At 58.1% G+C, this 113,393-nt stretch carries 112 protein-coding genes, 1 tRNA gene and 1 other RNA gene (2 of these 114 cut by a window edge); 73 read left to right on the top strand and 41 right to left on the bottom strand.

The annotated features are described in order from the left end of the window. From parC to E0L20_RS08105, 4 genes are all read left to right on the top strand, one after another. Positions 1–977 carry the 3' portion of a DNA topoisomerase IV subunit A gene (gene parC, locus E0L20_RS08090; RefSeq protein ID WP_131633513.1) on the top strand. 1,282 nt of this gene lie to the left of the window's left edge, so 977 of the gene's 2,259 nt are visible here — the last part of the coding sequence; the start codon falls outside the window, past its left edge; it ends in the stop codon at positions 975–977. Positions 978–1,138: 161 nt separating this feature from the next. Beyond that, positions 1,139–1,876, top strand: coding sequence for a 1-acylglycerol-3-phosphate O-acyltransferase (plsC, locus tag E0L20_RS08095; RefSeq protein WP_131633514.1), 738 nt, complete (start codon positions 1,139–1,141; stop codon positions 1,874–1,876). 59 nt (positions 1,877–1,935) lie between these two features. Continuing rightward, positions 1,936–3,348, top strand: a complete 1,413-nt coding sequence (gene ftsP, locus E0L20_RS08100; protein ID WP_131633515.1) for a cell division protein FtsP — start codon at positions 1,936–1,938, stop codon at positions 3,346–3,348. Positions 3,349–3,536: 188 nt separating this feature from the next. Further along, entirely contained in the window at positions 3,537–5,711 is a 2,175-nt protein-coding gene (locus E0L20_RS08105; protein WP_131633516.1) for a YgiQ family radical SAM protein, read from the top strand. Positions 5,712–5,807: 96 nt separating this feature from the next. Here the strand turns inward: E0L20_RS08105 and dkgA are convergent, their stop codons facing one another. Continuing rightward, positions 5,808–6,635, bottom strand: a complete 828-nt coding sequence (dkgA, locus tag E0L20_RS08115; RefSeq protein WP_131633517.1) for a 2,5-didehydrogluconate reductase DkgA — start codon at positions 6,633–6,635, stop codon at positions 5,808–5,810. Between the two features lie 105 nt (positions 6,636–6,740). Then, positions 6,741–7,904 carry an alcohol dehydrogenase gene (gene yqhD, locus E0L20_RS08120; protein ID WP_131633518.1) on the bottom strand — a complete coding sequence of 388 codons (1,164 nt, stop codon included), beginning with the start codon at positions 7,902–7,904 and terminating at the stop codon, positions 6,741–6,743. Positions 7,905–8,099: 195 nt separating this feature from the next. On the opposite strand from yqhD, the gene E0L20_RS08130 reads away from it, so the two are divergent. Beyond that, positions 8,100–8,999, top strand: a complete 900-nt coding sequence (locus E0L20_RS08130; protein WP_131633520.1) for an AraC family transcriptional regulator — start codon at positions 8,100–8,102, stop codon at positions 8,997–8,999. Positions 9,000–9,044: 45 nt separating this feature from the next. Here E0L20_RS08130 and yghB read toward each other — a convergent pair whose 3' ends face one another. Together yghB and metC are read right to left on the bottom strand one after the other, a co-directional pair. Continuing rightward, entirely contained in the window at positions 9,045–9,704 is a 660-nt protein-coding gene (yghB, locus tag E0L20_RS08135) for a DedA family general envelope maintenance protein YghB (RefSeq protein ID WP_080328201.1), read from the bottom strand. Positions 9,705–9,847: 143 nt separating this feature from the next. Further along, complete coding sequence (gene metC, locus E0L20_RS08140; RefSeq protein WP_131633521.1) at positions 9,848–11,035, bottom strand: cystathionine beta-lyase; 1,188 nt, start codon at positions 11,033–11,035, stop codon at positions 9,848–9,850. A 251-nt stretch (positions 11,036–11,286) separates the two neighbouring features. On the opposite strand from metC, the gene exbB reads away from it, so the two are divergent. From exbB to E0L20_RS08155, 3 genes are all read left to right on the top strand, one after another. Next, positions 11,287–12,018 (top strand): tol-pal system-associated acyl-CoA thioesterase, encoded by a 732-nt coding sequence (exbB, locus tag E0L20_RS08145; protein WP_131633522.1) that lies wholly within the window; start codon positions 11,287–11,289, stop codon positions 12,016–12,018. Positions 12,019–12,022: 4 nt separating this feature from the next. Then, the gene (exbD, locus tag E0L20_RS08150) at positions 12,023–12,448 is read left to right on the top strand and encodes a TonB system transport protein ExbD (protein ID WP_047062705.1); all 426 of its coding nucleotides are present in this window, start codon (positions 12,023–12,025) and stop codon (positions 12,446–12,448) included. Between the two features lie 178 nt (positions 12,449–12,626). Next, the gene (locus E0L20_RS08155) at positions 12,627–14,078 is read left to right on the top strand and encodes a methyl-accepting chemotaxis protein (RefSeq protein ID WP_131633523.1); all 1,452 of its coding nucleotides are present in this window, start codon (positions 12,627–12,629) and stop codon (positions 14,076–14,078) included. On the opposite strand, the gene E0L20_RS08160 is transcribed toward E0L20_RS08155, so the two are convergent. Together E0L20_RS08160 and E0L20_RS08165 are read right to left on the bottom strand one after the other, a co-directional pair. After that, entirely contained in the window at positions 14,075–14,527 is a 453-nt protein-coding gene (locus E0L20_RS08160; RefSeq protein WP_131633524.1) for a cytoplasmic protein, read from the bottom strand. The two genes, E0L20_RS08155 and E0L20_RS08160, sit on opposite strands and share 4 nt — an antisense overlap. 1 nt (position 14,528) lies before the next feature. Further along, on the bottom strand, positions 14,529–14,933 hold the full coding sequence (locus tag E0L20_RS08165; RefSeq protein ID WP_131633525.1) for a hypothetical protein: 405 nt from the start codon (positions 14,931–14,933) through the stop codon (positions 14,529–14,531). Between the two features lie 102 nt (positions 14,934–15,035). Here E0L20_RS08165 and E0L20_RS08170 point away from each other — a divergent pair, with 102 nt between their 5' ends. Both E0L20_RS08170 and E0L20_RS08175 read left to right on the top strand, forming a co-directional pair. After that, positions 15,036–15,539 (top strand): ESA_00282 family adhesion-associated protein, encoded by a 504-nt coding sequence (locus E0L20_RS08170; protein WP_326468356.1) that lies wholly within the window; start codon positions 15,036–15,038, stop codon positions 15,537–15,539. 81 nt (positions 15,540–15,620) lie between these two features. Continuing rightward, the gene (locus E0L20_RS08175) at positions 15,621–16,109 is read left to right on the top strand and encodes a TIGR00645 family protein (protein WP_131633527.1); all 489 of its coding nucleotides are present in this window, start codon (positions 15,621–15,623) and stop codon (positions 16,107–16,109) included. 76 nt (positions 16,110–16,185) lie between these two features. Here E0L20_RS08175 and E0L20_RS08180 read toward each other — a convergent pair whose 3' ends face one another. Next, positions 16,186–17,226, bottom strand: a complete 1,041-nt coding sequence (locus tag E0L20_RS08180) for an aldo/keto reductase (RefSeq protein WP_131633528.1) — start codon at positions 17,224–17,226, stop codon at positions 16,186–16,188. A 261-nt stretch (positions 17,227–17,487) separates the two neighbouring features. Here E0L20_RS08180 and E0L20_RS08185 point away from each other — a divergent pair, with 261 nt between their 5' ends. Beyond that, entirely contained in the window at positions 17,488–19,035 is a 1,548-nt protein-coding gene (locus E0L20_RS08185) for a methyl-accepting chemotaxis protein (protein WP_131633529.1), read from the top strand. A gap of 52 nt (positions 19,036–19,087) precedes the next feature. Here E0L20_RS08185 and fucR read toward each other — a convergent pair whose 3' ends face one another. Beyond that, on the bottom strand, positions 19,088–19,804 hold the full coding sequence (gene fucR, locus E0L20_RS08190; protein ID WP_131633530.1) for an L-fucose operon activator: 717 nt from the start codon (positions 19,802–19,804) through the stop codon (positions 19,088–19,090). A gap of 197 nt (positions 19,805–20,001) precedes the next feature. Here fucR and E0L20_RS08195 point away from each other — a divergent pair, with 197 nt between their 5' ends. From E0L20_RS08195 to E0L20_RS08210, 4 genes are all read left to right on the top strand, one after another. Beyond that, positions 20,002–20,604, top strand: a complete 603-nt coding sequence (locus E0L20_RS08195; RefSeq protein WP_131633531.1) for a helix-turn-helix transcriptional regulator — start codon at positions 20,002–20,004, stop codon at positions 20,602–20,604. Positions 20,605–20,617: 13 nt separating this feature from the next. Continuing rightward, positions 20,618–21,265 carry a helix-turn-helix transcriptional regulator gene (locus E0L20_RS24200; RefSeq protein ID WP_131633532.1) on the top strand — a complete coding sequence of 216 codons (648 nt, stop codon included), beginning with the start codon at positions 20,618–20,620 and terminating at the stop codon, positions 21,263–21,265. Between the two features lie 158 nt (positions 21,266–21,423). After that, positions 21,424–22,476 (top strand): ABC transporter substrate-binding protein, encoded by a 1,053-nt coding sequence (locus E0L20_RS08205; RefSeq protein ID WP_131633533.1) that lies wholly within the window; start codon positions 21,424–21,426, stop codon positions 22,474–22,476. Then, positions 22,476–23,159, top strand: coding sequence for a molybdate ABC transporter substrate-binding protein (locus tag E0L20_RS08210; RefSeq protein ID WP_131633534.1), 684 nt, complete (start codon positions 22,476–22,478; stop codon positions 23,157–23,159). The genes E0L20_RS08205 and E0L20_RS08210 overlap by 1 nt, the downstream gene beginning before the upstream one ends. Positions 23,160–23,235: 76 nt before the next feature. Here the strand turns inward: E0L20_RS08210 and yghU are convergent, their stop codons facing one another. After that, positions 23,236–24,102 (bottom strand): glutathione-dependent disulfide-bond oxidoreductase, encoded by an 867-nt coding sequence (gene yghU, locus E0L20_RS08215; RefSeq protein WP_131633535.1) that lies wholly within the window; start codon positions 24,100–24,102, stop codon positions 23,236–23,238. Positions 24,103–24,347: 245 nt separating this feature from the next. Between yghU and E0L20_RS08220 the strand changes: the two genes are divergently transcribed. From E0L20_RS08220 to E0L20_RS08240, 5 genes are read left to right on the top strand one after another with little or no spacing between them, the layout of a single operon-like run. Next, entirely contained in the window at positions 24,348–25,937 is a 1,590-nt protein-coding gene (locus tag E0L20_RS08220) for an ABC transporter substrate-binding protein (RefSeq protein WP_131633536.1), read from the top strand. A 45-nt stretch (positions 25,938–25,982) separates the two neighbouring features. Next, positions 25,983–26,936: an ABC transporter permease gene (locus E0L20_RS08225; RefSeq protein WP_010435561.1), complete on the top strand. Its 954-nt coding sequence runs from the start codon at positions 25,983–25,985 to the stop codon at positions 26,934–26,936. A 5-nt stretch (positions 26,937–26,941) separates the two neighbouring features. Next, a complete protein-coding gene (locus tag E0L20_RS08230; RefSeq protein ID WP_023294546.1) occupies positions 26,942–27,787 on the top strand; it encodes an ABC transporter permease in 846 nt (281 codons plus the stop codon). Continuing rightward, on the top strand, positions 27,780–28,757 hold the full coding sequence (locus tag E0L20_RS08235) for an ABC transporter ATP-binding protein (protein ID WP_131633537.1): 978 nt from the start codon (positions 27,780–27,782) through the stop codon (positions 28,755–28,757). Before E0L20_RS08230 ends, E0L20_RS08235 begins: the two co-directional genes overlap by 8 nt. Continuing rightward, positions 28,754–29,731, top strand: a complete 978-nt coding sequence (locus tag E0L20_RS08240) for an ABC transporter ATP-binding protein (protein ID WP_131633538.1) — start codon at positions 28,754–28,756, stop codon at positions 29,729–29,731. Before E0L20_RS08235 ends, E0L20_RS08240 begins: the two co-directional genes overlap by 4 nt. Positions 29,732–29,837: 106 nt before the next feature. Here the strand turns inward: E0L20_RS08240 and E0L20_RS08245 are convergent, their stop codons facing one another. Next, positions 29,838–30,386 (bottom strand): DsbA family protein, encoded by a 549-nt coding sequence (locus E0L20_RS08245; RefSeq protein WP_131633539.1) that lies wholly within the window; start codon positions 30,384–30,386, stop codon positions 29,838–29,840. 152 nt (positions 30,387–30,538) lie between these two features. On the opposite strand from E0L20_RS08245, the gene gss reads away from it, so the two are divergent. Next, positions 30,539–32,401: a bifunctional glutathionylspermidine amidase/synthase gene (gene gss / locus E0L20_RS08250; protein ID WP_131633540.1), complete on the top strand. Its 1,863-nt coding sequence runs from the start codon at positions 30,539–30,541 to the stop codon at positions 32,399–32,401. Between the two features lie 73 nt (positions 32,402–32,474). On the opposite strand, the gene E0L20_RS08255 is transcribed toward gss, so the two are convergent. Continuing rightward, the gene (locus E0L20_RS08255; RefSeq protein WP_131633541.1) at positions 32,475–33,638 is read right to left on the bottom strand and encodes a polysialyltransferase family glycosyltransferase; all 1,164 of its coding nucleotides are present in this window, start codon (positions 33,636–33,638) and stop codon (positions 32,475–32,477) included. Between the two features lie 256 nt (positions 33,639–33,894). Between E0L20_RS08255 and E0L20_RS08260 the strand changes: the two genes are divergently transcribed. The 4 genes from E0L20_RS08260 to E0L20_RS08275 are packed head-to-tail and all read left to right on the top strand — an operon-like array spanning position 33,895 to position 36,932. After that, positions 33,895–34,446, top strand: coding sequence for a peroxiredoxin (locus E0L20_RS08260; protein WP_131633542.1), 552 nt, complete (start codon positions 33,895–33,897; stop codon positions 34,444–34,446). 20 nt (positions 34,447–34,466) lie between these two features. Beyond that, the gene (locus E0L20_RS08265) at positions 34,467–35,699 is read left to right on the top strand and encodes a protein-disulfide reductase DsbD family protein (RefSeq protein WP_131633543.1); all 1,233 of its coding nucleotides are present in this window, start codon (positions 34,467–34,469) and stop codon (positions 35,697–35,699) included. A 20-nt stretch (positions 35,700–35,719) separates the two neighbouring features. Beyond that, entirely contained in the window at positions 35,720–36,277 is a 558-nt protein-coding gene (locus E0L20_RS08270; protein WP_131633544.1) for an RNA polymerase sigma factor, read from the top strand. Then, positions 36,264–36,932 (top strand): NrsF family protein, encoded by a 669-nt coding sequence (locus tag E0L20_RS08275; RefSeq protein WP_131633545.1) that lies wholly within the window; start codon positions 36,264–36,266, stop codon positions 36,930–36,932. Before E0L20_RS08270 ends, E0L20_RS08275 begins: the two co-directional genes overlap by 14 nt. A gap of 4 nt (positions 36,933–36,936) precedes the next feature. Here the strand turns inward: E0L20_RS08275 and E0L20_RS08280 are convergent. Beyond that, positions 36,937–37,012 (bottom strand) — tRNA-Phe (locus E0L20_RS08280). 95 nt (positions 37,013–37,107) lie between these two features. Beyond that, entirely contained in the window at positions 37,108–37,821 is a 714-nt protein-coding gene (locus tag E0L20_RS08285; RefSeq protein WP_131633546.1) for a DUF554 domain-containing protein, read from the bottom strand. Between the two features lie 181 nt (positions 37,822–38,002). On the opposite strand from E0L20_RS08285, the gene E0L20_RS08290 reads away from it, so the two are divergent. After that, positions 38,003–40,138 (top strand): ornithine decarboxylase, encoded by a 2,136-nt coding sequence (locus E0L20_RS08290; RefSeq protein ID WP_131633547.1) that lies wholly within the window; start codon positions 38,003–38,005, stop codon positions 40,136–40,138. A 115-nt stretch (positions 40,139–40,253) separates the two neighbouring features. Here the strand turns inward: E0L20_RS08290 and E0L20_RS08295 are convergent, their stop codons facing one another. Together E0L20_RS08295 and E0L20_RS08300 are read right to left on the bottom strand one after the other, a co-directional pair. After that, positions 40,254–40,946, bottom strand: coding sequence for a response regulator (locus tag E0L20_RS08295; protein WP_131633548.1), 693 nt, complete (start codon positions 40,944–40,946; stop codon positions 40,254–40,256). Continuing rightward, on the bottom strand, positions 40,936–42,573 hold the full coding sequence (locus E0L20_RS08300; protein WP_131633549.1) for an ATP-binding protein: 1,638 nt from the start codon (positions 42,571–42,573) through the stop codon (positions 40,936–40,938). The genes E0L20_RS08295 and E0L20_RS08300 overlap by 11 nt, the downstream gene beginning before the upstream one ends. Positions 42,574–42,918: 345 nt before the next feature. Here E0L20_RS08300 and E0L20_RS08305 point away from each other — a divergent pair, with 345 nt between their 5' ends. Genes E0L20_RS08305 through citG form a run of 8 tightly spaced genes read left to right on the top strand, consistent with a single transcriptional unit; the run spans position 42,919 to position 50,227 of the window. Continuing rightward, entirely contained in the window at positions 42,919–44,280 is a 1,362-nt protein-coding gene (locus E0L20_RS08305) for a 2-hydroxycarboxylate transporter family protein (RefSeq protein ID WP_023333366.1), read from the top strand. A gap of 17 nt (positions 44,281–44,297) precedes the next feature. Then, positions 44,298–45,161: a fumarylacetoacetate hydrolase family protein gene (locus E0L20_RS08310; protein ID WP_131633550.1), complete on the top strand. Its 864-nt coding sequence runs from the start codon at positions 44,298–44,300 to the stop codon at positions 45,159–45,161. Positions 45,162–45,171: 10 nt separating this feature from the next. Then, complete coding sequence (citC, locus tag E0L20_RS08315) at positions 45,172–46,194, top strand: [citrate (pro-3S)-lyase] ligase (protein WP_131633551.1); 1,023 nt, start codon at positions 45,172–45,174, stop codon at positions 46,192–46,194. A 16-nt stretch (positions 46,195–46,210) separates the two neighbouring features. Next, positions 46,211–46,504 (top strand): citrate lyase acyl carrier protein, encoded by a 294-nt coding sequence (gene citD / locus E0L20_RS08320; RefSeq protein WP_131633552.1) that lies wholly within the window; start codon positions 46,211–46,213, stop codon positions 46,502–46,504. Further along, positions 46,501–47,376 (top strand): citrate (pro-3S)-lyase subunit beta, encoded by an 876-nt coding sequence (gene citE, locus E0L20_RS08325; protein WP_029740740.1) that lies wholly within the window; start codon positions 46,501–46,503, stop codon positions 47,374–47,376. Before citD ends, citE begins: the two co-directional genes overlap by 4 nt. 10 nt (positions 47,377–47,386) lie before the next feature. After that, positions 47,387–48,904 carry a citrate lyase subunit alpha gene (gene citF / locus E0L20_RS08330; protein WP_131633553.1) on the top strand — a complete coding sequence of 506 codons (1,518 nt, stop codon included), beginning with the start codon at positions 47,387–47,389 and terminating at the stop codon, positions 48,902–48,904. Positions 48,905–48,906: 2 nt separating this feature from the next. After that, on the top strand, positions 48,907–49,446 hold the full coding sequence (gene citX / locus E0L20_RS08335; RefSeq protein WP_131633554.1) for a citrate lyase holo-[acyl-carrier protein] synthase: 540 nt from the start codon (positions 48,907–48,909) through the stop codon (positions 49,444–49,446). Next, positions 49,424–50,227 carry a triphosphoribosyl-dephospho-CoA synthase CitG gene (citG, locus tag E0L20_RS08340; RefSeq protein ID WP_131633555.1) on the top strand — a complete coding sequence of 268 codons (804 nt, stop codon included), beginning with the start codon at positions 49,424–49,426 and terminating at the stop codon, positions 50,225–50,227. The genes citX and citG overlap by 23 nt, the downstream gene beginning before the upstream one ends. Before the next feature lie 87 nt (positions 50,228–50,314). Here the strand turns inward: citG and E0L20_RS08345 are convergent, their stop codons facing one another. From E0L20_RS08345 to mutY, 4 genes are all read right to left on the bottom strand, one after another. Beyond that, positions 50,315–51,571 (bottom strand): nucleoside permease, encoded by a 1,257-nt coding sequence (locus E0L20_RS08345; protein WP_131633556.1) that lies wholly within the window; start codon positions 51,569–51,571, stop codon positions 50,315–50,317. A 282-nt stretch (positions 51,572–51,853) separates the two neighbouring features. Next, positions 51,854–52,930 carry a membrane-bound lytic murein transglycosylase MltC gene (mltC, locus tag E0L20_RS08350; protein WP_131633557.1) on the bottom strand — a complete coding sequence of 359 codons (1,077 nt, stop codon included), beginning with the start codon at positions 52,928–52,930 and terminating at the stop codon, positions 51,854–51,856. 124 nt (positions 52,931–53,054) lie between these two features. Next, positions 53,055–53,327 (bottom strand): oxidative damage protection protein, encoded by a 273-nt coding sequence (locus tag E0L20_RS08355; protein ID WP_003862425.1) that lies wholly within the window; start codon positions 53,325–53,327, stop codon positions 53,055–53,057. 26 nt (positions 53,328–53,353) lie between these two features. Next, on the bottom strand, positions 53,354–54,406 hold the full coding sequence (gene mutY / locus E0L20_RS08360; protein WP_207389440.1) for an A/G-specific adenine glycosylase: 1,053 nt from the start codon (positions 54,404–54,406) through the stop codon (positions 53,354–53,356). 144 nt (positions 54,407–54,550) lie between these two features. Between mutY and trmB the strand changes: the two genes are divergently transcribed. The 3 genes from trmB to E0L20_RS08375 are packed head-to-tail and all read left to right on the top strand — an operon-like array spanning position 54,551 to position 56,370. Continuing rightward, positions 54,551–55,270 carry a tRNA (guanosine(46)-N7)-methyltransferase TrmB gene (gene trmB, locus E0L20_RS08365; protein ID WP_131633559.1) on the top strand — a complete coding sequence of 240 codons (720 nt, stop codon included), beginning with the start codon at positions 54,551–54,553 and terminating at the stop codon, positions 55,268–55,270. Then, a complete protein-coding gene (locus tag E0L20_RS08370; RefSeq protein ID WP_131633560.1) occupies positions 55,270–55,596 on the top strand; it encodes a YggL family protein in 327 nt (108 codons plus the stop codon). Before trmB ends, E0L20_RS08370 begins: the two co-directional genes overlap by 1 nt. Before the next feature lie 57 nt (positions 55,597–55,653). Further along, complete coding sequence (locus E0L20_RS08375) at positions 55,654–56,370, top strand: YggN family protein (RefSeq protein WP_131633561.1); 717 nt, start codon at positions 55,654–55,656, stop codon at positions 56,368–56,370. 61 nt (positions 56,371–56,431) lie between these two features. On the opposite strand, the gene E0L20_RS08380 is transcribed toward E0L20_RS08375, so the two are convergent. The 6 genes from E0L20_RS08380 to E0L20_RS08405 form a co-directional block, all read right to left on the bottom strand. Next, positions 56,432–56,794: an endonuclease domain-containing protein gene (locus E0L20_RS08380; RefSeq protein ID WP_131633562.1), complete on the bottom strand. Its 363-nt coding sequence runs from the start codon at positions 56,792–56,794 to the stop codon at positions 56,432–56,434. 63 nt (positions 56,795–56,857) lie between these two features. Beyond that, positions 56,858–58,000, bottom strand: coding sequence for a radical SAM family heme chaperone HemW (hemW, locus tag E0L20_RS08385; protein ID WP_131633563.1), 1,143 nt, complete (start codon positions 57,998–58,000; stop codon positions 56,858–56,860). After that, a complete protein-coding gene (locus E0L20_RS08390; RefSeq protein WP_131633564.1) occupies positions 57,993–58,586 on the bottom strand; it encodes an XTP/dITP diphosphatase in 594 nt (197 codons plus the stop codon). The genes hemW and E0L20_RS08390 overlap by 8 nt, the downstream gene beginning before the upstream one ends. A 3-nt stretch (positions 58,587–58,589) precedes the next feature. Beyond that, positions 58,590–58,886, bottom strand: a complete 297-nt coding sequence (yggU, locus tag E0L20_RS08395; RefSeq protein WP_028018385.1) for a DUF167 family protein YggU — start codon at positions 58,884–58,886, stop codon at positions 58,590–58,592. Next, entirely contained in the window at positions 58,883–59,449 is a 567-nt protein-coding gene (locus tag E0L20_RS08400; protein ID WP_131633565.1) for a YggT family protein, read from the bottom strand. Before E0L20_RS08400 ends, yggU begins: the two co-directional genes overlap by 4 nt. A gap of 21 nt (positions 59,450–59,470) precedes the next feature. Further along, on the bottom strand, positions 59,471–60,172 hold the full coding sequence (locus tag E0L20_RS08405) for a YggS family pyridoxal phosphate-dependent enzyme (RefSeq protein WP_131633566.1): 702 nt from the start codon (positions 60,170–60,172) through the stop codon (positions 59,471–59,473). Between the two features lie 17 nt (positions 60,173–60,189). On the opposite strand from E0L20_RS08405, the gene E0L20_RS08410 reads away from it, so the two are divergent. Next, positions 60,190–61,170 carry a type IV pilus twitching motility protein PilT gene (locus E0L20_RS08410; protein WP_131633567.1) on the top strand — a complete coding sequence of 327 codons (981 nt, stop codon included), beginning with the start codon at positions 60,190–60,192 and terminating at the stop codon, positions 61,168–61,170. Between the two features lie 10 nt (positions 61,171–61,180). Here E0L20_RS08410 and ruvX read toward each other — a convergent pair whose 3' ends face one another. The 8 genes from ruvX to metK all read right to left on the bottom strand — a co-directional run bounded on the left by ruvX (position 61,181) and on the right by metK (position 68,323). After that, positions 61,181–61,597 carry a Holliday junction resolvase RuvX gene (gene ruvX / locus E0L20_RS08415; RefSeq protein WP_006811925.1) on the bottom strand — a complete coding sequence of 139 codons (417 nt, stop codon included), beginning with the start codon at positions 61,595–61,597 and terminating at the stop codon, positions 61,181–61,183. Beyond that, the gene (locus tag E0L20_RS08420) at positions 61,597–62,157 is read right to left on the bottom strand and encodes a YqgE/AlgH family protein (protein WP_131633568.1); all 561 of its coding nucleotides are present in this window, start codon (positions 62,155–62,157) and stop codon (positions 61,597–61,599) included. Before E0L20_RS08420 ends, ruvX begins: the two co-directional genes overlap by 1 nt. 87 nt (positions 62,158–62,244) lie before the next feature. Further along, complete coding sequence (gene gshB, locus E0L20_RS08425; RefSeq protein ID WP_131633569.1) at positions 62,245–63,192, bottom strand: glutathione synthase; 948 nt, start codon at positions 63,190–63,192, stop codon at positions 62,245–62,247. Between the two features lie 19 nt (positions 63,193–63,211). Continuing rightward, positions 63,212–63,943, bottom strand: a complete 732-nt coding sequence (gene rsmE / locus E0L20_RS08430; protein WP_131633570.1) for a 16S rRNA (uracil(1498)-N(3))-methyltransferase — start codon at positions 63,941–63,943, stop codon at positions 63,212–63,214. 52 nt (positions 63,944–63,995) lie between these two features. Next, positions 63,996–64,703, bottom strand: coding sequence for a deoxyribonuclease I (gene endA / locus E0L20_RS08435; protein ID WP_131633571.1), 708 nt, complete (start codon positions 64,701–64,703; stop codon positions 63,996–63,998). Positions 64,704–64,797: 94 nt separating this feature from the next. Next, positions 64,798–65,295 carry a SprT family zinc-dependent metalloprotease gene (locus E0L20_RS08440; RefSeq protein WP_131633572.1) on the bottom strand — a complete coding sequence of 166 codons (498 nt, stop codon included), beginning with the start codon at positions 65,293–65,295 and terminating at the stop codon, positions 64,798–64,800. A 60-nt stretch (positions 65,296–65,355) separates the two neighbouring features. Next, complete coding sequence (gene galP / locus E0L20_RS08445) at positions 65,356–66,753, bottom strand: galactose/proton symporter (RefSeq protein ID WP_119936193.1); 1,398 nt, start codon at positions 66,751–66,753, stop codon at positions 65,356–65,358. A gap of 415 nt (positions 66,754–67,168) precedes the next feature. After that, complete coding sequence (gene metK / locus E0L20_RS08450) at positions 67,169–68,323, bottom strand: methionine adenosyltransferase (RefSeq protein ID WP_010435443.1); 1,155 nt, start codon at positions 68,321–68,323, stop codon at positions 67,169–67,171. A 493-nt stretch (positions 68,324–68,816) separates the two neighbouring features. Between metK and yqgB the strand changes: the two genes are divergently transcribed. The 3 genes from yqgB to speB all read left to right on the top strand — a co-directional run bounded on the left by yqgB (position 68,817) and on the right by speB (position 72,117). Beyond that, complete coding sequence (gene yqgB, locus E0L20_RS08460; RefSeq protein WP_127312443.1) at positions 68,817–68,948, top strand: acid stress response protein YqgB; 132 nt, start codon at positions 68,817–68,819, stop codon at positions 68,946–68,948. A gap of 8 nt (positions 68,949–68,956) precedes the next feature. Then, positions 68,957–70,933, top strand: coding sequence for a biosynthetic arginine decarboxylase (gene speA / locus E0L20_RS08465; protein ID WP_131633573.1), 1,977 nt, complete (start codon positions 68,957–68,959; stop codon positions 70,931–70,933). A gap of 263 nt (positions 70,934–71,196) precedes the next feature. Continuing rightward, the gene (speB, locus tag E0L20_RS08470) at positions 71,197–72,117 is read left to right on the top strand and encodes an agmatinase (protein WP_006811917.1); all 921 of its coding nucleotides are present in this window, start codon (positions 71,197–71,199) and stop codon (positions 72,115–72,117) included. Between the two features lie 3 nt (positions 72,118–72,120). Here the strand turns inward: speB and E0L20_RS08475 are convergent, their stop codons facing one another. Continuing rightward, on the bottom strand, positions 72,121–73,332 hold the full coding sequence (locus tag E0L20_RS08475) for an MFS transporter (protein WP_131633846.1): 1,212 nt from the start codon (positions 73,330–73,332) through the stop codon (positions 72,121–72,123). A gap of 414 nt (positions 73,333–73,746) precedes the next feature. Here E0L20_RS08475 and E0L20_RS08480 point away from each other — a divergent pair, with 414 nt between their 5' ends. The 14 genes from E0L20_RS08480 to E0L20_RS08545 all read left to right on the top strand — a co-directional run bounded on the left by E0L20_RS08480 (position 73,747) and on the right by E0L20_RS08545 (position 86,441). Next, entirely contained in the window at positions 73,747–74,070 is a 324-nt protein-coding gene (locus E0L20_RS08480; protein WP_131633574.1) for a Rieske (2Fe-2S) protein, read from the top strand. Beyond that, on the top strand, positions 74,067–74,375 hold the full coding sequence (locus E0L20_RS08485; RefSeq protein WP_131633575.1) for a recombinase-like helix-turn-helix domain-containing protein: 309 nt from the start codon (positions 74,067–74,069) through the stop codon (positions 74,373–74,375). Before E0L20_RS08480 ends, E0L20_RS08485 begins: the two co-directional genes overlap by 4 nt. A gap of 10 nt (positions 74,376–74,385) precedes the next feature. Further along, positions 74,386–75,408, top strand: coding sequence for an aromatic ring-hydroxylating oxygenase subunit alpha (locus E0L20_RS08490; protein ID WP_131633576.1), 1,023 nt, complete (start codon positions 74,386–74,388; stop codon positions 75,406–75,408). Further along, positions 75,408–76,157 carry an SDR family oxidoreductase gene (locus E0L20_RS08495; protein WP_131633577.1) on the top strand — a complete coding sequence of 250 codons (750 nt, stop codon included), beginning with the start codon at positions 75,408–75,410 and terminating at the stop codon, positions 76,155–76,157. The genes E0L20_RS08490 and E0L20_RS08495 overlap by 1 nt, the downstream gene beginning before the upstream one ends. 12 nt (positions 76,158–76,169) lie before the next feature. Further along, positions 76,170–76,958, top strand: a complete 789-nt coding sequence (locus E0L20_RS08500; protein ID WP_131633578.1) for an IclR family transcriptional regulator — start codon at positions 76,170–76,172, stop codon at positions 76,956–76,958. 78 nt (positions 76,959–77,036) lie between these two features. Beyond that, positions 77,037–77,963, top strand: a complete 927-nt coding sequence (locus E0L20_RS08505) for a VOC family protein (RefSeq protein WP_131633579.1) — start codon at positions 77,037–77,039, stop codon at positions 77,961–77,963. Continuing rightward, on the top strand, positions 77,960–79,147 hold the full coding sequence (locus E0L20_RS08510; protein WP_131633580.1) for an NAD(P)/FAD-dependent oxidoreductase: 1,188 nt from the start codon (positions 77,960–77,962) through the stop codon (positions 79,145–79,147). The genes E0L20_RS08505 and E0L20_RS08510 overlap by 4 nt, the downstream gene beginning before the upstream one ends. Positions 79,148–79,172: 25 nt before the next feature. Then, positions 79,173–80,429, top strand: coding sequence for an MFS transporter (locus E0L20_RS08515; RefSeq protein ID WP_131633581.1), 1,257 nt, complete (start codon positions 79,173–79,175; stop codon positions 80,427–80,429). Positions 80,430–80,439: 10 nt separating this feature from the next. Continuing rightward, positions 80,440–80,970, top strand: a complete 531-nt coding sequence (locus E0L20_RS08520; RefSeq protein ID WP_131633582.1) for a cupin domain-containing protein — start codon at positions 80,440–80,442, stop codon at positions 80,968–80,970. Between the two features lie 9 nt (positions 80,971–80,979). Then, on the top strand, positions 80,980–81,750 hold the full coding sequence (locus E0L20_RS08525; protein WP_131633583.1) for an alpha/beta fold hydrolase: 771 nt from the start codon (positions 80,980–80,982) through the stop codon (positions 81,748–81,750). Continuing rightward, positions 81,734–82,528, top strand: coding sequence for an SDR family oxidoreductase (locus E0L20_RS08530; protein WP_131633584.1), 795 nt, complete (start codon positions 81,734–81,736; stop codon positions 82,526–82,528). The genes E0L20_RS08525 and E0L20_RS08530 overlap by 17 nt, the downstream gene beginning before the upstream one ends. 9 nt (positions 82,529–82,537) lie before the next feature. Next, complete coding sequence (locus E0L20_RS08535; RefSeq protein ID WP_131633585.1) at positions 82,538–83,308, top strand: aspartate dehydrogenase; 771 nt, start codon at positions 82,538–82,540, stop codon at positions 83,306–83,308. Between the two features lie 9 nt (positions 83,309–83,317). Continuing rightward, entirely contained in the window at positions 83,318–84,787 is a 1,470-nt protein-coding gene (locus tag E0L20_RS08540) for an aldehyde dehydrogenase (protein WP_131633586.1), read from the top strand. A 13-nt stretch (positions 84,788–84,800) separates the two neighbouring features. After that, a complete protein-coding gene (locus E0L20_RS08545) occupies positions 84,801–86,441 on the top strand; it encodes a thiamine pyrophosphate-binding protein (protein ID WP_131633587.1) in 1,641 nt (546 codons plus the stop codon). 93 nt (positions 86,442–86,534) lie between these two features. On the opposite strand, the gene E0L20_RS08550 is transcribed toward E0L20_RS08545, so the two are convergent. Both E0L20_RS08550 and loiP read right to left on the bottom strand, forming a co-directional pair. Continuing rightward, positions 86,535–87,803, bottom strand: coding sequence for an OprD family outer membrane porin (locus E0L20_RS08550; protein WP_131633588.1), 1,269 nt, complete (start codon positions 87,801–87,803; stop codon positions 86,535–86,537). Between the two features lie 209 nt (positions 87,804–88,012). Next, on the bottom strand, positions 88,013–88,771 hold the full coding sequence (gene loiP, locus E0L20_RS08555; protein ID WP_131633589.1) for a metalloprotease LoiP: 759 nt from the start codon (positions 88,769–88,771) through the stop codon (positions 88,013–88,015). Between the two features lie 272 nt (positions 88,772–89,043). Between loiP and tkt the strand changes: the two genes are divergently transcribed. The 4 genes from tkt (at position 89,044) to fbaA (ending at position 94,776) form a co-directional block, all read left to right on the top strand. Then, positions 89,044–91,035, top strand: a complete 1,992-nt coding sequence (tkt, locus tag E0L20_RS08560) for a transketolase (RefSeq protein WP_131633590.1) — start codon at positions 89,044–89,046, stop codon at positions 91,033–91,035. Positions 91,036–91,371: 336 nt separating this feature from the next. Then, a complete protein-coding gene (gene epd, locus E0L20_RS08565) occupies positions 91,372–92,391 on the top strand; it encodes an erythrose-4-phosphate dehydrogenase (protein ID WP_131633591.1) in 1,020 nt (339 codons plus the stop codon). Between the two features lie 49 nt (positions 92,392–92,440). After that, complete coding sequence (gene pgk, locus E0L20_RS08570; protein ID WP_010435381.1) at positions 92,441–93,604, top strand: phosphoglycerate kinase; 1,164 nt, start codon at positions 92,441–92,443, stop codon at positions 93,602–93,604. A 92-nt stretch (positions 93,605–93,696) separates the two neighbouring features. Then, complete coding sequence (gene fbaA / locus E0L20_RS08575) at positions 93,697–94,776, top strand: class II fructose-bisphosphate aldolase (RefSeq protein WP_131633592.1); 1,080 nt, start codon at positions 93,697–93,699, stop codon at positions 94,774–94,776. 47 nt (positions 94,777–94,823) lie between these two features. Here the strand turns inward: fbaA and E0L20_RS08580 are convergent, their stop codons facing one another. After that, positions 94,824–95,729, bottom strand: coding sequence for a carbamate kinase (locus E0L20_RS08580; RefSeq protein WP_131633593.1), 906 nt, complete (start codon positions 95,727–95,729; stop codon positions 94,824–94,826). Positions 95,730–96,063: 334 nt separating this feature from the next. Between E0L20_RS08580 and E0L20_RS08585 the strand changes: the two genes are divergently transcribed. The 8 genes from E0L20_RS08585 to E0L20_RS08620 all read left to right on the top strand — a co-directional run bounded on the left by E0L20_RS08585 (position 96,064) and on the right by E0L20_RS08620 (position 104,593). After that, positions 96,064–97,287, top strand: a complete 1,224-nt coding sequence (locus E0L20_RS08585) for an MFS transporter (RefSeq protein ID WP_131633594.1) — start codon at positions 96,064–96,066, stop codon at positions 97,285–97,287. 13 nt (positions 97,288–97,300) lie between these two features. Further along, complete coding sequence (locus tag E0L20_RS08590; protein ID WP_131633595.1) at positions 97,301–98,962, top strand: acyl-CoA synthetase FdrA; 1,662 nt, start codon at positions 97,301–97,303, stop codon at positions 98,960–98,962. 16 nt (positions 98,963–98,978) lie between these two features. Beyond that, positions 98,979–100,241 carry a YlbE family protein gene (locus tag E0L20_RS08595; RefSeq protein ID WP_131633596.1) on the top strand — a complete coding sequence of 421 codons (1,263 nt, stop codon included), beginning with the start codon at positions 98,979–98,981 and terminating at the stop codon, positions 100,239–100,241. 40 nt (positions 100,242–100,281) lie between these two features. Beyond that, positions 100,282–101,157, top strand: a complete 876-nt coding sequence (locus tag E0L20_RS08600) for an oxamate carbamoyltransferase subunit AllH family protein (RefSeq protein ID WP_131633597.1) — start codon at positions 100,282–100,284, stop codon at positions 101,155–101,157. Beyond that, positions 101,075–102,004 (top strand): HTH-type transcriptional activator AllS, encoded by a 930-nt coding sequence (gene allS / locus E0L20_RS08605; RefSeq protein WP_131633598.1) that lies wholly within the window; start codon positions 101,075–101,077, stop codon positions 102,002–102,004. The genes E0L20_RS08600 and allS overlap by 83 nt, the downstream gene beginning before the upstream one ends. 122 nt (positions 102,005–102,126) lie before the next feature. After that, positions 102,127–102,981, top strand: coding sequence for a small-conductance mechanosensitive channel MscS (locus E0L20_RS08610; RefSeq protein WP_131633599.1), 855 nt, complete (start codon positions 102,127–102,129; stop codon positions 102,979–102,981). 144 nt (positions 102,982–103,125) lie between these two features. Beyond that, positions 103,126–103,761 carry an arginine exporter ArgO gene (argO, locus tag E0L20_RS08615; RefSeq protein WP_023331253.1) on the top strand — a complete coding sequence of 212 codons (636 nt, stop codon included), beginning with the start codon at positions 103,126–103,128 and terminating at the stop codon, positions 103,759–103,761. A gap of 91 nt (positions 103,762–103,852) precedes the next feature. Beyond that, a complete protein-coding gene (locus E0L20_RS08620; RefSeq protein WP_131633847.1) occupies positions 103,853–104,593 on the top strand; it encodes an oxidative stress defense protein in 741 nt (246 codons plus the stop codon). Between the two features lie 48 nt (positions 104,594–104,641). Here E0L20_RS08620 and argP read toward each other — a convergent pair whose 3' ends face one another. Next, the gene (gene argP, locus E0L20_RS08625; RefSeq protein WP_006178395.1) at positions 104,642–105,535 is read right to left on the bottom strand and encodes a DNA-binding transcriptional regulator ArgP; all 894 of its coding nucleotides are present in this window, start codon (positions 105,533–105,535) and stop codon (positions 104,642–104,644) included. A gap of 127 nt (positions 105,536–105,662) precedes the next feature. On the opposite strand from argP, the gene rpiA reads away from it, so the two are divergent. Further along, positions 105,663–106,322, top strand: a complete 660-nt coding sequence (gene rpiA, locus E0L20_RS08630; RefSeq protein ID WP_131633600.1) for a ribose-5-phosphate isomerase RpiA — start codon at positions 105,663–105,665, stop codon at positions 106,320–106,322. A 265-nt stretch (positions 106,323–106,587) separates the two neighbouring features. Beyond that, complete coding sequence (gene serA / locus E0L20_RS08635) at positions 106,588–107,820, top strand: phosphoglycerate dehydrogenase (RefSeq protein ID WP_131633601.1); 1,233 nt, start codon at positions 106,588–106,590, stop codon at positions 107,818–107,820. Between the two features lie 96 nt (positions 107,821–107,916). Here serA and E0L20_RS08640 read toward each other — a convergent pair whose 3' ends face one another. From E0L20_RS08640 to zapA, 3 genes are all read right to left on the bottom strand, one after another. Continuing rightward, on the bottom strand, positions 107,917–108,519 hold the full coding sequence (locus tag E0L20_RS08640) for a 5-formyltetrahydrofolate cyclo-ligase (RefSeq protein WP_131633602.1): 603 nt from the start codon (positions 108,517–108,519) through the stop codon (positions 107,917–107,919). Between the two features lie 24 nt (positions 108,520–108,543). Then, a non-coding RNA gene (ssrS, locus tag E0L20_RS08645) (6S RNA) lies at positions 108,544–108,727 on the bottom strand. A gap of 41 nt (positions 108,728–108,768) precedes the next feature. Next, positions 108,769–109,098, bottom strand: a complete 330-nt coding sequence (zapA, locus tag E0L20_RS08650) for a cell division protein ZapA (protein WP_014071673.1) — start codon at positions 109,096–109,098, stop codon at positions 108,769–108,771. A gap of 167 nt (positions 109,099–109,265) precedes the next feature. Between zapA and E0L20_RS08655 the strand changes: the two genes are divergently transcribed. The 4 genes in view from E0L20_RS08655 to ubiI are tightly spaced (at most 31 nt apart) and all read left to right on the top strand, a layout consistent with a single transcriptional unit that may run on beyond the window. Beyond that, entirely contained in the window at positions 109,266–109,844 is a 579-nt protein-coding gene (locus E0L20_RS08655) for a YecA/YgfB family protein (protein WP_131633603.1), read from the top strand. Between the two features lie 31 nt (positions 109,845–109,875). Beyond that, complete coding sequence (gene pepP / locus E0L20_RS08660; protein ID WP_131633848.1) at positions 109,876–111,189, top strand: Xaa-Pro aminopeptidase; 1,314 nt, start codon at positions 109,876–109,878, stop codon at positions 111,187–111,189. Beyond that, complete coding sequence (ubiH, locus tag E0L20_RS08665) at positions 111,186–112,364, top strand: 2-octaprenyl-6-methoxyphenyl hydroxylase (protein WP_131633604.1); 1,179 nt, start codon at positions 111,186–111,188, stop codon at positions 112,362–112,364. The genes pepP and ubiH overlap by 4 nt, the downstream gene beginning before the upstream one ends. Before the next feature lie 12 nt (positions 112,365–112,376). Continuing rightward, positions 112,377–113,393, top strand: partial view of an FAD-dependent 2-octaprenylphenol hydroxylase gene (ubiI, locus tag E0L20_RS08670; protein ID WP_131633605.1) — the 5' portion only. It continues 186 nt past the right edge of the window; only the first 1,017 of its 1,203 coding nucleotides appear in the window; the start codon lies at positions 112,377–112,379; its stop codon lies beyond the right edge, outside the window.

A 113,393-nucleotide genomic window follows, 5' to 3' on the forward strand; every position in this document is an offset into this window, starting at 1 on the left:
TGGAAGAGATGAAGATCCGCGGCGAGCAGAACGAGCTGGAAAAAGAGCGCGATCAGCTGCAGGCGATCCTCGCGTCCGAGCGCAAGATGAACACCCTGCTGAAGAAAGAGCTGCAGGCCGATGCCGACGCCTTCGGCGACGACCGTCGTTCTCCGCTGCACGAGCGCGAAGAAGCGAAGGCGATGAACGAGCACGACATGCTGCCGTCCGAGCCGGTGACCATCGTGCTGTCTCAGAGCGGCTGGGTGCGTAGCGCCAAAGGCCACGATATTGACGCGCCGGGCCTGAGCTACAAGGCGGGCGACAGCTTTAAAGCGGCGGTGAAGGGCAAGAGCAACCAGCCGGTGGCGTTTATCGACTCTACGGGCCGCAGCTACGCCATCGACCCGATCACGCTGCCATCCGCGCGCGGGCAGGGCGAGCCGCTCACCGGCAAGCTGACGCTGCCGCCGGGCGCGACCGTTGACCATATGCTGATGGAAGCCGACGAGCAGAAGCTGCTGATGGCCTCGGATGCGGGCTACGGCTTTATCTGTACCTTTAACGATCTGGTGTCGCGCAACCGCGCCGGTAAAGCATTAATCAGCCTGCCGGACAACGCCCACGTGATGACGCCGCTGGTGATTGAGGACGAAAGCGATATGCTGCTGGCGATCACCACCGCCGGACGTATGCTGATGTTCCCGGTCAGCGACCTGCCGGAGCTGTCTAAAGGTAAAGGCAACAAAATCATTAACATCCCGTCGGCGGAAGCGGCTAAAGGCGAAGATGGCCTGGCGCACCTCTTCCTCCTGCCGCCGCAGAGCACGCTGACCATTCACGTCGGCAAGCGCAAAATCAAGCTGCGTCCGGAAGAGCTGCAGAAGGTGGTCGGTGAGCGCGGACGCCGCGGCTCGCTGATGCGCGGCCTGCAGCGGATCGACCGCGTGGAGATTGACTCGCCTGCGCGTAGCCAGGCGGGCGACAGCGAAGAGTAATCTGTTCACCCCCTCTGTTCCGGAGGGGGTATTACCGTAAAATTTCCCGTAAAAACGTTGTTAATTCGTGCGTTGCGATTAACAATACGCGCTCGTAATAAAGTCCTTACCTGGCCACAGGTGAAGTATAATTGTCAGCTGTTTGGGCTTCAGAGGTCGCTATGCTATACATTGTTCGTCTCATTCTTACCGTTATCTACTGCATTCTGGTCTGTGTATTCGGCTGCATCTACTGCCTGTTCAGTCCGCGTAATCCTAAGCATGTCGCCACGTTTGGCCATATGTTTGGTCGCCTTGCGCCGCTGTTTGGCCTGAAGGTGGAAAAACGCCTGCCGGAAGGCGCTGAGCACTTCGGCAACGCCATCTATATCGCAAACCATCAGAACAACTACGATATGGTGACCGCCGCAAACATCGTACTGCCGCCAACCGTGACGGTGGGGAAAAAGAGCCTGCTGTGGATCCCGTTTTTCGGCCAGCTTTACTGGCTCACCGGAAACCTACTGATTGACCGTAACAACCGTGCAAAAGCACACAGCACCATTGCAGAAGTGGTCAATCACTTCAAAAAACGCAAAATCTCAATCTGGATGTTCCCGGAAGGGACGCGCAGCCGCGGTCGTGGGCTGCTGCCGTTTAAAACCGGTGCGTTTCATGCCGCAATTGCGGCGGGCGTTCCAATTATTCCCGTGTGCGTTTCCAATACTTCTAACAAGATTAATCTTAACCGCCTGAAAAATGGGCTGGTGATTGTCGAGATGCTGCCGCCGGTGGATACCAGCAAATACGGCAAAGATCAGGTGCGCGAGCTGGCGACACACTGCCGCGAGCTGATGGCGCAGCATATTGCCCAGCTCGACAAAGAAGTCGCAGAGAGAGAAGCCGCCGGTAACGTGTAGTCCGGCGTTTAAAGGGAAAACGAATTCCCGCGTTGTTAGTCGTTTCAGATGGAGCTTATATGTCACTCAGTCGGCGTCAGTTTATTCAGGCTTCGGGGATCGCCCTTTGTGCGGGTGCGATGCCGCTGACAGCCAACGCCGCCGGGCAGCAACCGCCGCTGCCCATCCCGCCGTTGATTGAATCTCGTCGCGGGCAACCGCTATTTTTGACCCTGCAGCGCAGCCACTGGTCGTTTACCCAGGGGACGCGTGCGTCCGTCTGGGGAATTAACGGGCGCTACCTTGGGCCGACCATTCGCGTGTGGAACGGCGATGACGTTAAGCTCATTTACAGTAACCGTACGACGGAAAATGTGGCGATGACCGTCAGCGGCCTGCAGGTCCCTGGGCCGTTGATTGGCGGCGCGGCGCGCATGATGTCGCCCAACGCCGACTGGGCGCCGGTGCTGCCGATCCGCCAGAGCGCCGCGACGTTGTGGTATCACGCAAATACCCCTAACCGCACCGCGCAGCAGGTCTACAACGGCCTGGCCGGCATGTGGCTGATTGAAGATGAGATCAGTAAATCCCTGCCGATCCCAAACCACTACGGCGTGGATGATTTCCCGATCGTTATTCAGGACAAGCGTCTCGATAACTTTGGTACGCCAGAGTACAGCGAGCCGGGCAGCGGTGGCTTTGTTGGCGACACGCTGCTGGTCAACGGCGCGCAAAGTCCGTATGTGGAAGTCTCGCGCGGCTGGGTGCGCCTGCGTCTGCTGAACGCCTCCAACTCGCGCCGCTACCAGCTGCAGATGAGCGATGGCCGCGCGCTGCACGTGATTTCCGGCGATCAGGGCTTCCTGCCCGCGCCGGTTTCCGTGAAGCAGCTGGCGCTTTCGCCGGGTGAACGCCGTGAAATCCTCGTGGATATGACCAACGGGGATGAAGTGTCGCTGACCTGCGGTGAAGCGGCGAGCATTGTCGACCGTATCCGCGGGTTCTTTGAGCCGTCGAGTATTCTGGTTTCTACGCTGGTGCTGACCCTTCGCCCAACCGGCCTGCTGCCGCTGGTCACCGATAGCCTGCCGATGCGCCTGCTGCCGCAGGAGATCGTGAGCGGTGCGCCGGTGCGCAGCCGTGACATCAGCCTGGGCGACGATCCTGGCATCAACGGTGCGCTGTGGGACGTTAACCGCATTGACATCACCGCGCAGCAGGGGACCTGGGAGCGCTGGACGGTTCGCTCGGACATGCCGCAGTCGTTCCATATTGAAGGGGTTTCATTCCTGATCCGCAACGTGAATGGTGCGATGCCGTTCCCGGAAGACCGCGGCTGGAAGGACACCGTCTGGGTGGATGGCCAGGTCGAGCTGCTCGTCTACTACGGTCAGCCATCCTGGCCGCACTTCCCGTTCCTGTTCCACAGCCAGACGCTGGAGATGATGGACCGCGGATCGGTGGGGCAGATGCTGGTGAATCCGGCGCCGTAAATTTTCCCCCTCACCCCGGCCCTCTCCCCAGAGGGGCGAGGGTGAAAGACCGCTCCGGGCAGTCCCCTCTCCCCTTTGGGGAGAGGGTTAGGGTGAGGGGATAACAGCCCGCATAATACCCCTTCATTTCCCACATTGTTCCAGCGTATAATCCCCGCCCTTTTGTCTATTTTTTCTTCGGAAGCACTATGAGCGCAATTTCCCTGATCCAGCCGGATCGTGACCTCTTCTCCTGGCCCCAGTACTGGGCGGCCTGCTTTGGACCGGCGCCGTTCCTGCCGATGTCCCGCGAAGAGATGGACCAACTGGGCTGGGATAGCTGCGACATCATTCTGGTCACGGGCGATGCGTACGTTGACCACCCGAGCTTTGGCATGGCCATCTGTGGCCGTATGCTCGAAGCGCAGGGCTTCCGCGTGGGGATCATCTCCCAGCCTGACTGGAACAGCAAAGACGACTTTATGCGTCTGGGCAAGCCGAACCTGTTCTTCGGCGTGACCGCAGGCAACATGGACTCGATGATTAACCGCTACACCGCCGACCGCAAGCTGCGCCACGACGACGCCTACACTGCCGATAACGTGGCGGGCAAACGTCCGGACCGCGCGACTCTCGTCTACACCCAGCGATGCAAAGAAGCATGGAAAGACGTGCCGGTCATCCTGGGCGGGATCGAGGCGAGCCTTCGCCGTACCGCGCACTACGACTACTGGTCAGATACCGTGCGCCGTTCGGTGCTGGTAGATTCCAAAGCCGACATGCTGATCTTCGGCAACGGTGAACGTCCGCTGGTGGAAGTGGCGCACCGTCTGGCGCAGGGCGAACCGGTTGGCGACATCCGCGACGTGCGCAACACTGCGATCATGGTAAAAGAAGCGCTGCCGGGCTGGAGCGGGGTAGATTCTCGCATCATCGACATGCCGGGCAAAATCGACCCAATCCCGCACCCGTACGGCGAAGATCTGCCGTGTGCGGACAACAAGCCGGTTGAGCCGAAAAAAGCCGAAGCCAAAGCCGTTGTGGTACAGCCGCCGCGTCCGAAGCCGTGGGAAAAGACCTACGTTCTGCTGCCGTCCTTCGAGAAGGTGAAAAGCGACAAGGTGCTCTACGCGCACGCCTCGCGTATTCTGCACCACGAAACCAACCCGGGCTGCGCCCGCGCGCTGATGCAAAAGCACGGCGAGCGCTATATCTGGGTTAACCCGCCGGCGATCCCGCTCTCTACCGAAGAGATGGACAGCGTCTTTGCCCTGCCGTACAAGCGCGTGCCGCACCCGGCGTACGGCAACGCCCGTATCCCGGCGTATGAGATGATCCGCTTCTCGATCAACATCATGCGCGGCTGCTTCGGCGGCTGCTCCTTCTGCTCCATTACCGAGCACGAAGGCCGTATTATTCAGAGCCGCTCCGAGGATTCGATCGTCAACGAGATCGAAGCCATTCGCGACACGGTGCCGGGCTTTACCGGCATCATCTCCGATCTGGGTGGCCCGACCGCCAACATGTACATGCTGCGCTGCAAGTCGCCGCGCGCGGAGCAAACCTGCCGTCGTCTTTCGTGCGTTTACCCGAGCATCTGCGAGCATATGGACACCAACCACGAGCCGACGATCAACCTCTACCGCCGCGCGCGCGACCTGAAGGGCATCAAGAAGATCCTGATCGCGTCCGGCGTGCGTTACGACATTGCGGTAGAAGATCCGCGCTACATCAAAGAGCTGGCGACGCACCACGTCGGCGGCTATCTGAAGATCGCGCCGGAGCACACCGAAGAAGGCCCGCTGTCGAAAATGATGAAGCCGGGTATGGGCAGCTACGACCGCTTTAAGGAGCTGTTCGACACCTACTCGAAGCAGGCGGGTAAAGAGCAGTATCTGATCCCGTACTTCATCTCTGCCCATCCGGGCACGCGCGATGAGGATATGGTTAACCTGGCGCTGTGGCTGAAGCAGCGCCGCTTCCGTCTGGATCAGGTGCAGAACTTCTACCCGTCGCCGCTCGCCAACTCGACGACCATGTATTACACCGGCAAAAACCCGCTGAGCAAGATTGGCTATAAGAGTGAAGACGTGGTGGTGCCTAAAGGGGATAAGCAGCGCCGTCTGCATAAAGCGCTGCTGCGCTATCACGATCCGAAAAACTGGCCGCTGATCCGCCAGGCGCTGGAAGACATGGGTAAAAAACACCTGATCGGCTCGCGTCGTGACTGTCTGGTGCCTGCGCCGACGCTGGATGAGATGCGCGAAGCGCGCCGTCAGAACCGCCACACGCGCCCGGCGCTGACCAAGCACACGCCGATTGTGCATCAGCGTTCGAACGGTGGGGCGGGAACGAAGAAGAGCGTAAAACGTAAGATCGGTTAAACCTGTAACAATGCCCGGTGGCGCTGCGCTTACCGGGCCTACAGGTCATCGCGTAGGCCGGGTAAGGCGAAGCCGCCACCCGGCTTTTTTACGCGACTACCCGCCAAACTGGTCCGGGTCCGGCCCAAGCCGCTTGCCCTTATCCAGCTTCGCAATCTCACCCAGCTCATCTTTATCCAGGCGGAAATCCCAGACGTCGAAGTTCTCGGCGATGCGCGACGGGGTGACCGATTTCGGGATCACCACCAGGCCGCTGTCCAGATGCCAGCGAATGACGATTTGCGCCGGGGTCTTGCCGTATTTATCCGCCAGGTCGCGGATAATTTTCTGATCGAATACCCCTTCGCCGCCCTGCGCCAGCGGGCTCCAGGACTCGGTCTGGATCTTGTGCGTGGCGTTCCAGGCGTGCAGCTGGCGCTGCTGCATCAGCGGGTGCAGCTCAATCTGGTTGATCACCGGCGCGACGCCCGTCTCATCAATCAGGCGCTGCAGGTGGTGCACCTGGAAGTTACATACGCCGATGCTTTTCACCAGCCCCTCTTTTTGCAGCTCAATCATACCCTTCCAGGCATCCACATAATGATCGATAGCCGGAACAGGCCAGTGCATCAGGTACAGGTCCACGAAATCGAGCTGGAGCTTATCCAGACTTTCCTGTAGGGCTTCATGAGGGCGTTTCTGATCGTCATTCCACAGCTTGGTGGTAATGAAAAGGTCGTCGCGGGGCATGCCGGCGCTGGCCAGCGCCTTACCCACGCCGTCTTCATTTTTGTATGCGGCGGCGGTATCGATGGAACGATAGCCGACTTCCAGGGCTTTATGAATGGCGGACACGACCTCGTCGTTACCGGCTTTCCATACGCCTAGCCCCAGCTGGGGCATCACGTTGCCGTCCTGCAGCTTGATTACGGTTTGGTTTGCCATTTTTCCTCCTTCAGGTACGCATCGTCGGAGGACTACTCCGACGATGTGGTGTGCATTAAGTCTGGACGAAATGTCAAAAAACGAAAGTCAGGATCTCAAAAACGCCTAGCGTGCCGCTTCGTAGATGCGGCGGCTCACGTCCAGCGTGATGTCGCCATGCTCGCCCAGCTGGGTCATGCCGTGCTCTTCCAGTTTCGCCAGCAGGGCAGGGATGGAGCTGCCGTCCAGACCGTAGCCGGAGAGACGCGTTGGCACGCCCAGGCTTTCAAAGAAGCTGCGGGTCGCTTCGATGGCGGCATCGATACGCGCATCGTCCGAACCCTCGGTGATATTCCACACGCGTTCGGCGTACTGCAGCAGCTTCGCGCGTTTGGCGTCGCGTTTTTCATTCCACAGGGCAGGCAGAACGACGGCCAGCGTCTGGGCGTGGTCCAGACCGTGCATCGCCGTCAGCTCGTGGCCCAGCATGTGGGTTGCCCAGTCCTGCGGCACGCCTGCGCCGATCAGGCCGTTCAGCGCCTGAGTAGCTGCCCACATGACGTTAGCACGCACGTCATAGTTTTCCGGTTCTTTCAGCGCTTTCGGACCATCTTCAACCAGCGTCAGCAGAATGCCTTCCGCGAAACGATCCTGAATTTTAGCATCCACCGGATACGTCACGTACTGCTCAACGGTGTGAACAAAGGCATCCACCACGCCGTTCGCCACCTGACGCGCAGGCAGGGTGTAGGTGTAAACCGGATCGAGGATCGCGAATACAGGCTGAACGTGTTCGTTCATAAAGGCCTGTTTGTCGCCCGTGGTTTTACGGGAGATAACGGCACCTTTGTTGGATTCAGAGCCGGTGGCTGGCAGAGTCAGCACGGAGCCCATTGGGATCGCGCTTTTAATGTCGCTGCCGCGGGTTTCCAGAATGTGCCACGGATCGATGCCGTCAGCGTAGCGCGCTGCCGCCGCGATGAATTTGGTGCCGTCCAGCACGGAGCCGCCGCCAACGGCCAGCAGGAAGGTAATCTTCTCTTCGCGGGCGATTTTCACCGCGTTCATCAGCGTTTCGTAAGACGGGTTTGGCTCGATGCCGCCGAACTCACGCACGTCCAGGCCTTCCAGCGCGCTGTAGACCTGATCCAGCACGCCGGTTTTTTTCACGCTGCCGCCGCCGTAGGTGATCAGCACGCGGGCGTCAGAGGGGATTTGATCGCGCAGGTCGGCGATGGCGTCTTTACCAAACAAAATGCGGGTTGGGGTGTGAAGATTGAAGTTGTTCATTGCTCGTTCCCTTGTGTGGGTGAAAAACCGCGGTGGCGCAGATGGCTACCTGATGCTGCACATTGTGGCCGCGCGGCGCTATCCTCTCAATGCACATTCCTGCCGATGTCTTGCCCATTTCTACAGGGCGCTGGAGAATCCACGAGAAAATGCGCACACTGTATGGGTCGGAAACCGTACCCGGAGTCAGAAAAAATGCACCGCGATGAAATCTGTTTACAGCTCACCTCTCAGATTAAAAGGCTGATAGATAAGGATAATCTCTCTGTCGAGCTGCTGCCCGATATCCGCCTGCTCTACGGTACGCAGCCAGGTGCACGCACCCCGGTGATGTACCAGCCCGGCATCGTTTTTCTCTTTTCCGGCCATAAAATTGGCTATATCAACGAGCGCGTGTTCCGCTACGACACCAATGAATATCTGCTTCTGACCGTACCTTTACCCTTCGAATGTGAAACCTTCGCGACAGAGGCGGTGCCGCTGGCCGGTATTCGCGTCAACGTCGATATCCTCCAGCTGCAGGAGCTGCTGATGGATATTGGCGAAGACGAGCTTTTCCAGCCGTCGATGGCGGCAAGCGGGATTAACTCAGCGACGCTGTCGGAGGAGATCCTCTGCGCCATTGAACGTCTGCTGGACGTGATGGAGAGGCCGCTGGATGCTCGCATTCTCGGCAAACAGATCGTCCGCGAGATCCTTTACCACGTGCTGCTGGGGCCGGGCGGCGGGGCGCTGCTGGCGCTGGTGAGTCGTCAGACGCACTTCAGCCTGATCAGCCGCGTGCTGAAGCGCATTGAGAGCCAGTACACGGAAAACCTCAGCGTTGACCAGCTGGCGGCGGAGGCGAACATGAGCGTCTCGGCGTTCCATCACAATTTTAAGTCAGTCACCAGCACCTCGCCGCTGCAGTACCTCAAAACCTACCGGCTGCACAAGGCGCGTATGCTGATGATCCACGACGGCATGAAGGCCAGCGCGGCGGCGATGCGGGTTGGGTACGAAAGTGCGTCGCAGTTCAGTCGGGAGTTTAAGCGTTACTTCGGCGTTACGCCGGGGGAAGATGCGTCGCGCATCAGAACCATGCAGGGAGCTTAGGCGTTTTTCCCTCTCCCCTGTGGGGAGAGGGTCAGGGTGAGGGGATCACGCGCTGCAGTACTTCTTCTTAATCACCACCGCAATCGTCCCCACCAGTCCGGCAACCAGCAGAAAGATCGGCAGCACCATCAGGAAGGTCATCACCTGATCTTCGTGATGTTTCACAAACGGGATCATGTTCAGCGCATAGCCGAGCGTGGTCACCACGCCAACCCACAGCAGGGCGCTCAGCCAGTTAAAGAACTGGAAGCGGCGGTTCGACAGCCCGGAGATGCCCGCCATCGTAGGCAGAAGCGTGCGAACGAATGCCAGGAAACGCCCGGCCAGCAGCGCCAGAAGGCCGTGACGATCAAACATGCAGGTCGCGCGCTGATGGTATTTATGCGGCAGCTGCGCCAGCCAGCCTTTCACCACGCGGGTGTTGCCCAGCCAGCGGCCCTGCAGATAGCTCAGCCAGCAGCCCAGGCTGGCGGCAGACGTCAGGATAACCATCGTCGGGGTGAAGTCCATAACGCCTTTACCGATCAGCGCCCCTGCAAGCAAAAGCAGGCTGTCGCCGGGTAAAAATGAGGCTGGCAGCAGTCCATTTTCCAGAAACAGGGTAGCGAACATCACGAAGTAGACAATGCCTACGACGTGAGGATCGGCCAGCGCGGCAAAATCGTGTTGCCAGAGCGCGGCAATAATATCTTGAATAACAGCCATGGACTTTCCTGTGGAACAGCATTTATAGCACTATTGTACTCCCTAATTCGCGCGTTAGGTTTGATCGCGGGCGCAAGTCATGCAGACTTTTCTTGTGGCGGTGTTCACGAAAGCGTCCAGGGAGTGCATTTTCAGCCAGCACTCTACACGATACGCGCAAATCCCGCCGCTAAATCGGCAATTAAATCGTCCACATCTTCTAAACCAATATGCAATCGGATCAGGGTTCCGCTGAAATCCACTCTGCCGCCGGGGCGCAGTTCCGCGATCTGCTCAGGCTGGTTTGGCAGGATCAGCGATTCAAACCCGCCCCACGAATAGGCCATGCTGAAGAGGGTAAAATTATCCAGATAGCTTGCCAGCTCGTCATTGCTCAGCCGTTTTCTTAGAACGAACGAGAACAGGCCGCTGCTGCCCGTAAAGTCGCGTTGCCAGAATTCGTGGCCTTTGCTGCCGGGCAGCGCCGGATGATTCACGCGCTCAACCTGAGGATGCTGGGCCAGCCACTCGGCGACCTTCAGGCTGCTCTCATGATGCTGGCGCAGGCGCACCCCCAGCGTGCGGATGCCGCGGCTGGTCATGTAGGCCGTATCGGCATCCACCATCTGACCCATCAGATAGGCATTTTCGCGCAGCTGGTCCCAGCAGCGCGCGTTGGACACCGCCGTGCCGATCATGCCGTCGGAGTGGCCAATCAAATATTTGGTTGCCGCCTGAATGGAGATATCAATATCGAATTCCAGCGCCTTAAACAGCACGCCCGCCGCCCAGGTATTGTCGATCATGATAATCGCCTCTGGCGCTTTGCTGCGCACCGCCTTCACGATGGCGGGAACGTCGTGGACTTCCATGGTGATTGAACCTGGAGATTCCAGGAACACGATGCGCGTGTTCGGCTGAATAAGTTCTGCGATGCCTTCCCCAATCAGCGGGTCGAACCAGCCGGTGGTGACGCCGAGCTTGCTGAGGATTTTGGTGCAGAAGTCCTGGCTCGGCTCGTAGGCGGTATTGGTCATCAGGATATGGTCGCCCTGTTCGACAAACGCCAGAATAGTGTTGGCAACCGCCGCCGCGCCGCAGGGGAACAGCGCACAGCCCGCGCCGCCTTCCAGCTCGCACATCGCTTCCTGAAGGGAAAAGTGGGTTAGCGTGCCGCGACGGCCGTAAAAAAGCCCGCCTTTCGCGCGATTACGCGTGGCAATTTTTTTCTCCTCGACGGTATCAAATACCAGCGATGAGGCGCGCTGAATCACGCTGTTGACCGAACCCTGCGTATATTTCTTGCTGCGTCCGGCCTGTACCAGCGTGGTATCAAGATGCTTCTTTGTCATGTTCGCCAACCCTGTTTTTATACGTCTGGACGTCCAGACTACCATGATTGTAAAAATGTGCACCCGGATGCTTATCGAATAAGCAGAAAATATTATGAAAAATACGCATAAGAAATTTTTACTGCGTAAGCGCAAGGAAAGTGAGCGAAAATTACGGCAGTATGTAAATACTAATGAGAACTACTATCAATTCGACGACGTTTTGATATTATTACGCTCAGATTTTGTGATTTGCGTCCTGGAGATACAGAGTGGGTAATAATTTGATGCAGACGGACCTCTCCGTCTGGGGCATGTATCAGCATGCTGACATCGTGGTTAAGATTGTGATGATCGGCCTGATTCTGGCGTCCGTTGTCACCTGGGCTATTTTCTTCAGCAAAAGCGTTGAGCTTATTTCGCAGAAGCGTCGCCTCAAGCGCGAGCAGCAGCAGCTGGCGGATGCCCGCTCTCTGGATCAGGCTTCTGACATGACCTCCTCCTTCCACGCGAAAAGCCTGACGTCCTTATTAGTGAACGAAGCGCAGAACGAGCTGGAACTCTCCGAAGGCAGTGAAGATAACGAAGGTATTAAAGAGCGTACCGGCTTCCGCCTGGAGCGCCGCGTTGCCGCCGTGGGCCGTCATATGGGCCGTGGCAATGGCTACCTGGCGACCATCGGTGCGATCTCGCCGTTCGTTGGCCTGTTCGGTACCGTCTGGGGCATTATGAACAGCTTTATCGGCATCGCGCAGACCCAAACCACCAACCTGGCGGTGGTTGCACCGGGTATCGCAGAAGCGCTGCTGGCAACGGCTATCGGCCTGGTTGCCGCTATCCCTGCCGTGGTTATCTATAACATCTTCGCGCGCATGATCGGCAGCTACAAGGCCACCCTCGGCGACGTTGCCGCTCAGGTTCTGCTGCTGCAAAGCCGTGACCTGGACCTCAACGCCAGCGCCGTTAAACCGGTGCACGCGGCGTCTAAACTGCGCGTAGGTTGATGGTATGGCGATGCGTCTTAACGAAAATCTGGACGATAACGGCGAAATGCATGAAATCAACGTGACGCCGTTTATCGACGTCATGCTGGTTCTGCTGATTATCTTCATGGTGGCTGCGCCGCTGGCGACGGTTGACGTGAAGGTGAATCTGCCGGCCTCCTCCAGCCAGCCTCAGCCGCGCCCGGAGAAGCCTATCTACCTGTCGGTGAAAGCGGATAAATCCATGTTCCTGGGTAATGACCCGGTGACGGATGCGTCGGTGATCCCGGCGCTGGACCAGCTCACCGGCGGCAAGAAAGACACCACCGTCTTCTTCCGCGCGGACAAAACCGTCGATTATGAAACCATGATGAAGGTAATGGACACGCTGCACCAGGCGGGTTACCTGAAGATTGGACTGGTCGGCGAAGAGAAAGCGACCGCAAAATAAAAAAGAAGCTGGCGAAAGCCAGCTTTTTTATCCTTAAAAATCACCTCATCACTCCCCGCCAGAATATATCCTTTTGCTGCAATTGCGCCGTGGAATATACCCACTACGCTTAAAACTGATAATAAAAAAATACCTTCTTTTGAAGGGCTTATTTCACCTGCACAGCAAGAGACTCCCTATGGCGATGATGACATGGCTGCACCCGCACGCACCTCAAAGTGACCTCATCTCTCTTTTTGCAATACGACGACGCGCCGATCGGCTCATGCTGGGACTGATCTGGGCCATGTGGGCCGTCTCGCTCGGCGTGGGCTACATGAATGAGAACCTGACGCAAGGTGCGACAATCGGCACCGTTCTGGCGTGTCTTGCGACCTTAGCGTCGCTCGTCTTCCCCGGTACGCTGTTGCTCCGCCTCGTTTTTGCGTTTGTCCTGATGGCCTTTTCGGCGCTGCTGATCCAGCTCGGAGAGGGGGAAACGGAATACCATTTCTCTGTTTTCGTTCTGCTGTCCGCCCTGCTGGCCTGGCGCGACTGGCGACCCTTGCTGGCGGGCGCTGCCGTTATCGCGCTGCATCACCTGATATTTAACTATCTCCAGGAAAACGATCTGTATGGCGTCGTGGTATTTATGCACACGGGCTTTCATATGGTGGTCTTTCATGGGCTGTTTGTGGTGGTACAGACCGCGATCCTTATTTTGCTGGCGGTTCGTATGGAGCAGGATGCGCGTTCGGCGAGCGAAGTGTCCAGGCTGGCGGGGGTGATTAACCGCGTGCCCGGCTATCTGACGCTGGCTGTCGACGGCGAATCCACACATTCGTCCTTTGCCCGCACGTTCAGCCTGACGCTGGGCACCATGCGCTCAACGCTTGAGCAGGTAAGTACCAGCGTGGGCCAGCTGCTGGAGGCGTCCCGGACGTTGCGCCAGCGGAATAGCGCACTCTCGGAGCGAACCGATCGCCAGGCCTCGTCGCTGGCAACCGCTGCGAGCGCGATGGCGCAGCTCAGCGCCGTCGCCACCGAAACCAGCCAGAAGGCGACGCAGGTCAGCGAAATGGCGCTCAGCGCGAGTGAAGTCGCCGGGCAGGGCGGGAACAATATCGCCCAGGCGATTGCCGCAATGGAGCAAATCCGCGAGGAGTCACGGCGCATCGTTACCATTCTGGAGCTGATCGATGGGATCGCGTTTCAGACGAATATTCTTTCGCTGAATGCGTCCGTCGAAGCCGCGCGAGCCGGTGAGCATGGCAAAGGGTTTGCGGTAGTGGCCTCAGAGGTTCGAATGCTGGCGCAGCGCAGCGAGGGGGCGGCGAAGGATATTCGCCAGCTTCTGGCAACCTCAGAGGCGACCACGCAGCACGGCGTTGAACAGGTTGAACAGGCGGGCCTGACCATGAAGTCGATTATTGAAGGCATCGACGGGCTACGTTCATTGCTGGATGAGCTGTCGAATATGAGCGAACAGCAGCGGGCAAGTATTGCGCAGATGAATGGCAGTATTGCCAGTATTGATGCAAGCGTGCAGGAGAACGTGCAGCACGTCGCGCAGACGCTGCAGGTTGCGGAGCAGCAGCAACAGCAGACGGGGCAGCTGAAAGAGGCGATAGCCGTATTTCGGTTTGATTAGCTTTTACTGTCGGCAGGCGCGTGGGCAGCAGGATGAACTGCCTGCACGTCTTCATCAAGCGCGACACTGGTAACGTTCGAGGTACGATAATCGCCATCGGACAGTTTGCGCGTCAGGCGCAGGGTGGCGGTTTCCCTGGCGAGCAGATACTGATAGTTGGCCTCCAGCCGCCCCAGGATCTTCTCTTTCAGCTCTGGCCGCTGCGCGATAATGGTATTGATTACCGTGCCGTAAATCTCTTCCTTAACCTGCAAAGAATATATTTCGCGACGATGCTGCCATTTCAGGCGGACCAGCGTGGCCGGGATCGATACCAGGTCCTGGGTAATGCGCGTCATCTCGGTATTTTTCGCGTTCCGTAACGCCTCGATATTTTGCTTTAAGATAAACTCGTCACTTTTTTTGTTATCTAAAGCTAAATAGACATTGTTTTCGTTAACTTCCTTCACGTTAATCTTCCCCGAGGTCATAAAAAATGGGGTTGTTTTTTTCGCGAGTAATTAAGTTAAGCCAAATTTCATTGCCCGCTTCATTTATTTCTTTGGTTTTTTCAGACATTATTTGACTTAGCGTCTGGGCATCTATTTCACCTTCTGCCTGCAGGTCATCCAGCAGATGTACGAAGGCTTCAATTTTTACCGCGCGAAACAAACGGTCTTTTATATGGCGATCGTGCTCTTCCAGCAACATATTACGGGATTTGCCCGAACGGGAAACACCAATTAATATATCTGACTCAAAATCAGAGAGCTTTCTTTTCCCCTGAGTGAAATTAACCTCTTTTTCTCCTTCCGTCGAAGGATGCTCCACAGGCGTGATGTGATACTTAGCCGGGACGAGGTTGTCGGGCAACATTTTTAATTTCCTTTAATTTCAACAGGGTGGGGTTGGTAAAGGCGTGAGATTCGTTGACAATATCATGAGGCAATTTTAAAATCAAAAAAAATGGAGCCAACCATGAACAGCATTTTTTTTACGGTCATTACATTACTATTACTGACCGCTGGTGTTCTTTTATTGATGCAAGAGTTCAATAAAACGAAAGCGTCGCAGGACACCGGTGAATCCCCGCAGCCTGAGCTGATGACAAAAGAGGAAGGTGAAGACCATTTCTCCGTATTGATGAACTCGGTCACACCGGTTTGGTACTGGCGGGTGAACCATGAATATATCGACTTTTTGCACGCCACAATTAAGCGGATGAAAATGTCGGAAATTAATGACACGCCGGGATTGTTTGAGGCGCAACGCCGCTGCAGCGACCTCAATTCGGCTGTCTATAAATATTATGACAATATCAAAAAGCGCTGCCTTAATGGTGAGAAGGTTTCCTACTCTGATTTAGACGTATTAAACCTGCGTCAGTGCTTTCGTGAGTTCAGCCTGGAGGCTTATCCGGAGCTGGTGGTGCTGGTGTGGCCGGAATATGCGCGCCCGGAGGTAAATCCGCAAGAAGTGTAGGCGTTCTGTTGGTTAGTTGTTGCAAACAGTGAGCACCGTTGGGATATACTGCGGGCTGGTTTCGTTTGCAGACAGGATTTTATGGAACGCTTTTTTGAAAACGCAATGTATGCCTCCCGCTGGATACTGGCTCCCGTCTACTTTGGACTTTCCCTGGCACTGGTCGCGCTGACGATTAAGTTTTTCCAGGAAATCTTACATGTTTTGCCGAACATCTTTTCTATTGCCGAAGCGGATCTGATTTTGGTCCTGCTGTCGCTGGTGGATATGACGCTGGTGGGGGGATTGCTGGTGATGGTGATGTTCTCTGGCTATGAGAACTTTGTCTCCCAGCTTGATATCTCTTCGCATAAAGAGAAGCTCAGCTGGCTGGGCAAAATGGACGCTACGTCGCTGAAAAACAAGGTCGCGGCCTCAATTGTGGCGATCTCCTCCATCCACCTGCTACGCGTGTTTATGGATGCCAAGAACGTCCCGGACAACAAGCTGATGTGGTACGTGATTATCCACCTGACGTTCGTGCTTTCGGCGTTCGTTATGGGGTATCTGGATAAGATCAGTAAGAAATAAAGTAGACCTTACCCCTCATCCTGCCCTCTCCCCTCTGGGGAGAGGGCAGGGTGAGGGGAGAGGGTAGCCGAGCGTGCTATTTATCCGACGACGCCTGCCACAGATTCAACTCCCCATCCGCAACATGCTGGTCAATCCGCTTGAGTTCGTCCTCGGTAAAACGCAGGTTATCCAGAGCCTGAACGTTCTCCTCGAGCTGTTCCGGACGGCTCGCGCCAATCAGCACTGACGTCACGCGCTCGTCCTTCAGCAGCCAGCTCAGCGCCATCTGCGCCATGCTTTGCCCGCGCGCGTGCGCCATCTCGTTCAGCAGACGCAGGCTGCTCAGGTTGGCCTCGGTCAGCATTTTTTCCGTCAGGCCGCGCACCTTCTTCCCTTCGCGCTGCATGCGTGAACCTTCAGGAATACCGTCGAGGTATTTCCCCGTCAGCAGGCCCTGCGCCAGCGGGGTGAAGGCAATACAGCCCGTCCCGTTCTCTGCCAGGGCGTCCAGCAGGCCGGTCTTATCCACCCAGCGGTTAAGCAGGTTGTACGACGGCTGGTGGATCAGCAAGGGGATTTTCCACTCGCGCAGCAGCTCAGTCATTTTTTGTGTGCGCTCGGTTGAGTAGGAGGAAATGCCCACATACAGCGCCTTGCCGCTCTGCACGGCATGCGCCAGCGCGGCGGCCGTCTCCTCCATCGGCGTATTTTCGTCAACGCGATGGGAATAGAAAATATCCACATACTCCACGCCCATGCGCTTCAGGCTCTGGTCGAGGCTGGCGAGCAGGTATTTACGCGAACCGCCCGAACCATAAGGCCCCGGCCACATGTCGTAGCCCGCTTTGGTGGAGATAACCAGCTCGTCGCGATACGCGGCAAAATCTTCCCGCAGCAGGCGTCCAAAATTCTCCTCCGCGCTGCCCGGCGGTGGACCGTAGTTGTTGGCAAGATCGAAATGGGTAATGCCGAGATCGAAGGCTTTTCGCAGCAGCGCGCGCTGGGACTCGAGGGGCTGAACGTGGCCGAAGCTGTGCCACAGGCCCAGCGACAGCGCCGGCAGGCGCAGGCCACTTTTCCCGCAGTAGCGGTACTGCATACTTTCATAGCGGCCGGAGTAAGGGTGCCAGGACATGATGTCTCCTTTCTTATCGATGAATTTCGAAACAGCGTTTTCATTCTATGCCTATCAAATCACAAATTTTAGCCATAAGCGATGACGCACCTTACTGCTTCATCCGACGCATCGAGGATAAGTATTTACCAGCGCTGTGCGACCTATGAAGCCACGCTAATCAAAAATAATCACAAAAGGATATAATTTCCGCCTTCCCTGCCGATAACGAGAGTAGTACTCGCCCCTGGGCGAATTCACCCTCACGGCAAGGAAAACTCTATGCAGATGCTTCGCAATTTCACGATCCGCTTCGTCATGCTGGCGATACTGGGGATCTTTTGTTTAATGTGGGCGGGGGTTGGTCTGTACAGCACCTGGTCGCTGTCCCGCGTCTCTGATGGGAATGAGGTCGATCGCCAGCTGGTAAAACAGATGACGGTACTCAGCCAGGGTAACGATCAATACTTCCGCTTTGTCACTCGCCTGAGCCGCGCCATGGACGTTAAAGCGGCTGGCGGCACGCCGGATCTCGCGTCTGCCCAGCAGGCGCTGGACAACATGAGTAAAAAACTGGCCGAGATGAAGGCCATCTCTCCCGGGCCGATGGATGAGCAGGTTTCCGCTCAGGTGATTGGCACCTGGCAGGCGCTGCTCGATCGGGGCGTCGCCCCGCAAATGCAGCAGGCAAAGCTGGAATCGCTGGAGGGGTATCGCCAGCAGGCCAATAACGTTACGCCGCCGCTCAGCCGCGCGTTCGGTGCAGCGGCGGAGGACTTTAACAACGCCGCCGCCCGGGCGCTCGACAGCACCCGCGTGGTGGTCGACGGCCTGACCAGCATGACCCGCACGGTGATCATCGTCGCCACCCTCATTGGCCTGCTGATCCTCCTTTTCACCGACCGCTACCTGGTGGCAATGCTGGTGAAACCGCTGGACCGCATCCGCCTGCAGTTCCGCCAGATTGCGCAGGGCGATCTCAGTCAGCCGATTGAGCCCTTTGGCCGCAACTGCGTGGGGCAGTTGGTTCCCCTCCTGAGCGCCATGCAGGACAGCCTGCGCGAAGCGGTCAGCACCATCCGCTCCGGCAGCGAAAATATCTGGCGCGGCGCGACGGAAATCTCCAGCGGCAACAACGATCTCTCTTCCCGTACCGAGGAGCAGGCCGCCGCGCTGGAAGAAACGGCGGCCAGCATGGAACAGCTCACGGCGACGGTGAAACTGAACGCAGAAAGCGCCCGACAGGCCAGCGAGCTGGCGGATATTGCTTCCACCACGGCCAGCCGCGGCGGTTCGCTGGTGGAGGATGTCGTCACGACCATGAGCGGGATTTCTGACAGCTCGAAGAAGATTGCCGAGATCACCACCGTGATTAACAGCATCGCCTTCCAGACCAATATCCTGGCGCTCAACGCGGCGGTTGAAGCGGCGCGCGCGGGCGAGCAGGGCCGTGGCTTTGCCGTGGTTGCCGGCGAGGTGCGTAATCTCGCAAGCCGCAGCGCCAACGCGGCAAAAGAGATTGAAGGGCTGATCGCGGACTCCGTATCCCGCGTCGAGCAGGGCGCGCAGCTGGTAAGCGACACGGGAACCACCATGGAAGCCATTCTGCGGGACGTGACCGAAGTGACGACCATCATGAAGCAAATCGCGTCCGCCTCCGAGGAGCAGAGCAAGGGCATTTCACAGGTGGGCATTGCCATTACCCAGATGGACGGCGTGACCCAGCAGAACGCCTCGCTGGTGGAGCAAGTCTCTGCGGCGGCCTCCGCCCTTGAACGTCAGACTGAAGAACTCCAGCGCTCGGTACAAAAGTTCCGCCTCACCGCCTGATCCCTTCTTCATCAAAGGCCGCCGCGCGCGGCCTTGATCGTCTGGCTGCGGGCTACCGCCTGGAAAGCTGTGCGTCAGTGATAACCTGCGTCACCTGTGAAAGCTGGCCGATCTTCACCTCACTTGAACGCTGGAATTTACTTTTATCAATCAGCAGCAGCGACTGGCTGGCGCGGTGTAGCAGCTGCGCTTTGTACCCGGCGTTGTGCTCGACCGGGTCCCACATTATGCCCTGCTCATCAACGCCCTCGCAGGAGAAGATAAACAGGTCGATCTCCAGCGATTTCACCTGCGTAACCAGCGCAGGATTGACGTAGCAGCGGTATTTACGTTCCAGCGTGCCGCCCGAGCAGATTAACGTAATGCGCTCGCGCTTCGCCATTTCATGGCAGATGGGCAGGCTGTTGGTAAAGACGGTGAGTTCAATATCCGGCAGCTGGCGCGCCAGGTGAAAGCAGGTGGAGCTGGCGTCGAGGGCAATCGTCATCCCTTCGCTGATCCAGTCCAGGGCGTGGCGGGCGATATCCGCTTTGTCCGCCGAGTGGCTCTTTAAGCGCGCACGGAATGGCTCGCCGCTGTCCCGGCTGTCCGGGTGGATCAGGCGCGCGCGCCCGTGCTGGCGCAGGATCTTTCCCTGCTGCTGAAGGGCGTTCAGATCGCGGCGGATCGTCTCTTTGCTGACGGCGAGCGTTTCTGCCAGCACGTCGGTTGTTAGCCAGTCACAGCTGCTCAGCAGTTCAATCACGTTCTGCTGTCGGGTCTGCTTCATGCGTCAGTCCAGTCTGATGACAATAAGCATGATTCTTGCCAGTTTATCGGGGCTTGTAAATATGGCGTTATTAAAAGAGAGGGATTTTTAATAAGGGCGTTAAGGGAGGCAAGGATCCAATATTGGACGCCGTTTGCGTTGAATAAACCCTGCTGAGAATTATCCTGTACGTCTGAGTTTTTATAGGATATTTCGCAATGGAAGGCATTTCTTCAGGCGTTCGGGTGATCCTTTTTGAGCCTCGGGCATTGATACGCACTGGCGTGTGTTCATTCTTAAAGCAGAGTAACTGTACGGTTATTCCATGCAGCTCTATCGAACATCTTTCCGAGCAGCTGTATGCGCTAACCGATGAAAAAATAATCTTATTAGCAGGGGCAGGCGGCCTTGGCAATATGCTGCCGGGACTGATCCGCATAATCCATTCATCCCGAAAAATGCCGTTGACCTCCGTGGTTTACACTCCGGGGAAAGAGGCGCTGTTAGCGAAGATGTTTATAGCTGCGGGAGCCGATAGTTGCCTCAGGGAAGACGCGCTGGAAAGCCAGCTAATGACAGAGATTACGGCGCCCAACGCGGCACAACCGCGTGGTGAGCAATTTTCTCCTGCCGAGCTGAGTATCGTCCTGGATTATGCGGCTGGAATGCAAACGCGAGATATCGCTAAACGTCGTAAGTGCAGTTACAAAACGGTATTCACCTTCAAGCGTAATGCCCGTCTTCGTATGGACCTTGGTAGCCATGCGGGATGGACAAATTTAATGTCGCATCTTTCTCAACTTACTTCACTCTATGAATAAGGCTGCCATTTTTATGTGCCAGATTCGTTATGTTGCCTGTGCCGATATTTATCTTTCGGGAATACGCGGCTGTCTGGACACTCTTGCCAGGCATCATCATGGCTGGAATTATCAACTGTCCCCGTTAGGGCTATATGACGAGGCTGATTTACTGATTGTGGATGGCACGCAATACGAAACGATAAAGGAAATACCTGAATCCCTCCTCTTTTTACTGCACAAAAGATCTACCCTGATTTTAGTTAACGCTTTTCAACAAGCGCTAACGGATATCCTTGAGAAAGAGTGTTGTTGTTCAATACTGTGCGTTGACGAAATGACGTTTCACCTCCGCGATATTCTGGATGTCACGATGCGCGGCAAACGCTACCTCAGCCCGCTTATTATACGCTTTAAGCAGAAGGCATCTGAAGAATCCCCCACCAGGCTGACGCTGGCGGAACATCGGATCATGACGTTCCTGAAGCAGGGATATTCGGGCGTGGAGATAGCCAGGCTGCTTTTTCGCAGTGAGAAAACGGTCAGCAGCCATAAGCGCAGAATTATGAAAAAGCTTGGCGCGAAGAGTGACGTAGAGCTAAGCCAAAAGATAAATACGTTAAGCACATTCATGAATAGCTCCGGGGAGCATCCGGGGCGTTTCGGGAGAATGGAAAGCTAAAGAACGCCGGGCGTGACGATCGGTGGGTTGCTTCACCAGTCTGCCCGCCCGTACTTCAGCCAGGCCATTAATGCTTGTCCTTCCTACCCACAAAGCACATCGCGACTCAATCTCTCTACCGTTGTATAATTCATTGCATAACGAAATGTGAGGACATTATGAAACAGCGCTTTTGGCAGGCAGTCGCGTTTAGCGTACTGATTTTTCTCCCGTTATCATCTCAGGCATCGCGCCAGATAACTGACCAGATTGGTCGTACCGTCACCCTTCCTGACAAGGTTGACCGGGTGGTGGTGCTCCAGCATCAGACCCTGAACCTGCTGGTGCAGATGAACGCCACGGACAAAATTGTCGGAGTGATGGCGAACTGGAAGCAGCAGCTGGGTGAAGGCTACGGGCGTTTAGCCCCCGAGCTGAATCAGAAACCCGCGCTCGGCGATCTTACCCACGTCGACCCCGAGAAGCTGGTGGCATTGAAGCCGCAGGTGGTGTTTGTCACTAACTACGCGCCGCAGGAGATGATCGACAAGATAAGCAGCCTCGGTATTCCCGTCGTTGCGATCTCCCTGCGCCACGACGCGCCGGGTGAAAAAGCCAAGCTGAATCCAACGATGGCGGATGAAGAAAAGGCTTACGATCTGGGGCTGCGCGAAGGGATCGCCCTGATTGGCGAGATCGTGAATAAACAGCCGGAAGCGAAAGCGCTGATTGACGCGACCGACAAAGGCCGCCAGATGGTCAGAGAACGCCTGAACGCTATCCCGGCGGAAAAACGTATTCGCGCCTATATGGCAAACCCGGAACTCACCACCTACGGTTCAGGCAAATACACCGGCCTGATGATGGCGCATGCGGGGGCGGTTAACGTCGCGGCGAAAACCATACAGGGTTTCAAAACCGTGGCGATGGAGCAGGTGATAGCCTGGAACCCGCAGGTGATCTTCGTTCAGGACAGATATCCCTCCGTGGTCAACGAGATCCAAACCGGTGCGCAGTGGCAGACGATCGACGCGGTAAAAAACCATCTCGTGTACCTGATGCCGGAGTACGCCAAAGCCTGGGGCTACCCAATGCCGGAAGCGATGGGCATTGGCGAGCTGTGGATGGCGAAAAAGCTCTATCCCGAAAAGTTTAAGGACGTCGATATGCGTAAGGTGGCGAACGACTGGTATCAGCGCTTCTACCGCACGAACTATCAGGGAATCGACTGATGCGCGTGCTGGCGGCGGGCAGCCTGCGTAACGTGTGGCAGAATTTACTCGCGCACTTTCCTGAACCGGTCGAAACCCATTTCGGCCCGGCGGGGCTGCTGCGGGAACGCATTGAGGCGGGCGAAAAATGCGATCTGTTTGCCTCGGCCAATCATGCCCATCCGCAGGCGCTATTGGCCTCCAGGCGGGCGCTGTCCGTGATGCCGTTTGCCAGCAACACGCTCTGCCTGACCGTACGCAGCGACGTGCTGCAAGCGGGGGATGACTGGCAGTCTCTGCTGATTCGCGATGATTTACGTATCGCCACTTCCACGGCGGGCGCCGATCCCTCCGGGGATTACACGCAGGAGCTGTTTACCCGCATGGGTGAGGCTGGCGAAGCGGTGCGTGCTCGGGCGACGGCGCTGGTGGGCGGACGAGATTCTGCGCCCATTCCGGCAGGTAAACTGGCGGCGGAGTGGATCATTCTCGGCGGTCAGGCGGACGTGTTTATCGGCTATGCGAGCTACGCTGCAAAACTACGAAACATTGCCGGACTGACGGTTATCGACATCCCCGCGGCAATTAACCCGCGAGCGGAGTATGCCTGCGCGGTAATAACGGCAAGGGGAAAAGCGCTCGCGGATTATTTATTATCGGAAAGGGCAAAAACAATATTGCTCAATGCAGGGTTCGGCGCGTAAATCCGCCGGGTGGCGCTGCGCTTACCCGGCCAACCTTCATTCCCTCTCCCTGTGGGAGAGGGTTAGGGTGAGGGCATCAGCCCTGACGCTTATCTTCCGTATTGGTCTCAAAATCGCTCGCCGCATGGCGTTCGTGCAGCTGCTCGTTCAGCTCGCCGTTGGTGCGGTTTACGATACGCCCGCGCTTCACGGCTGGACGGTTCGCGATATCTTTGGCCCAGCGCTGCACGTTAGTGTACTTCTCTGCGTCCAGGAACTCGGCGGCGTTGTACACGCTGCCCAGCGCCACGCAGCCAAACCACGGCCAGATGGCCATATCGGCGATGCTGTACTCTTCACCCGCCACGTAGCGGCCGCGCGCCAGCTGTTTATCCAGCACGTCGAACAGGCGCTTGGCTTCCATGGTGAAGCGGTCGATAGCGTATTCAATCTTCACCGGAGCATAGTTGTAGAAGTGGCCGAAACCGCCGCCGAGGAACGGGGCCGCGCCCTGAAGCCAGAACAGCCAGTTCAGCGTCTCGGTACGTCCCGCCGGATCTTTTGGCAGGAAGTGACCAAATTTTTCCGCCAGATAGAGCAGGATGCTGCCGGATTCAAATACGCGGGTTGGCGGGGTCGTGGAGTGATCGCGAAGCGCCGGTATTTTCGAGTTCGGGTTCACGTCGACAAAACCGCTGGAGAACTGATCGCCTTCACCGATGCGAATTAACCATGCGTCGTATTCCGCCCCTGTTACGCCCAGCGCCAGCAGCTCTTCGAGCAGGATGGTGACCTTCTGGCCGTTCGGGGTGCCCAGAGAGTAGAGCTGCAGCGGGTGTGAACCGACGGGCAGGTCTTTCTCATGCGTCGCGCCGGAGATCGGACGGTTGATGTTGGCGAACGCGCCGCCGCTGTTCTTATTCCATTCCCACACTTTCGGTGGCTGATACGTGTTGTCTGACATGTTGGTCTGCCTTTTGAGTGATGTGTTGAGGCAGTGTAGCAGGAGATTTGTGAAGGGTTTAACCAACTGAGCGCAATTAATTAACCGCTATTCCTTCTGGCGCTTATATATATCAAAAGCGGTATAAGCTTAATCGAAAATCGCATTTTCATTGTTAATGCGTAAATCCCCAAAGCTGAATATGATGCTTCAACATAAATAAAAGACGCAGTAGTAAATACTTTATCAGGCAAGGAGTTAGTGAGATGCGTAAGCTTCTGTTATCGGCAGTGGTAGTATCGCTCGCCTTAGGTCTGGCCGGCTGTGATGATGCTAAAAATAAAGAAACAAACAATGCGCCAGCGGCAAAAAGCGACGCGCCAAAAGAGGGCGGTTCGCTGATTATCGGGATTACCTCCGGCGACCCCTTAGCCGTGAATCCGCTCTATGCCAGTGACCGTACGACGTTAACGATCATGCAGGCGCTCTATGCCCCGCTGTACAGCTTTAATAACGGCAACATCGAGTGGGGCCTGGCGGAAAGCCTGACGCCCTCCGCCGACAACCTGAGCTATACCCTGACGTTAAAACCCAACCTCAAATGGCAGGACGGCCAGCCGCTGACGGCGGACGACGTGGTCTTCACCTTCAATAAGCTGCTGGATGCCAAACAGCACAGCTTCTTCCGCAGCATGTTCACCTACGGCGACAAGCCGGTACAGGTGAGCAAGGTGGATGAGCGCACCGTTAAGTTCACCTTACCGCAGGTCAGCGCGGCCTTTACCGGCACCCTGGTACAGATTTACCCGATCCCGCAGCACGTGTTCGCCGGTGAAGGCGACCTGGAAAAGAGCACCAAAAACGATGCGCCGGTCGGCTCCGGGCCGTTCAAATTTAAAGAGTATCGCGCCGGGCAATATTACGCCCTGACCCGTTTTGACGATTACTGGAACGGCAAAGCGAAGCTTGATTCGGTCACCTACCGTTTCGCCAAAGACAGCAACGCCGCCAACCTTGCGCTGCAAAACGGTGAAATCAACCTCAAGATGGTGGATCCGCAGGATGTGAACCGCCTGAAAAATACCGGTAAGTTTGACTTCGTGGTCTATCCGGAAGGGCGTCTGGCCTATATGACCTTCAACCAGAACGTGCCGGTAATGAAGAGCAAAGCGCTGCGCCAGGCCATCGCCTATGCCATCAACAAGGACGAGCTGACCCAGACCGCGTTTACCTCGCTGGACTACGCTAAACCGGCGACCTCGTTCCTGACGCCAGATACCCTTTACAAGACGGATGACGTTGAGCAGTACAAATTCGATCTGCAAAAAGCCAAAGAGCTGCTGAAGACGTCCGGCGCGCCGGACAACCTCAAGCTGCGCCTGGCGTATGTGAACACCAACAAAACCCAGGAGAGCATGGCGCTCTACATTCAGCAGGCGCTGAAGGGCATTGGGGTGAACGTGGAGCTGATGCCGCTGGATTCCAACGCCATGTCTCAGCGCAGCCTCGATATGAACAACACCGCATGGGAGCTGAACCTGGGCGGCTACATCATGGGCTCAGAGCCGGACGGTTATAAATCGCTGTTCATGAGCAACGAAGCCTATAACTACGCGCACTACAAAAATCCGCAGTTTGATGCCCTGTGGGATAAAGGCGCGGTGGAAACCGACGCTGCGAAACGTGCCGATATCTACAAGCACATTCAGCAGACCGTGGCGAACGACATGACCTACTACCCGATTGCCTACACCAACGCGACCGTCGCGGTGGACAAGCGCTTCGGCGGCACCCGGGAAGCAGAGCCGAAACCGGTCTATCTGTTCCAGGATCTGTCAAAAATCTATCAGAAATAAGTGATTGCCCCGGCCGTCAGGTCGGGGCTTTGGTAAGGGCACGTCGTGAACACACTCCTCACGCGTCGGCTGCTGCAGCTGCTGCCGATGCTGTTCTTTATTTCACTGGTGGCGTTTTTGCTGGTCAAGCTCGCGCCCGGCGATCCGGTGGCGGCGTACATTACGCCGCGCATGGCCCCGGAAGATATCGAACGTATTCGCCAGAGCCTGGGGCTGGATAAGCCGCTGGTCACGCAGTACGTCCTGTGGCTTAAAAACGTCCTGCAGGGCGATCTCGGCTATTCGCTGATTTACCACCGCCCGGTGCTGGAGATGATCGGCGAACGCATTCCGGCCACGCTGGGGCTGATGGGCGCGTCGCTGCTGATGGCGATCGTGCTGGCGATCCCGCTGGGCCTGCTGGCGGGGGCATTTAAGCACCGCTGGCTGGATCACCTGCTGAACCTGTTCGCCTATATCGGCATCTCGGTGCCGATTTTCTGGTTCGGCATTTTGCTCATCACCGTGTTTGCCGTGCAGCTGAACTGGTTCCCCAGCATGGGGATGCGCACCATCGGCATGGAGGATAACGGGCTGGATCTGCTGCGTCACGGCGTGCTGCCGTGTATTGCCCTCACGTTCTACAACCTCTCCAGCTACGTGCGCTACATCCGCTCCAACACCATCTCGCAGCTCTCGGCCGACTACGTGCAGACCCAGCTTGCCTACGGCGCCACGCGTTCCAGCATTCTGTTCCGCCACGTGCTGAAAAACGTCTTGCTGCCGGTGATTACCCTGTTCGGCCTGTCGTTCGGTGAGCTGATTGTGGGGGCCTATGTGACGGAAAGCGTCTTCTCCTGGCCGGGGATGGGGCTGCTCGGGATCCAGTCTATCGCCTCGCTGGACTACCCGCTGATCATGGCGATCATCATGCTCTCGTCGATGATGCTGATCGTCGGTAACCTGATCGCCGACGTGCTTTATCGCTTCGCCGATCCCCGCATTCGTACGCTGAGGTAGCCCGGATGAGCAGACGCTGGCAGCAGGTTCGTCACCAGCTGCGCCGCAACCGTCCGGCGCAGTTCTCCCTGTTTGTGCTTTTTATTTTCGTTGTCGCCGCGCTCTGTGCGGGCTTAAGCCCGTACGATCCGGATCGAATGGCGCTCGGCGCGCGCACGCTACCGCCGGATGCCGCGCACTGGTTCGGCACCGACGAGTACGGGCGCGACTACTTCACCCGCGCGCTGTATGGCGGCCAGATCTCCCTGATGGTCGGTTTTCTGGCGATGCTCTTTTCCACGCTTATCGGCACGGTGGTTGGAACGGTGAGCGGCTATTTTGGCGGCTGGCTGGATAACCTGATGATGCGCGCCGTGGATATCCTGATGGCCATTCCGGCCTTCTTCCTGCTGCTGGTGGTGAATGCTTACCTCAAGCCGGGCGTGGATAACATTATTCTGATTATCAGCCTGCTGACGTGGATGAACATGTCGCGTCTGGTGCGTGCTGAAACGCTGTCGGTGAAAGAGCGCGAGTACGTGCTTTATGCCCGCGCGTCGGGGGAACATCCGCTGCGCATTATCGTGCGCCACATCATTCCCGGCGTGCTGCCGACCATCATCGTGGCGGCCACGCTCAATATCGCCTCGGCCATCCTGATGGAGTCAACGCTCAGCTTCTTAGGGCTGGGCGTGCAGGCGCCTGCGGCGTCGTGGGGAAGCATGCTTAACAACGCGCAGTCTTATATTGGCGAAGCGTCGTGGCTGGCGATGTTCCCCGGCATTCTGATCCTGCTGACGGTGTTCAGCTTTAACGTGCTGGGCGATGTATTCCGTACCGCCTTTGAGCCAGGAGCGAATCGCGATGAGTAACTTATTAGCGCTTGAGAACCTGCAAACCACGTTCCGCACCCGCGAGGGCGAGGTTCACGCGGTGCGTGGCGTGAGCTTTCAGGTTCAGCCGGGCGAACTCGTCGGCATCGTCGGCGAGTCGGGCTGCGGGAAAAGCGTCACCTGCAAGTCGATTATCCAGCTTCTGGGGAGCAACGGGCGGATAACCGGCGGCAGCATCCGCTTCCAGAACGAGGACCTGGCGCAGAAAACGCCCGCGCAGATGCGCGCCATTCGCGGCAACGAGATCGCGATGATTTTTCAGGATCCGATGACCGCCCTGAACCCGGTGCTGACCATCGGCAAGCAGATGGCTGAGATCCTGATGCGCAACAAAGGGCTGACCAAAAAAGCGGCCAAAGCGGCGGCGATCGCCATGCTGGAACAGGTGGGCATTGCCGAGGCGGAACGCCGATACGACCAGTATCCCCACGAGTTCAGCGGCGGGATGCGCCAGCGGGTGATGATCGCGATTGCGCTCTCCTGCAACCCGAAGCTTCTTATTGCCGACGAACCAACCACCGCGCTGGACGTGACCATTCAGGCGCAGATCCTGCGCCTGCTGAAAAGCCTGCAGCAGCAGACGCGGACCGCGATTTTGCTGATCACTCACGATCTCGGCGTGGTGGCGCAGGTCTGCAGCCGCGTGGTGGTGATGTACGGCGGGCTGGTGATGGAGGAGGGGAGCGTGGAGGACATTTTTTACCGCCCTGCGCATCCTTACACCCAGGGGCTGCTGGCCTCGCTGCCGCGTCCGGATGAGGTGAATCAGCGTTTATCGCCCATTGAAGGTTCGCCGCCCGGCCTGCTTAACCCGCCGCCGGGCTGTCCGTTCGCGGAACGCTGCCCGAAACGCATGCCCCAGTGTGAACGACAGCCCGCGCTTTACGCTACCGGAGAGAGCCATCGCGCCGCCTGCTGGCTATGGGCCGATAAGGAGGTTCAGGCATGAGTGAACAACAGGCGCCATTAGTGAGCGTTCGCGATCTGCGCAAACACTATCAGCTGAACGCAGGCCTGCTGCGCAAAGGCGTGGCCGTGAAGGCGGTTGACGGCGTGAGCTTTGATATCCAGCCCGGCGAGACGTTTGGCCTGGTGGGGGAGTCCGGCTGCGGAAAATCGACACTCGGGCGTGCCATTCTGCGCCTTTTCGATATTACCTCTGGCGAGATCCACTTTGCCGGACAGGCAATCGCCCACGCCCGCGAAAGAGAGCTTAAGCCGCTGCGCAAGCGGATGCAGGCGATTTTTCAGGATCCTTACTCCTCGCTCAACCCCGGTATGACCGTGCGGCAGCTGGTGGCCGAACCGATGCAGATCCACGGCTACAGCCGCGAAGAGCAGCGGGAACGTACTGAAACCCTGCTCTACAAAGTCGGGCTTAAGCAGGAACACCTTGAACGCTTCCCGCACGAGTTCAGCGGCGGGCAGCGTCAGCGTATTAGCATCGCGCGGGCGCTGTCCGTGCGCCCGGAGTTTGTGCTGTGCGATGAGCCTCTCTCGGCGCTGGACGTCTCGGTGCAGGCGCAGGTGGTGAATATCCTGCAGGATCTGCAGCAGGAGCTGGGGCTAACCTACCTGTTCATCGCCCACGATCTGTCCATGGTGCGCCATATCTCCAGCCGCATTGGGGTGATGTATCTCGGTAAGCTAGTGGAGGTGGCCCCGGCGAATGCACTGTATCAGCATCCGGCGCACCCTTATACCCGCGCGCTGCTGGCGGCGGTTCCCCGTCCCGATCCGCGCATCCGCAATCTCGAAGATGCCACCCTGCGCGGCGATATCCCAGGCCCCACGTCCGCGCTGCCGGGCTGTAAGTTCTGCAGCCGCTGCCCTCACGCCATGCCGGTTTGCCAGACGCAGGAGCCTGCCATGCGGGAGATTGCGCCAGGGCATTTCGCGGCGTGCTGGTTGTTTAAGATTTGAGCCTTAAACGTGTAGGGTGGCGCTGCGCTTACCCGACCTACAGGGTTTTGTGTTTCGTAGGCCGGGTAAGGCGAAGCCGCCACCCGGCATGACCGACGGCACAACGCTATCCCAATACCCGCTTCGCCCACACCTCTACGTCATCGCCGCTGCCTAAATCCGCCTGCACCAGGCCGTTAACCATAAACGTCGGCGAGACGTGAATGCCGTTCTGGCGGGCGTATTTGCAGTGCCATTTGATCTCATTTTGCAGTTCCGGCCGGGCAAACGCGCCTGCAACCTGCACCCCGCTGTAGCCCTCGATTCGGGCGATAATCTCGTCCGGCGTGGCCTGCATATTCGGGCCGCTGCAGTGGTCGGTAAATTCAAATTCTTCGCGATGGTCGGCCACCGCCTGCATCACTTTACGCGCGGCGTCTTTGCCGTCCGGCAGCGTGGATGCCGCCAGAATGCAGCGTACAATCACTCCGGAAAACAGGTGCCACGGCTGAGATTGCAGGCGGATTTTGACCGTGACCCTGTCTTCCCCAACCTGTTCCAGAAACGCATTCAGCTTATTAAACGCCTTCACCGAGAAGGGGCAGGTTGGTTCCAGAAACACTTCAAAGGAACGCGGGCCGTGGCCCCATTCCAGCGCTTGCGCCTGTACGCTCATGTTGACTCCTGATGTTGTGAATTTTAGTTATTGTTGCGACGAATAATTTGCCACGCAGGTGTATGATAAATCCACCTCTGTCAGGTTAATTACAACGTGCAGACGACGACAACCCCTAAAAAATTGCCGCCTGCCTGTTTTAGGTTGGATACATGCGTAAAGGAAAGTTAAGCAGTGATGCGCCATTCGGGACGTTGTTAGGCTATGCGCCGGGTGGCGTGGCGATTTACTCTTCAAATTACGGCAGTCTGGACCCGCGCAGCTACCCGGAAGATGCGGATTTCCGCAGCTATATCGGCAACGAATACATGGGCCACAAGTGGCAGTGCGTTGAGTTCGCCCGCCGTTTCCTGTTCCTCAACTACGGCTTTGTCTTTACCGACGTCGGCATGGCGTGGGAGATCTTCTCCCTGCGCTTTTTGCGCGAGGTGGTGAACGACAACATCCTGCCGCTGCAGGCCTTCGCCAACGGTTCGAAACGCGCGCCGCGCGCCGGGGCGCTGCTGATCTGGCAAAAGGGCGGCGAGTTTCATGAGACCGGCCACGTGGCGGTGATCACCCAGCTGCTGGACGATAAGGTGCGAATTGCGGAGCAGAACGTGATTCACTCCCCGCTGCCGCTCGGGCAGCAGTGGACGCGCGAGCTGCGTCTGAGCGTGGAGAACGGGTGTTATACGATCCATGACACCTTCAACGACACGGAGATCCTCGGCTGGATGATCCAGACCGACGACGCGGAACACAGCATTCCCCAGCCGGAAATCGACGGCGAACTGCTGAAAATCAGCGGCGCGCGGCTGAAAAACACGCGTCAGTTCGACGGCAAATGGCTTAATGAAGATGACGCCCTGCAGCAGGCGTACGTTCGGGCGAACGGCCACGCGATCAATAAAGATCCCTGCCAGTATTTCACCATCACCGAAAGCGCCGAGCAGGAGCTGATCAAAGCGACGAATGAGCTGCACCTGATGTACCTGCACGCGACCGACAAGGTGCTGAAAGACGACAGCCTGCTGGCGCTCTTCGACATCCCGAAAATCCTCTGGCCGCGCCTGCGCCTCTCGTGGCAGTGGCGTCGTCACCATATGATCACCGGTCGTATGGACTTCTGCATGGACGAGCGCGGCATCAAGGTGTACGAGTACAACGCCGACTCCGCGTCCTGCCACACCGAGGGCGGGCTAATCCTTGAAGAGTGGGTGAAAAACGGCTATCGCGGCGCGGGCCACAACCCGGCGGAAGGGCTGCTGGAAGAGCTGACCGGCGCATGGAAGCACAGCCACGCGCGGCCGTTCGTTCACATCATGCAGGATAACGACGTAGAAGAGGACTACCACGCGCTCTTTATACAGCGTTCGCTGATGCAGGCCGGGTTTGACACCAAAATTCTGCACGGACTGGAGGTGCTAAGCTGGGATGCCGCCGGGCAACTCATCGACGATGAAGGCCGCCCCGTCAACTGCGTGTGGAAAACCTGGGCATGGGAAACGGCGATCGAGCAGATCCGCGAGGTCAGCGAAACCGAGTACGCCGCCGTGCCGATCCGCACCGGGCATCCCGAGGGCGAGGTGCGCCTGATTGACGTCCTGCTGCGCCCGGAGGTGCTGGTCTTCGAGCCGCTGTGGACGGTGATCCCCGGCAATAAGGCGATCCTGCCGGTGCTGTGGCAGCTGTTCCCGAACCACCGCTACCTGCTCGACACCGATTTTGAGGTTAACGATCTGCTGAAGCAGACCGGATACGCCGTCAAGCCGATTGCCGGACGCTGCGGCAGCAATATCGATCTGATTAGCGCCCAGGACGAACTGCTGGATAAATCCAGCGGCAAGTTTGTCGATCGCAAAAACATCTACCAGCAGCTGTGGTGCCTGCCGAAGGTTGACGGGAAGTACATTCAGGTTTGTACCTTTACCGTTGGGGGGAACTACGGCGGAACCTGCCTGCGCGGGGATGACTCGCTGGTGGTGAAGAAAGAGAGCGATATTGAGCCGCTGATTGTGCTTAAAGATAAATGACGTCCACCCCGATGCACCCACATCCGCAAGCGATCCTTGCGGATGTTTTTACATTGACGGGATACTTAAATCTCTATAAGCCAGCATGGTCTTCAAGATAAATAATATTATCTGTATCGAAGCAGCCGTATAATTTAATGAGCTCGATATTCATTCTGTTGACATCGTTACCCGCATGTCCGTTCATAATGACAAACTTCACGTTTTTATTTTTCATGCTGAAAAAGGAAGAGCTGAAGCAGCCCGCGATGTTTTTAGGCAGTAAACCTTGCGCGTGCAGGTATTCTAAGGGGATATTGTCCGGGAGTTCGGTAATATTTTCCCCTAAGGCACTGCGGAGCGCATGATTACGTTCACCATTTACGGGATGGCCCTTATAAATGATATGCTTCTCGTCGGGCAGGGCGCCTGATGATTTAAGCTCTGCGATCTTTTTCAGCATCGCGCGATGATGCTCCTCTCTTTTTTGCACATCAATATAATATGTGGATAAAAAGAGAACGGCCTCGTTGTTTTTTGCCGTTTCTGATAGCTGCGCTCTCAGCCCTTCAGGGATGGCTAACAGGCGATCCCATATTTTTACCGTTGATAGCAAGGCTGGGTGGGCATCATCGTAATTCAGCGGTACCGTTGCGCGCTGAAGCTTATCAAAGAATCGGTTACCTGATTGACTCTCACGGGGCGACTGGAGAAGGTAATATTTCGCATCAAGGAAATAATGCCAGACATAATTATCGACCACGTTCCATTCCCAGGCATCCAGGGGTTTATTTGAGGTTAAGAGATGATGAAGCACTTCCGCTCGCTCATGCATCATCTTACTCAATACTTTTCCGTCGAAGCGACGCATTTCGGCCCGCTGGAGAAGGGTTCCTGTACCATCGTCATACAGGTGAAGCTGCAGCGTGTCCTGCGGAATAAACGGCAGGATCTGTTTCAATAACGGCAGCAAAATATCCTGCGCACGAAAGATATTCGTATGTATTTCAACCTTAAAACCCGGCCTGTTAAGGATGAACCTGGCAACGCTATTCAGCTTTTGTGACAGGTTTTCATTCACTTTATATGCGTATACGGTTCTGCCATTTTGTATTTCATCGATATTAATTTTGAGTCTTTCGAGGATCAGGATGCTATACACGTTTTCATCATCAATCGACTGAACATAATTGATGAGCTGCTGCGTCAAAGGAAGTGATGCCGGTTCAATATAGATTTTTAACGTTTTAATACTCATGGACAAACCCGTGCCAGAAAGCCAATTTTATCCTAATGCAATTGATGTGCCATATATTTTTATCAATTCTATTAGTCACTTATCCGCCAGGAGGCGAAAGGGGAGGAAGCATTTTTTCCGCCGCTGGAAGATAAGCGTCAATCTCCTATGACGCAGGCTTCGCCCCCGCAGATTTTTTTCTCCCTGAGCGAAACCTTCGGGGCTTAGCGTGCGAACTATTATTCATACAGCACCTTTTTCCCTGATGGAGCCGACCATGAAACGTTTAAAAACCCTGTCCGCCGCCGCCGTACTCACGCTTTCACTCTTCACCCTGAGCGCCAATGCCGCCCTTGAGGCGGGCGCGAGCGCCCCTGACTTTAGCCTGCAGGGCGCTCTGGGGGGAAAACCGCTGACCTTCTCCCTCAAGCAGGCGCTGCAAAAAGGCCCGGTGGTCCTCTATTTCTTCCCGGCTGCATTTACCAAAGGCTGTACCCTTGAGGCACACGCCTTCGCCGAAGCAACCGACGACTTTAAAAAACTGGGGGCGACCGTTGTGGGCGTCACCGCCGGGAATGTGGATCAGGTGGATGAATTCTCGAAGCTGGAGTGTCGGGATAAATTTGCCGTGGCGGCCGATCCCGGCGCGAAAGTGGCTTCCGAGTATCAGACCCTGATGCAGATGAACGGCAAAACGGTTTCTGACCGGACGTCGTTCGTTATCGCGCCGGACGGTAAAATCCTGCTGAGCTATACCGACCGCAACCCTGACGAACACATCCAGAAAACCATGGATGCAGTGAAAAAATACGCGAATTCGCACTCGTAACTTAGCTGCCGGAGTTCGCTATGCTAACAGCCATGCTGGCCGCCTTTGTGGGCGGCATTATTCTTAACTTTATGCCCTGCGTGTTCCCGGTGATCTCCCTCAAGGCGCTGGGCATTCTGCGCCATCAGGGTGACACCAAAAGCGCGCGCACCGAAGGGCTTGGTTTTCTGCTGGGCGTGATTTTTACCATGCTGGTCCTGGCGGGCGTGCTGCTGGCGCTGCGAGCGGGAGGAACGGCCGTCGGCTGGGGGTTCCAGCTCCAGTCTCCGCTGGTGATTGCTGCCCTGGCGCTGATTATCCTCGGCGCGGCGCTGAACCTGCTTGGCGTGTTTGAAGTGGGATTGTCGCTGCAGCGGGCGGGAGAGATCTCGGTTGGCCGCGGGGCCTTTACCCGCTCGGCGTTAACCGGGGCGCTGGCGATAGTGGTAGCAACACCCTGCTCGGCGCCCTTCATGGCGGGAGCCGTAGGGTATGCGCTGGTGCAGCCACCGGTGGTGTCGCTGGGCATTTTTCTCGCGCTGGCGCTAGGGTTTGCCGCGCCCTTTACCCTGATCTCACTGTTCCCGGCGATAGCCGAACGCCTGCCGCGACCCGGCGCCTGGATGGATGTTCTCAAGCGCGGGCTGGCTTTTCCGATGCTGGGGGCATTCGCCTGGCTGGTGTGGGTATTGACGCAGCAGGCAGGTACGACGGCGCTGGCGGTTATGCTGGCCTGCGCCGTGGTGGTGGCTTTTGCGGCGTGGCTGTACGGCATCGCCCAGCGTAGGCGCTACATCGGGCAGTCATACAAAGCGCTGCTGGCGGTGACGGTGGTACTGTTTGTGGCGGCAGTGGGCCCTCTGCCGGGAATGCTGCACACTCAGCCGTCGCAGCCGGACGCGCCGGGTGCGGAAAACATCACGCGGGTGACATGGTCGCCGCAGACGGTTGAGGAGATGCGCGGGCACGGTAAAGCCATCTTTGTCGATTTTACCGCGTCGTGGTGCATTACCTGTCAGGTCAACGAGCGGACGTCACTTTCAACAGCGGCGGTAAAGCAGGCGCTTGCCAGAACGGGCACCGTCTATATGGTGGCGGATTCAACCAAATTTAACGCCGATATCGATGACGCGATGAGCACGTTCGGGCAGGGCGGTTTGCCGCTGTATGTGGTCTACCCGGCGGATGGCGGCGCGCCGAAAGTATTGCCGCAGGTACTGACCCCCGCGATTGTGGTTGACGCGCTTAATCAGGCATCCGGTAAAAAAGCATGAGGTAACGCGCATGGCGGAATATGGATAGCGGCTTAGCGCCGCGCGAAGCATGGCCCGCACTGATGGCAAGCGCGCAGGCGGGCGATCGCGATGCCTATACGCATCTGTTGCGGGCCATCGTTCCGGCGATCCGGGGCATTGTCCGCAAACAGATTGCCGATCGCGTGCTGGTGGATGACGTCATCCAGGATGTTCTGCTGACGGTTCATCGGATACGGCATACCTACGATCCTGCCTGTCCTTTTCTGCCGTGGCTGATGGCGATTACGCAGGCCCGGACCATTGACGCATTGCGCAAGCGTGGCCGCCATCGGCTGCGTGAGGCGAATGACGAGGATCTGCCTGACTCAGCCTCAGAGAGCATGTCGGACCCGGATGAGCGAGGGGAGGAACTGGTGCTGATATTAGACCAGCTTCCCGTGCGCCAGCGTCAGATTGTGGAGCATATCCACCTGCAGGAGATGAGCCTCGCCGAGGCCGCCGCGCGCAATAATCTAAGCGTGGCAGCGGTGAAGTCGTTACTGCACAGAGCAATCACTAACCTTCGCCGGATGGGAGCAAAACATGGCCGATCATGATGTGTTAATTTCGCAGCTCAGTCAGGATGCCGGGCCGGTACGCCGCCTGTGGCCGAACAGCCTGCGCGTGGCCGCCTGGCTGCTGACGGCGCTGCCCTGCGGCTGGTTAAGCAGCCTGGTGTTTTACAGAGCCGTGACGGACTGGACGCAATCCGGCGCGCTGCTGGCGGCGCTGCAGCTTTTGGTCGCGTTTATCACCGGCACGCTGGCCATTCGCAATGCTTTTTTATTAAGCATTGCCGGGCGCAGGCCGCTGGGCTGGAAATGGTTTATACCGTTAATTGCGCTTTGGCTGTGCTGCGCGATGCTCAGCCTCGGGCGCTCGCCCCTGCAGGCGCATCACCCTGATGAAGTGAACTGCTATCTGTATATGATGGCGGTGAGCGCGCCAATGATGGCGATTGTGATTGGCTACTTGCGCCGGACGCGGGCGCTTTATCCGCTGCGCACGCTGGCCGTAGCCGGCGCTGGCGTGGCGTGTATGGCGCTGACGCTGCTGTCGTTTTGCCATCCGGTGGAAGTGCATCCGCTGGACTTTTTGCTGCACGTAGCGGCGGCGGGAACAATTGTTGTGGCGACGATGGTAATGGGATGGCGGTGGGTGAGGGTAGGGGAGCAGAAAAGCAAAAACCCGCCTTGTGGGCGGGTTCTTTAAATAGTGGTGCCCGGACTCGGAATCGAACCAAGGACACGGGGATTTTCAATCCCCTGCTCTACCGACTGAGCTATCCGGGCAACGGGGCGCATTAAACCCGATTCACCCTTCGCCGTCAACGAAATTTATTGATTTCGCTACAGACTGCACACTCTCTCACCAGTTCGCCGTAATCTTAGGCAAAAAAGTGCGTCCAGAGCGCGGACAGCGGCATGGCGAGCAGCAGGGCGGGCAGCATGTTGACCACTGCAAACATCTTAATCCCGCAGATGCGCAGCCCCGTAGCCAGCAGCAGCAGGCCGCCAACGGCGGTGAAGTCCGCCATCATTGCTGGCGTGGTCAGCGGCAGGATCAGCGTGGCGCAGGTAGCAAGCGCCAGCTGGATCAGCAGCATCGGCACGCAAATCGCCGCAACGGCGATGCCGAGCGTGGTGGCGAAAATGGTGGCGGTAAAGAAATCGAGAAACGCCTTAGCAATCAATATGCTGGGATCGCCGGTCATCCCTTCCTGCATTGAACCGAAAATCCCCGTGCCGCTGGCGCAAAACAGAATAATGATGGCGACATAGTTCTGAATAAACGTCTCATGCGTGCCGTGTTTCGCCTTGCCGGGGCGGGCAATCAGGTTTTTGGCTCTACCTACCGCGTTATTGATGCCTTTTTCCAGGTAGCAGAACTCGCCGATCAGCGCGCCGAGCAGGGTCGCCAGCACCATCACCGGCAGGTTGGCGCATTTAATCACTAAAAGTATGCCGATGCCCAACGATGCCAGCCCAAATATCGACGGCATCGAGGAGCGAATACGCTCCGGCAGCCGCTGGCTTAGAAGCGCGCCCAGAACGCCGCCCAGTAAAACGGCTCCGGCGTTAATAAAGGGTCCGATAACCACGGTTAACTCCTGTTACTTAATCATTGGTATTGCATGATTATGACACGTCAACGCTGCATCTGGCTTAGCTTTGCAAGGCTTAGTGCATACTGATTCTCTGTTGCACCTAAAAATAAAAGGTGACATTATTGCGCGAATTTTCTCCTCCCTGTCTCACCGCCCGGTGAGGGTAACTGCGCCTATGAAAACCATGAAAATTGCCGTCAGCCGCGAGCTGGTCTCCGCTGTCTCTACGCACCGCGAAAAGGTAACGCTGGACAGCACCGATTTTACCGACGTGGCGGCAGTCGTCATTACGGTGGCGGAAAGCCGCAGCGGCATTCTTGCGCTGCTGAAACGCACGGGCTTTCAGCTGCCGGTGTTTATGTTCTCGCAGGAGCCGACGGAGGTTCCTGAAGGCGTCACCGCCACCCTCGCCGGTAAAGCGCAAGAGTTCCTGGAACTGGAATCTGCCGCCTGCCGTTACGAAGAGAACCTGCTGCCGCCCTTTTTTGACACCCTGAGCCAGTACGTAGCGATGGGGAACAGCACCTTTGCCTGTCCGGGCCACCAGCACGGCGCGTTTTTCAGGAAGCATCCGGCGGGGCGGCAGTTCTATGAGTTCTTCGGTGAGAACGTCTTTCGCGCCGATATGTGCAACGCGGACGTGAAGCTGGGCGATCTGCTTATCCACGAAGGTTCCGCCAAGCACGCGCAAAAGTTCGCGGCGAAAGTCTTTAATGCCGATAAAACCTACTTCGTGCTGAACGGCACCTCAGCCGCGAATAAGGTTGTCACCAACGCGCTGCTGACCCGCGGTGACCTGGTGCTGTTTGACCGCAATAACCACAAATCTAACCATCACGGCGCGCTGATTCAGGCAGGGGCTACGCCGGTCTACCTTGAGGCGGCGCGAAACCCGTTCGGCTTTATCGGCGGGATCGATGAGCACTGCTTCGACGATGCGTACCTGCGCAATCTGATCCGTGACGTGGCGCCAGAGAAGGCCAACGAGGCCCGCCCGTTCCGCCTGGCGATCATTCAGCTGGGCACCTACGACGGCACGATCTATAACGCGCGTCAGGTGATCGACAAGATCGGCCACCTCTGCGACTACATCCTGTTTGACTCCGCCTGGGTGGGCTACGAGCAGTTTATTCCAATGATGGCGGAAACGTCCCCGCTGTTGCTGGAGCTGAACGAGAACGATCCTGGGATTTTCGTGACCCAGTCGGTGCATAAGCAGCAGGCCGGGTTCTCGCAAACCTCGCAGATCCATAAAAAGGATAACCACCTTCGCGGTCAGGCGCGCTTCTGCCCGCACAAGCGGCTGAATAATGCCTTTATGCTGCACGCGTCCACCAGCCCGTTTTATCCGCTGTTTGCGGCGCTGGACGTAAACGCCAAAATTCACGAAGGCGAAAGCGGACGCAGGCTGTGGGCGGAGTGCGTCGAGCTGGGCATTGAGGCGCGCAAGGCCATCATTGCCAACTGCCATATGATTAAACCCTTTATCCCACCGACGGTGGCGGGGCGTCCGTGGCAGGATCATGCGACGCACACCATTGCCAGCGAGCGTCGCTTCTTCAGCTTCGAGCCGGGGGCAAAATGGCACGGTTTTGAGGGCTATGCCCGCGAGCAGTATTTTGTCGACCCGTGCAAGCTGCTGCTGACCACGCCGGGTATCGATGCCGAAACCGGTGAGTATACGGACTTCGGTATCCCGGCGACGATTCTGGCGCACTACCTGCGTGAGAACGGCATCGTGCCGGAGAAGTGCGATCTCAACTCAATCCTGTTCCTGCTGACCCCTGCCGAAAGCAGCGAGAAGCTGGCGCAGCTGGTTGCGATGCTGGGTCAGTTTGAGCAGCATATTGAAGACGACACCCCGCTGGCCGACGTGCTGCCGACCATTTTCCAGAAATATCCCGTGCGCTACCGTGATTACACGATCCGCCAGCTGTGCCAGGAGATGCACGATCTCTACGTCAGCTTTAACGTCAAGGATCTGCAGAAGGCGATGTTCCGTCAGGAGAGCCTGCCAGCGGTGGTGATGAACCCGCAGGATGCCAACCGGGAGTATATTCGCGGCGAGGTGGAGCTGGTTCGCATACGGGATGCCGCAGGGCGCATTGCCGCGGAGGGCGCCCTGCCGTATCCCCCTGGCGTGCTGTGCGTGGTGCCGGGTGAAGTCTGGGGCGGGGCGGTGCAGCGTTACTTCCTGGCGCTTGAGGAGGGCATTAACCTGCTGCCGGGCTTCTCGCCGGAGCTGCAGGGCGTATACAGCGAGAAGGATGCGGACGGGATTAAGCGGCTGTATGGGTACGTGTTGAGGTAGTGTGGGCCGTTGGCCTCACCCCTCACCCTAACCCTCTCCCCAAAGGGGAGAGGGGATTGCACGGAGCCGTCTTTTCACCCTCGCCCCTTTGGGGAGAGGGCCGGGGTGAGGGGAGTTATGCCGCACTACGTTTGTACATCCTCCTCGGATGCCCAATTTTCCCGTACAGCATCTCCACGCTGAGAAACCCCGCCTCGACGCAGTGTTCCAGATAGCGCCGGGTGGTGGTTTTACTCAAACCCGTCTCGCTCACCACTTCGTCCACCGAAAAACAGTGCGTCGCCTTGTCGTTAAATAGCGTTTGTACCCGCGCCAGCGTATTTTCCTCAATGCCTTTGCTGCCGTTATCCTGGCGGTAATTTTTCGCCTGCAGCAGATAAAGGGAATCCACGTTCTGCTGGTCGACAATCTTCCAGACGCGCTGCTGCTCGGCGAACTGCACAAAGCGCTCCAGCGACTGGCTGAGCCTTTTCCATGACACCGGTTTGAGGATGTAGTCAAACGCCCCGTTGCGGATCGCCTGGCTGCAGGTGTCCATATCGCTGGCGGCGGTAATGAAAATCACCGAGCAGTTGGCGCGGGCCAGCATTGGGTTGCTGATAAGCGTGATGCCCTTGCCGTCCGGCAGGTAGTTATCCAGCAGCATCAGCTGCGGCTGCTTGCTCTCAAGCTGTGCCTGCGCGTCCGCCAGCGACGTGGCAATCCCCACCAGCCTCAGACGCGGATGTTTACTGATTAACTCCGCGTGCAGCTGCGCCAGTTCGTTCTCGTCTTCAACAATCAGTACGTCGATAAGTTCATGTTGCATAATCAGTATCTTCCATTTCCTGTGCAGGACGTCGGGCGGCATCCGTAGCGGGAATAAAGAGAGAGAAAATAGCCCCGCGCGGGGTGTTATCGGCAACTTCTATTGTGCCGCCCGCCTGCGTGACATAGCTTTCGATCAGATACAGGCCAATGCCATGATCGCCGCGCGTTTTGGTGGTGATGCCGCGTTCAAATATCCGATCGCGGATCGCCGGTTTAATGCCGACGCCCTGGTCGGCCACTTCCACGATCAGCTCCCGCTCGCTCAGCTTAATCAGTACGTCGACCGGGGCATGCGGCAGCGGCGAGCGCTGCGTCGCCTCAATGGCGTTATCCAGCAGGTTCCCGATAATCGAGATAAGTTCCGATTCAAGCAGCGGCAGGAAAGGCTTGTCCATTCGACAGGCCGGATCGAAGCTCAGCTCCACGCCCTTCTCGCGGGCGCGGGCGGCTTTGCCCAGCAGCAGGCCGCACAGCGTCGGAGAACTAAAGCGCGACGAGATAAAGTCCAGCAGCTCCTGCGCATGCTCTGACTGCGCCTGAATATAGCCAATGGCCTCCTCGTAGCGCCCCATATGCAGCAGGCCTGAAAGGGTGGTCATCCGGTTGAGCTGCTCGTGGCGCATGATGCGCAGGTTATCAACGTAGCGCTTAACCTGGCTGAGCTGGGCGCTGAGCGAGTCGATCTCGTTGCGATCGCGGAAAGTGATCACCCATCCCTGGAGCGAATCTTCCAGCATGATCCGCACCCGGCTGGCTATTACGGTGAGGTCGTTAAAGCGGCAGATCTCATCGTGGGTATCTTTCACCAGCATGGTCTGGGGAGTGAAGAACGGCACCGGATCGATCACCTGGCTTATCAGCTGCCCCCGAAGTTCGCGAGCAGGCTGGCTTAATCCCAATAATTTACGCGCCGCCTGATTGATCACCTCAATGCGCAGATCGTCGTCGATGGCGATCACCCCTTCGTAGATGGACTCCATCATCGCTTTCTGCTGGCGCACCAGCAGGCCGATCTCGCGCGGTTCCAGAGAGAAGATCTGCTTTTTAATACTGCGGGTGAAGAACCAGGAGAAGATAAACAGGGCGATCAGCAGCAGCACGGCCGCAATCAGGATGTTGACCACTTTGCTAACGGTGATGGTGTCCAGGTAGCTCGTGAGATAGCCCACCGAGACAATCCCCACCACCTGCCCGGCATCGTTAAAAATGGGCGCTTTGCTGCGCAGCGAAATGCCTAAGCCGCCCTTGCGGATCGTGGTGGTGCTTTTCCCGTGCAGGACCTCTTCGTTATCTCCCCCGACAAGCGTCTTTCCCACCCGGTCGGCAAAGACGGAGTGAAAAAGATGAAGGCCTTTATTGTCGCCAATCACAATAAAGCTGGCGTCGCTGTGGGCGGCTAATTTCTGCATAAAGTCATGGATGCCCTGGATATCCTTTTGTTCGACCTCTTTTCGCAGGGAAGGAATAAGGGCGATTTCCTCAGCCTGTATTTTTGCGCGTGCGCTCATTTCCTGATAAAGCTGCCTGCCGACGTCGACATAATAATATCCGCCCAGCAGCGCAAACAGCACTGAGAAAAAGGCGACCAGTGAAATAAACAGCTTGATCTGAAACGACACTTTCATAACTATCACGTCTGGTATCAACAGGTCGGCTCAATATATCATCTTTTAACAAAGGGATGCCCGCTTTGCCGAAAACTTGTGATCCCTTGCACAGCATGCCCTGTAAAAGATTTATCTGAAAGAGCTTGCGCCTTAAGGCTAAATTAATAAATGTTATTTGTATGTTCAATTAAGAAAAAAAACCATAAAAACCACGGCAATAAATAAGCTATAAATCACGTTAAATAAAAGAAACCATTAAAACCATAGCTGCCATTAAAACTTCGCTTTTAATATGCCATTCCTCACATAAAGTAAGCCTTTGTGACTCTAAGCTGAACGCACAAAATAACTAAGGGGCTTATTATGAGCACAACTGACGATTCTTTCTCTGTTACCCACGACCCGATTGAAATTCAGCGACCTTCGCTCAAAGAGCGCTGGTGGCATATTATGGATACCTGGAAAATCGGGATTATTCCTCTGCCGCTGTTCGTGCTGGCGGGCGCGCTAATTGCCATTGACTGCCTGGGCGGAAAGCTGCCGAGCGATATCGTGGTGATGGTAGCAACGCTGGCCTTCTTCGGCTTTGCCTGCGGCGAGTTTGGCAAACGCCTGCCAATTGTCGGCAAGCTCGGCGCGGCGGCGATTTGCGCCACTTTTATCCCTTCCGCGCTGGTCTACTATGGCCTGCTGCCGGACGTGGTGGTCGAGTCCACCACCAAGTTCTACAAATCCACCAACATTCTCTATCTCTACATCTGCTGCATTATCGTTGGCAGCATCATGAGCATGAACCGCACCGTGCTGATTCAGGGCTTCCTGCGCATCTTCTTCCCGATGCTGTGCGGCGAAATCGTCGGCATGCTGGTGGGGATGGGCGTGGGCCTGGCGCTGGGCCTTGAGCCGTTCCAGATCTTCTTCTTTATCATTCTTCCGATTATGGCGGGCGGCGTCGGGGAAGGGGCGATCCCGCTTTCCATCGGCTATGCCACCCTGCTGCACATGGACCAGGGCGTGGCGCTCGGCCGCGTGCTGCCGATGGTCATGCTCGGCGGCCTGACGGCAATCATCATCTCCGGCTGCCTGAACCAGCTCGGTAAACGCTACCCGCACCTGACCGGTGAAGGCCAGCTGATGCCGAACCGCGCGAATGCCGATGCCACCGTCTCTCAGCCCGCGTTTTCCGGCAAAGCGGACGTCACCACCATCGCCTCCGGCGCGCTGCTGGCGGTGCTGCTCTACATGCTGGGCATGCTCGGCCACAAGCTGATTGGCCTTCCTGCTCCGGTCGGCATGCTGTTTATGGCGGTGCTGGTGAAGCTCTGCAACGGCGCCTCTCCGCGCCTGCTGGAAGGCTCGCAGGTGGTGTACAAATTCTTCCAGACCTCCGTGACCTACCCGATTCTGTTTGCCGTCGGCGTGGCCATCACCCCGTGGCATGAGCTGGTCGCAGCGTTCACCGTCAGCAACCTGCTGGTGATCGTCAGCACCGTTTCCGCGCTGGTGGCGACCGGTTTCTTCGTCGGCAAAAAGATTGGCATGCACCCGATTGATGTCGCCATCGTTTCCTGCTGCCAGAGCGGCCAGGGCGGTACCGGCGACGTGGCGATCCTGACCGCAGGCAACCGTATGAGCCTGATGCCGTTCGCCCAGATTGCTACCCGAATCGGCGGGGCGATTAACGTCTCTATCTCACTGCTGATTCTGGGCAACTTCCTCGTCTAAGTTTTCAGGAAATAACAATGAAACTCGCAAGCTTTTTATACCAGGGAAAACGCAGCTACGGCATCGTCCAGGCCGAGGGCGTGATTGATTTAGGCCGCCGTCTGGGCGACCGCTACGGCGACCTCAAGGCGCTGCTGCAGGGCAACGGGCTGGCGCAGGCCACCCGCTTTCTGAACGATGCGGTAGACGTGCCGCTAAGCGCCATCACCTTCTTACCGGTGATTGTGCAGCCGGAAAAAATCCTCTGCGTGGGCATGAACTACGCCGACAAGCGCAAGGAGTTTGACCAGCACAACCCGGCCCCGACGCTGTTTGTCCGCTTCCCGGATTCACAGACCGGCCACAACGAGCCGGTGCTGAAGCCGCGCCACTCCAGCGAATTCGATTACGAAGGCGAGCTGGCGGTGATCATCGGCAAAGGCGGTGAGAACATCAGCCGCGACGACGCCCTGCGCCACGTGGCGGGCTACAGCTGCTACATGGACGGCTCCGCCCGCGACTGGCAGCACACCTGGTTCACCGCCGGTAAAAACTGGCGTCAGACCGGCGCGTTTGGCCCGTGGATGGCGACGGCGGACGAGATCCCGGATCCGCATCAGCTGGCTATCCGCACCTGGCTGAACGGCCGCATGGTGCAGGAAGACAACACCAGCAGCATGATCCACAAGGTTGCGGAGCTGATCGAGTACATCAGCACCTTCACCCGCTTAAGCCCTGGCGACGTGATCATCACCGGATCTCCGGGCGGCGTGGGTAAAAAGCGCAACCCGCCGCTGTTTATGAAGGAGGGCGATCGCATTGAGGTGGAGATCGAGCATATCGGTCACCTGAGCAACGTGATTATGGAAGCGCCGGCCGTCGGGCTTGCGGCAGCACACTGAGGAAGGCGGCATGCACTCGCAACCCATCGATTTTCGCCACACCGTCGTGGCGAAACATCCTGAACGCTTAAGCCAGATCCGCTACCTGCTGGCAGACAGCGGCCTTGGCCTGGACAACGACATCACGCTGTTTGTCGAAGCCTGGTCCGGCGCGCAGCTGGTGGGTTGCGCAGGGCTTGCTGCCAACGTCATCAAGTGCGTGGCGGTCGACGAGCAGCTTCGCGGCGAGAACCTCAGCGCGCGGCTGTTGGCAGAGGTGGAAAATGCGGCGCTGGCGCACGGCCATTTTCACCTCTTCCTCTGCACCCGTCCGTGCAACCGGGAGCGCTTTGCCCGCAGCGGCTTCTGGCCGATTGCCCAAAGCGGGAACAACGCGGTGCTGATGGAGAACACCCCGCAGGGGATCGAACGCTACTGCCGTTCCCTGCGCGCGAAGCGCAAGTGCGGGGAGAACATTGGCGCGATAGTGATGAACGCCAATCCGTTCACCCTCGGCCACCGCCATCTGGTGGAGCAGGCGGCGACGCGGTGCGATGCCCTGCACCTGTTCGTGGTGCGTGAAGACGCCTCGTTCTTCCCGTTCAGCGCGCGCCTCGAGATGGTGCGCGCGGGCGTGGCGCATCTGCCGAACGTGGTGGTGCATGAAGGTTCGCAGTACATCATCTCCCGCGCCACCTTCCCGGCCTACTTCCTGAAGGAGACCGGCAGGGTGCAGCAGGCGTGGAGCGAGATTGACGTGCTGATCTTCCGCGACTTCATCGCCCCGGCGCTCGGCATCACGCACCGCTTCATCGGCTCGGAGCCGTTTTGCGATATCACCCGCCAGTACAACCAGACGCTGCACGACCTGCTGGCCACGCATATTGAAGTGGTGGAGATGCCGCGCATCAAGGCCACCGGCAACGCCATTTCGGCCTCGGAAGTGCGCCGTTTACTCAAGACACAGCAGTTTTCCCGGATCCGGGAGATTGTCCCGGACTCCACCTTCGCGCACCTCGAAGCACACTATCGTGCGAGTGCGGAAGTCGCATAACTATCAGGAATTTATCATGAATATTGTAAGGGAGGCGCTGGCCGGAACGCAGGAGTCCAGCGACCTGATGGTGAAAATCGCTCCCGCTCACTGCGAGCTGGAGATAGTCATCCACAGTGAAGTGATTAAGCAGTTTGGCGAGCAGATCCGCCAGGTGGTCAACGACACGTTGCGCGCCATGAACGTGCACCAGGGATTAATCATTATTGAAGACAAAGGGGCGCTGGACTGTGTTATCCGCGCCCGCCTGCAAAGCGCGCTGATGCGTGCCGCCGATGAACAGGCCATCAGCTGGGGGGCGCTGAAATGAGCAAACTCCGCCGCAGCATGCTGTTCCTGCCGGGCGCCAACGCCGCCATGCTCTCAACCGCCTTTATCTACCGTCCCGACTCCATCATGTTTGACCTTGAGGACGCCGTCGCCCTGCGCGAGAAGGATACCGCGCGCATGCTGGTGTTCCACGCGCTGCAGCACCCGATGTATCAGGATATCGAAACCGTGGTGCGCATTAACCCGCTCAGCACGCCGTTTGGCCTGCTGGATCTGGAAGCCGCCGTGCGGGCCGGCGTGGACGTGATCCGCCTGCCGAAAACCGACACGCCGGACGATATCTACGAGCTGGAAGGCCACCTCGAGCGTATCGAACGCGAGTGCGGCCGCGAGGTCGGCTCCACCCGCGTGATGGCGGCGATTGAGTCGGCCATTGGCGTTATCAACGCCGTGGCGATTGCCCGTAGCTCCCCGCGCCTCATCGGCATCGCGCTGGCCGCCTTTGACTACGTGATGGACATGCAGACCGAGCGCGGCGACGGCACCGAGCTGTTCTACGCCCGCTGCGCCGTGCTGCACGCCGCCCGCGCGGCGGGCATCGACGCCTTCGACGTGGTGTGGTCAGACGTTAACGACGAGGCCGGGTTCCTGCGCGAGGTCGATCTGATCCGCAAGATGGGCTTCAACGGCAAATCGCTGATTAACCCGCGCCAGATTGACCTGCTGCACAACGCCTACGCCCCGACGCAGGAAGAGGTGGATCACGCCAGAAGGGTGATTGAGGCGGCAGAAGAGGGCGAGCGTAACGGCCTCGGCGTGGTGTCGCTCAACGGCAAAATGGTGGATGCACCGATTATTAACCACGCGCAGGTGGTGCTGGAGCGCGCGGCGGCCTCCGGCGTGCGTCGGTAAGGATGAGATGATGAATCAGACAGAACTTCTTCACGTGAATTTTCCCCATCTGCGGGACTTAAAACCCTTTGATACCGCCCACAGCGCGACGCCGTGGCTGGCGGACACCGACGCGAAGCACAGCCGCAAGCTCTGCGCCTCTGTTGAAGAGGCCGTTAAGCGCTGCGGCCTGCAGGACGGGATGACCATCTCCTTCCACCATGCGTTTCGCGAAGGCGACAGGGTGATCAACACCGTCGTGGCGCTGCTGGCGCGGATGGGCTTCAAAAACCTGACGCTGGCCTCCAGCTCGCTGATGACCTGCAACGACGCGCTGATCGAGCATATTGAAAGCGGCGTCATCACCCGGATTTACACCTCGGGCATGCGCGGCAGGCTGGCGGACGCCATCTCCCACGGGCTGATGGACGAGCCGGTGCAAATTCACTCCCACGGCGGGCGCGTGAAGCTGCTCCAGGACGGCGAGCTGAATATTGACGTGGCGTTTCTCGGCGTGCCGTGCAGCGATGAGTTTGGCAACGCCAACGGGACGCACGGCAAATCGTGCTGCGGCTCGCTCGGCTACGCGATGGTGGATGCGCACTTTGCCCGCAAGGTGGTGCTACTGACCGAAGCCCTGGTGCCGTTCCCCAATATGCCCGCCAGCCTGGTGCAGGACCAGGTGGACTACATCGTGCAGGTTGAAAGCGTGGGCGACCCGGCGAAAATCAGCGTCGGCGCGGCGCGCGTCACCAGCAACCCGCGCGAGCTGATGATTGCCCGCTATGCGGCGGACGTCATTGAACACTCCGGCTACTTCAAACCGGGCTTCTCGATGCAGACCGGCTCCGGCGCGGCGGCGACCGCCTGCACGCGCTTTATGGAGGAGAAAATGGAGCGCAGCGGCGTGAAGGCGCGCTTTGCGCTCGGCGGCATCACCGGCAGCCTGGTGGATCTGCACGAGAAGGGGCTCATCGAAAAGCTGCTCGACACCCAGTGCTTTGACGGCCAGGCGGCGGCCTCGCTGGCACGCAACCCGAACCACGTGGAGATCTCCACCAACGTTTACGCCAACCCCGGCAGCAAGGCGGCAAGCTGCGACCAGCTCGACGTGGTGATCCTTAGCGCCCTGGAAATCGACGTCGATTTCAACGTCAACGTGATCACTGGCTCCGACGGGGTGATGCGCGGCGCGTCCGGCGGGCACTGCGACGTGGCCGCCGCGGCGAACCTGACCATTGTAGTCGCGCCGCTGCTGCGCAGCCGTATTCCGACGGTCGTGAAGCGCGTCACCACACGCCTCACGCCGGGCGAAAGCATCGACGTGCTGGTCACCGACCACGGCATTGCGGTCAACCCGGCCCGCCCGGAGATCCGCGAGCGGCTGCTGGAAGCCGGGCTCAACGTTGTGGATATCAGCGCGCTTTACGAGCGGGCGATTTCCCTGACGGGCGTACCGAAACCGATTGAATTTACAGACAAAATCGTCGGGGTGATCCGCTACCGCGACGGCAGCGTGATCGACACCGTACGGCAGGTAAAGGAGTAGTTATGACAACAGCGACACCCGTGCGGGCGGGTGTCAGCCTGGACGAACTGCTGGCGGCGAAAGATCGCCGCGCGGCGCGCCAGGCTGACATGCTTGAGCACTATCAACAACCGGTGATTTCCCTCACGCTGGTCACGCCAGGGGAAATCAAAGACAGCCTGCGCTATCGCAATACCATGGGCGTGACGCTGCAAATGTGCGACCAGCTGCTGTGGGAGAATCGCTGGCAGGTGCTGGACCGCCAGGTGCTGTGGCTCCCTACCGGGCCAGAAGCCCTGTGGTGCGTGGCCCATCCGGCGACGGAAATCAAAGCGCACTGTACGGATCTGGAGCAGACGCACCCGCTCGGCAGGCTGTGGGATCTGGACGTGATCTGCCCTCAGTACGGCCACGTCGGGCGTCAGTCGCTGGGGGCGAATCTCAGACGCTGCCTGATCTGCGACGAGCCCGCTCACGCCTGTTCCCGTTCGCGAAAGCATCCTGTTGAGGCGGTAGTTTCCCGCGTGGAGAAGACGATCGATGACTGGTTTGCTCGCGACTAAGCCGCGCCCGGTTGACGTGCCCGCGCTTGCCGAAGCGGCGCTGTGGCAGGAGCTGGAGCTGACGCCCAAGCCGGGGCTGGTGGACAAGCTCAATAACGGTTCCCATCGCGATATGGACCACGCGCTGTTCGTGCGCAGCATTACGGCGATTGCGCCGTGGTTTTCGCGCTTTGCCGAGCTGGGTGACGCGCATGCGGATAAGCCCGCTGACGCACAGCTTCGGATTATCCGCCCGATGGGGATGGCCTGCGAGCAGGCGATGTACGCCGCGACGAACGGCGTGAACACGCACAAAGGCGGGGTTTTTGCCCTGGGTTTACTGTGCTTCGCCGCCGGACGTGTGAAAAGTATCTCCGCTGACAGCCTCTGCTGTGAGGTGAGTAACATCTGCTGCGGGCTGGTGTCGCGTGAGCTGTCCGGGCGCAGCGGGCAGGCGACGGCAGGCGAGCGGCAGTTTCAGCAGTACGGCCTAACCGGCGCGCGCGGCGAGGCGGAAAGCGGCTTTGCGACGGCGCGCAGGGCGCTGGCGCAGTGGAACGGACAGTCGCTTCACGGCCTGCTGCTGCGCCTGATGGCGGTCAATCAGGACAGTAATCTCGTGTCGCGCGGCGGCATTGAAGGGTTGCGCTACGTTCAGGGCTACGCGCGGGAATTACTGGCTAACGGCTGGGATCGCGAGGCGCTGCTTAAGATGGATAAGGCATTGATTGAACGGAACCTGAGCCCGGGCGGCAGTGCGGATTTGCTGTCGGTGGGGTGGGTGCTGTCTGCAATAAAATAGCCGGGTGGCGGCTTCGCCTTACCCGGCCTACGGTCTGGTTTTGTAGGCCCGGTAAGCGCAGCGCCACCGGGCACAACACATCAAGGATCAATGCGCAATCGGCTGCGCACCGTTCGGCACGCGCACGTGCTTGTACTTGAACAGCGCGATGAACGCGAAGAACAGCACCAGCGAGTACGCCGCGAAGATCAGCCACACGGGCTGCCAGTCGGTGATGCCGTTGGTGGTGTACATCTCTACCACTTTACCGCTCACCACGCCGCCCAGAATACAGCCGAAGCCGTTGGTCATCATCAGGAACATGCCCTGCGCGCTGGCGCGGATTTCAGGCTTCACCTCTTTCTCCACGAACACCGAACCGGAGATGTTGAAGAAGTCGAAGGCGCAGCCGTAAACGATCATCGACAGCACCAGCAGCACGGTGCCGAACGGGCTTGGGTCGCCGTAGGCGAACAGGCCGAAGCGCAGCATCCAGGCGGCGATACTGATCAGCATGACGTTCTTGATGCCGTAGCGGCTCAGGAAGAACGGGATGGTCAGGATGAACAGCGTCTCAGAGATCTGGGAGATGGACATCATCACCGACGCGTGCTCGACGATAAAGCTTCCGGCAAACAGCGGGTTGTTATCGAAGCTGTGCAGGAAGGTGTTGCCGAACATGTTGGTGATCTGCAGCTCCGCGCCCAGCAGCATGGAGAAGATAAAGAAGATCGCCATGCGTCTGTTTTTAAACAGCGCGAACGCGTCCAGGCCGAGCATGGCGCTCCAGCTCTGGTTTTTCTGCTGGTTAGACACCGGAATGTGCGGCAGCGTCAGGGTGAACAGCGCCAGCACCACGGAGAGCGCCGCACCGATATAGAGCTGCATATGGCTCAGCTCGAAGCCTGCGAAGCTCACGCCCCACATCGCCATGATAAAGCCGATGGTGCCCCAGATGCGGATTGGCGGGAAGTCGGTCACGATGTCCATGCCCGCAGACTTGATGCGGTGGTAGGAGATGGTGTTGATCAGGCCAAGCGTTGGCATATAGGCCAGCGAGTTAAGCAGGATCACCATGAACATCGCCCCCGGCGTGGTCACTTCGGCCGCCATAAACAGCGTCCCCGCACCCACCAGATGGCAAAGCATGTACAGCCATTTCGCACTTAACCATTTATCCGCCACGATACCGAGCAGCGTTGGCATGAAGACAGCCGCAATACCGAGCGAACTGTATACGGCACCGATAGACGCACCGTCGAACTTGAGCGTCACAAACATATAGGAGCCGAGTGTGGTCAGCCAGCTACCCCACAGGCAGAACTGCAGAAACGACAAGATTTTAAGCTGCAGCTTAAGGTTCATGTTACTTTCCTCACAAGTGAGCGGGAGATATGTTGTTTTGGGAACATTCAGGGTTGTTATTTGATGCAATTCTATCAGTTGGCAACGATATGTTTTGTTACCTCCCGCAAAAAAATGCAATCCACATTAATTTGCAGTTTGGATTGTGATGCAAATAACATTTTCGTATGGATGGGGTGAGTGAGTGCGGCCTGATGCCCCCTCACCCTAACCCTCTCCCAGAGGGAGAGGGAACTTGAATACCCTCTCCCTCTGGGAGAGGGCAGGGTGAGGGGTAGCTTTTTAGCGGCGACGATAGTTCTTCTGCGCCGTATTCACCTTATACAGATAGCGGCGTGATTCCGCAGACGGATGGCGGGTGGTGAGGGTTGAGTAGACATCCCCCGGCGCCATGCTGTTGATGATGCTCGCGGCCTGAACTTTATCGTTCGAGAACACGCGGAGCACGCTGCCCGCACCACCGTTATAGGCGGTGATCACCGCATAGCGGCGCGACGTTGGGTTATCAATGCCGCCAAGGTAGACATTGCTCAGCATCGCCAGGTAGGCGGTGCCGGTATCGATGTTGCTCTGCGGATCGAACAGATAGCTGCGGCTCGGCGTGCCGGATTTCCCCTGCGAGCGGAAGACGTCTTTACCGGCACTGTGCTGCACAACCTGCATCAGCCCCAGGGCGTCGGAACGGCTCACCGCGTAGGGGTTAAACGAGGATTCGGTCTGCATGATCGCCAGAATCAACGACTCATCCACGCCGTACTTCCGCGACGCCTGATGCACCATGCCCAGGTATTTATGCGCACGCTTGTCGAGGTGGTTCGGCACCAGGTTGATGGTGATGCTGTAGATTACCTTCAGGCCGTTAGAGCGGCTTTTAAGGCGCGTCTGCAGCAGGTAGTCAGCAAATTTCGTGGCGCGGCCTTCCCAGCGGATCGGCTGCCCGGTCTGGTCGACGACCTGGCCGTACAGGAACGGCTCTTTGGAGATGGTGATGTCGTCGGCATCGGAATAGAGATCGATAGAGCCCGGATCGTCACCCATCAGCAGGGTTTTGATAATGGCCTGACGCAGGCGCGCCGCAGGTTCAGTCCCCGCGATGGTTTCAACCGTGATCGTACCGTCATCAAAGTTGATGTGGCTGCGGGTCTGATAGGCGTCAGTGTACTTAACGTAGTCCTTAGGTCCGGCGATAAGAACTTCGTTAAATCCCCAAATATTTTCGATGTTATGGGCAAACTGCCCCATCAAAATGTCAAAACCGTTGGTGTCCTTAACCCAGGCTTCGTTGTAATCATCGCCTTTTTTCGAGGAACAAGAGACCAGCAACGGCGCAACTAGAGCTAGCGCTAAAAGTTTTTTCATCATTCCGGGAGTGCGTGTTGTGTTTGCTTTGGGGGTGCTGTTGCCCGGCGGCGCTGCGCTTGCACGGGCCTACGGTTTTGTAGGCCGGGTAAGCGCAGCGCCACCCGGCAACAGCCGCGCGATATTATTTTTCCGGCGGCGTATAGCCTTCGATGTGCACGTCTTTTCCTTCGAACAGGAAGTTAACCATCTCCTGCTCAAGCAGCTTGCGGTGCTCCGGGTTCATCATGCTGAGTTTCTTCTCATTAATCAGCATGGTCTGCTTTTTCTGCCACTGTCCCCAGGCTTCTTTGGAGATTTCATTGTAGATGCGCTTGCCCAGGTCCCCCGGATAAAGCTGGAAGTCCTGGCCTTCAGCGTCGCGCTGCAGGAAAGTACAAAAAATCGTTCTGGCCATACTCATTCCTCTTTTGCTTGTCGATGCTAAACCATTGCACCGGCACGTAATTGTTGTAACAGGCGCTCCACGGGAGCCGCGAGCCCGACTGATGGCGGTTGCGCTAAGTTATACCAGAGAGCAGTGCCTTCATCCATGCACGAGGTGAATGACGACACGGGAAGCCACATCGGCACAATATCCAGGTGGAAATGGCTGAAGGTATGGCGGAACGCCGTCTGCTGCGTGAGGCTATCGGCGGCGATCCCGCGCTGTTTGAGCCATTCCCGCAGCAAATCTTCGTTTTCAAACTGTGGGAAGCAGTATAGACCACCCCACAGGCCGCTCGGCGGGCGCTGGGCGAGGAAGACCTCATCACCGTGCTGCATCAGCAGCATATAGCCGGTGCGCTCCGGCAGCGTCTGCTTGGGCTTTTTGCCCGGATATTGCGCCCATGAATGGTTAGCGTACGCCACGCAGAGGTTGTTCACCGGGCAGAGTTCGCATTTTGGTTTTGAGCGCGTGCAGACCATCGCGCCGAGATCCATCATCGCCTGGTTAAAACGCTCCACGCCTTTCGCCGGGGTGACCGCTTCACTTATTTCCCAAAGCCGTTTTTCCACGTCCTTCTTCCCCGGCCAGCCGTCGACGGCATAGCAGCGTGCAAGCACGCGCTTCACGTTGCCGTCGAGGATCGGAAAATGCTTGCTTAATGAAAGGGAGAGGATTGCGCCAGCGGTGGAGCGCCCGACGCCGGGGAGATCGGCCACCTCGTCGAAGGTTTCCGGGAATTTCCCGTTATGGCGCGTGGCGACCTGCTGCGCGGCCTTGTGCAGATTGCGCGCACGGGCGTAATAGCCCAGACCTGTCCACAGGTGCAGCACTTCGTCTAACGGCGCGTTGGCCAGATCGGTGACCGTCGGGAAGCGCGCCATAAAACGCTCAAAGTAAGGAATGACCGTCGCGACCTGCGTTTGTTGCAACATCACCTCGGAGAGCCATACTTTGTAAGGCGTTTTTTCAATTTGCCAGGGCAGGGTTTTACGCCCGTATTTGTCGTACCAGTCCAGCACCTGGGCTGAAAATTGAGAGGCTTGCATGGTCATCGATTCGCATAATCAGGGACGCAGATTGCAGCACAGCGTCAATCTGCTGTAAACCGGATCTTTCCCATGCTTGCATAGAAGCCTTAACTTTGGATAATGCCCGTTTCCCGAACACTCTCACAAGCAGACAACTCTTTTATGAAAAACGACGTCATTTCACCGGAATTTGATGAAAACGGTCGCCCGCTGCGCCGTATTCGCAGCTTTGTCCGCCGTCAGGGCCGCCTGACAAAAGGGCAGCAACACGCGCTGGACAACTACTGGCCGGTGATGGGCGTTGAGTTCACTGAACAGCCTGTCGATTTTGCCGACCTGTTTGGCCGCGACGCGCCCGTGACGCTGGAGATTGGTTTTGGCATGGGCACCTCGCTGGTGGCGATGGCAAAAGCGCGCCCGGAGCAGAACTTCCTCGGTATTGAAGTGCACTCGCCGGGCGTGGGCGCTTGCCTGGCAACGGCGCAGGAAGAGGGCGTTGAGAACCTGCGCGTGATGTGTCACGACGCGGTGGAAGTGCTGCACAAAATGATTCCTGACAATTCTTTGAACATGGTTCAGCTCTTTTTCCCTGACCCGTGGCACAAAGCACGTCATAATAAACGCCGTATCGTTCAGGCACCGTTTGCCGAGCTGGTGAAAAGTAAGCTTAAGCTGGGCGGCGTCTTCCACATGGCGACCGACTGGGAACCTTATGCGGAACATATGCTGGAAGTGATGTCGTCGCTGGACGGGTATAAAAACCAGTCTGAAAGCAACGACTATGTACCGCGTCCGGACTCACGTCCGGTGACAAAATTTGAACAGCGTGGCCATCGTCTTGGTCACGGCGTATGGGACTTAATGTTCGAGAGGGTGAAATAATGGCAAAGAATCGTAGCCGTCGTCTGCGTAAAAAGATGCACATCGAAGAATTCCAGGAAGTGGGCTTCTCCGTTGCCTGGCGTTTCCCGGAAGGCACCAGCGTTGAGCAGATCGATCGGGACGTTGACGCGTTCATCAACGATGTGATTGAGCCAAACAAGCTGGCCTTTGACGGGAGCGGCTATCTGGCGTGGGAAGGTCTGATCTGCACGCAGGAAGTCGGTAAATGCACCGAAGAACATCAGGCGCTGGTACGCAAATGGCTTGAAGACCACAAACTGCAGGATGTCCGCGTCAGCGAACTTTTCGACGTTTGGTGGGACTAATTAAGCATGTACGGGGCCAGCATTAGCTGGCCCATTTTGTCTGAGGGAGTGTTAAAGATGCGTAAAACGTTGCTGGCGGTTGCTTTACTGGCAATCGGAACCACCGCCCATGCGGAGTATAAATGTAGCGTCACCCCGCGTGACGACGTGGTATTAAGCCCGCAAACCGTGCAGGTCAAAGGCGAGAACGGCAATCTGGTGATTACGCCGGATGGCAACGTGACCTTTAACGGCAAACCGCAGAACCTGACGGCCGCGCAGCGCGAGCAGGCGAAGGATTATCAGGCCGAGTTACGCACCGCCCTGCCGTGGATTAACGACGGCGCGCTGACGCGCGTAGATAAAAGCCGCGTAGCGCTGGATAAGATCATCACCAAAGAGGTGGGTGAAAGCAGCAATATGCGCACCCGCCTGACCAAGCTGGACAAGCAGCTGAAAGAGCAGATGAACCGCATTATCGAGACTCGCACCGACGGCCTGACGTTCCACTATAAGGCCATTGATCAGGTGCGCGCCGACGGCCAGAACCTGGTGAACCAGGCGATGGGCGGCATTCTGCAGGACAGCATCAACGAGATGGGCGCAAAAGCCGTGCTGAAAGGCGGCGGTAACCCGCTGCAGGGCGTGCTGGGCAGCCTTGGCGGCTTGCAGACGTCGATTCAGAACGAGTGGAAGAATCAGGAAGCTGATTTCCAGCAGTTCGGCAAAGACGTGTGTAAGCGCGTGGTGTCGCTGGAGGATAGCCGTAAGGCGCTGGTGGGGACGCTGAAGTAATTTCCCCTCACCCTAACCCTCTCCCCAAAGGGGCGAGGGGATGGTTTGCTCCCTCTCCCTTTCAGGGAGAGGGCCGGGGTGAGGGTTGAGGCGCTTGCAGTGTTTCAAGGATCTTTTCCAACACAGCCTCTTCGTTATTCCAGAGTTCGTTGTTCCAGAATCGAATAACGAGCCAGCCCTTTTGGTTTAACCACAACGTCCTTTGACGATCGTATTCCTGATTTTCATCATGTTGCCCGCCATCCAGCTCAACAGCCAGCCGAGCCGCACAGCAGGCGAAATCTAAAATGTAGTTTCCTACCGGATGCTGTCGGCGAAATTTATAATCAGCGAAACGGCGGCTGCGCAGTAAATACCAAAGCCGTCTTTCTTCCTTTGTCAGCTCGCGCCTGAGCTGTTTTGCATAAGAACGAATAATTTCCATCCCCACACTCTGCCAGCCTTTCCCTCAGCCGGCAGAACGGGATGCAAAATCCTGAATCAGCCTTCAGGAATCTTCGGCGAGGAACAGCTCAAGAAGGGAGTTCAAGAACAGCTTACCGTGCTCGGTTATCTGCCAGTACGCATCACACTCGGTCAGATACCCCTGCGCCAGCGCCTCGTCGATCTGCGGACGAATCACCGATTCCGGCAGCCCGGTGTACAGCGCAAACTCCGCGCGCGGTGCGGCTTCCAGCAGGCGGAAGCGGTTCATAAAGAACTCAAACGGCTTGTCCGCCGCCTCGACGTCGTGCTGACGCTCCAGGTAGCGGCCTTCCATATACCCGCGCGGGTGGCGGGTTTTGGCGGTACGCAGTATGCGTCCGTCCGGGAAGGTCACCTTGCCGTGCGCGCCGCAGCCAATCCCCAGATAGTCGCCAAAGCGCCAGTAGTTCAGGTTGTGCTGGCACTGATAGCCCGGCTTCGCGTACGCGGACGTTTCATACTGCTGATAGCCTGCAGCGGTCAAAAGCCTATGGCCCTGCTCGAAGATGTCCCACAGCGCGTCGTCGTCCGGCAGCACCGGCGGACGGGAGCCGAACAGGGTGTTTGGCTCGATGGTGAGCTGATACCACGACAGGTGCGGCGGGTTCAGTTCAATCGCCTGTCGCAGGTCGTCCAGCGCTTCTTCAAGCGACTGATCCGGCAGGCCGTGCATCAAATCGAGGTTAAAGCTGCGTAGCCCAAGCCCGGTCGCCAGGTTCGCCGCGCGCTTCGCCTCTTCCGGGCCGTGTATGCGCCCCAGACGCTTCAGCTTCGGTTCGCTAAAGCTCTGCACGCCGATGGAGATACGGTTCACGCCCGCGCGCTGATACTCGACGAAACGGTCGGCCTCAACGGTGCCGGGGTTGGCTTCCATCGTAATTTCAGCATCCGCCGCCAGGTTCAGACGCGCACGCACGCCGTCCAGCAGCGTTTGCATCGCCGGGCCTGAAAGCAGGCTCGGCGTACCGCCACCAATAAAAATGGTCTTAACTTCACGTCCCTGTGCGTAAGGTGCGTCGGCGTCCAGGTCGGCCAGCAGATGCGCAACGTAGTCATCGTGCGGCACTTCGCCCTTCAGCGCGTGCGAATTGAAATCGCAGTACGGGCATTTCTGCACGCACCACGGGATGTGAATATACAGACTCAGAGGCGGCAATTTAGCCATTACGTAACGCTTCCAGTAACAGTTTCAGCGCGCGTCCACGGTGGGAAATCGCGCTTTTCTCTTCGCGGGTCAGCTCCGCGGCGGTTTTGCCCTCGGTCGGGACAAAGAAAATCGGGTCGTAGCCAAAGCCGCCGCTGCCAGCCGCTTCAAGGGTAATCACGCCCGGCCAGCTGCCGTGGCAGACGACAGGCGTAGGGTCTTCTGCGTGACGCATATAAACCAGCACGCAGTGGAACTGCGCGGTGCGCTGTTCGTCAGGGACGTCTTTAAGCGCAACCAACAGCTTTTCCAGATTCTGCTGGTCGGTGGCGTCCTCGCCGGAATAGCGCGCAGAGTAAATGCCCGGCGCGCCGCCGAGAAAATCCACGGCCAGGCCGGAGTCGTCGGCAATCGCGGGCAGGCCGGTGACCTGTGCAGCATGGCGCGCTTTCAGGATCGCGTTTTCGATAAACGTCAGGCCCGTCTCCTCGGCGGACTCCACGCCAAGCTCGGTTTGCGCTACCACGTCCAGCCCAAAATCATTTAACAGCGAGGCCAGCTCGCGCACTTTACCGGCGTTACCGGTCGCGAGAACAACTTTTTGCATGGTTTAGTCCTGTTCTGTCAGAGCCGCGACTTCCGTCGGGATAGATTGCGGATTGAGGATTTTTACCTGTTTATGCCGCCCAAGTTCACCTTTTTCGATGATGACCTGGCTTTTGGCGACGCGAAACTGTTTGGCAAGATATTTGGTCAGATGCGCGTTCGCCTGGCCGTCAACCGGCGGGGCGGTGATGGCGACTTTTAGCTCGTCGCCATGCAGTCCAATAATACTGTCTCGGCTGGCTTTCGGCTGAATATAAAGCCGTAAAACCAGCCCGTCGGCGCAGGTGCTAACTGCACTCATAGCGCCATCCACAGCCCCGGCAGCAGCATGTTGCCCGTGGCCTGTAACAGCTCGGCAATCCCCATATTAGCCACATACAGCAGCAGCACGAGGATCATCGGCGAAAAGTCGATTCCGCCCATTGACGGCAGCAGGTTACGAATTGGGCGCAGCAGCGGTTCAGTCAGCTGGATCAGCGCGTATTCCACCGGACTGCGTCCCTGGCTCACCCAGCTCATGATCGCCATCACCAGCAGCACCCAGAAGATCAGCGACCCGATGGTTTTAATCAGGATCAGGACCGCAGCGATCCAGATAATGGGCTGGAAGGTGACAACCATAAACAGCACGATCGCTTTGATCACGCTCAGAATAAAGGCGACCAGCAGCGAAGCGCTGTCCAGAGGGCCCATAGCCGGAATGATGCGGCGCAGCGGCCCCACTACAGGTTGCGTGATTTTCACGACAAACTGCGAGAAAGGATTGTAAAAATCACAGCGTGCCCACTGCATCCAGACGCGCAGCAAAAGCGCCATCGTATACAGCTCAAGCACTGTTGAGAGCAGGAAAGTCAACGTCTTCATGGCGTTCCTCAGGTTTCCTTATTATTTTGAGTAGTCGCGCGCACCGAAAATTGCCGTGCCGATGCGCACCATAGTGCTGCCCGCCGCGATGGCGGCTTCCATATCATCCGACATGCCCAGGGAAAGCGTGTCTACCGTTGCGTAACGTGCCTTAAGCGCCTCAAATGCTACAGCCATTTGCTGCGCCACGGCAAATTGCCTTTCATAACTTGACTCAGGTGCCGGGATGGCCATCAGCCCGCGCAGGGTTAAGCGGGGCAGGGCGGCAACGTCCGCCGCCAGCGCATCCAGCTCGGCCAGCGCAATGCCGGACTTGCTGTTTTCATCGCTGATGTTGATTTGTATCAGCACGTTAAGCGCGGGCATTTCCGCAGGACGCTGGTCGTTCAGGCGCGAAGCAATGCGCAGTCGGTCAACGGTATGGCACCAGTCAAAGTGTTCTGCCACCAGGCGGCTTTTGTTCGACTGCAGCGGTCCGATAAAGTGCCATTGCAGCCCCGTATTCCCCTGTTCCTGGAAATAACGAATTTTATCCACGCCTTCCTGAACGTAGTTTTCACCAAACGCCCGGTGGCCCGCATCAATCGCTTCTGCGATGGCGCTCGCAGGCTTGGTTTTACTGACTGCAAGCAACGTAATTTCTTCTGAAGCACGGCCGCAACGCGTTGCGGCGGCTGAGATTTTGTCCCGGACCTGTGCCAGGTTATGCGCAATGTCGTTCATTTTCCGAGGAGTAGTCTATGGATGTGGAAGAAATTGTGGCCCTTAGTGTAAAGCATAACGTCTCCGATCTACACCTGTGCAGTGATTCACCGCCGCGCTGGCGCAGATTAGGCCGGCTTGAGCCGGCCCCCTTTCCGCCTCCTGACGTCGAAGCGCTATTAAAAAGATGGCTTAACGACGAACAGCAGGGCGCGTGGTGGGCAAACGGGCAGGTGGATTTTGCCGTCACGCTCGCGGGCAACCAGCGCCTGCGCGGCAGCGCGTTTAACCATATGTTTGGCGTCTCGATAACGCTGCGGCTACTGCCGCTTACCTGTCCGCAGCTTTCCGCACTGGGCGTGCCCCGGGCGATCCCGGAGCTGCTAGCGAACGACAACGGGCTGATTCTGGTGACGGGGGCAACCGGCAGCGGTAAATCCACGACGCTCGCGGCAATGGTGGATTTTCTCAACCATCATACTGACGGCCATATCCTGACGCTCGAAGATCCGGTTGAATTTATGTACCAGAGCGAACGCTGTCTGATTCAGCAGCGCGAGATCGGACAGCACAGCCCCTCCTTTGCCGAGGCGCTGCGCGGTGCGCTGCGTGAAGATCCGGATATTATCCTGCTGGGTGAACTGCGCGACAGCGAAACCATCCGGCTGGCGCTGACCGCGGCAGAAACCGGGCATCTGGTGCTGGCAACGCTGCATACGCGCGGCGCGGCGCAGGCCATAGAGCGGCTGGTGGATACCTTCCCTGCGCAGGAGAAAGATCCGGTGCGTAATCAGCTGGCGGGCAGCCTGCGCGCCGTGCTGGCGCAAAAGCTGCGTCAGGATGTTCAGGGCGGGCGCGTGGCGCTGTATGAACTTTTAGTGAATACGTCGGCGGCAGCAAACCTTATCCGCGAAGGGAAAACCTGGCAGTTGCCTGGCATCATACAAACCGGCCAGCAGGCGGGAATGCAGAATTTCGATCAAAGCCTGGCGGAGAGAAAGGCGCAGGGGCGGCTATAGGCCCCGGCGCTCAGTAACCCTGTTCGAAATAGCTTTCGAGGATAATGACGGCAGACGCTGAATCCACGCTGCCTTTATTCAGCGCCCGGAAGCCGCCGTGCTCAAACAGGCCAGCGCGCGCTTCGACGGTGCTTAGACGCTCGTCGTGGAGTTTGACGGACACGCCAAAACGGCCGTGGATTTTATTGGCGAACTTACGCGCGCGGGCGGTGAGCGGCTGCTCGGTGCCGTCCATGTTCAGCGGCAGACCCACGATCACGTCGTCTGGCTGCCACTCTTTGAGCAGGCGTTCGATAAGGTTCCAGTCCGGCGTGCCGTCGTTGGCCTTTAGCGCCGTGAGCGGGCGAGCTGTGCCGGTGATGCGCTGACCCACGGCCACGCCGATGCTTTTAGTGCCAAAATCAAAGGCCAGAAGCGTTCCGCTCATTACGCGTGCCCCGCGACGCCAGGCATGGTCAGGATATCGATGCCAATCAGTTTTGCCGCGTCACGCCAGCGATCGGCGATGGGGGTTTTGAACAGAATGTTCATGTCAGCAGGTGCGGTCAGCCATGCGTTATCAAGGATCTCTTGTTCCAGCTGGCCTTTCTCCCATGAGGCGTAACCCAGCGCAACCAGCACTTCAGAAGGCTGTTCAGCAGTCCCCAGGGTTTCGAGAACGTCGCGGGAGGTCGTGACAACCGTGTTATCAGAAATACGAATACTGGAAGAGAAAACAGGCGGCGTATGCAGGATAAAACCACGATCTTCAGCGAGCGGGCCGCCAAGCATTACCGGTTTATCAAGACGGATCTCCGGCAGGCGCTCTTCAGCGGTGATTTTCAGCTTGTCCAGAATCCCTTCAACCTGGAGGTTTTCCAGCGGCTTGTTGATGATAATCCCCATCGCCCCGTCTTCATTGTATTCACAAATATAAACCACGGCGCGGCGGAAAATCGGGTCCTGGAGAGCAGGCATGGCAATAAGAAAGTGATGCTGTAAATTCATTGTCAGAGGTACTGTTTCCTGGTTTAAAAAGCGACAGCGTCCAGTATGCGGAGAAAGCCGGGCGCTGTCACTAATAGTATTGGTCAGTTATTTCTGTAAACGTTTTTCGATAGCGTCCATCAGCATTCCGGTGATCGAAATCGGGAACTCCGCTTCGATTTCACGAATGCAGGTTGGGCTGGTGACGTTTACCTCGGTCAGGCGGTCGCCGATGATGTCCAGGCCGACGAAGATCAGGCCTTTGGCCTTAAGCGTAGGGCCAACGCGGCGGGCAATTTCCCAGTCGCTTTCGGTCAGTGGACGCGGCTCACCGCGACCGCCGGCCGCCAGGTTACCGCGGGTTTCGCCGCCCTGCGGAATACGCGCCAGGCAGTAAGGAACCGGTTCGCCATCGACCACCAGAACGCGCTTGTCGCCGTCGACGATAGCAGGCAGATAGTTCTGCGCCATGCAGTAACGGGTGCCCAGCTCGGTCAGGGTTTCGGCAATCACGCCAATATTCGGGTCGCCTTCCTTCACGCGGAAGATAGACGCGCCGCCCATGCCGTCCAGCGGCTTCATGATGATATCGCCGTGCTTCTGCCAGAACTCTTTAAGCTGCGCCTTGCTGCGGGTCACCAGCGTTTCCGGCGTCAGGTCAGAGAACCAGGCGGTGTAGAGCTTCTCGTTACAGTCGCGCAGGCTCTGCGGCTTGTTGACGATCAGCGTTCCTTTCTCTTCAGCACGCTCAAGGATGTAGGTGCAGTAGATGAACTCGGTATCGAACGGCGGATCTTTACGCATCAGGATAACGTTGAGGTCGGCCAGGGCAATGTCCTGCTCGGCGCCGAATTCGTACCATTTGTCGTAGTTCTGCTCGACGTTAACAATGCGGGTGCGCGCGCGGGCTTCGCCGTTAATCAGGTAGAGATCGTTCATCTCCATATAGTGGAGTTCATACCCGCGACGCTGCGCTTCCAGCAGCATGGCGAAGCTGGAATCTTTCTTGATGTTAATGTTTGCGATGGGGTCCATCACGATGCCGAGCTTGATCATGTTCTTCTCCGTTAATGGGTCAACCCAGATCGCCAAACCGTACCTGTAGCGCGGTAATGGCTGTGAGTGCCGTTGTCTCAGTGCGCAGAACGCGAGGTCCCAACAGAATATCAGTAAACTGGTAACGTGCCGTCATTGCAATTTCGTCCGCCGACAGGCCGCCTTCCGGGCCAATCAACAGGCGTACGCGTTCGACGGGCAGCGGCAGCGTGTTGATGCTGGCGCTGGCGCGCGGATGAAGATTGAGCTTCAGGCCGCTCTCCTCTTCTGCACACCAGTCCTCCAGATCCATCGCCGGGCGGATCTCCGGAACACGGTTGCGGCCGCTCTGTTCACAGGCCGCAATGGCGATTTTCTGCCACTGCTGGATCTTTTTGTTCAGACGTTCCGCATCCAGTTTAACGCCGCAGCGCTCAGAAAAAAGTGGCGTAATGAGGCTTACGCCCAGTTCAATGGATTTTTGAATGGTGAATTCCATCTTCTCGCCGCGCGACATCACCTGGCCCAGATGAATGTGCAGCGGCGATTCACGGTCATCCACGTCGCCGCGCAGCACGTTCACGTGCACGCTTTTTTTATCCGCACGGGTGATTTGTGCGTCGAATACCTGATTGGAACCGTCAAACAGCTGTACTGCCTGACCTGCGCCCATGCGCAGCACGCGGCCAACGTGGTTAGCGGCTTCATCAGACAGGGCGATTTCGCTGCCTGCGGTAATCGGTTCAGGGTGATAGATGCGAGGAGTGCGCATAGTCAGAAATTCCGTGTGTCATGCAATATAAGCGAGTTGCCGCTAGTGTAGGTTAGCTCTTTTGCGCCTGGCAAGCCCGCTGGACGTAAGGGTTATGATTCCCCTGGACTTTAGCGATGCGTTCGTCGCGCTGGCATTCCCATTCGGTCACTGGATACTGCTTGTCCCAGGCAGTAAACAGCTGGGTTTGCTGGCGGGACAGGTTGAGTTCATAACGGTCGCGCATGTAGAAGTAGGTGCGGGCGATGCTGCCGCGCGCGCGGGCCGGTGGCTCAGCGACCTTCTCTTTAAAATCCACCTTCATGGCGCACTGTCCGTACTGGCCCTCGCCGCCGTTCCACTGGCTGTACATAAAGTTGCCGCGATCGCCGTTCACCTCACCAACCGCAGGCTGCAGGTTGTGCATATCGCTTTCCATCTGGCGGTACACCGGATCTTTCGAGCAGTTTTTACGTCCGCCATCCTGCCAGCACTGGCGCTGATGGCCAAACTGCCATGCCGGAACCACGTGTTCCCATTCGATTCGGCTGGCGCGGTTCTCATTTTTGCGTACCTGATAGCCGCAGGATTCAAGATCAACAACGCCTTTCTTGCCCTGCCAGTTAATTTTACAGCCGCAGTAAAAATCGCCCGGCACGTCAGCGTTAACCTTAACGCCAGCGGCTTTCGCCTGGGAGAAACTGTGAATACCGTCGGCCAGAGCGTGGCCGGAGAGCGCCGTCGCCAGGAAGGCAACCGCGAGAGAGAAATTACGGGACATCTTACACTCCGTGTCAAAACGAGCCCGCAACGTAGCGAATGTTGTTCCTGTATGCAATCAGTCAGATCAGGAAAGTTCCTGATAGTTCAATTGATTACTCTGCAACCAGCGGCTCGCCGCATTTGACGCAGCGGTAGGTGGCCTCGCCGCGCACCACGCGGTTATGACGACGGACGGTAAGCTGATGCTGCTGGCACCGGCAGCGGTAGGGGAACGTATTGGTGCGTACTGATTCAAGCTCGAACTGATGGGTGCGGCGAGCCGGAACGCCAAGCACGGCTTCCATCATCCATTTCCACTCTTTCCCGTGCGGTGCCACGCGGCCAAAGTGTTTCCACACCAGAAGGTGCGCCAGCTCGTGCGGAACAACTTCTTCAATAAACGCCTGCTGGTTTTCCATCATGAGCACCGGGTTAAGGCGGATCTCATAGGACTCCAGCCAGGCCGTTCCGGCAGAGGTACCGCGCTGGTGATAGACGAGCTTTGGTTCAGGATAATTGCGGCCAAGCTTCATGTTCGCCTGGGCGAGTTTTTCCCGCAGGCTGCGCATAACGGCTTGCTGAATGGCGATGGGGAGACGGGGAGCTTTCATAGGGGCAGAGCATAAAGCGCGAAGCGGGGAGGCGCAAGAGGCACCTCCCCGGCAGGGTGATTAGTCGTGTGCGCCAATCTCGCGCAGCGGACGACCTTTCATCAGGTTACGTTCAATGTGTTCCAGCGAAACGTGTTTGGTTTCTGGAACCAGCCAGATAGTCAGAACAATAAAGAACAGGTTCAGACCAGAGTAGACCCAGAAGGTGTTGGCGTTGCCCAGGGTATTGAGCATGGTCAGGAACGTTGCGCCGACGATCATGTTGGCAATCCAGTTGGTCGCGGTGGAGCAGGTGATACCAAAATCACGCCCCTTCAGCGGCTGGATCTCGGAGCACAGTACCCAAATCAGCGGACCGGCGCTCATCGCAAAACCAACGATAAACATCAGCAGCATCGCCACCGCGAAGTACTGCGCGCTCGGTGAGTGAATACCCACATGCATCATGGTGCCGAGCACGCCCATCCCGACGGCCATCACCAGGAAGCCCAGCGTCAGCGTTGGCTTGCGTCCCCAGCGGTCAACCAGGCCGATGGCGATAAAGGTCGCCAGCACGTTGGTCAGACCGACGATAACGGTGCCCCACATCTGCTCGGTGGTATTGGTATAACCCGCCAGCTCAAAGATTTTCGGCGCGTAGTACATGATGACGTTCATCCCGGTGAACTGCTGCATAACCTGCAGGAGCACGCCAAGGAACACCGCGCGGCGGAAGTTGCTGTTCTCTTTAAACAGCGCCCAGCCGGACTGCTTCACCTGCAGGCTTTCGCGGATCTCTTCCAGCTCATTTTTGGCCTCTGCGCTGGTATCGCGCAGGCGCAGCAGCACACGTTCGGCGTCGTGGAAGCGCCGTTTCGCGGCAAACCAGCGCGGACTGTCCGGCAGGAAGAACACGCCAATCAGCAGCAGAATGGCAGGGATGATGATCACGCCGAGCATCCAGCGCCATGCGCCGCTGTAGCTAAAGGCGGTATCCGAGAGATAGGCACCCAGAATACCGATAGTGATCATCAGCTGGTACATCGAAATCATGCTGCCGCGAATTTTCTCCGGCGCGATTTCAGACAGATAGAGCGGAGCGGTATACGACGCGACGCCGACGGCCAGGCCGAGCAGCACGCGGGATACCAGCAGCACCTCAACGTTAGGCGCGGCGGCAGAGAAGAGCGAACCGGCAACGAACAGGATCGCGCCGATCATCAGGCTCTTTTTACGCCCGAGCTTGAAGGAGAGCCAGCCGCTGCCGACGGCACCGACGGCGGCGCCGAACATCATGGAGCTAACGACCCACTCCTGGGTGTGCGCGCTAATCTGGAACTCGTCGGTGATGAAGGGTAATGCACCGGCAATTACGCCGATATCCAGGCCAAAGAGTAATCCTGCCAGGGCGGCGAGGAAGCAGACGAAGAAGGTCATCGCCTTGTTGGACGTACGCCCCTGTTTTTTATTGTCAGGCATTATGCCCTCCAGTTGGGTTATCAGTTTTGTCGATGTTAAGGGTAGGTGAGTGACCCGTAAAAATATGTGAGATAAATCACAATGGTGTAATCGGTTACACTAACGTGAAACCGTAAAAATGATTAAAGCTTTGAAAATATAGAGCTAAACGAGGTGATGTGCATCGCGAAAGTACACATTTCAGACTTAACTGAAATAAAATGTAACAGCAGAAGAAAGGCGATCATGCAAAGAGATTATTCTGAAAGCGGGATATATTTGGCGTGGTGTAAACGGTTTCAAGTATTGCCGGGTGGCGGCTGCGCCTTACCCGGCCTACAAACGCCTCAGGACCCGTAGGTCGGGTAAGGCGCAGCCGCCACCCGACACAAAAAAGGCCAGCCCGAAGGCTGGCCCGTTTAACGCTGTGGGTCGATTACTTCAGACCTGCAGCCTCACGCAGCAGGGCGGCTTTGTCGGTTTTTTCCCATGGGAAATGTTCACGACCAAAGTGACCGTATGCAGCGGTTTCTTTGTAGATTGGGTGCAGCAGATCCAGCATCTGAATCAGGCCGTATGGACGCAGGTCGAAGAACTCGCGCACCAGCAGGGTCAGCTGTTCTGAAGGCACTTTCTCAGTACCGAAGGTTTCCACCATGATGGAGGTGGGTTCAGCCACGCCGATTGCGTAGGAAACCTGGATCTCACAGCGGTCGGCCAGGCCCGCAGCGACGATATTTTTCGCCACATAACGTGCAGCGTACGCGGCAGAACGGTCAACTTTAGACGGATCTTTACCGGAGAACGCGCCGCCACCGTGACGCGCCATGCCGCCGTAGGTATCCACGATGATTTTACGACCGGTCAGGCCGCAGTCGCCCATTGGGCCGCCGATAACGAAGCGTCCGGTTGGGTTGATAAAGAATTTGGTTGCAGAGCTCAGCCATTCGGTCGGCAGAACCGGCTTGATGATCTCTTCCATCACTGCTTCCTGCAGGGATTTCTGGTCGATATCTTCGGAGTGCTGAGTGGACAGAACCACCGCATCGATACCCACGATTTTGCCGTCGTCGTACTGGAAGGTGACCTGGCTTTTCGCATCCGGGCGCAGCCACGGCAGGGTGCCGTTTTTACGCACTTCGGCCTGACGCTGCACCAGACGGTGTGCGTAAGTGACGGGCGCTGGCATCAGCACGTCGGTTTCGTTAGTTGCGTAGCCAAACATCAGGCCCTGGTCGCCCGCGCCCTGTTCCAGCGGATCGGCGCGGTCAACGCCCTGGTTGATGTCCGGAGACTGTTTGCCAATCGCGCTCAGTACCGCGCAGGAGTTGGCATCAAAGCCCATATCAGAATGCACATAGCCGATCTCACGCACCGTGTTACGGGTGATCTCTTCGATATCAACCCATGCGCTGGTGGTGATCTCACCGCCAACCAGAACCATGCCGGTTTTGACATAGGTTTCACACGCTACGCGCGCTTTTGGATCCTGCGCCAGGATCGCATCCAGCACCGCATCGGAGATTTGGTCAGCAATTTTATCAGGATGTCCTTCTGATACGGACTCGGACGTAAACAGGTGTTTTGCCATTTTTTATTTCACCTAAGAGGAATTTGGTTAGCTCAAGCTGCTGTGTGGAATAGCCATAGGAGATAATTCTACCAAGGCCTGCAGGATTTTGACACTGGCAGTCTGAGTGTTAATCAGTATGGATGGATTAACATCTGGACGTCTATTTTAGGTCACTTCTTCACCCGATTTCCAGTTTTTTTTGACTCAGCTCTCACTGCGTTGAAAACACAGCTGGAAATATTTCCTGACGGCGCTGGCAACGGGCGCATTTTTGTTTTGCTTTTTAGCCCCCTTCTCGGTATAAAACGCGGCGCGCGGAACGTGATTCCCGCAACCCGCATTTTAGTCTGCAAACCTGCCGATGTTAGACCCATCTCGGCGCTTCTCAGGATCTTCAGAGACGCTTGCGTGCTCTGAAAAACTGAACAAGGGCGCTCTTGTTTATACAAGAGTTTTCTCGTGGTTTCGCCGAACCTGTCATACAGAGTTCGGATACGTGTTTTACAATGATATGAATAAGAAACCGGTCGCACGGTCTGGATTTCAGCACACTCTGCTGGGAAACGGAGCCGTTTATGGGTTGTTATCGCCGTATAACGCTGCGATAGTAGTCAACTGTTTTACACTTAATACAAAGAGTTGAGGTTCGCTATGTCTGACGACATGTCTTCTTTTTCGCCTTCGTCAGCGGGCGAACAGGGTGTACTACGTTCTATGCAGGAGGTTGCGATGAGCTCCGAGGAAGCCAGCAAGATGCTGCGCACCTACAATATTGCCTGGTGGGGCAATAACTACTACGACGTCAACGAGCTGGGCCACATCAGCGTCTGCCCGGATCCGGACGTCCCTGAAGCGCGCGTGGATCTCGCCAAGCTGGTGAAAGCCCGCGAAGCACAGGGCCAGCGTTTGCCTGCACTGTTCTGTTTCCCGCAGATCCTGCAACATCGCCTGCGTTCCATCAACGCCGCGTTCAAGCGCGCGCGTGAATCCTACGGCTATAACGGCGACTATTTCCTGGTCTACCCGATCAAGGTAAACCAGCACCGCCGCGTGATTGAATCCCTGATCCACTCCGGCGAACCGCTGGGTCTGGAAGCCGGCTCCAAAGCGGAACTGATGGCCGTTCTGGCGCACGCGGGCATGACCCGTTCGGTGATCGTCTGTAACGGCTATAAAGACCGTGAATACATTCGTCTGGCGCTGATTGGCGAGAAGATGGGCCACAAGGTCTATCTGGTTATCGAAAAGATGACCGAAATCGCCATCGTGCTGGAAGAGGCCGAGCGTCTGAACGTTATCCCGCGCCTTGGCGTGCGTGCGCGTCTGGCGTCGCAGGGCTCCGGTAAATGGCAGTCCTCCGGCGGCGAAAAATCCAAGTTCGGCCTCGCGGCGAACCAGGTGCTCCAGCTGGTGGAAATTCTGCGCGAGCGCGGTCGTCTCGACAGCATTCAGCTGCTGCACTTCCACCTCGGCTCGCAGATGGCCAACATTCGCGACATCGCTACCGGCGTGCGTGAATCGGCGCGCTTCTACGTGGAGCTGCACAAGCTTGGCGTGAATATTCAGTGCTTCGACGTGGGCGGCGGCTTGGGCGTGGATTACGAAGGTACCCGCTCGCAGTCCGACTGCTCGGTGAACTACGGCCTGAACGAGTATGCCAACAACATCATCTGGGCGATCGGCGATGCCTGTGAAGAGAACGGCCTGCCGCATCCGACGGTAATCACCGAGTCCGGTCGCGCGGTCACCGCGCACCATACGGTGCTGGTCTCTAACATCATCGGCGTTGAGCGTAGCGAAATCACCGAAGCGACCCCTCCGGCAGACGATGCCCCGCGTTCCCTGCAAAGCATGTGGGAAACCTGGCAGGAAATGCACGAGCCGGGCACGCGCCGCTCCCTGCGCGAATGGCTGCACGACAGCCAGATGGATCTGCACGATATTCACGTGGGTTATTCTTCAGGCACCTTTAGCCTGCAGGAGCGCGCGTGGGCGGAGCAGCTTTATCTGAACATGTGCCATGAAGTGCAGAAGCAGCTCGACCCGAGCAACCGCGCGCACCGTCCGATTATTGACGAGCTGCAGGAACGCATGGCGGACAAGATGTACGTCAACTTCTCGCTGTTCCAGTCAATGCCGGATGCCTGGGGTATCGACCAGCTGTTCCCGGTTCTGCCGCTTGAAGGGCTGAACCACGCTCCGGAACGTCGTGCGGTGCTGCTGGACATCACCTGTGATTCCGACGGCGCTATCGACCACTACGTTGACGGCGACGGTATCGCCACGACGATGCCAATGCCGGAATACGACCCGGAGAACCCGCCGATGCTGGGCTTCTTTATGGTCGGCGCGTACCAGGAGATCCTCGGCAACATGCACAACCTGTTCGGTGATACCGAAGCGGTTGACGTGTTCGTCTTCCCTGACGGCAACGTGGAAGTCGAGCTGTCTGACGAAGGGGATACCGTGGCGGACATGCTGGAATACGTTCAGCTCGATCCGAAAAAACTGCTCACCCAGTTCCGCGACCAGGTGAAAAACACCGGTCTGGACGACGCGCTGCAGCAGCAGTTCCTGGAAGAGTTTGAAGCGGGTCTGTACGGGTATACTTATCTGGAAGACGAGTAAGACATCTGCCTTTCCCCTCACCCCAGCCCTCTCCCCAAAGGGGAGAGGGTGTTCAAATTCCCTCTCCCCTTTGGGGAGAGGGTTAGGGTGAGGGGCAAAGACCGCACGATGCCCTATACTCTCTTGAACCCGTACGCATTACCGGCGATAATTCGCCCCAATAAGCGATTTACGAATCAATCCCTTCCTCGTCGGGTTTAACGACGCGGAGGGGATTTTTTTTCATCTGTTTTTAATGTATCGACTTTAAAAGAGGTCAGGACATGAGCACTTTAGGTCATCAGTACGATAACTCTCTGGTATCTAACGCGTTTGGTTTTTTACGCCTTCCAATGAACTTCCAGCCGTACGACAGCGACGCTGACTGGGTGATCACCGGCGTACCGTTTGATATGGCCACCTCAGGCCGCGCGGGCGGGCGTCACGGCCCGGCAGCGATCCGTCAGGTGTCTACCAACCTGGCCTGGGAGCACAACCGCTTCCCGTGGAACTTCGACATGCGCGAGCGCCTGAACGTGGTGGACTGCGGTGACCTGGTGTACGCCTTCGGCGACGCGCGTGAGATGAGCGAAAAGCTGCAGGCCCACGCCGAGAAGCTGCTGGCGGCCGGCAAGCGCATGCTCTCCTTCGGCGGTGACCACTTCGTGACCCTGCCGCTGCTGCGCGCCCACGCGAAGCACTTCGGTAAAATGGCGCTGGTGCACTTTGATGCGCATACCGACACCTACGCGAACGGCTGCGAGTTTGACCACGGCACCATGTTCTACACCGCGCCGAACGAAGGCCTGATCGACCCGAACCACTCGGTGCAGATCGGTATCCGCACCGAGTTCGACAAAGACAACGGCTTCACCGTGCTGGACGCGGGCCAGGTCAACGATCGCGGCGTGGACGACATTCTGGCGCAGGTTAAGCAGATCGTCGGCGACATGCCTGTGTACCTGACCTTCGATATCGACTGCCTGGATCCGGCGTTCGCACCGGGTACCGGTACGCCGGTGATCGGCGGCCTGACCTCGGACCGCGCCATCAAGCTGGTACGCGGCCTGAAGGATCTGAACATCGTCGGGATGGACGTGGTGGAAGTGGCGCCGGCCTATGATCAGTCCGAGATCACCGCGCTGGCCGCGGCGACCCTGGCGCTGGAAATGCTCTACATCCAGGCGGCGAAAAAAGGCGAGTAAGCCTTACGCGCTCACTGCTGCTGCGCGACGCATGCGCAGCAGCAGCATTCCGCCCGCCAGCAGGGTGATAACCTGCGACACCACCAATACCGAAAAGCCTGAGCTTACCGAACCCACCGATTTCATCACCATCCCCATCAGCAGCGGAATAAACGCCGCGCAGATATTGCCGATCCCATTGATAATGCCGTACGCGCTGCCCACCGCCTCCCGTGCGGCGTGATGCTGGATCACCGCAGGAATAGCCGCTCCCTGAAGCCCCCAGAACACGTTGGCGGACAGCATAAACAGCGCCAGCCATGCGGGCTGGTGGCTGAGCATCAGGGCGGCCACGGAGAGCGCCGTCAGCGTCCCGCCCACCACAAACAGCACTGGAGCCTGCTCCGGGCGCATTTTGTCGAGCAGCACGCCGCCGAGGAATTTAGATCCCAGGCTCAGCAGAAAGGGGATCGCCGCAAGCATGCCCGTGGCGTGCAGCGAGAAGTGGTGCTCGTCACGCAGCCATGCGGGCAGCCACGCACTGCTTCCCCACAGATAGCTCAGCGTGGCGATTTCAACCAGCAGGATCCAGCCCAGCAGCGGCGTCTGCCAGGCCATCGTGAAGGTTTGCGCAAACCCCGGTTTTTTCGTCGTCGGGAGGCGGCGCGGCGCGGGCAGGAATCGCCAGATAAGCCCGCCGCCCAGCACCAGATTCATCACCGCCAGCGCGTAAAACGACCCCGCCCAGCCAAGATGCGCCATCAGCCAGGTGACCAGCGGAAAGCCCACGGCCAGCCCGAGAGAGACGCCCAGCGCGGTCACGGCGTTGGGTTTGCCTATCTCCTGTGCGCTAAAGTTATCGCTAATAAAGCGCGTTTTCAGCGAAAAGAGCGGTCCTTCGGCAATGCCTAAAATCAGGCGTGCGACGAGCATCCCCATCAGCGAGCCGAGCAGCGGCGAAACCGCGCAGACCAAGGCCCAAATCGCAATGCTGCTTAATAATCCCTGACGGTAATGGAGTTTGCTTTCAATAACCGGTGTTAATAATAAAGCGGAAAATCCATAACCCAGCAGAAAGCAGGTCATGAGCATTCCCTGTAACATTCTGTTTTCATTTAGCTGAAAATGCTCGGCAAATTCCGGGTTTAAAATCATGACCGAGATATTTACCCGGTCGACGTAGGAAATAATAATCAGTAATAACAGTGCAATTGTTCCTTGCCATCTTGCCGTCATCATGCCCGCCTTAGGTTTTCATCTGTTTATATTTTTATAAGTGTGATTGTCACGGAGCTAAAATGGTTCACAGGTGAAACTCCTTGTTTATTAAGAATAAATAAAATGTAAGTTTCACTGGTGAAACACCGAGGATGTGACGTTATTTTATTTTTAAGGAACAAAAAGAAAAGAAGTCAATATGTTTTATTCAAAATAGTCGGCTATTAAAAAAACGTATTTATCACGGCGCAAAAATGAAAATTTCATATCGCTGCATTTTTTCGTGATCCTTTGCACACTTAGTTAATTTATTACTATCTAATTAACAAATTCGTCACATTGACGCTTGACGAAACATCCATCGCTTTTATATTGACCGTATTAAATAAGAAACAGAGTTTCATATATGAAACAAAAGCCTGGAGGATCGTGATGAGCTGGATAGGCGTATGTGACGCAGAACAAGTACAGGAAGATTTCCCTTTTAGCGGCAGCGTCGAGGGTAAAGAGATCGGCGTTTACCTGATTGACGGCGAATATTACGCGCTGGAGGACGTATGCCCCCACGCCTACGCTCTGCTCAGCCAGGGGTTCGTGGAGGACGGCAAGGTGGAATGCCCGCTGCACGAGGCGGTGTTCGACGTCAAAACCGGCCAATGCCTGCACGGCCCCGGGGGGCGCAACCTCAACCGCTACCCGGTTCGGGTCTATGAAAACCAAATCCAGATTACCTTCGTCGAGGAGACCGTGGCATGAGCGATACCCTGAACTACAACCCGGCGCTGCCGGAAAGCCGCCAGTTTACCCCGCCGGCGGAGGGCGGCAACGGCGCGATCCATAAGCCGGGTGATTACCAGAACCTGATCTGGCAGACCCGCAGCCGCGTGCCGGAAAGCTGGGAGGTGAACCTGATTGCCACGCTGGAAGAACTCTTTGAACAGGGCGTTGAAACCCTACCGGAGCTGGTGAACGGGCTGAACGCGGTGCGCATGCACGACCAGCAGGGCGAGCCGTGGAGCGACGCCAGCTTCCAGGCATTCTTACAGGTTAACGGCTACTGAGGGCAACGCGATGACGACGACCGTACAAAACTATCTCGATAAAGGCCTGCGCGGCCTCTGGTATCCGGTGCTGGCAAGCTGGGAAGTGCAGTCTGCTCCTGTGGGCATCACCCGCCTGGGCGAGCAGATTGTGGTCTGGCGCAACAAAGACGGCCAGGTGCAGGCGCTGGAAGACCGCTGCCCGCACCGCGGCGCGCGCCTGTCGATGGGCTGGAACCTCGGCGACCGTATCTCCTGCTGGTATCACGGCGTGGAAGTGGCGGGCAACGGCGAGGTAAAAGATGTGCCCGCCGTGGATAAATGCCCGCTGGTCGGCCAGCAGTGCGTGCGCAGCTATAACGTGCAGGAGGCGCACGGCGCTATCTTCCTGTGGTTTGGCGTCACCGCTGACCAGCAGCCGGACGAACTGACCTTCCCGGATGAACTTGCCGACACGGAAAGCTTCAGCAACTTCCTCTGCACCGCCGCGTGGAAGTGCAACTACCAGTACGCGCTGGAAAACGTGATGGACCCGATGCACGGCACCTATCTGCATTCGTCGTCGCACTCGATGGCGGAAGGGGATCGTAAGGCCGACATGGTGCTCCAGCCGACAAAAACCGGCTTCATCTTTGAGAAGAAAGGGCAGAGCGGCATCAACTTCGACTGGGTTGAGCTGGGCAACAGCGGCACCTGCTGGATGCGCCTCTCCATTCCGTATAAGAAGCGCTTCGGACCGGGCGGCCACTTCTTTATCGTCGGCATGGTGGTGCCGGAAGATAACGACAACTGCCGCGTCTTCTTTTGGCGCATCCGCCGCGTGCAGGGCTGGCAGCGCGACATGTGGCGCTTCATGTACCGCAACCGCCTGGAAAAACTGCACTGGGAAGTGCTGGAGCAGGACCGCGTGGTGCTGGAAAGCCTGGCCCCGAATGCCCGCGAGCATGAATACCTCTACCAGCACGACGTCGGCCTCTCCCGCCTGCGCCGCATGATGCAAAAGGCCGCCAAAGAGCAGCTGGCCGCACGTGAAGAACAGCAGGGAGCCGCCTGATGAACGGGCTGCTGAGCGGAAAGCGCATCGTTGTGACCGGCGCCGCGCGCGGGCTGGGCTACCACTTTGCCAAAGCCTGCGCGGAGCAGGGGGCAAAGGTAGTGATGTGCGACATCCTCAAGGGCGAGCTGGCCGAAAGTGCCCACGGGCTGAGCGAGCAGGGCTATGCGATCGAATCACACGCTATCGATCTGGCCGATCCGCAGTCTATCGGGCAAGTATTCAGCGCCATTGGCGAGCAGGGGCAGATTGACGGCCTGGTCAACAACGCGGCGATGGCGACCGGCGTGGGCGGCAAAAATATGCTCGATTACGATCCGGACCTGTGGGACCGCGTGATGAGCGTGAACGTCAAAGGCACCTGGCTGGTGACGCGCGCCGCCGTGCCGCTGCTTCGCGAAGGGGCGGGCATCGTGAACGTGGCGTCCGACACCGCGCTGTGGGGCGCGCCGCGCCTGATGGCCTACGTCGCCAGCAAGGGGGCCGTGATTGCCATGACCCGCTCGATGGCGCGCGAGCTGGGCGAAAAGCGCATTCGCATCAACGCCATCGCGCCGGGACTAACCCGCGTCGAGGCGACCGAATATGTGCCCGCCGAACGCCATCAGCTCTACGAAAACGGCCGCGCGCTCGCGGGCGCGCAGCAGCCGGAGGATGTTACCGGCAGCGTGGTGTGGCTGTTAAGCGATCTGTCGCGGTTTATCACCGGACAGCTGATCCCGGTCAACGGCGGTTTTGTCTTTAACTGAGGTATGGCGAAGATGGCAAACGATCGGGAAGTGAAGTATCTGGTGCCGGGGCTGGAGCGCGGTTTACAGCTGCTGCTGGCCTTTGGCGAGCAGCATCGCGAACTGACCTTTGCCGAGCTGCACCGGCTGGTGGATATGCCGAAGGCGACCGCCTACCGCGTGGTGCAGACGCTGGAGTTCATGGGTTTTCTGGAGCGCAACGCGCGCACCAACACCTTCTCGCTGGGCATGAACGTGCTGCGCCTGGGCTTTGAGTACATCGCCTCGCTGGACGTGGCGCAGGTTGGCCAGCCGGTCATCGAGCAGCTGCGCGACGTGAGCCAGTGCAGCAGCCATCTGGCGATCCGCGACGGGCGCGACATTATCTACATCGCCCGCGTCAGCGCCGCCGGATCGCGCATCAATCAGGTGAGCATCGGCACCCGCCTGCCGGTGCACTGCACCTCGCTTGGCCGCATGCTGCTGACCGATATGTCCCGCGCCGATTTTGAACAGCTGTTCCCGCACGAGCGCCTGCCGGGCAACACGCCGGGACAGCTTCACGACCGCGAAGCCCTGTGGCAGATGGTGCAGCAGGACAAAGCCCGCGGGTACGTGATCGGCGAATCCTTCTTCCGCCACGGCATCTCCTCCATCGTCTATCCGGTGTATGACCGAAGCGGACGCGTTTCGGCGGTGGTCAGCATTCTGGTGCCGTCGGAGGAGATCCCCCAGACCGACCGCGAGCGTCTGCAGAACGAGGTTCGCCTCGCGGCGGATAAAATTTCTGGCTTCTTAGGGTACTTGTCACAGGCCAGTTAAATCAGTGAGTTAACGTCAGGCGCTTGACCGCGTCGGGCATGTTTTACGCCCAATTTGGGCCAGATGAGGCAACGAACGATGAGTGTAACCGGAATTGAAAAGCTGGAATTTGGCGTAGAAGACCTGACGCACTGCGCCAAATTTATGCGTGATTTTGGCCTGACGGGCGATGCCAGCGGCCAGCGTTTTACCACCCTGAGCGGCGCGCGCGTGGAGCTGAACCCCATCGACAGCCCGGACCTGCCGCCCGCGTTTGAGGCGGGCAACACCCTGCGCCGCATGACCTGGGCGGTTGCGAGCCGGTCAGAACTTAACACGCTGCGCCCGAAGCTTGCGCAGCAGCCCGGCTTTCGCGAGGTGGGCGACGCGCTGGAGTGCCTTGACCCGAACGGCATGACGCTGCGCGTGCAGGTCAGCCAGCAGACCGACGTGGAGCTGAACGTCGAGCCGATTAACCAGTGGGGCGACGCCCGCCGGATCGACACCCCCAGCCCGGTTTACGATCGCGCCCAGCCCATCAACGTCGGGCACGTGGTGTTCTTCGTGGAGGAGCTGGCGGCGGTAGAAAAGTTCTACCGCGAGGTGCTTGGCTTCCAGGTCTCTGACCGCTACATCAACCGCGCCGTATTCCTGCGCTGCGGCGCGCGCGGCGGCCACCACAACCTGTTCCTGCTGCAGCTGCCGAACCGCAGGCGCGGGCTGAACCACGTGGCCTTCACCGTGCGCGACATCCACGAGGTGATCGGCGGCGGTATCGCGATGAATAAAAATGACTGGAGCACCTTTATCGGGCCGGGCCGCCATCCGGTGTCGTCGGCGTACTTCTGGTACGTCAACAGCCCGACCGGCGGGGCGTTTGAGTATTACACCAACGACGACTACCTGACCGAAAACTGGCAGCCGCGCGAGCTGGAGCACTCGCTGGTCTCCTTTACCGAATGGGCGGTGGAAGGCGGGATCGACCACGACACGCGCCGCCAGCAGAAAAAGCCGGAGGCGGTATGACGTCGCGCATTGTCATTATCGGCGGCGGCCAGGCGGGCGGCTGGGCGGCGAAAACCCTGCGCGACGAGGGCTTCGACGGCGAAATTTGCGTGGTGGCGGAAGAGGAGTGGGATTTCTACGAGCGCCCGCCGCTGTCGAAAGCCTCTCTGCTGGAGCCGGACGCGGCCCTTCCGCGCCTGTTTTCCGACGAAGCCCAGCGGGCGCTGAACCTGAGCTGGTACCGCCCGCTGCGCGCGGAGCAGATTGACCGCGACGCGAAAACGGTGCGTTTAAGCAGCGGCGAGCATCTTAGTTACAACATCCTTTTAATTGCCACCGGAGGGCGGGCGCGCCTGCCCGGTGAGGCGTGGGCAGCGCATCCGCAGGTCTATACCCTGCGCCACTGGCAGGACGCGCAGCGCCTGAAGGGGCGGCTGGCGGAAAGCCAAACCCTGGCGATTGTCGGCGGCGGCTGGATCGGCCTGGAGATTGCCGCGTCCGCGCGCAGGAGCGGCGTGGCGGTCACGTTGTTCGAACAGCAGCCCGCGCTGTGCATGCGCTCGGTGAGCGGCGAGGTGTCGCAGCGCTTAGAAAACCTCCATCGCGAGCAGGGCGTGGATATCCGCACCGGCTGCGGCGCGCTGGAGCTGGAGGACGATAACGGCCTGCCGATTATCCACTGCGACGGCCAGCGTGAAACGTTCGATGCGGTGGTGGTCGGGATCGGCGTCGACCTCAATCTGGAGCTGGCGCGCGATGCGGGGCTTGAAACCGAACGCGGGATCGTCGTGGATGCCCAGGGGCGCACCTCCGATCCGTTTATTTTCGCTGCGGGCGACGTGGCCCAGCACCATCACTACGGCCTGTGCATCCAGTCCTGGGCCTTTGCCCAGAATCAGGCGGTGGCGACGGCGAAGGCGATGCTCAACCCCGACGCGCCGGGCTACGACGACGCGCCGTGGCTGTGGTCGGATCAATACCAGCACAACATTCAGATCCTCGGCATTCCGCAGCCGGGGAGCACAACGGTCGTGCGCGAAGAGTCGCTGTTCTTCTCGCTGGACGAGAGCGGGCGGCTGACGCAGCTGGTGGCGTTCGACGATGCGCGCACCGTCAAGCTGGCGAAGCGCTGGATGGCGGCGGGGCGGGATCTGTCCGACGTGCCGCTCGCCGACCCGACCTTTTCACTGATGTCACTGCGATAGCTAACCCGCACCCGTAGGGGGAGACATGACCACATTAGAGACCAACACCGCGCCCGTTGAGGCAGGCGGTGAGGGAACCCGCACGCCCGAAAAAGCGGTGCGCTGGGCCATCCCGCTGTCGCTGCTGGCCTGCGTGCTGCTGGCGTTCTTCGACAAAATCAGCATCGCGGCGCTGTTTTCCGACACCCATTTCCAGCAGGCGATGGGCATCGATTTCGACACCACGCGCCTCGGCATTCTGATGAGCGCCTTCCTGCTGAGCTACGGCTTTTCGTCGGTATTTTTAAGCGGCTTAGGCGACAAAATCGCGCCGCTGCGCCTGCTCACCGGGATGATGGCGGTGTGGTGCGTGCTGATGGTGGCGATGGGCTTCACCCATAACTACACGCTGATGATCGTCCTGCGCATTCTGCTGGGCGTGGCGGAAGGGCCGCTGTTCCCGCTGGCCTTCGCCATCGTGCGCCACAACTTCCCGCAGCATCTGCAGGCGCGCGCCACCATGCTGTGGCTGCTCGGCACGCCGGTGGGCGCGGCGATTGGTTTCCCGCTCTCCCTCTGGCTGCTGAACACCTTCGGCTGGCAGAGCACCTTCTTCGTGATGGCAATGCTCACCGTGCCGGTGCTTCTCTTTGTGCGCATCGGCCTGCGCGGGATCCGCCTGGAGGCGAAGCCCGGCACCTCGCAGGCGTCTCAGGACGAGCGCCGCGCCGCGCGCCGCGAGCTGTTCGTCAGCCCGCACTTCTGGATCATCTGCATCTTTAACATCGCCTTCCTGACCTACCTGTGGGGCATCAACGGCTGGCTGCCGGGCTACCTGATCAAGGGCAAAGGCATTCACCTGGAGCACGCGGGCTGGCTGTCGTCGATGCCGTTCATCGCCATGCTGGCGGGCGAGGTGATTGGCGCGTGGCTCTCGGACCGGGTCGACAAGCGCGCGGCGGCCTGCTTTATCTCCATGGCGGGGGCGGCAGTAGGCCTGGCGGCGGTGATGCACCTCGACGCCCCGCTGGCCGTTATCGCGGCGATGAGCTTCAGCACCTTTATGTGGGGTACCGGCGCACCCAACATTTTCGCCCTGCTGGCGAAGGCCACCCATCCGCGGGTGAGCGCCACGGCGGGCGGCATTTTCAACGGTCTGGGAAACTTTGCGGGCGCGCTGTCGCCGGCGGTGATGGGCGCGCTAATCGCCTTCACCCACAGCATGGATTCCGGGCTGATTTTTCTGGCGGTGATGGCGGCGGTGGGCTGCGTCCTGTTACTGCCGCTGCTGAGACGTTACTGAGGAGAGTGTCATGACTGATTCAACCGTAACCAACACATCTGGCATCAAGCCTGACCACCTGACGATGGAAGAGTGGATCGAGTCGCGCATCGCGCGCTTCGAAGGCCGCAAGTACGACTGGAACGCGCTGAAGTTCCAGGCCGACTTTGACCCGAAATACCGCCGGGCGCAGATGCGCTATATCGGCACCGGCGCAACGGGCGTGGCGAACGACACCAACACCGTGCAGGCAGACCACTTTACCTTCTCCACCATGGTGCTGCCGTCGAAGTGCGAAGGGCCGCTGCACCTGCACGACGACGTGGAGGAGGTGTTCTTCATGCTCAAAGGGCAGATCACGCTGATGATCCAGGACGGCGACAACTACACCGAAACCGTGCTGCGCGAGCGTGACCTGATCTCCGTTCCGGCGGGCATCTACCGCGGGCTGTTTAACCACGGCGAAGAAGAGGCGCTGATGTGCGTCATGCTGGGAACCAACAAGCCGGAAATCCCGACCTATCCCGCCGATCATCCGCTGTCCAAAGTGAAGCGGAACTAAGGGGGCATGATGACGGGTTTTCGTGAACAGGGAAGCGGCATCCCGCTGATGCTGCTGCACGGCATCAGCTCCGGCGCGGCCTCCTGGCACAAGCAGATGGCGCTGGATGGCTTTCGCGTGCTGGCGTGGGACATGCCCGGCTATGGCGAAAGCCCGATGCTGGCGGTTGAGCGGGCGAACGCGGGGGATTACGCCGACGCGCTGGCGGCGATGCTTGACCGCGCGGGCGTCTGGCAGGCGGTGCTGGTCGGCCATTCGCTCGGCGCAATGATTGCCAGCGCATTTGCGGCGAAGTTCCCTGAGCGCGTCATCCATCTGGTGCTAGCGGACGCCGCGCAGGGATACGGCAATGCCGCGCCGGAGCAGCGCGAGCAGGTCTGGCGCAGCCGCGAGCAGCAGATGGCGCTCGGCGGTGAGATCCTCGCCCAGACCCGCGCCGCGAAGCTGCTGCGCCCCGGCGCGCGTGCGGAAGATGTCGCCACCGTGGCGTCAGGAATGCGCAAGCTGCGCCCGGAAGGCTACCTTGCCGCCGCGTGGATGCTGGCGCACGACGACATTCACGGCTGGCTTAAAGGCTACTCCGGCACGTTTGAAGTCTGGTGCGGCGAGCAGGATGCGATCACGCAGCCCGAGCTGGTGCAGGGGCTGGCGCTGCGCTACGGCATGCCGTTTGTCGCCATTCCGCAGGCCGGGCACGCCAGCTATCTCGATAACGACGCGTTTTTCAACCAACAGCTTTTACGCATTAACGAAGAGGTGCGCGATGAATGCACACATTGACGGCCGCGTGGCGGTGGTCACCGGCGGTTCGTCCGGCATTGGCTTTGAGACGCTGCGCCTGCTGCTGGGCGAGGGGGCAAAAGTCGCCTTCTGCGGCCGCGATCCGGACCGGCTCGCCAGCGCCCGTGCGGCGCTGCAAAACGAATACCCCAACGGGGAGATTTTCGCTTACCGCTGCGACGTGCTGAACGCCGACGAGATTCAGGCCTTCGCGGACGCGGTGCAGGCCCGCTTTGGCGGGGCGGATATGCTGATCAACAACGCCGGGCAGGGCTACGTGGCGCATTTCCACGATACCCCGCGCGAGGCGTGGCTGCACGAGGCCGAGCTGAAGCTGTTCGGGGTGATCAACCCGGTACAGGCGTTTCAGCCTCTGCTGGAGCAGTCCGACATCGCCTCTGTCACCTGCGTGAACTCCCTGCTGGCGCTGCAGCCTGAGGAGCACATGATCGCCACCTCCGCCGCCCGCGCCGCGCTGCTGAACATGACCCTCACGCTCTCGAAAGAGCTGGTGGGCAAGGGCATCCGCGTCAATTCCATTCTGCTCGGCATGGTGGAGTCCGGGCAGTGGCAGCGCCGCTTTGAGAACCGGACGGACAAAAGCCAGAGCTGGCCGGAATGGACGGCGGATATCGCGCGCAGGCGCGGCATTCCGATGGCGCGCCTCGGCAAGCCGCATGAGCCCGCGCAGGCGCTGCTGTTTCTCGCCTCGCCGCTGGCCTCGTTTACCACCGGCGCCGCGCTGGACGTTTCCGGCGGCTTCTGCCGCCATCTGTAAGGACGCATCATGAAAAAGGTCATGTTAATTGGCTTTGGCGCCATGGCGCAGGCGGTGATTGAGCGTCTGCCTGCGGGCGTCGCTATCGGCTGGATCGTGGCGCGCGAGTCTCACCACGCGGCGATCCGCGCGCAGTTTGGCGATGCGGTAACGGCATTGGCCTCGCCGATGGACTGCACGCAAACGCCCGATCTGGTGCTGGAGTGCGCCAGCCAGCAGGCGGTGGCGCAGTATGGCGAAGCGATTTTAGGGCGCGGCTGGCATCTGGCCGTTATCTCCACCGGCGCGCTGGCGGACAGCGCGCTGGAGCAGCGCCTGCACGCGGCGGGCGGCAGGCTGACGCTGCTCTCCGGTGCGGTTGCCGGTATCGACGGGCTGGCGGCGGCGAAAGAGGGCGGGCTGGAACGCGTGACCTACCGGTCGCGCAAAAGCCCGGCCAGCTGGCGCGGCAGCTACGCCGAGCAGCTTATCGATCTCAATTCTGTTTCTGAGGCAAAGGTATTCTTCGAGGGCAGCGCCCGCGAGGCGGCGCGCCTGTTCCCGGCCAATGCCAACGTGGCGGCGACCGTGGCGCTCGGCGGCGTGGGGATGGACGACACCCGCGTGCAGCTGATGGTTGACCCGGCAACGAAACGCAACACCCACACGCTGCACGTGGAAGGCATGTTCGGCGAGTTCCATCTTGAGCTGAGCGGGCTGCCGCTGGCGTCTAATCCTAAAACCTCCACCCTGGCGGCATTGAGCGCGGTGCGCGCCTGCCGTGAACTGGCCCTGAGCTGAGGAGTGACGATGGACGATCTGAAGATTTTTATCGGCGGCCAGTGGCGGCGCGGCGGCGGCAATCCGATGCAGAGCCATTTCCCGGCTGACGGATCGCTTAATGCGACGTTACATGCGGCAAGCCTCGACGATCTGCAGGACGCGGTTGAGGCCGGAGAGCGCGCCTGGCGCGATCCGGCGTGGCGCGGCAGCCTGCCGCACGTCCGCGCGAAGATCCTGCACAAGGTTGCCGATCTGATTGAGTCCCGCGTGGACGAGCTGGCGCAGATGCAGAGCCGCGATAACGGCAAACCGCTGGGGGAAGCGCGCGGGCTGGTGATGAGCGCGGCGGGAACGGCGCGCTACTTTGCCGCTGCCTGCGAGCTGCTGGAAGGCGAGCTTCCGACGCCGCGCCAGCCGGATTTGCTGACGCTGAGCCGCTACGAGCCGCTGGGCGTGGTGGCCGCCATCACGCCGTGGAACTCACCGATTGCCAGCGAGATGCAGAAGGTCGCGCCGGCCATTGCGGCGGGTAATGCGGTGATCCTTAAGCCCGCCGAAGCCACGCCGCTGATGGCGCTGGAGCTGGCGCGAATGTTTGAACAGGCGGGGCTGCCCGCCGGGCTGCTGAGCGTGCTGCCGGGCAAAGGCTCGGTGATTGGCGATGCGCTGGCGCGCCATCCTCGCGTGCGGAAAATTTCCTTTACCGGCGGGACCACCACGGGCCGTCATCTGGCGCACGTGGCGGCGGAAAAGCTGATCCCGGCCTCGCTGGAGCTGGGAGGAAAATCCCCCACCATCGTGCTGGAGGATGCCGATATTGAACAGGCCGCGCGCGGGATCTGCTACGGCATTTTCAGCTCGGCGGGGCAGGCGTGCATCGCCGGATCGCGGCTGTTTATCCACGAGAGCATTTACGCGCCGCTGATGGCGCGGCTGCTGGAAATAACTCGCGGGCTGCGCGTCGGGCATCCGTTTACCGACGGCGTCCACGTGGGGCCGCTCATCGGCAATAAGCATCGCCAGAGCGTGCAGGAATATGTCGAGCTGGCGAAGCGCGAGGGGGGCCGCGTGCTGTGCGGCGGGGAGAGCCCGGCGGATCCTGCGCTGGCAAACGGCAGCTTTTTCCTGCCCACGATTATCGAGGGGCTGAGCAACGGCGCCCGCGCGTGTCAGGAGGAGATCTTCGGCCCGGTGCTGGTGGCGATGCCGTTTCGCGATGAAGCCACGCTTATCCGCGAGGCAAACGACTCGGTTTATGGCCTGGCGGCGGGGATTTGGACCCGCGATACCGGACGCGCGCTGTTCCTGAGCGAGCAGCTGGAGGCTGGCACCGTGTGGATCAACACCTACAAAGTTTTTGCGATTTCGACCCCGTTCGGGGGCTTTAAAGAGAGCGGTCTGGGCCGCGAAAAGGGCATTCAGGGGCTGAAGGCCTGGATGCAGCAAAAGAGCATTTATCTGGCGACGGGTAATAGCGTCAACCACTGGTGCGACTGAGAAAGGGTGAGCAATGAGCGAAATGATAACCGTCGGCGACGCCATCGCCAGAACGCTGGAGCAGTATCAGGTTGAGGCCATCTACGGCGTCATCTCCATTCACAACCTGCCGATCGCGGACGCGGTGGGGCAGCGGGGCAACATCCGCTTCGTGCCCACGCGCGGCGAGGCGGGGTCCGCCACCATGGCCGACGCCCACGGGCGCTTTTCCGGCCTCGGCGTGGCGCTGACCAGCACCGGCGCAGGGGCAGGGAACGCGGTAGGCGCGCTGGTGGAAGCGATGAACGCCTGCACGCCGCTGCTGCATTTAACCGGCCAGGTGGAGAAAGCGTGGCTGGACGCCGACACCGGGTTTATCCACGAAACCCGCGACCAGCTGACCTTCCTCAAGGCCAGCTCAAAGCGGGCGTACCGCATCAGCAACGCCAGCCAGGCGGTGGCCATTCTGCACAAGGCCATTCAGGAGGCGCAGACGCCGCCGTGCGGGCCGGTCTCTGTGGAAATCCCGATTGATATTCAGGGCGCGAAAATCCCGCTGTCGCTGGTGACGAAACCGGTGAAACCGGCTGCGGTTCCAGCCGTCGATCCCGCGACGGTTGACGCACTGTGGGCGCAGCTGAAGCAGGCAAAACAGCCGCTGCTGTGGCTGGGCGGCGGGGCGCTGGGTAGCGCTGACGCGGTGAAAAAGCTGGCGGACGCGGGCGTGACGGTGATCTCCAGCACCCACGCGCGCGGCGTGCTGCCGGACGTCCATCGCGCCAGCCTGAGGGCGTTCCACAACTCGCCGTCGGTGGAAGCACTCATCGCGCAGTGCGACTTTACGCTGGTCGCCGGTTCACGCCTGCGCAGCAACGAAACACGCTCCTGGACGCTGGAGCTGCCGCATCCGCGCGTGCAGGTTGATATCGACCCGGCGGCGGCAAGCCGTAACTATCTGATGGATAACACGCTGATAGCCGACTGTTCCGCGTTGCTTGGCGCGCTTGCAGACAAAATTCAGGGCCGCGAGTGGGGCAACGCGCAGTGGGATACGCAGGTGCAGCAGGCGGTTGAGCAGGCCGAACAGGGGCTGCGCGAGCAGTGCGGCGCCTACACGAAGCTCAACGACGCCATCGAGAAGGCGCTGCCGAAGGACGGTCTGCTGGTGCGCGATATCACCGTGTCCGGCAGCCTGTGGGGCAGCAGACTGTTCCGCGCCAACGGCCCGCTGATGAACATTCACTCTCTGGCCGGGGCGATCGGCATGGGGCTGCCGATGGCGATCGGCACCGCGATCGCCAACCCGCAGTGCAAGGTGGTGGGGCTGGTGGGCGACGGCGGCCTGAGCCTGAACCTCGGCGAGCTGGCAACGCTGGCGCAGGAAAAAGCCAACGTGACGCTGCTGATCATGAACGACGGCGGTTACGGCGTGATGCGCGGTATTCAGGATAAGTATTTCGGCGGGCGTCAGTACTACAACGAACTGCATACGCCGGACTTTACCCTGCTGGCACAGGCGATTGGCCTGCAGGCGTGGAGCGTTGAGCGGGCAGAGGATTTTGATGCGGTGATGACGGAGGCGCTGGCGATGCCGGGGCCGTCGGTAGTCGAAGTGCGAATGGGGCAGATTGGCGCGCTGAAGTTTGCCGGGCCGCCGCAGAAGACGCTTTATTAGCTATTTCCCCTCACCCTAACCCTCTCCCCAAAGGGGAGAGGGGATTGAGTACACCCTCTCCCCTTTGGGGAGAGGGCAGGGTGAGGGGATAAATCAGAACACGTTAAACGGGTATTCCACGTAAGCGCGGATCTCATCCCCGCCCACGTTGTAGTCGCTGGCGTTGCTGGAGACGCGCAGCACGGAGTAGCGCAGGCGCAGCGTCAGGTCTTTCGCCGGGCCGTCCTGAACCTTGTACTGGAGCTGGTTAAACCACTCGTGCTCTTTGCCGTTGCTGGTTTCAGACGTTTTAATGTTGTCGCCGCGCACGTAGGCCGTGGTCCAGCTCAGGCCCGGCAGGCCGAGGCCGCCGAAGTCCAGGCCGTAGGATGCCTGCCATGAGCGTTCGTCTTCGCCGTTGAAATCAGACCAGTAGGAGTTCGCCAGCCAGATGGTGTTGCCGCCGTCACCCACGCCGCCCTTGTCGCGATAGCCGCCGTAGTTGTAGCCGGTGCTGCCGCTGCTCTGCTGGTACGCCACCTTGAAGGTATGAATATCCCAGATATAGCTCGCCGCCAGGCTCCAGATGGTGTTGCTGCGGCCCGTGTCGAGGCTGTCCGCGTAGCCCTGATCCAGTCGCGAGTTGTAGCCGTTGAAGTCGAGCACCAGCTGCTGTCCGGTGCTGAACGGCTGTTTGAAGTTCATGCCCAGATACTGCTTGTTCATCACCTCTTCGTTATGAGAGGCGTACAGCGCGCCGCTGAACTGATCGTTGAACTGGTAGCTTGCGCCGCCGAAGGTCAGGCTTTTCAGACCGCTGTCGTGGCGGTCGTCGCTTTTACGCTGCTCGTCGGTGAAGTAACCGGCGTTCACTTCCAGCCCGTCGATCTCTTTCGAGGTCAGCAGGGTGCCGGTGTAGCTTTCAAACAGCAGGCGGGAGCTATCGGCAGTAACGATTGGCAGCTCGGGACGCTGGTTCCCGTAGCTCAGCACGGTATTGGAGATGCGCATTTTGGCCGTCGCGCCAAACTTCGCCAGATCGGATTTTGCCCGGCCGTCGTCTTCCTGCTTAAAGAAGTCGATGCCGCCCGCGCCGCTCTTGCCGCGGCCGCCGTCCAGACGCACGCCGTACTGCGCGATACCGTCCACGCCAAAACCCACCAGCCCTTCGGTATACCCGGATGCAAAGGTGGCGACGATGCCCTGACCCCATTCGGCTTTATCCTGCTGGCCCTGATGGTAATCACGGCTGATATACGCATTGCGTAAAAACAGGTCTAAATGGCTGTCGTCGATAAAACCCTGGCTGTCGGATTGCTGGCTTGCAGCGGCAGGTAATGCGGCGAATAAACTTAAAGCAATTAATGATAATTCTTTTTTCACGGAGGGAACGTCTCTGTATGGATATATTAATTTGAATGACTGCGCATTTGATAATTACCGGAAAGGTTAACGATTGCAATAATTATGTGACCAGACGTTTCAGAGGACGGGCCAGATTTGGCGGGGCTTACGGGGGTGTTATCGATACGTGCTGTTAAGTTGGCAATTCATGCGAAATAAAAGGGAGGCAACTCTGCCTCCCCATAATATTATTTAATTCCGTCTGCGGCCATTCGGTCGCGAATATGCTGCGCGCGTTCAACCGAGGCCGGGTGATCGTCAAACATGGAGCTTTGACGACCCTCTTCCAGCTTGGCCAGTTTTTCAAAGCTGGTGGCTAAACCGGATGGATTAATGCCGCGTTTGCGCAACAGATCGTAGGAGTAATCATCTGCCTCAGATTCCTGACGCTGGGAGAACTGGGAGTTGACCAGCTTCTCGCCCATGTCGCCGATCTGGGACTGGGACAGGCTGCCGACGATGCCGCCCGCAGAGGCCGCCGCCGCACGAACGGCGTTGGTGCCCAGCGCAACCTGCATGCCTTTCTTCACGTGGCCGAGCGCGACGTGGCCCATTTCGTGGCCGATAACCGCTTCAACTTCGTTGTCGGTCATCATGTCCATCAGCCCGCTGTAGACGCGGATACAGCCGTTCGCCATCGCGAAGGCGTTCACGTCTTTCGCCACGTACACCTTGTAGTTTACCGGCTGGCCGTTGATGTTATCGCCCAGCGCGGAAGCAATCTTATTCAGACGCTGCGTATAGTTACTGTTTGCCGGGGCGAGTGTAGCTTTGGCATCCATATCTTTACAGGCCTGATCGCTGAGCGTTTTAACCTGCTCGTCGCTCAGGGAATACGCCTGGAAGGCTTCTGCACCAGACGACATCAGGCCATTAGAATCCATGTTCTGACAGCCGCTCAGCAGGAGCGTCGTACCCAGGGCCAGCACTATTGCACGCATTTTCATGATGTTGCTTCCGTACTCGTTAATCTGAATAAAATCCGAAAAGTGCACCGTCAGCGAAGCCGGTGTCGGGCTAAGTATAAGGAATATCGACAGGGGCGAGCGAGGAGATTGCGCAACATGCGAGCATGATCCAGAGATTTCTTAACACGCAAAAGAATGCTCCATGTACATGACTTGCGGCTTGGGTTACATTGTTGGCACTTTTTTCCGGCGTAGCCCAAAACGCGCTGTCGTCAAGGGCATGGCCTTTAACAGTCCGATCTGGAGTTAAAATGTCCTCACGTAAAGAGCTTGCTAATGCTATTCGTGCGCTGAGCATGGACGCAGTACAGAAAGCCAAATCCGGCCACCCAGGGGCCCCTATGGGTATGGCTGATATCGCCGAAGTCCTGTGGCGTGATTTCCTGAACCACAACCCGCAGAACCCGTCATGGGCTGACCGCGACCGCTTCGTGCTGTCCAACGGCCACGGCTCTATGCTGATCTATAGCCTGCTGCACCTCACCGGCTACGACCTGCCAATCGAAGAGCTGAAAAACTTCCGTCAGCTGCACTCCAAAACTCCAGGTCACCCGGAAGTGGGTTACACCGCGGGCGTAGAAACCACCACCGGCCCGCTGGGTCAAGGTATTGCTAACGCAGTAGGCATGGCGATTGCTGAGAAGACCCTTGCGGCACAGTTCAACCGCCCTGGTCACGACATCGTTGACCACTTCACCTACGCGTTCATGGGCGACGGCTGCATGATGGAAGGCATTTCTCACGAAGTGTGCTCCCTGGCAGGTACCCTGAAGCTGGGCAAACTGGTTGCGTTCTATGACGACAACGGTATCTCCATCGACGGTCACGTTGAAGGCTGGTTCACTGACGACACCGCAGCACGTTTCGAAGCCTACGGCTGGCACGTTGTGCGTGGCGTTGATGGCCACGATGCTGACTCGATTAAACGTGCAGTAGAAGAAGCGCGTGCGGTAACGGACAAACCTTCTCTGCTGGTGTGCAAAACCATCATCGGCTTCGGTTCTCCGAACAAAGCGGGCACCCACGATTCCCACGGTGCGCCGCTGGGCGATGCGGAAATCGCACTGACCCGTGAAGCGCTTGGCTGGAAACACCCTGCGTTTGAAATCCCGTCTGACATCTACGCGCAGTGGGATGCAAAAGAAGTGGGCCAGGCGAAAGAAGCGGCCTGGAACGAAAAATTCGCTGCCTATGCGAAAGCGTTCCCTCAGGAAGCGGCTGAATTCACCCGTCGTATGAAAGGCGACATGCCGTCTGACTTCGACGCGAAAGCGAACGAGTTCATCGCTAAGCTGCAGGCGAATCCATCTAAAATCGCCAGCCGTAAAGCGTCTCAGAATGCGATTGAAGCGTTTGGTCCTCTGCTGCCTGAATTCCTCGGCGGCTCCGCTGACCTCGCGCCTTCTAACCTGACTATCTGGTCCGGTTCTAAAGCGATCAACGAAGACACTGCCGGTAACTACATCCATTACGGCGTACGTGAATTCGGTATGACCGCGATTGCCAACGGTATCTCCCTGCACGGCGGTTTCCTGCCGTACACCTCTACCTTCCTGATGTTCGTTGAATACGCTCGTAACGCCGTGCGTATGGCTGCGCTGATGAAACAGCGTCAGGTGATGGTTTACACCCACGACTCCATCGGTCTGGGCGAAGATGGCCCAACTCACCAGCCGGTAGAGCAGGTGGCTTCCCTGCGCGTGACCCCGAACATGAGCACATGGCGCCCATGTGACCAGGTTGAATCCGCGGTGGCGTGGAAATACGGCGTTGAGCGTCAGGACGGCCCAACCGCACTGATCCTCTCCCGTCAGAACCTGGCGCAGCAGGAGCGTACGCCAGAGCAGCTGGCGAACATCGCCCGCGGCGGTTACGTGCTGAAAGATAGCGCGGGCCAGCCAGAGCTGATCTTCATCGCCACCGGTTCTGAAGTTGAACTGGCTGTTGCAGCCTGGGAAAAACTGACTGCCGAAGGCGTTAAGGCGCGCGTGGTGTCCATGCCGTCTACCGACGCGTTCGACAAGCAGGATGCCGCTTACCGTGAATCCGTACTGCCTAAAGCGGTTTCCGCTCGCGTGGCGGTGGAAGCGGGCATCGCTGACTACTGGTTCAAATACGTGGGCCTGAACGGCGCTATTGTCGGCATGACCACCTTCGGTGAATCTGCTCCTGCAGAGCTGCTGTTCGAAGAGTTCGGCTTCACCGTTGAGAACGTTGTCGCGAAGGCGAAAGAACTGCTGTAATCGTTTGTCCGGTGCGGGCTGATGCCCTCACCCCGACCCTCTCCCACGGGGAGAGGGAGTATAAAGTAGGCCGGGTAAGCGCTAGCGCTTACCCGGCTTTTTTGCAGGCATTATTCCATCAAAAATGTGACGCAAGTCATATAGCTGGCTTATTGGTCTGGGCAGAGATTCCTTTTATTCCCCGATTCGCTTATTCTTGCTGAAGCGTTTCAGTCGATTAAATGTTCGACAATTGACCAATCAATCGCAGTTTGTGACAGCAAAGATTCCCCTTCGGGCGTCGCTGGATTACTCTTTCAGCCACCTCAAACTCAGGGATAGCTTTGCAGGAGATCTATGACCGTACGCGTAGCGATTAATGGCTTCGGTCGCATCGGGCGCAACGTGGTTCGTGCTTTATATGAATCCGGGCGTCGTGCGGAAATAACCGTGGTGGCAATCAATGAACTGGCGGATGCTGCGGGCATGGCGCATTTGTTGAAATATGACACCAGCCACGGCCGCTTTGCCTGGGACGTTCGCCAGGAAAGAGAGCAGCTGTTTGTCGGCGATGATGCTATTCGCGTGCTGCATGAAAGCAGCATTGAAGGGCTACCCTGGCGTGAACTGGGTGTGGATGTGGTGCTTGACTGTACCGGCGTGTACGGCAATCGGGAACACGGCGAAGCGCATCTGTCCGCTGGCGCGAAAAAAGTCCTGTTCTCCCATCCCGGCAGCAACGACCTTGACGCCACCGTCGTGTTTGGCGTTAACCAGCACGAGCTGCAGCCTGAACACCGCATTGTCTCCAACGCCTCCTGCACCACCAACTGCATTATTCCGGTCATCAAACTGTTAGACGATGCGTATGGCATTGAATCCGGCACCGTGACCACGATTCACTCCGCCATGCACGATCAGCAGGTCATCGACGCTTATCATCCGGACCTGCGACGCACTCGCGCGGCGAGCCAGTCGATTATTCCGGTAGATACTAAACTGGCTGCGGGGATCACCCGTATTTTCCCGCAGTTTAACGACCGTTTTGAGGCCATTGCCGTACGTGTGCCGACGATTAACGTGACCGCAATCGATCTCAGCGTGACGGTGAAAAAACCTGTAAAAGCCTGTGAAGTCAACCTGTTGCTGCAAAAAGCGGCACAGGGTGCATTTCATGGTATAGTTGACTATACGGAATTACCGTTGGTCTCAGTAGATTTTAACCACGACCCGCACAGCGCCATCGTCGATGGCACGCAAACGAGAGTCAGTGGCGCACACCTCATCAAGACGCTGGTCTGGTGTGATAACGAATGGGGCTTTGCTAACCGAATGCTCGACACCACGTTAGCAATGGCCGCTCAAGGTTTCAGGTAGGACGCATTGTGCGTCTGCAAAACTTTAAGAATCAACGAGAGGATTCACCATGTCTGTAATTAAGATGACCGATCTGGATCTGGCAGGTAAACGCGTTTTCATCCGTGCCGATCTGAACGTACCGGTTAAAGATGGCAAAGTGACCAGCGACGCGCGTATTCGTGCATCTCTGCCAACCATCGAACTGGCTCTGAAGCAGGGCGCTAAAGTGATGGTGACCTCCCACCTGGGTCGTCCAACTGAAGGCGAGTACAACGAAGAGTTCTCTCTGCTGCCGGTTGTTAATTACCTGAAAGACAAACTGTCCAGCCCGGTTCGCCTGGTGAAAGATTACCTGGACGGCGTAGAAGTCGCTGCCGGTGAACTGGTTGTTCTGGAAAACGTTCGCTTCAACAAAGGCGAAAAGAAAGACGACGAAGCGCTGTCTAAAAAATACGCTGCCCTGTGCGACGTATTCGTAATGGATGCATTCGGTACGGCTCACCGCGCGCAGGCCTCTACCCACGGTATCGGTAAATTTGCAGACGTTGCTTGTGCAGGCCCTCTGCTGGCTGACGAACTGGAAGCGCTGGGTAAAGCACTGAAAGAACCTGCTCGTCCAATGGTGGCTATCGTTGGTGGTTCTAAAGTTTCTACCAAACTGACCGTTCTGGATTCCCTGTCAAAAATCGCTGACCAGCTGATCGTAGGCGGTGGTATCGCGAACACCTTCGTTGCCGCTCAGGGCCACAACGTGGGTAAATCCCTGTACGAAGCAGACCTGGTTGACGAAGCGAAACGCCTGCTGACCACCTGTGATATCCCGGTCCCAACCGACGTTCGCGTAGCGACCGAGTTCTCCGAAACCGCAACCGCGACCCTGAAATCTGTTAACGACATCAAAGATGAAGAGCAGATCCTGGACCTGGGCGACGTTTCTGCACAGAAACTGGCTGAAATCCTGAAAAACGCGAAAACTATCCTGTGGAACGGCCCTGTTGGCGTGTTCGAATTCCCGAACTTCCGCAAAGGGACTGAAATCGTTGCTAACGCAATCGCAGACAGCGAAGCGTTCTCTATCGCAGGCGGCGGTGACACTCTGGCAGCAATCGACCTGTTCGGTATCGCTGACAAGATCTCCTACATCTCCACTGGTGGCGGCGCATTCCTCGAATTCGTGGAAGGCAAAGTACTGCCAGCAGTAGCAATGCTCGAAGAGCGCGCTAAGAAGTAAGCCATTCAAGGGCAGGGAAACCTGCCCAATTTTCAGCGCGCTTATAAGAGCACGCACCTTTTCTAACGGCCGAAGATACAGGACTAAGCAACATGTCTAAAATTTTTGATTTCGTAAAACCTGGCGTGATCACTGGTGATGACGTACAGAAAGTGTTCCAGGTAGCTAAAGAAAACAACTTCGCTCTGCCAGCAGTTAACTGCGTCGGTACCGACTCCATCAACGCCGTACTGGAAACTGCAGCCAAAGTTAAAGCTCCAGTTATCGTTCAGTTCTCTAACGGCGGCGCTGCGTTCATCGCGGGTAAAGGCGTGAAAACTGACGTTCCTCAGGGTGCTGCCATCCTGGGTGCTATCTCTGGTGCGCACCACGTACACCAGATGGCTGAACACTACGGTGTTCCAGTTATCCTGCACACTGACCACTGCGCGAAGAAACTGCTGCCGTGGATCGACGGTCTGCTAGACGCGGGTGAAAAACACTTCGCGGCAACCGGTAAGCCACTGTTCTCTTCTCACATGATCGACCTGTCTGAAGAGTCTCTGGAAGAGAACATTGAGATCTGCTCCAAATACCTGGCGCGCATGTCCAAAATGGGCATGACCCTGGAAATCGAACTGGGCTGCACCGGCGGTGAAGAAGACGGCGTGGACAACAGCCACATGGACGCTTCTGCACTGTACACCCAGCCAGAAGACGTTGATTACGCTTACACCGAGCTGAGCAAAATCAGCCCACGCTTCACTATCGCAGCGTCCTTCGGTAACGTACACGGCGTTTACAAACCAGGTAACGTGGTACTGACCCCGACCATCCTGCGTGATTCTCAGGAATACGTTTCCAAGAAACACAACCTGCCGCACAACAGCCTGAACTTCGTCTTCCACGGCGGTTCCGGTTCTTCTGCTCAGGAAATCAAAGACTCCGTAAGCTACGGCGTAGTGAAAATGAACATCGATACCGATACCCAGTGGGCAACATGGGACGGTATCCTGGGCTACTACAAAACCAACGAAGCTTACCTGCAGGGTCAACTGGGCAACCCGAAAGGCGAAGACCAGCCGAACAAGAAATACTACGATCCACGCGTATGGCTGCGCGCTGCCCAGACTTCTATGATTACTCGTCTGGAGCAGGCATTCAAAGAACTGAACGCGGTAGACGTTCTGTAATTTGAATTTTGCCCAATAAAAAAGGCTTCCTTCGGGAAGCCTTTTTTTTAGCCTGTAATACAGGTTCCTTTTTCGCCCGCCAGTATTTGCGGGGCGTCCTTCAGGGCGCCGATAAACGCCGTGTTTCCCGTTTGCTGCACGAACTGAATCACCGCAGCAGCCTTGGGCCCCATTGCACCGTCCGGTGCGGCAAAAGGTGCTAGCTCCTGCAACGTAACATGCCGAAGCGGGCGAGCCTGCGGCGTTCCCCAGTTTTCATAGACCGCATCGGCATCGGTCAGGATCAGTAAATGATCGGCATGAATAGACTGCGCCAGCACCGCCGCGGTCAGGTCTTTATCGATGACCGCTTCCGTTCCCTGATAGCCCGCACCCTCCGCGATCACCGGAATACCGCCACCGCCACAGCAAATCACTACGTGGCCGGCTGCCATTAGCGCCGCGATTGCCTGGTCATCGACGATCTTCAGGGGAAGCGGAGAGGGAACAACGCGACGGATATACTTACCGTCTGCTTTCATCGTCCAGCCGTAGCGCGCCTCAAGCGCTGCCTGCTGCTCGGGCTGATAGACCGGGCCAATGTATTTTCCAGGCAGAGAAAAAGCCGGATCGTTCGCGTCCACTTCAACCCGAGTCATGAGCGTTGATACCGGAACGCTCCCCGCATACTGCGTCAGTTCCTGCGCGATAGCGGAGCCAATCATCCCCTGGCTTTCAGCAACCAGTATGTCCAGCGGCCAGGCTGGCGAGTCGGTATAGGCCGCATTCTGCAAGGCCAGCAGGCCGACCTGCGGCCCGTTGCCGTGAACGATGACCAGCTGGTAATCACTTCCCAGCGCGGCGACCATTCTGGCAAAGACCTTTGTGCTACGCTGCTGATTTTCTGCGCTCAGAACCTCCCCGCGCTGCAATAACGCATTGCCGCCAAGAGCAATAACTATTTTCTTTTTCATGATGACCTCTTTGGTAAATATCTCGCGGTCAAAATAAAGGTTTATGAAATCGGTAATGTGATAAACATTCCAGGTCGGCGACCACAAAAAATATCTCATTAATTAATCAGGTTTCGCTTTTGTTTATTTAATTAATTTTGAAAGTCATTATTAGATTTTTTTTAATAATATCGTCGTCAATTCCCAGGAATTTATAACAATAGATTTTGTGTGACATTGTTCAAATGAAATAGCCTTGTACCTCGATACTGTAACGGCAGTTAAAACATCAAGCCTCACGTATCAGTGCGATAACAAGAGGTATTCAGCGGTAAATATTACCGGGAGATTGCTTATGTCTGCATCCTATGACGTGGCTGAGGCCACAAAGAAAAAAGGAATACCGGCCTGGTGGGTCACGATTTTCCTCTTCTGGCTAGGCTGGATTTTTATGTACGCCGACCGCACGGTATTAAATCCCGTGATGGGCGAGCTGGAAAAAGAATTTGGCTTGAGCGGAACGCAGTTAGGGATACTTAATTCAGTGTTCTATTTTTCATATGCCTTATTGCAGGTCCCGGCCGGGATACTTGGCGATAAAATTGGCAAGAAAAAAGTGCTGGTTCCCGGCTTTATTCTCTTCGGCGTTTTTACCGCGGTGACCGGTTGGGCAAAAAGCTGGTACACGCTGCTCTTTGCGCGTGTTGTGACCGGTGCCGGGGAGGGGACATATTACGGCCCTCAGTACGGTTTATCCTCTGAACAGATCCCGAAAAAATACCGCTCGCTGGGCAGCGCGATAATTAACAGCGGTATGGCGTTCGGTATTGCCCTCGGCTTAATGACCTCCAGCTGGCTGGTCTATGACCAGGGCTACTCCTGGCGAATGCCGTTTTACGCAATGGCGATACCTTCCGTTCTGGTCGGGATTGCTATCTGGCTGTTCGTTAAGGAGAAGAAACGCACTGCCGATGCCGAAGGGCAAGCGGTTAAAAAAGGCAAGTTCAGCGATCTGTTTAAGAACCGTAACCTGATCCTGACTTACATCATGGTGTTCTGCAGCCTGTTTGGCTTCTTCGTGATCCTGACCTGGCTACCTTATTACCTCCAGAACGAACGCGGCATTCCGGGCAGCGAAACCGGGTTTATCTCCTCGCTGGTGGCGTGGATCTCTATTCCGGGCGCGCTGCTGTTCTCCAGCCTCTCCGATAAGTTAGGCAAGCGTAAGCCATTAATTCTGTTTTTAGTGCCGGTGGCGATCGTCAGCATGTTGTCCATCGTCTGGATGCCAGGTATGACCGGCGTCATCGTCGCGCTCTGCGTGTACGGCCTGGTAGGCAAGCTGGCGCTGGACCCGGTGCTGGTGGCGCTGGTGGCCGACAGCGTGGATGAAAACAACTACAGCACCGCATTCGGATTATTCAACTTCATTGGTATGAGCTCATCCATTCTGGCACCGATTATTGCCGGGGCCGTTCGCGACATGACGGGAAGCCTGGCTTCCAGCTTCTATGTCTCCGCGGTGCTCCTGGCAATTGGTCTGTGCGGGATGCTGTTCTTAAAAGAGAAACGTGCATAAAGAGGTAGCGGTAATGATTTACGCCTTTGTTAAAAAGGGAAGTTTTCAGGATTCCGTCAGCCTGATGATAATTTCCCGCAAATTAAGCGAACACCCGGAAGTGGATCAGGTCTCCGTCATGATGGGAACCCCGGCGAATAAATCGATGCTGGAGTCAACGGGCTTCTGGCACGAGGATTTTTCCCAGGCAACGCCGAACGATATTTGCGTCGCCGTACGCACCGGGTCCGAACAGCCCGCGATCCTGGATCTTATCCGCGAGCAGTTAGAGAAAGAGCTGAACGCGATTGCCACTGCGTCGGGAAGTTCGCACCAGTTAGTGAAAGCACGTCGCTGGGAAAGCGCCTGTCAGAAACTGCCTGATGCCAATCTGCTGCTGGTCTCCGTTGCCGGAGAGTATGCCGCATCGGTCGCCAAAGAAGGGTTACTGGCTGATAAAAACGTGATGCTGTTTTCCGATAACGTGCCGGTTGCGCAGGAAGTTGAGCTGAAAACGCTGGCTCGCGAGCGTGGCCTGATTGTTATGGGGCCGGACTGCGGTACGGCGATGATTGCCGGCAGCCCGCTGGCTTTTGCCAACGTCCTGCCCGAGGGGGGAGTTGGCGTAATTGGCGCGTCCGGGACGGGTATTCAGGAAATCACCTCACAGATTGCCCTTCACCGGCAGGGCATAAGCCATGCCATTGGTTTGGGGGGGCGCGATCTGAGTGCTGACGTCGGTGGTCTTAGCGCGCTTACCGCGCTAGAGATGCTGGCAGAAGATGAGGCAACAAAGGTCATCGCATTCGTTTCTAAGCCGCCGTCACCTCAGGTGCGCACCAGGGTTATTACAGCCATGCAGAGCGTCGGTAAGCCCTTGGTTGCGCTGTTCCTCGGGAGCCAGCCGGAGCAGCGCCGCGACGGCAACGTCTGGCTTGCGCATTCGCTTTCCGATGCTGCACGGCTTGCGGTGCTGCTGATGCGCGTGGCTAACCAGCGCCAGACTCAGCCCGAGGTGGCGGGTAAACGCATTTGCGGTTTGTATGCCGGCGGTACGCTGGCGGCGGAAGCGGCGATGTTGCTTTCCGAGGGGCTGGGTATACCGCTGAGCGAAAGCCATCAGGATGGCGTCATGCTGGAGTCCGGAGGCCATCGCATCGTCGATTTAGGGGATGACAGCTACACCCTCGGCAGACCGCACCCGATGATCGACCCCACTACCCGCAGCATCGAAATTGAAAAGCTGGCCGCTCAGCCCGAGACGGGCGTTTTGCTGCTGGACGTGGTGCTGGGCTATGGCGCCTGTGCCGATCCTGCGGCGGCGGTGGTTGAGGCGATTGAAAGCGTGCGCTCGCAGCGCGCTGAGCCGCTGGTGGTTATCGCCACGCTGACCGGCACCGAGGCCGATCCCCAGGGGCGTAACGGGCAGAGCGAAAAGCTGCGGCAGGCCGGTGTCGCCGTTGTTGAGACGCTGGAAGAGGCCGTGTTGCTCGCCACCTGCCTGATCCAACCCCAGCCCACGAGCGCATCAGACAAGCACTGCGCGCTCCTCGACGGCGTTCAGGTCATCAATGCCGGACTGCGTAGTTTTGCGCTGGATCTGCAGAGCAGCGGGACGCCGGTTGTTCACTATCAGTGGGCGCCCGTCGCCGGCGGCAACGCCCGTCTTGCCAGTTTACTCAAACAGTTACATTAAGTTCAGAGGTACAGATATGTATTCATCTATTGCACAGGCCAATGAAGCCATCATTGAACGAATTAAAGCTGCGCGTCCGCACTGGGTGGCAGTCCGACCTGCCAAAGAGGCGGTAGCCGAACTCTCCTCCGGGCGTAAGCTGTTGCACGCGGGCCCACCGATAGCCTGGGAAGAGATGACCGGGCCAATGCGCGGGGCGTGCATTGGGGCCACGCTGTTTGAAGGCTGGGTCGAGCGTGAAGAAGATGCGGTGCGCCTGCTGGAGCAGGGAGAAGTGGCGTTTATCCCGTGCCACCATGTGGGTGCCGTGGGGCCAATGGGCGGGATCACCTCGGCGAACATGCCGGTGCTGATCGTGCGTGATGTGGTTCATGGTAATCAGGCCTGCTGCAATCTGAACGAAGGCATCGGCAAGGTGATGCGTTTTGGCGCGTACGGTGAGGATGTGCAGCAGCGGCTGCGCTGGATGCGCGATACGCTGGCCCCGGTTCTGCAGGCAGCGCTGAGCGAAATTGACAACGGCATTGACCTGACGGCGATGATGGCGCAGGCCATTACCATGGGCGACGAGTTTCACCAGCGTAACATCGCCGCGTCTTCGTTATTACTGCGCACGCTCTCCCCGGTGATTGCGGGGCTGGATCGCCCGCAGGATGACATCATCGAGGTGCTGCAGTTCCTGAGCGTAACCGACCAGTTCTTCCTCAACCTGGCGATGGCCTACAGCAAAGCGGTAATGGATGCGGCTGCGCAAATCAAGGCGGGTACCGTGGTCACGGCCATGACGCGCAACGGTCGCGAGTTTGGTATCCGCGTGAGCGGTACGGGCGACCGCTGGTTTACCGCCCCCGTGAATACCCCGCAGGGGCTGTTCTTTACCGGTTACAGCCAGGCGGACGCGAACCCGGATATCGGCGACAGCGCAATCACCGAAACGCTGGGAATTGGCGGTGCGGCGATGATTGCGGCACCCGGCGTCACGCGCTTTGTCGGGGCGGGCGGCATGGACGCCGCGCTGGAAACGTCGGAAGAGATGGCTGAAATTTACCTCGCCAGTAACCCGCTCTTCCAGATCCCCTCCTGGGATTTCAGGGGAGCATGTCTGGGGTTAGATGTCCGTCGGGTTGTTGAAACCGGGATCACGCCGCTGATTAACACCGGTATCGCCCACCGCGAGGCGGGGATCGGACAGGTGGGGGCCGGCACGGTGCGCGCACCGCTGCCGTGCTTTGAAAAAGCCCTTGAGGCGCTCGCGGAGCTGTATCACGTTACCGCGTAAGGGGGGAGAGGGGCGGTCCTGCCGCCCCGGAGTGTTCGCTATGATCGTACAGTCTCTGGCCTGTGGTGGCGTTGATCGTTTGAGCGACGGGGAGTGGCGTCTGCACAGCCGCTTCACCCAAGCGATCAACTATAGCCATGCCGATGGCGCGCTGTTGACATTTATCCGTTACGGCAAGGGCGTCGCGCCTGCCGGGGTGTTGCTCTCCACGAGTAATTTCGCAAAAGTCTACGATGCTCAGCGGTGGACTAAACGGGGCAAGATCCTGCTGGGGCATGACGCATCTGTCTTGCTACGACGTCCCCTCAACCTGACTCCTCAAAGCGGTAGGATGCCCGTGCCCGATTTGCGGAACTACCCGGAAAAAACGGGGCTGTGCGGCCCGCTTCGTCAGCTGGACGCGGGTGCCATCGCCTTCAGGCTATTGCTGGATGGTCTCACCCAGTGGGAGAGCGGAACGCCTCCTTCATGGGCAGGATTAATTGGCATGGGGCCCGGCCTAACGCCCGGTGGCGACGACATGCTGACAGGCGCGCTGGCAGTGTTACATGCTTCACACTTTTCCACGCAACTCCAGGCTTGCCCATTTTTACCCTCGGCCGATCAACTCATGACGATCACAACCTCGGTAAGCTGTAGTTACCTCAACAGCGCCCGCTACGGCGAATTTTCGACTCCGGTTCTTCACCTGCTGCGCTGCCTGCAGGCCGGGCGCGATCCGCACAGAGCCATTCGGCGGCTGGTGCTGATGGGGCATACGTCGGGCGCAGATATTGTTGCCGGCATGGTGATTACGTTGCGATGGCTACAGATCCGGAAGGAAAGGCGAGGACATGCTCGATCAGGAAACAGTGCGGACATTTATTCGGGTTGCGGAGACCGGGAGTTTTTCGCGGGCGGCCGCTTCTCTCCATAAAACGCCAGCAGCGATCAGCTATCGGATTAAAACGCTTGAGGAGCAAACCGGCACGCAGCTCTTTTTGCGCACCACCCGTTCAGTGAGCTTAACCCCTGCGGGCACGCATCTGCTCGAAAACTGTCGGCAGTGGCTGAGCTGGCTGGACGCCATGCCGGATGAACTGCAGCAAATTAATGCGGGCGTCGAAAGACAGATCAATATTGTTGTTAACAATCTGCTTTACCAGCCGCGCTCTGCCGCCAGGCTATTAACCTGGCTGCATCAACGTTTTCCCTTCACGCGTTTCCAGCTTTCCCGCCAGGTGTATATGGGGGTGTGGGATGCGTTGCTCTACGATGATTTTCACCTCGCCATCGGGGTGACGGGATCGGAATCCCTGTCCAATACCATTTCACTTCTCCCGCTGGGTGAGATTCGCTGGCGATTCGTGGTTGCCAGCGATCACCCGCTGGCGTCACATCCAGCGGATCGCTTAACGGACGATATGCTGCGCAAGTATCCGGCGATCAATATTGACGACACCTCGCGTAACCTGACGCGTCGGGTGGCGTGGCTGCTCGGCGGGCAGAAGGAGATCAAGGTGCCTGATATGAGCACTAAAATTGCCTGTCACCTCAGCGGGCTGGGGGTAGGTTTTTTGCCAGAGCGTCAGTGTCAGCCCTATATTGAGTCCGGGCAGCTGGTGGCAAGAGAGGTGGTAAACCCGCGCCAGAAATCTCCGCTATCGGTGGCGTGGAAGTCCGTCGGCAGCGGAAAGGTGATTGACGAGATTGTGACGTTATTTCGCAACAAAGATCCGCTGGTGGCGGAATTTACCAGCGAAATTGACCCTCAGCTTTACTAACTCTTACAGAAATCGGCCTCCGTAAATGGCATATTTTCCTGCTTTTGTTTACCTTTAACACTGGCGTTTTCGTGATTGAGATCTCGTTAGCGCGTGTTTGGGTTATTAACAAGGAAAATTGAATGGAAGATCTCGGTGTAGTAGATGGGATTAACAACGCGGGAACCTGGCTGGTGCGCAACCAGGCATTGCTGCTGAGTTATGCGGTTAATATTGTAGCAGCCATTGCGATCATCATCGTCGGGATGATCGTGGCGCGTATCGTATCGAACGCGGTTAACCGCGTAATGCTGGCCCGTCACATTGACGCCACGGTGGCTGACTTCCTCTCCGCACTGGTACGCTACGGCATTATCGCCTTTACGCTGATTGCGGCGCTGGGTCGTGTGGGCGTGCAGACCGCCTCCGTCATTGCCGTTCTTGGTGCCGCCGGTCTGGCCATTGGTCTGGCGCTGCAGGGCTCGCTTTCAAACCTGGCGGCAGGCGTTCTGCTGGTCACCTTCCGTCCGTTCCGTTCCGGCGAATACGTTGACCTTGGCGGCATTGCCGGGACCGTGCTGCAGGTGCAGATTTTCTCAACGACCATGCGTACCGTCGATGGCCGCATCGTGGTTGTGCCGAACGGGAAAATCATCGCGGGCAACATCATTAACTTCTCCCGTGAGCCGGTGCGTCGTAACGAACTGATTATCAGCGTGGCGTACGACTCCGATATCGATCAGGTGAAGTCGCTGATCAGCAACATCATTGCTTCAGACGATCGCATTCTGAAGGACAAAGAGCAGACGGTTCGCCTGAACGAACTGGGCGCTTCCTCGATTAACTTCGTGGTGCGCATCTGGAGCAAAAGCGGCGATCTGCAGAATGTTTACTGGGACGTTCTGGAGCGTATCAAGCGTGACTTCGACGCTAACGGCATCAGCTTCCCGTACCCGCAGATGGACGTAAACGTCAAAAAAGTCAAAGAAGCCGAATAACGTCTTCCCAGGCCCGGTAAGCGCTAGCGTCGCCGGGCTTTTCTTTTATTAGCCACGCTAATCACCAATTAATATTATCCATTTCCTCTAATGTGATTCACGCAGTATAGTCTGCATCCAGAACAATACTGTGAGAATTTCGTCATGTTATCCTATTATTTTCAAGGGCTTGCGCTGGGCGCGGCCATGATCCTTCCCCTCGGCCCGCAGAATGCGTTCGTGATGAACCAGGGCATCCGTCGCCAGTATCATCTGATGATTGCCCTGCTGTGTGCGGTAAGCGATTTACTGCTGATCTGCGCCGGGATTTTTGGCGGCAGCGCATTGCTGATGCAGTCCCCGTGGCTGCTGGCGCTGGTGACCTGGGGCGGCGTGGCGTTCCTTTTATGGTACGGATTCGGCGCCCTGAAAACGGCCATGAGCAGCAATCTCGAGCTGGCGAGCGCCGAGGTGATGAAGCAGGGGCGGTGGAAGATAATCGTGACCATGCTCGCGGTCACCTGGCTTAACCCGCACGTCTATCTTGATACCTTTGTGGTGCTGGGCAGCCTTGGCGGGCAGCTGGACGTTGAGCCAAAACGCTGGTTTGCGCTCGGTACGGTCAGCGCGTCGTTCCTCTGGTTCTTTGGTCTGGCTATTCTGGCCGCGTGGCTGGCGCCGCGCCTGCGCACCGCCAAAGCGCAGCGCATAATCAATACCCTGGTGGGGCTGGTGATGTGGTTTATCGCGTTTCAGCTGGCCAAAGAGGGCGTTCATCACGTACAGGGATTGTTCAACTAAGCGTTGTCTTATGGACATCTGAACCAGACCCGCTAAGCTTGCTGGCATGCGCCCTGATGTTGGGCACTCTTCGCAACATGGAGGAATGACAGTGAAGTTTAAGGTGATGGCCCTGGCGGCATTAGTGAGTTTAGGTGCGGTGTCGGTGCAGGCGAATGAACTGCCAAACGGCCCGCACATCGTCACTTCAGGCACCGCAAGCGTGGATGCGGTACCGGATGTTGCAACGCTGGCAATTGAAGTGAACGTAGCCGCGAAGGATGCCGCTTCTGCCAAGAAGCAGGCTGACGACCGTGTTGCGCAATATCTCTCTTTCCTGGAACAGAATGGTGTCGCTAAAAAAGACATCAACTCTGCTAACCTGCGTACCCAGCCCGATTACGACTACCAGAACGGTAAAAGTATCCTGAAAGGCTACCGCGCCGTGCGTACCGTGGAAGTGACGTTGCGCCAGCTGGATAAGCTGAATTCGCTGCTGGACGGTGCGCTGAAGGCGGGTCTGAACGAAATTCGTTCCGTCTCTCTGGGCGTTGCGCAACCGGATAAATACAAAGACGAAGCGCGTAAAGCGGCGATTGATGATGCAATTCATCAGGCGGAGCAGCTGGCTTCTGGCTTCAAGAGCAAGCTCGGCCCGGTTTACAGCGTGCGCTACCACGTCTCTAACTACCAGCCAAGCCCGATGGTACGGATGATGAAGGCCGACGCTGCGCCGGTATCTGCTCAGGAAACCTATGAGCAGCCGACCATTCAGTTCGACGATCAGGTGGACGTGGTGTTCGAGCTGCAGCCAGCTCAAACTCAGCAAACTGAGGCGGCTAAGGCGCAGTAATTTGCCCTCACCCTAACCCTCTCCCACAGGGAGAGGGAATTCAAGCGATTAATCCTGCCTCAACACCTTATGCCCAAACGCCAGCAGCGCGTCGGTGACGTTGCGCATCATGCGGCTTTCCGGTGCAAAACGGTGCCAGTAGAGCATCCGGCGCTGGTACAGCCCCGGCGTTAAGTCAATCAGCTCACCGCTTTTCAACTCTCTTTCAATCTGCAGGTGCGGGATCATGCAGCAGGTGGTGCCCTGACGCGCGAGCTGCACGAAGGCTTCGGACGAGTTCACGATATGGCACGGCACGCTGCCCGGCGGCAGGTCGAAGTTTTGCTGCAGGAAGGCCTGGTGCATATCGTCCAGATGGTCAAACGCCACGGCCGGGGCTTTCAGCAGCGCGGCGCGGGTGACGCCGTTCGGGAAGTAGCGCTCGGCAAAGGCTTTTGAACCGACGAACAGGTAGTCCAGGGCCCCCAGCTGATCGACCAGACAGCTTGGCAGCGCCTGAGGCTGAATACTGACCGCCCCGACCACTTCGCCACGACGCAGGCGTTCCTGGGTGCGGGTTTCATCTTCTACCTGTAAATTCAGACGGATAGGGGAGTCAGCCAGGACGGGGGCAAGGGCAGGCAGCAGCCAGGTTGCCAGGCTGTCGGCGTTCACCGCCAGTGACAGGAGCAGCGGCGTAGAGCCAGTCTGTTCGTCACCCAGCCACTCGTCTTCAAGCAGTTCCACCTGGCGCAGCAGGGCGAGGAGTTTTTGCCCCTGCTCGGTTGGGCGCGGCGGAACGGTACGCACCAGCAGCGGTTGCCCGAACATATTTTCAAGCTGTTTGATACGCTGTGATACGGCGGACTGAGTGATGCACAGCTTCTGCGCCGCGCGCTCAAAACCTCGTTCACGAATAACCGCATCAAGTGCCTGTAGTGTTCTGTAGTCCGGACGTTTCATTGCTCTGGCTTACTCCTTAATTTTGCTTAATCTGCACTATGACACAATTTTCCCTTCGTGGCAGACGAATTCCATCCGACGTGTTCTATAATGCGCCGTAAGTTTTCACACCACAGGCAAAACGATCATGACGCAGGATGAACTGAAAAAAGCAGTAGGATGGGCCGCTCTCCAGTACGTACAGCCGGGCACCATTGTGGGTGTTGGCACCGGGTCGACGGCGGCACACTTTATCGATGCACTGGGCACGATGAAAGGGCAGATTGAGGGCGCAGTTTCCAGCTCTGATGCTTCCACGGAAAAGCTGAAAAGCCTCGGCATTACCGTTTTCGATCTGAATGAAGTGGATCGCCTGGGCATCTACGTTGACGGTGCGGATGAAATCAACGGCCACATGCAGATGATCAAAGGCGGCGGCGCGGCGCTGACGCGTGAAAAGATCATTGCTTCCGTTGCCGACAAGTTTATCTGCATCGCGGATGCCTCCAAGCAGGTGGATATTCTCGGTAACTTCCCGCTGCCGGTTGAAGTGATCCCGATGGCGCGCAGCGCGGTGGCGCGTGAGCTGGTGAAGCTGGGCGGGCGTCCGGAGTACCGTCAGGGCGTGATGACCGACAACGGTAACGTGATCCTCGACGTACACGGCCTGGAAATCCTCGATGCGGTAGCGCTGGAAAATGCCATCAACGGCATTCCGGGCGTAGTGACCGTAGGGCTATTCGCCAACCGTGGCGCGGACGTGGCGCTGATCGGCACCGCTGACGGCGTGAAAACCATCGTAAAATGATCTGACGGGGGGAGCCCTCCCCCCGCTAAAAAAAATTGAAAAGCTAAATTCGGTGACTTGTGTCACGTTTTTACGCCTCTTTTGCCGATCCTGCCGCATTCATAATTATCCGTAGCATATTCCTCTGCCATTTTGCCCTGCATGACTTTTCTTCAGAGCCCCGACGCAAACGTTCATATTGCTGCAATAGTTTTTTTTGATATGTTGGCTACAGCGGATTTAAATCCAGCACAACATCAGTTCAGACAAAAACAGGGTCGGGTAAATGGCAAAGGTATCACTGGAGAAAGACAAGATTAAATTCCTGCTGGTCGAGGGCGTGCACCAAAAAGCAATCGATAGCCTTCGTGCGGCAGGTTACACCAACATCGAATTTCACAAAGGCGCGCTCGATACCGAAGAGCTGAAAGCGTCCATCCGTGATGCCCATTTCATTGGCCTGCGATCCCGTACTCACCTGACCGAAGATGTTATCGCTGCGGCAGAAAAGCTGGTGGCAATCGGCTGCTTCTGCATCGGCACCAACCAGGTTGACCTGAACGCCGCCGCTAAACGCGGTATTCCCGTCTTTAACGCCCCGTTCTCCAACACCCGTTCCGTGGCGGAGCTGGTGATTGGCGAACTGCTGCTGCTGCTGCGCGGCATTCCTGAAGCCAACGCCAAGGCGCACCGCGGGGTGTGGAACAAGCTGGCGTCCGGTTCCTTTGAAGCGCGCGGTAAAAAGCTTGGGATTATCGGCTACGGCCACATCGGCACCCAGCTCGGTATTCTGGCGGAATCTCTCGGGATGCACGTCTTCTTCTACGATATCGAAAGCAAGCTGCCGCTGGGCAATGCGACGCAGGTTCAGCATCTGTCTGACCTGCTGAACATGAGCGACGTGGTGAGCCTGCACGTGCCGGAAAATGCCTCCACTAAAAACATGATGGGCGCGGAAGAGCTGGCGCTGATGAAGCCGGGCTCGCTGCTGATCAACGCCGCGCGCGGCACGGTTGTTCATATTCCTGCGCTGGCGGATGCCCTGAAGCGTAAGCATCTGGCGGGGGCGGCGATTGACGTCTTCCCGACGGAGCCTGCAACCAACAGCGATCCGTTCACCTCTCCGCTGTGCGAGTTCGACAACGTGATCCTGACGCCGCACATCGGCGGTTCTACCCAGGAAGCGCAGGAGAACATCGGCCTGGAAGTCGCGGGCAAGCTGAGCAAATACTCCGACAACGGTTCAACGCTTTCTGCGGTGAACTTCCCGGAAGTGTCTCTGCCGCTGCACGGCGGTCGCCGTCTGCTGCACATTCACGAAAACCGTCCTGGCGTGCTGACCGCCATTAACCAGATCTTTGCCGAGCAGGGCGTCAACATCGCCGCGCAGTACCTGCAGACCAACTCGCAGATGGGCTACGTGGTAATTGATATCGAAGCGACGGAAGAGGTTGCCGAGAAAGCGCTGCAGAGCATGAAGGCGATACCGGGAACGATTCGCGCGCGCCTGCTGTACTGATGTGCGGTCCGTAGTGTCGGGTGGCGGCTGCGCCTTACCCGACCTACGCTGAGGATCTGTAGGCCGGGTAAGCGTAAGCGCCACCCGGCTTAATTATTAATTCGACCAGAGCCAGGTTTTACTGGGCGTCACCACCGCCGGCAGCGGAATATCCCACTTCTCCACCGGCAAGGCTTCTACTGCCTGACAATCATGCGCATAACCCACGGGCTGCAGGCCGTACTGCTGCCAGTTTTGCAGCGTTCTGTCGTAAAAACCACCGCCCATCCCCAGGCGCTGCCCTTGTTCATCAAACGCCACCAGCGGCGTAATCAGCACGTCCAGCTGTGACAGCGGCAGCACGTCGCGCACGTCGAGCTTCGGCTCGGTGATTTTCAGACGATTCACCACCAGCTCGCTGTGCGGATGGTAGTGCAGAAACAGGAGATTGCCCTTGCTAAACGGGTGCAGGACAGGAAGGTACACCTTTTTCCCGGCGCGCCAGAGCTGCTCGATAAGCGGCTGCGTGTCCAGCTCGCCGTCAAAAGAGAGAAACAGGGCGACGGTATGCGCCAGCACAACGGGCGGGTACGCCATCATACGTGCAGCAGCCTGTTGGGCGAATTCTGCCTGCTGCTCGGGCGTTAAGGCTCGACGGCGATGACGAATGAATTTACGGATGTCCTGGCGAGAAAGAGAAACTTCAGGGAATTGGGTCATGGTAGTCGGTAGAAGAAGAGAGAGGGAATCTCCGAGATGCCGCCGCAGGCTGTAACCCTTGAACCCTTGGTTCAAGGTGAATGTGTCGTCATAGTTTTAAGGCTTCTCGGACGAACCGAGCATGCTCACCAACCATGGAGCGCCACATTCTTGTGGTATGAAATATCGGCTCAGGGGACTGGCCCGCTTGCGAACATCTCAGAGAAATTTTGTCTTCCCAGTTACTCTACCATAGTCAACTGAGAAGTGTTATTCAAACTTTGGTCCCGGTCTTTCGGGAGTGCGACCCTGATCAAGCAACGCCTGTTCAATGGTCTGCTGGAGCATTTTAATGCGCTGCTCCATGCTTGCCGCATAGTCGCGGGTCTTCGCTTTTTCCTGAGTCAGTTCATAGCTGATGTTCAACGCGGCGATGAAAACCAGCTGCTCAGTATTTGTGACTCTAGTGCGTTCTTTTAGATCTTGCAACCGCTGATTCAAATCGTCCGCAGCCTGATTCAAAGCATCCCTTTGTTCAGGTGGACAATTCACTCGCAGTGAACGACCAAAAATCTGGAGATCGACGGGTTGTGCAGACATGCCACCTTCCTGCTGATTGACTGCGCTGCCTTCGCTTACTGCCCCGGGGGCTGCGAAGGGGCGACACTATAGCTACCCTGATGTGAAGATACAAGCCCTTTTCTGGTATCACCAGGGTCCAAAGTGGTAGCATATCATGAATCTTTCCCCTTTGATGACGAATGCTCATGTCTAAACAGAACGAAATGCCTGGTTACAAGGATTTAAACCAGTTACTGAACCAGCAGGGAGTGGGTTTAACCCCTGCCGAAATGCACGGTCTGATCAGTGGCATGCTGTGCGGCGGAAACAGCGACAGCTCATGGCAGCCGCTGCTTCACGACCTGACGAATGAAGGGCTGGCATTTGGTCACGAGCTGGCAGAGGCGCTGCGTAAAATGCATGCCGCGACCAGCGATTCTCTGGAAGACGATGGCTTCCTTTTTCAGCTTTATCTGCCTGAAGGCGACGACGTTAGCGTTTTCGATCGTGCCGACGCGCTCGCGGGCTGGGTAAATCACTACCTGCTGGGGCTGGGCGTCACGCAGCCTAAACTCGACAAAGTGACCGGCGAAGCGGGTGAAGCGATCGACGATCTGCGTAACATCGCGCAGCTGGGCTACGACGAAGACGAAGACCAGGAAGAGCTGGAAATGTCTCTCGAAGAGATCATCGAGTACGTGCGCGTTGCGGCGCTGCTGTGCCACGACAACTTTACGCGCTCGCAGCCGACCGCGCCGGAAGTCCGCAAGCCAACCTTACATTAAGAAAAATAACGCACAGGAGGGTGTCATGGTTATCTCGAATCAAGAGTATTCTCGCCGCCGACAGGCGCTGTTAGCCAATATGCAGCCAGGAAGCGCCGCGCTGATTTTTGCCGCGCCCGAAGTGACGCGCAGCGCCGACAGCGAATACCCCTATCGGCAGAGCAGCGATTTCTGGTACTTCACCGGCTTTAACGAGCCGGAAGCGGTGCTGGTGCTGATTAAGAGCAATGACACCCACAATCACAGCGTGATTTTCAACCGCGTACGCGATTTAACCGCCGAAATTTGGTTTGGCCGCCGCTTGGGGCAAGAGGCCGCGCCCGAGAAACTCGGCGTGGATCGTGCCCTCGCGTTTAGCGAAATCAATCAGCAGCTTTATCAGCTGCTTAACGGCCTGGACGTGCTCTACCACGCGCAGGGCGAATATGCGTACGCCGATGAGATTGTCTTCACCGCGCTGGACAAGCTGCGTAAAGGATCGCGGCAGAACCTCTCTGCGCCCGCCACGCTGACGGACTGGCGTCCGATGGTGCATGAGATGCGCCTCTTCAAGTCTGAAGAAGAGCTTGCGGTGATGCGCCGCGCCGGTGAAATCAGCGCCCTGGCCCATACCCGCGCGATGGAGAAATGCCGTCCGGGGATGTTTGAATATCAGCTTGAAGGCGAAATTCAGCATGAGTTCAACCGCCACGGCGCGCGCTTCCCGTCCTACAATACCATCGTTGGCGGCGGGGAGAACGGCTGCATTCTGCACTACACCGAAAACGAAAGCGCGCTGCGCGACGGCGATCTGGTGTTGATCGACGCGGGCTGCGAATACCTTGGCTACGCGGGCGACATCACCCGTACCTTCCCGGTGAACGGTAAATTCTCGCCTGCACAGCGTGAGATTTACGACATCGTGCTGGAATCTCTGGAAACGGCGCTCACGCTGTTCCGCCCGGGCACCTCGATTCAGGACGTAACCAGCGACGTGGTGCGCATCATGATTTCCGGTCTGGTGAAGCTCGGCATCCTGAAAGGGGATGTTGACGCGCTGATTACCGAAAATGCCCATCGCCCGTACTTTATGCACGGGTTGAGCCACTGGCTGGGGCTGGACGTTCATGACGTGGGCGCGTACGGTCCTGAACGGTCACGCGTGCTGGAGCCGGGCATGGTATTAACCGTGGAGCCGGGCCTGTACATTGCGCCGGATGCCGACGTGCCGGAACGATACCGCGGGATTGGCATTCGTATTGAAGACGATATTGTGATTACCGAAACCGGTAACGAAAACCTGACCGCATCGGTGGTGAAAAAGGCGGACGACATTGAGGCGCTGATGGCAGCGGCACGCGCATGAGCGTGATTATCGTTGGCGGCGGGATGACGGGCGCCACGCTGGCGCTGGCGATTTCGCATCTGACGAAAGGCCAGCTCCCGGTCCATCTTGTGGAAGCCGTTGCGCCACAGGCAACCAACCACCCCGGTTTTGATTCCCGCGCCATTGCCCTGGCGCAGGGAACCTGCCAGCAGCTTTCCCGCATCGGGATCTGGCAGGCGATTGCCGACTGCGCCACGGCGATTAACACCGTGCACGTTAGCGATCGCGGCCATGCCGGGTTTGTGACGCTGGATGCCCATGATTACCGTATTGACGCGCTGGGGCAGGTGGTTGAGCTGCACGACGTTGGCCTGCGCCTGTTTCGGCTGTTGCAGGATGCGCCAGGCGTGACGCTGCACTGCCCGACACGCGTCGCCAGCTTTAGCCGCAGCGAGGAGGCGGTCAGCGTTGTGCTGGAGGATGGCACCACGCTTGAGGGCCAGCTTCTGGTGGCGGCAGACGGTTCGCGTTCTGCGCTTGGCACCCAGTGCGGCGTAGAGTGGCGGCAGCAGCCGTACGGACAGGTTGCGGTCATTGCGAACGTCTCAACCGCAGGAGCGCACAACGGCCGGGCGTTTGAGCGCTTCACGCCGCACGGCCCGCTGGCGATGCTGCCGATGTCGGACGGGCGCTGCTCGCTGGTGTGGTGCCACGCGCAGGACAAGGCCGAGGAAGTGCAGTCCTGGTCTGACGAACGCTTCTGCACCGAGCTGCAAAAAGCCTTCGGCTGGCGGCTGGGGCGCATTACCCATGCCGGAAAACGCGCCGTTTATCCGCTATCGTTAACGACCGCGTCGCAGTCCATATCCCATCGCGTGGCGCTGGTGGGCAATGCCGCCCAGACGCTGCACCCGATCGCCGGACAAGGCTTTAACCTTGGGCTGCGTGACGTGATGAGCCTGGCCGAGTCTCTGGCGCAGGCGTGGGGCGAGCAAAAAGATTGTGGCGCCTATTCAGTTCTCAGCCATTATCAGAAGCGTCGTCAGGCCGATAAAGAGGCGACGATCGGCGTTACCGATGGTTTAGTACACCTGTTTGCCAATCGCTGGGCGCCGCTGGTTGCAGGTCGCAACCTCGGGCTGATGGCGATGGAACTGTTCATTCCGGCACGTGACGTGCTGGCGCAGCGGACCCTGGGTTGGGTCGCGCGTTAAGGAGTTATCACCGTGCAAAATGTTGATGTTGCCATCGTTGGCGGCGGAATGGTCGGGCTGGCGCTGGCCTGTGGATTACAGGGCAGCGGCCTGCGCGTGGCCGTGCTGGAGCAAAAAGCGCCGCACCCCGTCTCGCCTGATGCGCCGCCTGAACTGCGCGTGTCGGCGATCAATGCGGCAAGCGAAAAACTTCTCACGCATCTTGGCGTCTGGTCGGATATCGTGGCGCAGCGCGCCAGCTGCTATCACGGCATGGAAGTGTGGGACAAAGACAGCTTTGGCCACATTGCCTTTGACGACGAAAGCATGGGCTATAGCCATCTGGGCCATATCATTGAGAATGCGGTGATCCACCACGCGCTGTGGCAGAAAGCGCAGCAGTGCAGCGACGTGACGCTGGTAGCGCCCGCGCAGATCCAGCAGGTGGCGTGGGGCGAAAACGAGGCGTTTATCACCCTGCAAAGCGGCGACATGCTGACCGCGCGTCTGGTGGTGGGTGCCGATGGCGCCAACTCCTGGCTGCGCAACAAGGCGGATATTCCGCTGACCTACTGGGATTATCGTCATCACGCGATGGTTGCCACCATTCGTACAGCAGAGCCGCACGGCGGCGTGGCGCGGCAGATTTTCCATAGCGACGGCATTCTGGCCTTCCTGCCGCTAAGCGATCCACACCTGTGCTCTATCGTCTGGTCCCTGGTGCCGGAAAAAGCCCAGCAGATGCAGGAAGCAACGCCGGACGCCTTCAACCAGGCGCTGTGCGTGGCCTTTGATAACCGCCTTGGCTTGTGCACCCTTGAAAGCGAGCGCCAGGTCTTCCCGCTAACCGGCCGCTACGCGCGTCAGTTTGCCGCGCACCGTCTGGCGCTGGTGGGTGATGCAGCGCATACCATTCATCCGCTGGCCGGGCAGGGTGTCAACCTTGGCTTTATGGATGCGGCGGAGCTGGTAGAAGAGCTGCGTCGCCTGCACCGCGAAGGTAAGGACATTGGTCAGCATCTCTATCTGCGCCGCTACGAGCGCAGCCGC

Source organism: Enterobacter wuhouensis (assembly GCF_004331265.1).
Classification (GTDB): domain Bacteria; phylum Pseudomonadota; class Gammaproteobacteria; order Enterobacterales; family Enterobacteriaceae; genus Enterobacter; species Enterobacter wuhouensis.

Coding starts and splice junctions, on each gene's coding strand:
- plsC (WP_131633514.1), top strand. CDS start 1,139: ATGCTATACATTGTTCGTCTCATTCTTACCGTTATCTACTGCATTCTG.
- ftsP (WP_131633515.1), top strand. CDS start 1,936: ATGTCACTCAGTCGGCGTCAGTTTATTCAGGCTTCGGGGATCGCCCTT.
- E0L20_RS08105 (WP_131633516.1), top strand. CDS start 3,537: ATGAGCGCAATTTCCCTGATCCAGCCGGATCGTGACCTCTTCTCCTGG.
- dkgA (WP_131633517.1), bottom strand. CDS start 6,635: ATGGCAAACCAAACCGTAATCAAGCTGCAGGACGGCAACGTGATGCCC.
- yqhD (WP_131633518.1), bottom strand. CDS start 7,904: ATGAACAACTTCAATCTTCACACCCCAACCCGCATTTTGTTTGGTAAA.
- E0L20_RS08130 (WP_131633520.1), top strand. CDS start 8,100: ATGCACCGCGATGAAATCTGTTTACAGCTCACCTCTCAGATTAAAAGG.
- yghB (WP_080328201.1), bottom strand. CDS start 9,704: ATGGCTGTTATTCAAGATATTATTGCCGCGCTCTGGCAACACGATTTT.
- metC (WP_131633521.1), bottom strand. CDS start 11,035: ATGACAAAGAAGCATCTTGATACCACGCTGGTACAGGCCGGACGCAGC.
- exbD (WP_047062705.1), top strand. CDS start 12,023: ATGGCGATGCGTCTTAACGAAAATCTGGACGATAACGGCGAAATGCAT.
- E0L20_RS08155 (WP_131633523.1), top strand. CDS start 12,627: ATGGCGATGATGACATGGCTGCACCCGCACGCACCTCAAAGTGACCTC.
- E0L20_RS08165 (WP_131633525.1), bottom strand. CDS start 14,933: ATGTTGCCCGACAACCTCGTCCCGGCTAAGTATCACATCACGCCTGTG.
- E0L20_RS08170 (WP_326468356.1), top strand. CDS start 15,036: ATGAACAGCATTTTTTTTACGGTCATTACATTACTATTACTGACCGCT.
- E0L20_RS08175 (WP_131633527.1), top strand. CDS start 15,621: ATGGAACGCTTTTTTGAAAACGCAATGTATGCCTCCCGCTGGATACTG.
- E0L20_RS08180 (WP_131633528.1), bottom strand. CDS start 17,226: ATGTCCTGGCACCCTTACTCCGGCCGCTATGAAAGTATGCAGTACCGC.
- E0L20_RS08185 (WP_131633529.1), top strand. CDS start 17,488: ATGCAGATGCTTCGCAATTTCACGATCCGCTTCGTCATGCTGGCGATA.
- fucR (WP_131633530.1), bottom strand. CDS start 19,804: ATGAAGCAGACCCGACAGCAGAACGTGATTGAACTGCTGAGCAGCTGT.
- E0L20_RS08195 (WP_131633531.1), top strand. CDS start 20,002: ATGGAAGGCATTTCTTCAGGCGTTCGGGTGATCCTTTTTGAGCCTCGG.
- E0L20_RS24200 (WP_131633532.1), top strand. CDS start 20,618: ATGTGCCAGATTCGTTATGTTGCCTGTGCCGATATTTATCTTTCGGGA.
- E0L20_RS08205 (WP_131633533.1), top strand. CDS start 21,424: ATGAAACAGCGCTTTTGGCAGGCAGTCGCGTTTAGCGTACTGATTTTT.
- E0L20_RS08210 (WP_131633534.1), top strand. CDS start 22,476: ATGCGCGTGCTGGCGGCGGGCAGCCTGCGTAACGTGTGGCAGAATTTA.
- yghU (WP_131633535.1), bottom strand. CDS start 24,102: ATGTCAGACAACACGTATCAGCCACCGAAAGTGTGGGAATGGAATAAG.
- E0L20_RS08220 (WP_131633536.1), top strand. CDS start 24,348: ATGCGTAAGCTTCTGTTATCGGCAGTGGTAGTATCGCTCGCCTTAGGT.
- E0L20_RS08230 (WP_023294546.1), top strand. CDS start 26,942: ATGAGCAGACGCTGGCAGCAGGTTCGTCACCAGCTGCGCCGCAACCGT.
- E0L20_RS08235 (WP_131633537.1), top strand. CDS start 27,780: ATGAGTAACTTATTAGCGCTTGAGAACCTGCAAACCACGTTCCGCACC.
- E0L20_RS08240 (WP_131633538.1), top strand. CDS start 28,754: ATGAGTGAACAACAGGCGCCATTAGTGAGCGTTCGCGATCTGCGCAAA.
- E0L20_RS08245 (WP_131633539.1), bottom strand. CDS start 30,386: ATGAGCGTACAGGCGCAAGCGCTGGAATGGGGCCACGGCCCGCGTTCC.
- gss (WP_131633540.1), top strand. CDS start 30,539: ATGCGTAAAGGAAAGTTAAGCAGTGATGCGCCATTCGGGACGTTGTTA.
- E0L20_RS08255 (WP_131633541.1), bottom strand. CDS start 33,638: ATGAGTATTAAAACGTTAAAAATCTATATTGAACCGGCATCACTTCCT.
- E0L20_RS08260 (WP_131633542.1), top strand. CDS start 33,895: ATGAAACGTTTAAAAACCCTGTCCGCCGCCGCCGTACTCACGCTTTCA.
- E0L20_RS08265 (WP_131633543.1), top strand. CDS start 34,467: ATGCTAACAGCCATGCTGGCCGCCTTTGTGGGCGGCATTATTCTTAAC.
- E0L20_RS08270 (WP_131633544.1), top strand. CDS start 35,720: ATGGATAGCGGCTTAGCGCCGCGCGAAGCATGGCCCGCACTGATGGCA.
- E0L20_RS08275 (WP_131633545.1), top strand. CDS start 36,264: ATGGCCGATCATGATGTGTTAATTTCGCAGCTCAGTCAGGATGCCGGG.
- E0L20_RS08290 (WP_131633547.1), top strand. CDS start 38,003: ATGAAAACCATGAAAATTGCCGTCAGCCGCGAGCTGGTCTCCGCTGTC.
- E0L20_RS08295 (WP_131633548.1), bottom strand. CDS start 40,946: ATGCAACATGAACTTATCGACGTACTGATTGTTGAAGACGAGAACGAA.
- E0L20_RS08300 (WP_131633549.1), bottom strand. CDS start 42,573: ATGAAAGTGTCGTTTCAGATCAAGCTGTTTATTTCACTGGTCGCCTTT.
- E0L20_RS08305 (WP_023333366.1), top strand. CDS start 42,919: ATGAGCACAACTGACGATTCTTTCTCTGTTACCCACGACCCGATTGAA.
- E0L20_RS08310 (WP_131633550.1), top strand. CDS start 44,298: ATGAAACTCGCAAGCTTTTTATACCAGGGAAAACGCAGCTACGGCATC.
- citC (WP_131633551.1), top strand. CDS start 45,172: ATGCACTCGCAACCCATCGATTTTCGCCACACCGTCGTGGCGAAACAT.
- citD (WP_131633552.1), top strand. CDS start 46,211: ATGAATATTGTAAGGGAGGCGCTGGCCGGAACGCAGGAGTCCAGCGAC.
- citE (WP_029740740.1), top strand. CDS start 46,501: ATGAGCAAACTCCGCCGCAGCATGCTGTTCCTGCCGGGCGCCAACGCC.
- citF (WP_131633553.1), top strand. CDS start 47,387: ATGAATCAGACAGAACTTCTTCACGTGAATTTTCCCCATCTGCGGGAC.
- citX (WP_131633554.1), top strand. CDS start 48,907: ATGACAACAGCGACACCCGTGCGGGCGGGTGTCAGCCTGGACGAACTG.
- citG (WP_131633555.1), top strand. CDS start 49,424: ATGACTGGTTTGCTCGCGACTAAGCCGCGCCCGGTTGACGTGCCCGCG.
- E0L20_RS08345 (WP_131633556.1), bottom strand. CDS start 51,571: ATGAACCTTAAGCTGCAGCTTAAAATCTTGTCGTTTCTGCAGTTCTGC.
- mltC (WP_131633557.1), bottom strand. CDS start 52,930: ATGAAAAAACTTTTAGCGCTAGCTCTAGTTGCGCCGTTGCTGGTCTCT.
- E0L20_RS08355 (WP_003862425.1), bottom strand. CDS start 53,327: ATGGCCAGAACGATTTTTTGTACTTTCCTGCAGCGCGACGCTGAAGGC.
- mutY (WP_207389440.1), bottom strand. CDS start 54,406: ATGCAAGCCTCTCAATTTTCAGCCCAGGTGCTGGACTGGTACGACAAA.
- trmB (WP_131633559.1), top strand. CDS start 54,551: ATGAAAAACGACGTCATTTCACCGGAATTTGATGAAAACGGTCGCCCG.
- E0L20_RS08370 (WP_131633560.1), top strand. CDS start 55,270: ATGGCAAAGAATCGTAGCCGTCGTCTGCGTAAAAAGATGCACATCGAA.
- E0L20_RS08375 (WP_131633561.1), top strand. CDS start 55,654: ATGCGTAAAACGTTGCTGGCGGTTGCTTTACTGGCAATCGGAACCACC.
- E0L20_RS08380 (WP_131633562.1), bottom strand. CDS start 56,794: ATGGAAATTATTCGTTCTTATGCAAAACAGCTCAGGCGCGAGCTGACA.
- hemW (WP_131633563.1), bottom strand. CDS start 58,000: ATGGCTAAATTGCCGCCTCTGAGTCTGTATATTCACATCCCGTGGTGC.
- E0L20_RS08390 (WP_131633564.1), bottom strand. CDS start 58,586: ATGCAAAAAGTTGTTCTCGCGACCGGTAACGCCGGTAAAGTGCGCGAG.
- yggU (WP_028018385.1), bottom strand. CDS start 58,886: ATGAGTGCAGTTAGCACCTGCGCCGACGGGCTGGTTTTACGGCTTTAT.
- E0L20_RS08400 (WP_131633565.1), bottom strand. CDS start 59,449: ATGAAGACGTTGACTTTCCTGCTCTCAACAGTGCTTGAGCTGTATACG.
- E0L20_RS08405 (WP_131633566.1), bottom strand. CDS start 60,172: ATGAACGACATTGCGCATAACCTGGCACAGGTCCGGGACAAAATCTCA.
- E0L20_RS08410 (WP_131633567.1), top strand. CDS start 60,190: ATGGATGTGGAAGAAATTGTGGCCCTTAGTGTAAAGCATAACGTCTCC.
- ruvX (WP_006811925.1), bottom strand. CDS start 61,597: ATGAGCGGAACGCTTCTGGCCTTTGATTTTGGCACTAAAAGCATCGGC.
- E0L20_RS08420 (WP_131633568.1), bottom strand. CDS start 62,157: ATGAATTTACAGCATCACTTTCTTATTGCCATGCCTGCTCTCCAGGAC.
- gshB (WP_131633569.1), bottom strand. CDS start 63,192: ATGATCAAGCTCGGCATCGTGATGGACCCCATCGCAAACATTAACATC.
- rsmE (WP_131633570.1), bottom strand. CDS start 63,943: ATGCGCACTCCTCGCATCTATCACCCTGAACCGATTACCGCAGGCAGC.
- endA (WP_131633571.1), bottom strand. CDS start 64,703: ATGTCCCGTAATTTCTCTCTCGCGGTTGCCTTCCTGGCGACGGCGCTC.
- E0L20_RS08440 (WP_131633572.1), bottom strand. CDS start 65,295: ATGAAAGCTCCCCGTCTCCCCATCGCCATTCAGCAAGCCGTTATGCGC.
- galP (WP_119936193.1), bottom strand. CDS start 66,753: ATGCCTGACAATAAAAAACAGGGGCGTACGTCCAACAAGGCGATGACC.
- metK (WP_010435443.1), bottom strand. CDS start 68,323: ATGGCAAAACACCTGTTTACGTCCGAGTCCGTATCAGAAGGACATCCT.
- yqgB (WP_127312443.1), top strand. CDS start 68,817: ATGAATAAGAAACCGGTCGCACGGTCTGGATTTCAGCACACTCTGCTG.
- speA (WP_131633573.1), top strand. CDS start 68,957: ATGTCTGACGACATGTCTTCTTTTTCGCCTTCGTCAGCGGGCGAACAG.
- speB (WP_006811917.1), top strand. CDS start 71,197: ATGAGCACTTTAGGTCATCAGTACGATAACTCTCTGGTATCTAACGCG.
- E0L20_RS08475 (WP_131633846.1), bottom strand. CDS start 73,332: ATGACGGCAAGATGGCAAGGAACAATTGCACTGTTATTACTGATTATT.
- E0L20_RS08480 (WP_131633574.1), top strand. CDS start 73,747: ATGAGCTGGATAGGCGTATGTGACGCAGAACAAGTACAGGAAGATTTC.
- E0L20_RS08485 (WP_131633575.1), top strand. CDS start 74,067: ATGAGCGATACCCTGAACTACAACCCGGCGCTGCCGGAAAGCCGCCAG.
- E0L20_RS08490 (WP_131633576.1), top strand. CDS start 74,386: ATGACGACGACCGTACAAAACTATCTCGATAAAGGCCTGCGCGGCCTC.
- E0L20_RS08495 (WP_131633577.1), top strand. CDS start 75,408: ATGAACGGGCTGCTGAGCGGAAAGCGCATCGTTGTGACCGGCGCCGCG.
- E0L20_RS08500 (WP_131633578.1), top strand. CDS start 76,170: ATGGCAAACGATCGGGAAGTGAAGTATCTGGTGCCGGGGCTGGAGCGC.
- E0L20_RS08505 (WP_131633579.1), top strand. CDS start 77,037: ATGAGTGTAACCGGAATTGAAAAGCTGGAATTTGGCGTAGAAGACCTG.
- E0L20_RS08510 (WP_131633580.1), top strand. CDS start 77,960: ATGACGTCGCGCATTGTCATTATCGGCGGCGGCCAGGCGGGCGGCTGG.
- E0L20_RS08515 (WP_131633581.1), top strand. CDS start 79,173: ATGACCACATTAGAGACCAACACCGCGCCCGTTGAGGCAGGCGGTGAG.
- E0L20_RS08520 (WP_131633582.1), top strand. CDS start 80,440: ATGACTGATTCAACCGTAACCAACACATCTGGCATCAAGCCTGACCAC.
- E0L20_RS08525 (WP_131633583.1), top strand. CDS start 80,980: ATGACGGGTTTTCGTGAACAGGGAAGCGGCATCCCGCTGATGCTGCTG.
- E0L20_RS08530 (WP_131633584.1), top strand. CDS start 81,734: ATGAATGCACACATTGACGGCCGCGTGGCGGTGGTCACCGGCGGTTCG.
- E0L20_RS08535 (WP_131633585.1), top strand. CDS start 82,538: ATGAAAAAGGTCATGTTAATTGGCTTTGGCGCCATGGCGCAGGCGGTG.
- E0L20_RS08540 (WP_131633586.1), top strand. CDS start 83,318: ATGGACGATCTGAAGATTTTTATCGGCGGCCAGTGGCGGCGCGGCGGC.
- E0L20_RS08545 (WP_131633587.1), top strand. CDS start 84,801: ATGAGCGAAATGATAACCGTCGGCGACGCCATCGCCAGAACGCTGGAG.
- loiP (WP_131633589.1), bottom strand. CDS start 88,771: ATGAAAATGCGTGCAATAGTGCTGGCCCTGGGTACGACGCTCCTGCTG.
- tkt (WP_131633590.1), top strand. CDS start 89,044: ATGTCCTCACGTAAAGAGCTTGCTAATGCTATTCGTGCGCTGAGCATG.
- epd (WP_131633591.1), top strand. CDS start 91,372: ATGACCGTACGCGTAGCGATTAATGGCTTCGGTCGCATCGGGCGCAAC.
- pgk (WP_010435381.1), top strand. CDS start 92,441: ATGTCTGTAATTAAGATGACCGATCTGGATCTGGCAGGTAAACGCGTT.
- fbaA (WP_131633592.1), top strand. CDS start 93,697: ATGTCTAAAATTTTTGATTTCGTAAAACCTGGCGTGATCACTGGTGAT.
- E0L20_RS08580 (WP_131633593.1), bottom strand. CDS start 95,729: ATGAAAAAGAAAATAGTTATTGCTCTTGGCGGCAATGCGTTATTGCAG.
- E0L20_RS08585 (WP_131633594.1), top strand. CDS start 96,064: ATGTCTGCATCCTATGACGTGGCTGAGGCCACAAAGAAAAAAGGAATA.
- E0L20_RS08590 (WP_131633595.1), top strand. CDS start 97,301: ATGATTTACGCCTTTGTTAAAAAGGGAAGTTTTCAGGATTCCGTCAGC.
- E0L20_RS08595 (WP_131633596.1), top strand. CDS start 98,979: ATGTATTCATCTATTGCACAGGCCAATGAAGCCATCATTGAACGAATT.
- E0L20_RS08600 (WP_131633597.1), top strand. CDS start 100,282: ATGATCGTACAGTCTCTGGCCTGTGGTGGCGTTGATCGTTTGAGCGAC.
- allS (WP_131633598.1), top strand. CDS start 101,075: ATGCTCGATCAGGAAACAGTGCGGACATTTATTCGGGTTGCGGAGACC.
- E0L20_RS08610 (WP_131633599.1), top strand. CDS start 102,127: ATGGAAGATCTCGGTGTAGTAGATGGGATTAACAACGCGGGAACCTGG.
- argO (WP_023331253.1), top strand. CDS start 103,126: ATGTTATCCTATTATTTTCAAGGGCTTGCGCTGGGCGCGGCCATGATC.
- argP (WP_006178395.1), bottom strand. CDS start 105,535: ATGAAACGTCCGGACTACAGAACACTACAGGCACTTGATGCGGTTATT.
- rpiA (WP_131633600.1), top strand. CDS start 105,663: ATGACGCAGGATGAACTGAAAAAAGCAGTAGGATGGGCCGCTCTCCAG.
- serA (WP_131633601.1), top strand. CDS start 106,588: ATGGCAAAGGTATCACTGGAGAAAGACAAGATTAAATTCCTGCTGGTC.
- E0L20_RS08640 (WP_131633602.1), bottom strand. CDS start 108,519: ATGACCCAATTCCCTGAAGTTTCTCTTTCTCGCCAGGACATCCGTAAA.
- zapA (WP_014071673.1), bottom strand. CDS start 109,098: ATGTCTGCACAACCCGTCGATCTCCAGATTTTTGGTCGTTCACTGCGA.
- E0L20_RS08655 (WP_131633603.1), top strand. CDS start 109,266: ATGTCTAAACAGAACGAAATGCCTGGTTACAAGGATTTAAACCAGTTA.
- ubiH (WP_131633604.1), top strand. CDS start 111,186: ATGAGCGTGATTATCGTTGGCGGCGGGATGACGGGCGCCACGCTGGCG.